Origin of the sequence: Dyadobacter sandarakinus, from assembly GCF_016894445.1 — a bacterium.
Classification (GTDB): domain Bacteria; phylum Bacteroidota; class Bacteroidia; order Cytophagales; family Spirosomataceae; genus Dyadobacter; species Dyadobacter sandarakinus.
The window spans coordinates 3,290,653-3,405,995 of the sequence record NZ_CP056775.1 but is presented as its reverse complement, the minus strand read 5'-3'; the positions used below and the strand labels follow the sequence as shown (position 1 = coordinate 3,405,995).

95 protein-coding genes and 1 pseudogene (2 of these 96 only partly in view) are annotated in these 115,343 nt (G+C 49.4%); 58 read left to right on the top strand and 38 right to left on the bottom strand.

Translation table 11 applies throughout. From position 1 onward, the window contains the following. The 3 genes from HWI92_RS13715 to HWI92_RS13705 form a co-directional block, all read right to left on the bottom strand. Window positions 1-379: the start of an ABC transporter permease gene (locus tag HWI92_RS13715; RefSeq protein ID WP_204656006.1), read on the bottom strand. 2,000 nt of this gene lie to the left of the window's left edge; only the first 379 of its 2,379 coding nucleotides appear in the window; the start codon lies at window positions 377-379; its stop codon lies beyond the left edge, outside the window. A 272-nt stretch (window positions 380-651) separates the two neighbouring features. Then, on the bottom strand, window positions 652-3,066 hold the full coding sequence (locus HWI92_RS13710) for an ABC transporter permease (protein WP_204664554.1): 2,415 nt from the start codon (window positions 3,064-3,066) through the stop codon (window positions 652-654). 180 nt (window positions 3,067-3,246) lie between these two features. Next, window positions 3,247-5,664 (bottom strand): ABC transporter permease, encoded by a 2,418-nt coding sequence (locus HWI92_RS13705; RefSeq protein WP_204656004.1) that lies wholly within the window; start codon window positions 5,662-5,664, stop codon window positions 3,247-3,249. A gap of 281 nt (window positions 5,665-5,945) precedes the next feature. Here HWI92_RS13705 and HWI92_RS13700 point away from each other — a divergent pair, with 281 nt between their 5' ends. The 3 genes from HWI92_RS13700 to HWI92_RS13690 all read left to right on the top strand — a co-directional run bounded on the left by HWI92_RS13700 (window position 5,946) and on the right by HWI92_RS13690 (window position 9,266). Beyond that, on the top strand, window positions 5,946-8,264 hold the full coding sequence (locus HWI92_RS13700; RefSeq protein WP_204656003.1) for a TonB-dependent receptor: 2,319 nt from the start codon (window positions 5,946-5,948) through the stop codon (window positions 8,262-8,264). Between the two features lie 159 nt (window positions 8,265-8,423). Further along, entirely contained in the window at window positions 8,424-8,705 is a 282-nt protein-coding gene (locus HWI92_RS13695) for a 2TM domain-containing protein (RefSeq protein ID WP_204656001.1), read from the top strand. Between the two features lie 60 nt (window positions 8,706-8,765). Beyond that, a complete protein-coding gene (locus HWI92_RS13690) occupies window positions 8,766-9,266 on the top strand; it encodes a pyridoxamine 5'-phosphate oxidase family protein (protein WP_204655999.1) in 501 nt (166 codons plus the stop codon). Between the two features lie 67 nt (window positions 9,267-9,333). On the opposite strand, the gene HWI92_RS13685 is transcribed toward HWI92_RS13690, so the two are convergent. After that, a complete protein-coding gene (locus HWI92_RS13685) occupies window positions 9,334-11,268 on the bottom strand; it encodes a glycoside hydrolase family 127 protein (RefSeq protein WP_204655997.1) in 1,935 nt (644 codons plus the stop codon). Window positions 11,269-11,347: 79 nt separating this feature from the next. Further along, window positions 11,348-12,715: a sigma-54-dependent transcriptional regulator gene (locus HWI92_RS13680; protein ID WP_204655995.1), complete on the bottom strand. Its 1,368-nt coding sequence runs from the start codon at window positions 12,713-12,715 to the stop codon at window positions 11,348-11,350. A 371-nt stretch (window positions 12,716-13,086) separates the two neighbouring features. On the opposite strand from HWI92_RS13680, the gene HWI92_RS13675 reads away from it, so the two are divergent. The 10 genes from HWI92_RS13675 to HWI92_RS13630 all read left to right on the top strand — a co-directional run bounded on the left by HWI92_RS13675 (window position 13,087) and on the right by HWI92_RS13630 (window position 30,477). Beyond that, window positions 13,087-14,334, top strand: coding sequence for an efflux RND transporter periplasmic adaptor subunit (locus tag HWI92_RS13675; protein ID WP_204664552.1), 1,248 nt, complete (start codon window positions 13,087-13,089; stop codon window positions 14,332-14,334). A gap of 114 nt (window positions 14,335-14,448) precedes the next feature. Next, the gene (locus HWI92_RS13670) at window positions 14,449-15,126 is read left to right on the top strand and encodes an ABC transporter ATP-binding protein (RefSeq protein ID WP_204655993.1); all 678 of its coding nucleotides are present in this window, start codon (window positions 14,449-14,451) and stop codon (window positions 15,124-15,126) included. 97 nt (window positions 15,127-15,223) lie between these two features. After that, window positions 15,224-15,826: a hypothetical protein gene (locus HWI92_RS13665; RefSeq protein WP_204655991.1), complete on the top strand. Its 603-nt coding sequence runs from the start codon at window positions 15,224-15,226 to the stop codon at window positions 15,824-15,826. A gap of 91 nt (window positions 15,827-15,917) precedes the next feature. Continuing rightward, entirely contained in the window at window positions 15,918-18,278 is a 2,361-nt protein-coding gene (locus HWI92_RS13660) for an ABC transporter permease (RefSeq protein WP_204655989.1), read from the top strand. A 196-nt stretch (window positions 18,279-18,474) separates the two neighbouring features. Continuing rightward, entirely contained in the window at window positions 18,475-20,859 is a 2,385-nt protein-coding gene (locus HWI92_RS13655) for an ABC transporter permease (RefSeq protein WP_204655987.1), read from the top strand. Between the two features lie 45 nt (window positions 20,860-20,904). After that, window positions 20,905-23,286, top strand: a complete 2,382-nt coding sequence (locus tag HWI92_RS13650; protein WP_204655985.1) for an ABC transporter permease — start codon at window positions 20,905-20,907, stop codon at window positions 23,284-23,286. A gap of 225 nt (window positions 23,287-23,511) precedes the next feature. Further along, entirely contained in the window at window positions 23,512-25,968 is a 2,457-nt protein-coding gene (locus HWI92_RS13645) for an ABC transporter permease (RefSeq protein WP_204655983.1), read from the top strand. A 100-nt stretch (window positions 25,969-26,068) separates the two neighbouring features. After that, entirely contained in the window at window positions 26,069-27,550 is a 1,482-nt protein-coding gene (locus HWI92_RS13640; RefSeq protein WP_204655981.1) for a capsule assembly Wzi family protein, read from the top strand. 191 nt (window positions 27,551-27,741) lie between these two features. Further along, on the top strand, window positions 27,742-30,141 hold the full coding sequence (locus HWI92_RS13635; RefSeq protein WP_204655979.1) for an ABC transporter permease: 2,400 nt from the start codon (window positions 27,742-27,744) through the stop codon (window positions 30,139-30,141). A gap of 48 nt (window positions 30,142-30,189) precedes the next feature. Continuing rightward, complete coding sequence (locus HWI92_RS13630) at window positions 30,190-30,477, top strand: hypothetical protein (protein WP_204655977.1); 288 nt, start codon at window positions 30,190-30,192, stop codon at window positions 30,475-30,477. Between the two features lie 49 nt (window positions 30,478-30,526). Here the strand turns inward: HWI92_RS13630 and HWI92_RS13625 are convergent, their stop codons facing one another. Beyond that, entirely contained in the window at window positions 30,527-31,405 is an 879-nt protein-coding gene (locus HWI92_RS13625; protein ID WP_229247926.1) for a carbohydrate-binding family 9-like protein, read from the bottom strand. A 191-nt stretch (window positions 31,406-31,596) separates the two neighbouring features. Between HWI92_RS13625 and HWI92_RS13620 the strand changes: the two genes are divergently transcribed. Together HWI92_RS13620 and HWI92_RS13615 are read left to right on the top strand one after the other, a co-directional pair. Continuing rightward, window positions 31,597-32,163 carry an RNA polymerase sigma factor gene (locus HWI92_RS13620; RefSeq protein WP_204655975.1) on the top strand — a complete coding sequence of 189 codons (567 nt, stop codon included), beginning with the start codon at window positions 31,597-31,599 and terminating at the stop codon, window positions 32,161-32,163. After that, window positions 32,160-33,500: a GH1 family beta-glucosidase gene (locus HWI92_RS13615; RefSeq protein ID WP_204664548.1), complete on the top strand. Its 1,341-nt coding sequence runs from the start codon at window positions 32,160-32,162 to the stop codon at window positions 33,498-33,500. Before HWI92_RS13620 ends, HWI92_RS13615 begins: the two co-directional genes overlap by 4 nt. Before the next feature lie 21 nt (window positions 33,501-33,521). On the opposite strand, the gene HWI92_RS13610 is transcribed toward HWI92_RS13615, so the two are convergent. Continuing rightward, entirely contained in the window at window positions 33,522-33,752 is a 231-nt protein-coding gene (locus tag HWI92_RS13610; RefSeq protein WP_204655973.1) for a hypothetical protein, read from the bottom strand. Between the two features lie 117 nt (window positions 33,753-33,869). Here HWI92_RS13610 and HWI92_RS13605 point away from each other — a divergent pair, with 117 nt between their 5' ends. Together HWI92_RS13605 and HWI92_RS13600 are read left to right on the top strand one after the other, a co-directional pair. Continuing rightward, on the top strand, window positions 33,870-34,904 hold the full coding sequence (locus tag HWI92_RS13605) for a hypothetical protein (RefSeq protein ID WP_310589472.1): 1,035 nt from the start codon (window positions 33,870-33,872) through the stop codon (window positions 34,902-34,904). A 70-nt stretch (window positions 34,905-34,974) separates the two neighbouring features. After that, window positions 34,975-35,961, top strand: coding sequence for a ComEA family DNA-binding protein (locus HWI92_RS13600; RefSeq protein WP_229247924.1), 987 nt, complete (start codon window positions 34,975-34,977; stop codon window positions 35,959-35,961). 3 nt (window positions 35,962-35,964) lie between these two features. On the opposite strand, the gene HWI92_RS13595 is transcribed toward HWI92_RS13600, so the two are convergent. Further along, a complete protein-coding gene (locus HWI92_RS13595; RefSeq protein ID WP_204655969.1) occupies window positions 35,965-36,735 on the bottom strand; it encodes an LOG family protein in 771 nt (256 codons plus the stop codon). A 127-nt stretch (window positions 36,736-36,862) separates the two neighbouring features. On the opposite strand from HWI92_RS13595, the gene rpiB reads away from it, so the two are divergent. Then, window positions 36,863-37,294, top strand: coding sequence for a ribose 5-phosphate isomerase B (rpiB, locus tag HWI92_RS13590; RefSeq protein WP_204655967.1), 432 nt, complete (start codon window positions 36,863-36,865; stop codon window positions 37,292-37,294). Here the strand turns inward: rpiB and HWI92_RS13585 are convergent. Further along, the gene (locus HWI92_RS13585; RefSeq protein WP_204655965.1) at window positions 37,291-38,703 is read right to left on the bottom strand and encodes a hypothetical protein; all 1,413 of its coding nucleotides are present in this window, start codon (window positions 38,701-38,703) and stop codon (window positions 37,291-37,293) included. The genes rpiB and HWI92_RS13585 overlap by 4 nt on opposite strands. A 203-nt stretch (window positions 38,704-38,906) precedes the next feature. Here HWI92_RS13585 and rbfA point away from each other — a divergent pair, with 203 nt between their 5' ends. The 3 genes from rbfA (at window position 38,907) to HWI92_RS13570 (ending at window position 43,196) form a co-directional block, all read left to right on the top strand. Next, complete coding sequence (gene rbfA, locus HWI92_RS13580) at window positions 38,907-39,290, top strand: 30S ribosome-binding factor RbfA (RefSeq protein WP_204655962.1); 384 nt, start codon at window positions 38,907-38,909, stop codon at window positions 39,288-39,290. Between the two features lie 17 nt (window positions 39,291-39,307). After that, entirely contained in the window at window positions 39,308-40,534 is a 1,227-nt protein-coding gene (locus HWI92_RS13575; protein ID WP_204655960.1) for an FtsX-like permease family protein, read from the top strand. A 76-nt stretch (window positions 40,535-40,610) separates the two neighbouring features. Continuing rightward, window positions 40,611-43,196, top strand: coding sequence for a M1 family aminopeptidase (locus HWI92_RS13570; protein WP_204655959.1), 2,586 nt, complete (start codon window positions 40,611-40,613; stop codon window positions 43,194-43,196). A gap of 6 nt (window positions 43,197-43,202) precedes the next feature. Here HWI92_RS13570 and HWI92_RS13565 read toward each other — a convergent pair whose 3' ends face one another. The 6 genes from HWI92_RS13565 to rplU all read right to left on the bottom strand — a co-directional run bounded on the left by HWI92_RS13565 (window position 43,203) and on the right by rplU (window position 48,338). Beyond that, on the bottom strand, window positions 43,203-44,291 hold the full coding sequence (locus HWI92_RS13565) for a substrate-binding domain-containing protein (protein ID WP_204655957.1): 1,089 nt from the start codon (window positions 44,289-44,291) through the stop codon (window positions 43,203-43,205). A 442-nt stretch (window positions 44,292-44,733) separates the two neighbouring features. Next, window positions 44,734-45,780 carry a ferredoxin--NADP reductase gene (locus tag HWI92_RS13560; RefSeq protein ID WP_204655955.1) on the bottom strand — a complete coding sequence of 349 codons (1,047 nt, stop codon included), beginning with the start codon at window positions 45,778-45,780 and terminating at the stop codon, window positions 44,734-44,736. After that, a complete protein-coding gene (locus HWI92_RS13555) occupies window positions 45,750-46,904 on the bottom strand; it encodes a hypothetical protein (RefSeq protein WP_229247922.1) in 1,155 nt (384 codons plus the stop codon). Before HWI92_RS13555 ends, HWI92_RS13560 begins: the two co-directional genes overlap by 31 nt. A gap of 76 nt (window positions 46,905-46,980) precedes the next feature. Then, the gene (locus tag HWI92_RS13550) at window positions 46,981-47,577 is read right to left on the bottom strand and encodes a NifU family protein (protein WP_204655953.1); all 597 of its coding nucleotides are present in this window, start codon (window positions 47,575-47,577) and stop codon (window positions 46,981-46,983) included. A gap of 138 nt (window positions 47,578-47,715) precedes the next feature. Continuing rightward, window positions 47,716-47,991 carry a 50S ribosomal protein L27 gene (gene rpmA, locus HWI92_RS13545; RefSeq protein WP_204655951.1) on the bottom strand — a complete coding sequence of 92 codons (276 nt, stop codon included), beginning with the start codon at window positions 47,989-47,991 and terminating at the stop codon, window positions 47,716-47,718. A 35-nt stretch (window positions 47,992-48,026) separates the two neighbouring features. Continuing rightward, window positions 48,027-48,338: a 50S ribosomal protein L21 gene (rplU, locus tag HWI92_RS13540; RefSeq protein WP_204655942.1), complete on the bottom strand. Its 312-nt coding sequence runs from the start codon at window positions 48,336-48,338 to the stop codon at window positions 48,027-48,029. A 252-nt stretch (window positions 48,339-48,590) separates the two neighbouring features. On the opposite strand from rplU, the gene HWI92_RS13535 reads away from it, so the two are divergent. The 6 genes from HWI92_RS13535 (at window position 48,591) to HWI92_RS13510 (ending at window position 52,748) form a co-directional block, all read left to right on the top strand. After that, complete coding sequence (locus HWI92_RS13535; RefSeq protein ID WP_204655940.1) at window positions 48,591-49,232, top strand: thioredoxin family protein; 642 nt, start codon at window positions 48,591-48,593, stop codon at window positions 49,230-49,232. 20 nt (window positions 49,233-49,252) lie between these two features. Next, a complete protein-coding gene (locus tag HWI92_RS13530; RefSeq protein WP_204655932.1) occupies window positions 49,253-50,158 on the top strand; it encodes an SMP-30/gluconolactonase/LRE family protein in 906 nt (301 codons plus the stop codon). Between the two features lie 83 nt (window positions 50,159-50,241). Beyond that, window positions 50,242-50,925 carry a DUF1361 domain-containing protein gene (locus HWI92_RS13525; protein WP_204655930.1) on the top strand — a complete coding sequence of 228 codons (684 nt, stop codon included), beginning with the start codon at window positions 50,242-50,244 and terminating at the stop codon, window positions 50,923-50,925. Beyond that, window positions 50,900-51,280: a diacylglycerol kinase family protein gene (locus tag HWI92_RS13520; protein ID WP_204655928.1), complete on the top strand. Its 381-nt coding sequence runs from the start codon at window positions 50,900-50,902 to the stop codon at window positions 51,278-51,280. The genes HWI92_RS13525 and HWI92_RS13520 overlap by 26 nt, the downstream gene beginning before the upstream one ends. Window positions 51,281-51,320: 40 nt before the next feature. Continuing rightward, window positions 51,321-52,424 (top strand): hypothetical protein, encoded by a 1,104-nt coding sequence (locus HWI92_RS25495; RefSeq protein ID WP_204655926.1) that lies wholly within the window; start codon window positions 51,321-51,323, stop codon window positions 52,422-52,424. A gap of 27 nt (window positions 52,425-52,451) precedes the next feature. Beyond that, the gene (locus tag HWI92_RS13510) at window positions 52,452-52,748 is read left to right on the top strand and encodes a winged helix-turn-helix domain-containing protein (protein WP_204655924.1); all 297 of its coding nucleotides are present in this window, start codon (window positions 52,452-52,454) and stop codon (window positions 52,746-52,748) included. A 96-nt stretch (window positions 52,749-52,844) separates the two neighbouring features. Here the strand turns inward: HWI92_RS13510 and HWI92_RS13505 are convergent, their stop codons facing one another. Beyond that, complete coding sequence (locus HWI92_RS13505; RefSeq protein WP_204655922.1) at window positions 52,845-53,348, bottom strand: DUF2911 domain-containing protein; 504 nt, start codon at window positions 53,346-53,348, stop codon at window positions 52,845-52,847. A gap of 139 nt (window positions 53,349-53,487) precedes the next feature. Between HWI92_RS13505 and recG the strand changes: the two genes are divergently transcribed. After that, window positions 53,488-55,608 carry an ATP-dependent DNA helicase RecG gene (gene recG, locus HWI92_RS13500; protein WP_204655920.1) on the top strand — a complete coding sequence of 707 codons (2,121 nt, stop codon included), beginning with the start codon at window positions 53,488-53,490 and terminating at the stop codon, window positions 55,606-55,608. A gap of 2 nt (window positions 55,609-55,610) precedes the next feature. Here the strand turns inward: recG and HWI92_RS13495 are convergent, their stop codons facing one another. The 6 genes from HWI92_RS13495 to HWI92_RS13470 form a co-directional block, all read right to left on the bottom strand. Then, on the bottom strand, window positions 55,611-56,954 hold the full coding sequence (locus HWI92_RS13495; RefSeq protein ID WP_204655918.1) for an FGGY-family carbohydrate kinase: 1,344 nt from the start codon (window positions 56,952-56,954) through the stop codon (window positions 55,611-55,613). Between the two features lie 122 nt (window positions 56,955-57,076). Next, window positions 57,077-57,772, bottom strand: a complete 696-nt coding sequence (locus HWI92_RS13490) for a GDSL-type esterase/lipase family protein (protein ID WP_204655916.1) — start codon at window positions 57,770-57,772, stop codon at window positions 57,077-57,079. Between the two features lie 86 nt (window positions 57,773-57,858). Continuing rightward, window positions 57,859-58,539, bottom strand: coding sequence for a hypothetical protein (locus tag HWI92_RS13485; RefSeq protein WP_204655914.1), 681 nt, complete (start codon window positions 58,537-58,539; stop codon window positions 57,859-57,861). A gap of 3 nt (window positions 58,540-58,542) precedes the next feature. Then, entirely contained in the window at window positions 58,543-59,196 is a 654-nt protein-coding gene (locus HWI92_RS13480; RefSeq protein ID WP_204655912.1) for a hypothetical protein, read from the bottom strand. Window positions 59,197-59,365: 169 nt separating this feature from the next. Further along, window positions 59,366-60,676: a TolC family protein gene (locus tag HWI92_RS13475; RefSeq protein WP_204655910.1), complete on the bottom strand. Its 1,311-nt coding sequence runs from the start codon at window positions 60,674-60,676 to the stop codon at window positions 59,366-59,368. A 36-nt stretch (window positions 60,677-60,712) separates the two neighbouring features. Next, window positions 60,713-61,375, bottom strand: a complete 663-nt coding sequence (locus HWI92_RS13470; RefSeq protein WP_204655908.1) for an ABC transporter ATP-binding protein — start codon at window positions 61,373-61,375, stop codon at window positions 60,713-60,715. Window positions 61,376-61,689: 314 nt separating this feature from the next. Here HWI92_RS13470 and HWI92_RS13465 point away from each other — a divergent pair, with 314 nt between their 5' ends. The 7 genes from HWI92_RS13465 to HWI92_RS25635 all read left to right on the top strand — a co-directional run bounded on the left by HWI92_RS13465 (window position 61,690) and on the right by HWI92_RS25635 (window position 65,187). Next, window positions 61,690-62,934: an MFS transporter gene (locus tag HWI92_RS13465; RefSeq protein ID WP_204664544.1), complete on the top strand. Its 1,245-nt coding sequence runs from the start codon at window positions 61,690-61,692 to the stop codon at window positions 62,932-62,934. 15 nt (window positions 62,935-62,949) lie between these two features. Further along, window positions 62,950-63,222 carry a DUF8507 family protein gene (locus HWI92_RS13460; protein ID WP_204655906.1) on the top strand — a complete coding sequence of 91 codons (273 nt, stop codon included), beginning with the start codon at window positions 62,950-62,952 and terminating at the stop codon, window positions 63,220-63,222. Further along, a complete protein-coding gene (locus tag HWI92_RS13455; protein WP_204655904.1) occupies window positions 63,219-63,638 on the top strand; it encodes a putative toxin-antitoxin system toxin component, PIN family in 420 nt (139 codons plus the stop codon). Before HWI92_RS13460 ends, HWI92_RS13455 begins: the two co-directional genes overlap by 4 nt. 362 nt (window positions 63,639-64,000) lie before the next feature. Then, complete coding sequence (locus HWI92_RS13450; protein WP_204655902.1) at window positions 64,001-64,438, top strand: hypothetical protein; 438 nt, start codon at window positions 64,001-64,003, stop codon at window positions 64,436-64,438. Between the two features lie 179 nt (window positions 64,439-64,617). Then, window positions 64,618-64,848: a DUF433 domain-containing protein gene (locus tag HWI92_RS13445; protein ID WP_204655900.1), complete on the top strand. Its 231-nt coding sequence runs from the start codon at window positions 64,618-64,620 to the stop codon at window positions 64,846-64,848. Continuing rightward, entirely contained in the window at window positions 64,845-65,120 is a 276-nt protein-coding gene (locus HWI92_RS13440; protein ID WP_204655898.1) for a DUF5615 family PIN-like protein, read from the top strand. The genes HWI92_RS13445 and HWI92_RS13440 overlap by 4 nt, the downstream gene beginning before the upstream one ends. Continuing rightward, window positions 65,059-65,187 (top strand): hypothetical protein, encoded by a 129-nt coding sequence (locus HWI92_RS25635; protein ID WP_374757874.1) that lies wholly within the window; start codon window positions 65,059-65,061, stop codon window positions 65,185-65,187. The genes HWI92_RS13440 and HWI92_RS25635 overlap by 62 nt, the downstream gene beginning before the upstream one ends. 3 nt (window positions 65,188-65,190) lie before the next feature. On the opposite strand, the gene HWI92_RS13435 is transcribed toward HWI92_RS25635, so the two are convergent. Beyond that, window positions 65,191-67,584, bottom strand: a complete 2,394-nt coding sequence (locus HWI92_RS13435) for an ABC transporter permease (RefSeq protein WP_204655896.1) — start codon at window positions 67,582-67,584, stop codon at window positions 65,191-65,193. Window positions 67,585-67,873: 289 nt separating this feature from the next. Between HWI92_RS13435 and HWI92_RS13430 the strand changes: the two genes are divergently transcribed. Further along, window positions 67,874-69,358 (top strand): glycine--tRNA ligase, encoded by a 1,485-nt coding sequence (locus HWI92_RS13430; RefSeq protein WP_204655894.1) that lies wholly within the window; start codon window positions 67,874-67,876, stop codon window positions 69,356-69,358. Between the two features lie 206 nt (window positions 69,359-69,564). Continuing rightward, window positions 69,565-71,049: a nicotinate phosphoribosyltransferase gene (locus tag HWI92_RS13425; protein ID WP_204655892.1), complete on the top strand. Its 1,485-nt coding sequence runs from the start codon at window positions 69,565-69,567 to the stop codon at window positions 71,047-71,049. A 4-nt stretch (window positions 71,050-71,053) separates the two neighbouring features. Here HWI92_RS13425 and HWI92_RS13420 read toward each other — a convergent pair whose 3' ends face one another. Then, window positions 71,054-73,858, bottom strand: a complete 2,805-nt coding sequence (locus tag HWI92_RS13420) for a M16 family metallopeptidase (protein WP_204655890.1) — start codon at window positions 73,856-73,858, stop codon at window positions 71,054-71,056. A 74-nt stretch (window positions 73,859-73,932) separates the two neighbouring features. Then, the gene (locus HWI92_RS13415) at window positions 73,933-74,388 is read right to left on the bottom strand and encodes a hypothetical protein (protein ID WP_204655888.1); all 456 of its coding nucleotides are present in this window, start codon (window positions 74,386-74,388) and stop codon (window positions 73,933-73,935) included. A 202-nt stretch (window positions 74,389-74,590) separates the two neighbouring features. On the opposite strand from HWI92_RS13415, the gene HWI92_RS13410 reads away from it, so the two are divergent. The 4 genes and pseudogenes from HWI92_RS13410 (at window position 74,591) to HWI92_RS13400 (ending at window position 77,673) form a co-directional block, all read left to right on the top strand. Continuing rightward, window positions 74,591-75,556 (top strand): phage tail-like protein, encoded by a 966-nt coding sequence (locus HWI92_RS13410; protein WP_204655886.1) that lies wholly within the window; start codon window positions 74,591-74,593, stop codon window positions 75,554-75,556. A gap of 72 nt (window positions 75,557-75,628) precedes the next feature. Then, a pseudogene (locus HWI92_RS25720) lies at window positions 75,629-75,928 on the top strand (phage tail-like protein); the annotation flags it as partial. 54 nt (window positions 75,929-75,982) lie between these two features. Beyond that, window positions 75,983-76,597 (top strand): C1q-like domain-containing protein, encoded by a 615-nt coding sequence (locus HWI92_RS13405; protein ID WP_204655884.1) that lies wholly within the window; start codon window positions 75,983-75,985, stop codon window positions 76,595-76,597. Between the two features lie 41 nt (window positions 76,598-76,638). Continuing rightward, on the top strand, window positions 76,639-77,673 hold the full coding sequence (locus tag HWI92_RS13400; protein ID WP_204655882.1) for a phage tail-like protein: 1,035 nt from the start codon (window positions 76,639-76,641) through the stop codon (window positions 77,671-77,673). Between the two features lie 2 nt (window positions 77,674-77,675). Here HWI92_RS13400 and HWI92_RS13395 read toward each other — a convergent pair whose 3' ends face one another. Both HWI92_RS13395 and dinB read right to left on the bottom strand, forming a co-directional pair. After that, entirely contained in the window at window positions 77,676-80,630 is a 2,955-nt protein-coding gene (locus HWI92_RS13395; RefSeq protein WP_204655880.1) for a DNA polymerase III subunit alpha, read from the bottom strand. A gap of 111 nt (window positions 80,631-80,741) precedes the next feature. Continuing rightward, window positions 80,742-81,971 carry a DNA polymerase IV gene (gene dinB, locus HWI92_RS13390; RefSeq protein WP_204664542.1) on the bottom strand — a complete coding sequence of 410 codons (1,230 nt, stop codon included), beginning with the start codon at window positions 81,969-81,971 and terminating at the stop codon, window positions 80,742-80,744. Window positions 81,972-82,099: 128 nt separating this feature from the next. On the opposite strand from dinB, the gene HWI92_RS13385 reads away from it, so the two are divergent. Beyond that, on the top strand, window positions 82,100-82,867 hold the full coding sequence (locus tag HWI92_RS13385) for a LexA family transcriptional regulator (RefSeq protein WP_204655878.1): 768 nt from the start codon (window positions 82,100-82,102) through the stop codon (window positions 82,865-82,867). Between the two features lie 5 nt (window positions 82,868-82,872). Here the strand turns inward: HWI92_RS13385 and HWI92_RS13380 are convergent, their stop codons facing one another. After that, window positions 82,873-83,265: a type II toxin-antitoxin system VapC family toxin gene (locus HWI92_RS13380; RefSeq protein ID WP_204655876.1), complete on the bottom strand. Its 393-nt coding sequence runs from the start codon at window positions 83,263-83,265 to the stop codon at window positions 82,873-82,875. Window positions 83,266-83,525: 260 nt separating this feature from the next. Beyond that, the gene (locus HWI92_RS13375; RefSeq protein ID WP_204655874.1) at window positions 83,526-85,307 is read right to left on the bottom strand and encodes an ABC transporter ATP-binding protein; all 1,782 of its coding nucleotides are present in this window, start codon (window positions 85,305-85,307) and stop codon (window positions 83,526-83,528) included. 243 nt (window positions 85,308-85,550) lie between these two features. Between HWI92_RS13375 and nusB the strand changes: the two genes are divergently transcribed. The 6 genes from nusB (at window position 85,551) to coaE (ending at window position 89,330) form a co-directional block, all read left to right on the top strand. Continuing rightward, on the top strand, window positions 85,551-86,717 hold the full coding sequence (gene nusB, locus HWI92_RS13370; protein WP_204655872.1) for a transcription antitermination factor NusB: 1,167 nt from the start codon (window positions 85,551-85,553) through the stop codon (window positions 86,715-86,717). An 87-nt stretch (window positions 86,718-86,804) separates the two neighbouring features. Beyond that, window positions 86,805-87,107: a YtxH domain-containing protein gene (locus tag HWI92_RS13365; RefSeq protein WP_204655870.1), complete on the top strand. Its 303-nt coding sequence runs from the start codon at window positions 86,805-86,807 to the stop codon at window positions 87,105-87,107. A gap of 8 nt (window positions 87,108-87,115) precedes the next feature. Further along, on the top strand, window positions 87,116-87,556 hold the full coding sequence (locus HWI92_RS13360; RefSeq protein WP_204655869.1) for a DUF1573 domain-containing protein: 441 nt from the start codon (window positions 87,116-87,118) through the stop codon (window positions 87,554-87,556). Window positions 87,557-87,590: 34 nt separating this feature from the next. Then, the gene (gene yajC / locus HWI92_RS13355; protein ID WP_204655868.1) at window positions 87,591-87,902 is read left to right on the top strand and encodes a preprotein translocase subunit YajC; all 312 of its coding nucleotides are present in this window, start codon (window positions 87,591-87,593) and stop codon (window positions 87,900-87,902) included. A gap of 201 nt (window positions 87,903-88,103) precedes the next feature. Next, on the top strand, window positions 88,104-88,718 hold the full coding sequence (locus HWI92_RS13350) for a YbbR-like domain-containing protein (protein WP_204655866.1): 615 nt from the start codon (window positions 88,104-88,106) through the stop codon (window positions 88,716-88,718). Window positions 88,719-88,730: 12 nt separating this feature from the next. Next, window positions 88,731-89,330 (top strand): dephospho-CoA kinase, encoded by a 600-nt coding sequence (gene coaE, locus HWI92_RS13345; protein WP_204655864.1) that lies wholly within the window; start codon window positions 88,731-88,733, stop codon window positions 89,328-89,330. On the opposite strand, the gene HWI92_RS13340 is transcribed toward coaE, so the two are convergent. The 3 genes from HWI92_RS13340 to HWI92_RS13330 form a co-directional block, all read right to left on the bottom strand. Continuing rightward, complete coding sequence (locus tag HWI92_RS13340; protein ID WP_204655862.1) at window positions 89,327-91,048, bottom strand: DNA polymerase III subunit gamma/tau; 1,722 nt, start codon at window positions 91,046-91,048, stop codon at window positions 89,327-89,329. The two genes, coaE and HWI92_RS13340, sit on opposite strands and share 4 nt — an antisense overlap. Before the next feature lie 38 nt (window positions 91,049-91,086). Next, complete coding sequence (locus tag HWI92_RS13335) at window positions 91,087-91,893, bottom strand: glycoside hydrolase family 16 protein (protein WP_229247920.1); 807 nt, start codon at window positions 91,891-91,893, stop codon at window positions 91,087-91,089. Window positions 91,894-92,067: 174 nt separating this feature from the next. Next, entirely contained in the window at window positions 92,068-92,541 is a 474-nt protein-coding gene (locus HWI92_RS13330; RefSeq protein WP_204655858.1) for a DUF6934 family protein, read from the bottom strand. Window positions 92,542-92,630: 89 nt separating this feature from the next. Here HWI92_RS13330 and HWI92_RS13325 point away from each other — a divergent pair, with 89 nt between their 5' ends. The 7 genes from HWI92_RS13325 (at window position 92,631) to HWI92_RS13295 (ending at window position 102,981) form a co-directional block, all read left to right on the top strand. Next, window positions 92,631-93,632 carry a GSCFA domain-containing protein gene (locus HWI92_RS13325; protein WP_204655856.1) on the top strand — a complete coding sequence of 334 codons (1,002 nt, stop codon included), beginning with the start codon at window positions 92,631-92,633 and terminating at the stop codon, window positions 93,630-93,632. Between the two features lie 104 nt (window positions 93,633-93,736). Beyond that, the gene (locus HWI92_RS13320) at window positions 93,737-94,843 is read left to right on the top strand and encodes an Mrp/NBP35 family ATP-binding protein (protein ID WP_204655854.1); all 1,107 of its coding nucleotides are present in this window, start codon (window positions 93,737-93,739) and stop codon (window positions 94,841-94,843) included. A 63-nt stretch (window positions 94,844-94,906) separates the two neighbouring features. Further along, window positions 94,907-95,164 carry a NifU family protein gene (locus HWI92_RS13315; RefSeq protein ID WP_204655852.1) on the top strand — a complete coding sequence of 86 codons (258 nt, stop codon included), beginning with the start codon at window positions 94,907-94,909 and terminating at the stop codon, window positions 95,162-95,164. Window positions 95,165-95,323: 159 nt separating this feature from the next. Further along, window positions 95,324-97,042: a D-alanine--D-alanine ligase gene (locus tag HWI92_RS13310; protein WP_204655850.1), complete on the top strand. Its 1,719-nt coding sequence runs from the start codon at window positions 95,324-95,326 to the stop codon at window positions 97,040-97,042. A 134-nt stretch (window positions 97,043-97,176) separates the two neighbouring features. Continuing rightward, window positions 97,177-99,870, top strand: coding sequence for an MGH1-like glycoside hydrolase domain-containing protein (locus tag HWI92_RS13305; protein ID WP_204655848.1), 2,694 nt, complete (start codon window positions 97,177-97,179; stop codon window positions 99,868-99,870). 47 nt (window positions 99,871-99,917) lie between these two features. Next, on the top strand, window positions 99,918-101,681 hold the full coding sequence (locus HWI92_RS13300) for a phospho-sugar mutase (RefSeq protein WP_204655846.1): 1,764 nt from the start codon (window positions 99,918-99,920) through the stop codon (window positions 101,679-101,681). 154 nt (window positions 101,682-101,835) lie between these two features. Then, entirely contained in the window at window positions 101,836-102,981 is a 1,146-nt protein-coding gene (locus HWI92_RS13295) for a carboxypeptidase-like regulatory domain-containing protein (RefSeq protein ID WP_204664533.1), read from the top strand. Here the strand turns inward: HWI92_RS13295 and HWI92_RS13290 are convergent. Beyond that, window positions 102,944-104,461, bottom strand: coding sequence for an FG-GAP repeat domain-containing protein (locus HWI92_RS13290; protein WP_204655844.1), 1,518 nt, complete (start codon window positions 104,459-104,461; stop codon window positions 102,944-102,946). The genes HWI92_RS13295 and HWI92_RS13290 overlap by 38 nt on opposite strands. Window positions 104,462-104,689: 228 nt before the next feature. Here HWI92_RS13290 and HWI92_RS13285 point away from each other — a divergent pair, with 228 nt between their 5' ends. From HWI92_RS13285 to HWI92_RS13275, 3 genes are all read left to right on the top strand, one after another. Continuing rightward, a complete protein-coding gene (locus HWI92_RS13285; RefSeq protein WP_204655842.1) occupies window positions 104,690-107,941 on the top strand; it encodes a SusC/RagA family TonB-linked outer membrane protein in 3,252 nt (1,083 codons plus the stop codon). Between the two features lie 43 nt (window positions 107,942-107,984). Further along, window positions 107,985-109,727 (top strand): RagB/SusD family nutrient uptake outer membrane protein, encoded by a 1,743-nt coding sequence (locus HWI92_RS13280; RefSeq protein ID WP_204655840.1) that lies wholly within the window; start codon window positions 107,985-107,987, stop codon window positions 109,725-109,727. Between the two features lie 92 nt (window positions 109,728-109,819). Then, window positions 109,820-113,377 (top strand): VCBS repeat-containing protein, encoded by a 3,558-nt coding sequence (locus HWI92_RS13275; RefSeq protein WP_204655838.1) that lies wholly within the window; start codon window positions 109,820-109,822, stop codon window positions 113,375-113,377. Window positions 113,378-113,412: 35 nt separating this feature from the next. Here the strand turns inward: HWI92_RS13275 and HWI92_RS13270 are convergent, their stop codons facing one another. The 5 genes from HWI92_RS13270 to HWI92_RS13250 all read right to left on the bottom strand — a co-directional run. After that, the gene (locus HWI92_RS13270; protein WP_204655836.1) at window positions 113,413-113,817 is read right to left on the bottom strand and encodes an Hsp20/alpha crystallin family protein; all 405 of its coding nucleotides are present in this window, start codon (window positions 113,815-113,817) and stop codon (window positions 113,413-113,415) included. Between the two features lie 34 nt (window positions 113,818-113,851). Then, entirely contained in the window at window positions 113,852-114,043 is a 192-nt protein-coding gene (locus HWI92_RS13265; protein WP_204655834.1) for a hypothetical protein, read from the bottom strand. A 2-nt stretch (window positions 114,044-114,045) separates the two neighbouring features. Beyond that, on the bottom strand, window positions 114,046-114,339 hold the full coding sequence (locus HWI92_RS13260) for a hypothetical protein (protein WP_204655832.1): 294 nt from the start codon (window positions 114,337-114,339) through the stop codon (window positions 114,046-114,048). Between the two features lie 91 nt (window positions 114,340-114,430). Beyond that, window positions 114,431-114,802 (bottom strand): hypothetical protein, encoded by a 372-nt coding sequence (locus HWI92_RS13255; protein WP_204655830.1) that lies wholly within the window; start codon window positions 114,800-114,802, stop codon window positions 114,431-114,433. A gap of 11 nt (window positions 114,803-114,813) precedes the next feature. Then, window positions 114,814-115,343, bottom strand: the 3' portion of a protein-coding gene (locus tag HWI92_RS13250) for an RNA polymerase sigma factor (protein WP_229247918.1). Its footprint extends 40 nt past the window's final position; the window shows 530 of its 570 coding nt (coding positions 41-570); the start codon falls outside the window, past its right edge; it ends in the stop codon at window positions 114,814-114,816.

Genomic DNA, 115,343 nt, shown 5'->3' with positions numbered 1-115,343 from the left:
TTTCCGGAAACCCCTGCTGGGCGTACATTCCGCTCTTATTGATCTTTTTTTCACCATTGGTAAGCAGGTGTCCGTAATTCCAGCTCGCCAGCGAGGTATGCTTGAAGTCTGCCCCATATTTGGTTGCCATTTCGGTAACCGCCGGGATCGACACTGCAGTACCGGTGCCGGTTTGCCCGTTGAATGTCTGGCTGATCCATGCCTGTACCAGGTGGTTGTAGTTTTTGTGGTAACGGTTGTAGGAAACCTCATCCCACACCCACAGTCCGATCAGCATCGCTACTGCAATACCTACTGCCAAACCAACAATGTTGATGAATGAATAAACCTTGCTTTTCAGCAAATTTCTGAGGGCGATTTTAAGATAGTTTCTGATCATGGCAGGGGATTTTGGGATAGCGGTTGGCTGTCGGCCATCAGCTTTCGGCCGTCGGATTGTTTTTGTTAGATTATAATTTATGTCACACTAATAAAAAATAGTAAATCACACTTCCTCCTCCCCAAAAGCCAAAAGCCAAAAGCCAAAAGCCAAAAGCCACAAGCCACAAGTCTAAAAAAGCCGACAGCCGAAAGCCGACAGCCGAAAGCCAAAATCTCTCCTCCTTCCTCCTTTCCTCCATTCCTCCCTTCCTCCTTCCTCCCCAATCCCCCTCACTCCGCCCTCAAACTTCTCACCGGATTCACCAATGCCGCTTTAATGCTCTGGAAGCTGATTGTAACCAGGGCAATGCCGATGGCAAGAAGTCCGGCCAGCAGGTAGAGCCACCAGCTGATGTGCGCTTTGTAGGTAAAATCCTGCATCCATTTGTTCATAAAATACCAGGCGATAGGCGATGCAATAACCAGCGCAATCACAACCAGTCTGATAAAGTCAATGGAGAACAATCCGAATATGCTCAGCGCGGAGGCGCCAATTACCTTCCTGATGCCCATTTCTTTGGTGCGCGACTCCGCCATGAAAGCCACTACGCCGTATAGGCCCAGGCAGCCGATGAAAATGGCGATGCCCGTCAGAATGCGGAAGAGTGCAAAAAGCTTTTCTTCTTTTTCGTAAAAACTGTTGACCGTTTCGTCGAAGAAGGAATATTTGAAAACATAATCCGGAAAAACGGATGACCATACCTTCTCGATCCGGCTGATGAGCCGCGCATCTGCCTTTCCGGAAAGCTTGATGCTGAGCGTACTGTAATTGTTGCGGTCGGTAGCGAGTACGCAGGGGATGATCTCCCGGTGCAGGCTATATGTATTGAAATCTTTGACCACCCCCACAATCGGCAGTTTGACATCGAACCCGCCGATGGAAAGTCTTTTGCCCAATGCATCTTCCGGATTTTTGAAACCCAGCTTTCTTACAAATGCCTCATTGATCACATATTCGCGCATGGTGTCGGCAGGAAGATACATTCTACCGGCCACCAGCGAGAGGCCGTAGGTATTGAAATAAGCCGTGTCGGCTGGGCGCATGACTACTTCAAAATCCAGCGGATCTTCATTGTTCTCATAGCTGAAACCCGTTTGCCAGTTGCTCCTGGACATGGGCGTGAAATAGCTGAAGCTCATCTGCTCAATGCCAGGTTCTGACGCCAGTTGAGCGGATATGGCAGCATTTTGCCCGTTATTATTGTCGGGAACAGGTATGGTGATAATCTGGTCTTTCCGGAAACCCACGTCCATGGTCCTGAAAAATTTCATCTGGCTGTAAGCGATCAGCGTACCCAGCAATACCACCTGGGAGATCGTGAACTGCAGTACGATCAAACCTTTGCGAAGCCTTGCCTGGCTGCTTCCTTTTACCTGCATTTTGCCCTTTAATGCAAGGATAGGCTGGTACCCGGACACGATCAGCGCCGGATAAAGTCCGGACAATACCGTGGTAATTACGGCAAGCAGGAGCAGGAACATCAGGATTGTGCTGTCCGAAACAAAAAGTACCCCTTCGGAATGAATGTTCAAAACACCCGACACGTAGGGCAGGGTAGCCTGGGCCAGGAACAGCGCCAGTATCACGGAAAAGATCGTGAGCATGGCAGTTTCGGAAAAATATTGCCTAAGCAGCTGTGTACGCGTGCTGCCCAGCACTTTGCGCACACCTACTTCCTTGGCGCGCCTGAGTGCCTGGGCTGTGGCCAGGTTGATGAAGTTGACACAGGCCGTCACCAGGATAAAAATGCCCACCAGCACCATCGACCAGATCATCCCGCGGCTGATTGTGCGGTTGGCGTAGTTGGATGTATTGTTGTCAAAATGGATGTCCAGTAGCGGCTGCAATATGAATGCTTCATTCTGCACCTCCCGTGCTTCCCGGTATTTTTTGTTGAATGCAACCAGCTTCTGCTCCATCTGCGCCTCACTCATGTTTTCAGGCAGCATCAGGTACATTTGTCCGCCTCCATACGAGCTCACCCAATCGTCCCAGTTGGTAAATGCACCGAACTCTTTCAGCGATGAAAAAGAAAGCAAAGTTTTGAACGGAAAACTGGTGGTAGGCGGCGGGTCCTGAATGAGGCCGGTCACAATGAAATCCATGTGATTGCCTACGCGCAGCGTCTTACCCATGGGATCTGCACTACCAAAATACCGCCTGGCCTGGCTAGTGGTCAGTACTGCTGATCCGGGATTGGTCAGCGACGACCGGGGAGAACCTTTGAGCCAGGTGTAGCTGAAAATCTCAAAATATTCGGGTCCGATAAAAGAAAGTACATAGGAAGGGTCCGTGAATTTCTTGCGCTGCGGCCCCTGCCCGATGGTAACCAGACTTTCCCGGATTGCGTAAGTGCATGTAATCAGGCCTTTGAGCCCGGGATAATCATTGCGGAGTGCTTCCAGTACCGGCAGCGGCATTCCCGGGTTGTTTGCTTTTTCGCCCTGTGCTTTAACATGCCGCAGGAGCCGGTACGTCCGGGGAGCATGGCTGTGATGGGTGTCAAAGCTGAGCTCATAGCGCACGGTAAAAAAAATCAGCAGGCAGCAGGCCAGCCCCAGGGTAAGCCCGGTGACATTGATTACCGTAAAATTCCAGTTCCGCCGCAAGTTGCGCAGAGAGGTGGTGAGATAGTTTTTGATCATCATTCAGGGAACGGGCTTTCGGCAGTCGGCAGTCGGCAGTCGGCTATCGACTTTCCGTATTGCTGATTTGTTTATTATCTTAAAAATATCAATGGTCCTTGAAGCAAATACCCTGTTTCAGCTTCTCAACAGCCGACCGCCGACCGCCGACAGCCGACGGCCGAAAGCCGATCGCCCCCCTCATTCCGACTTCAAGCTTTTCACCGGGTTCATCATAGCCGCTTTGATGCTCTGAAAGCTCACGGTTGCAATGGTGATAATGACCGCGACGGCGCCTACCAGGATAAATAGCAGCGGGCTGATTTCAATGCGGTAAGGGTAGTCTGCCAGCCATTGCTGCATCGCAAACCAGGAGAGTGGCGTGGCAATGCCGATGGCCACCAGCACCAGTTTCACAAAGTCCCGCGACAGCACGATCACGAGGTTTGTTATGCTTGCGCCCAGTACTTTTCTCACGCCTATCTCCTTGGTGCGTTGTTCGATAACGATCAGTGCTACTGCAAAAAGCCCCAGGCAGGAGAGGATGATGGCGATTCCCGAGGCCAGGCTGAATACCTGCGACATTCTTTCTTCCTCCTTGTACCAGTTGTCGGTATTTTCATCGACAAACGAGCCCATGAACTCCGATCCCGGCGCAACCTGCTGCCACACGCCTTTCAGTTTTTCCATGGAGGCGGCAAGTGACTGCGGTGCTACCCGTACAAAAATGTAGGCAGGCGCATCGGAGGCTGATAAGTGCATGGTGACGCCTTTTTGCTGGTTTTTGGCAGAATAAAGATTAAAGTCCTGCACCAGACCGATGATCTGGTACTTCACACCCGCGGAGTCGGTCTGGAAAAACTTGCCGACCGGATCTTTTTCTCCCATCATCTTAGCCATGTTCTCGGATATAATAACCCGGTCTACCGAGTCGGCAGGATAAGCAGGATTAAATTCCCTGCCGGCCAGAAGCTTGATTTTAAGTGTTTTTACATAATCATAGTCGATGGATAGCCAGTCCGTACTTACCTCCCTGTCTTTATACGTAAAACCTACCTCACTGCGCGATGTGGTCCGATCGAGTCCCAGGCCGAGGTTAACGCCGGCACCTGTAATTCCCATGATGGAGGGGTCGCCTTCCAGCAGGTTGCGCATGCGTTGCAAAGCTTGCTGACCATTTACCTGGGTACCTACCGGAATGCTGATTACCTGCTCTTTTTCAAAGCCCAGCGGTTGCCGGCGAAGGTGATCCACCTGCTGAACCGCAATGGTCGTGCAGCATATCAGCAGGCATGAAATGGTAAACTGGGCAACGATCAGCGAATTGCGCAGCAGCCCCGGCTTTTTCAGCGACACTTTTCCTTTCAGCACTTCCACCGCGTTGAAACGGGACATCTGCCAGGCCGGGTAACCGCCGGCAAGCAGTGTCACCAGAAAGAACAGGCTTATCAGCAAGGCAATTTTATCAGGTTCCGTGATGTAGGATAAACTGAGCTTTGACTGGAAAGTCGCATTGAAATAAGGGAGCAAAAGGAGGGCAAGGACAATGCCGCACAAAAATCCCAGCAGGCATACCACACCGGCTTCGCCCCATATCTGCGCAAAAAGCTGACCTTTCATCGCACCAAGCGACTTGCGGACGCCCACTTCCCTGGCCCGGATAAACGACCTTGCTACGTTCAGGTTGATGAAATTGAAGCAGGCAATGAGAAGTATAAACAACCCGATCCCCATGAGCGCATAGACCAGTGCTGCGGGTGCGGCATTTCTGCTGATGCGGGTATCAAAATGGATGTTTTCCATTTTTTGCAGGCGGATGGCAAATACGTCGCCGCGCTCGTCAGGCCGGGCTCCCTGCTTTTTAAGCCTCGCAAGATTATCTTTGAAGTATTTCTGAGCAAACGGTTTGAGGCGTTTCTCGAAGGTGGCCTGGCTGGTCGCAGGATTCAGTTTTACATAAACAATATGAGAATGTGCATCCCAGGCATCTTTCTGCTCCTGGTAGCCGGGCACGTTTTCACTTCTGATAAATGCATCAAACTTAATGGTGGAATTGTCGGGAAAGTCTTTCAAGACACCTGTGACCACATATTGCCTGCTGCTTCCGGGCCGGCCGAGTTCCAGTGGCTTGCCCATCGGGTCCTCGGTCCCGAAAACGGTCCTGGCCATTTGCTCACTGATAATAATGCTGCTGAAATCCCGCAGGGCAATTTCGGAGCTGCCTTTGACCAGCGGGAAAGTAAACAGTTTGAGAAAATCGGGATCCGTAAACATCACCTTTTTATCATAATGTTTACCCTTGTAGGTAACTACATCCGACCCGTTTACAATCCGGGCTGCCTGTTCGATCTCCGGAAATTCGTCTTTCAGTGCCGGTGTGATCGGAAAGGGCATTGTGCCGCTGTAATTGGCTTTATCAGGGCTGTTGGAAACAAAATAGATCTGGTAAATGCGGTCTTTGTCTTTGTGAAAATCATCGAATGACAATGCGAAGTAGGCCGTAAGGAAGAGGAAAACACTGGCGCAGAATGCCACGGACAATCCCGTAATGTTAATGAAAGCATAGCCTCGGTTTTTCCAGAGGTTACGCAAGGCGATTTTGAGATAGTTTTTAAACATGCCCGGCTGTTTATAGGCTGATAATCATGGCTAATAGTAAGTAACCGTTACGTGCGTGAATTTTTATACCAGTCCTGCGCAAAGAAAGTAAGTTTTTAATTATCAGCTCATTAACTGCTGTTGTGTCGTAGCCCAGATGTTCGCTTTCGAACATCTGCCGCCTTTAATGTCCGCTTCAAATAGAAGCATTTCCGAGCTTTTGAGTTGCACGTACAATCAATATTTTTTCCAAAGCTGAGGGTAAGTCATGGCTGAGTTGTCAGAGACGAAAACTGTTAGCTATGAAAAAATTCATTTTTACCTTACTCCTGGGGGCAGCCTGCACCCTCTCATTTGCACAAAAGCCCGTACAGGTGGTGAAAGGCCGCGTGATCGACGCAGAGTCGCAACAGCCTGTGATCGGTGCAGGCGTAATGATCACCTCCGTCAGCCCCGTTACAGGCAGTGCAACCGACAGTGAGGGCAATTTTCGTATTCCTGATGTACCGGTAGGCCGGCATGCATTCAGGGTCACGAGCCTGGGGTATGACGATGCTTTTGTGCAGGAAGTGACTGTAGGATCGGGCAAGGAGGTAGACCTCACTGTGAAGCTTACCGAGTCGTTCCGTAAGCTGGACGAAGTGGTGGTAAAGGCGCAGCAGGAAACCGGCACTCCCCTGAACGACATGGTGAGTGTGAGCGGCCGGTCTTTTACGGTCGAGCAGACCAAACGTTTTGCGGCGGCGGTAAACGATCCCGCGCGCATGGCACTGTCCTTCGCAGGGGTGGCTACGAATGATGACGGAAGCAATCAGATCATCATCCGGGGCAACAGTCCGAAAGGTCTGCTTTGGCGGATGGAAGGCGTCGAAATTCCCAATCCCAATCATTTTGCACAGGAGGGAACCAGTGGCGGAGGGGTAAGTGCATTGAGCGTCAATGTGCTCAGCAACTCCGATTTTCTGACGGGCGCATTCCCTGCAGAGTACGGCAATGCGACGTCGGGCGTGTTTGATCTTAAACTCCGGAAGGGTAACAATGAAAAACGGGAGTATGCCGCGCAGGCCGGGGTGCTGGGACTTGATTTTGCGGCGGAGGGGCCAATCGGGCCCAAAGGCGGTGCCTCTTACCTGGCCAATTACAGGTACTCAACCCTGGCAGTACTGAGCAAGATCGGGATGAACATTCAGGGTGATGCACTCAATGATTTTCAGGACGCGGCTTTTAAAGTTTACATTCCTTATGATGAAAAAGCAATTTTGTCTGTCTGGGGAATGGGAGGGATCAGTACTTCAAAGGTACATTCCGACGATGAAGAGGAGAAGTTCGGCTCGGACCGTGGTATGGTAGGGCTCAACTACATGCGTTACCTGAATTCCAGGTCGTACCTTGAAAACATCGTGTCCTACTCGGTCACGCGTCAGACGGATGATTATACCGACAAGGAGCAGCATACGAACTACCAGCAGCAATTTATCAACCAGACACTCCGGCTGTCGACTTTGTACAACTACAAACTGGGTGCCCGCAATACGCTGAGGATGGGTCTGATCATCAATCACCTGGATTTCAACCTTTTTGACAAAAACAACGAAGATGGGCCCTATGTAATCCATGTGAACAGCAAAGGAAACACGCAGCTTTTTCAGGCCTACGGCCAGGTAAAGTCACGGTTATCTCCCGGCGTGACGGTCAACCTGGGTGTGCATGGCATGCTTCTCGGACTTAACAACCAGTTTTCCATTGAGCCGCGTGCGGGGTTGCGCTGGGCGGTCGCGCCCCGCTCGACAATCAGCTTAGGAATGGGGCTGCATAGTAAAACCGAGACCATCTCGACCTACTTTGCCCAGGTGAATGCAGGTGACGGGACCACTGCTCCTCTCAATAAAAACCTGAAACTGATGAAGTCTGCGCACTTTGTTACGGGCTACGAACTCAGGCCGTCGGCCGGCTGGCGGATACTCGCCGAGGCTTACTACCAGCATCACTACCATGTGCCGATCGGGCCGCCCAATACTTCCAGTCCGTTTTTACTGCATAATTCCATGCTGAACGAAACCAGCGGGTTTATCAGCGACTCACTCACCAGTGCCGGAAAGGGAAGAAGTTATGGGGTGGAGCTTACCCTGGAAAAGTCGCTTACCGGCGGGTTTTATCTGATGAGCACAACGTCGCTCTATCAATCCAAATATACGGGCAGGGATGGCATCGAGCGCGACAGCCGGTTTAATGGAAGGTATGTGCAGAATGTCCTGGCCGGTAAAGAGTGGCGGGCGGGTCAGCATAAAACCAATATTTTTGCAGCCAACATCAAGGTACTGGCGTCCGGTGGAAACCGTACTACCCCCGTAGACCTTGCAAAGTCGAGGGCAAAAGGACGCACCGAGCGCGACTGGACGCAGAGTTATGCAGAACAGCTGCCCGGCTATTTCCGCACCGATCTGCGGGTGAGCTATACAAAAAACAGGAAACGCATCACCTCCACCATTTCGCTTGATATTCAGAATGTCACTAACCGCCTGAATGCATTTGACAGGTATTATGACAGCAAAAAAGATGAGGTGCGGCTGATCACGCAGACGGGCCTGCTGCCGATTCTCAACTACCGCCTCGAATTCTGATCAGGTTCGTCCGCCCGTTTTGTTTTTTCATCCGTAAAATTCTTAACTCCGTCGCTTTTGCGTGGGCGGGGCAATGGTAACCTGCTACTTTTGGAAGGTCGGCAGTCATAACAGTACCCGCTGGCACAGGAGCATTATTTAACCAAAAAACACGAACTTATGGAAACGCCACGCAATGAATTTCTCTGGAGAAAGGCCCGCAAACGCGCATCTTTCAAAATGCACCTGGTGACCTATGCGGTAGTTAATGGTGGCTTATGGCTGATTTTCCTGCTGACAACGTACCCTTTTACAAGTGATCACATTGTTCCGTGGCCTATATTCCCAATGCTTGGCTGGGGGATCGGGCTGGCTACGCACGGCCTTTCTGCTTATGGCCGGATGGACGAAAATACGTTAGCACAAAAAGAATACGAAAAGCTGCTGCGCCAGCAGGCGTAATGGTTGCTTGGAACGGTTGTTTTAGGTTTTTGAAAAAAAACAAAAACAAAAAAGGCAACTATGGAAAAGGAATTTCAGGCCGGAGATGCCGCAAAAAAGTTGAAATCTCTGGCAGGTGATATCAGATTTTGCATGTACACAACCTACAAAGACGGTAGGATTGAGTCGCGCCCAATGACTACGCAGGACATTGATGCTGAGGGTAATGTATGGTTTTTTACCAGCAGGAACACCGACCTGGGAGAAGAAACATCGGGTAAGGAAGCAGTAACACTGATTTACTCCGAGCCTAAGGAAAATACGTACGTGAGCGTTTCAGGTTTTGCAGAAATTGTAGACGATGAGCAGAAGAAAGAGGAATTGTGGAATGTAATGTCAAAAGCCTGGTTTCCGGGTGGCAAGGATGATCCCAACCTCGTGGTATTGAAAGTAACAACCGAGGAAGCAGCATACTGGGATAGCTCTTCATCGCAGATGGTCGTGTTCTTCTCGATGATCAAAGCCGTGGTAACCGGCACTACGCCTGACGGTGGCGAGCGTGGAACGCTGAACCTCAGCTAGCAGCAATATCAATACTTACAAAAAATGCCGGATGACTGCTCATCCGGCATTTTTTGTGCTGTTCCGGCTACTTTTCCCTGTTCAGCCAGACCGACATTTCGTTCGGGCCGCGATTGGCCCAGGCGTAGTAGGGGATAAGGGTCAATGGGCCTGAGGTCAGTACATTAATGCCTCCCAGCATTTCTTTTTTATACTGAACAACAAAATCCTGTTCCTGCCTGATGCTGACGTTCAAAGCTTTACCCTGATTGTCGTGGCCCTCGGCGCAGTAAAGTACCGGCCCGCGCTCGACCGCGAGTTTTCCTTCATTGGCCTTCACTTCTGCCCGCGACACAATGGTACGGACGAGCATATCCATGCTCAGTTCAATTACATCACCCTTTTTCCATTGTCTGTCCAGTTTCACGTAGCCATCTGTGATCACAGCCGGTGCCGATTTTCCATTAATGGTAAGGGTTACAGGTTTCGCATTTTTATTGGTATAAACATAAAGGTCTCCCGGAATCGCCTCGCCGCGTGCCCAGCCCGGAATGCGTATTGACAATGGAAATTTCAGTGCCTTTTCAGGCGACACGGTCATACGTACGGTACCTTCCCACGGATAGCTGGTTTGCTGCGCCAGCGTTACCTTGGTACCGCCGCTGCTCACAGTTGCTTCACTGCCTGCAAAAAGGTTGACGAAAATTTCATTTCCCCGGGTGGCGTACATGTAGGCAGGTACGGACGGCAGCAGCCGTGAAACGTTGGTAGGGCAGCAAGCCGTACCAAACCATTCACTCCGGGCAGCGCCGGTACCTTTGCCGAAGTCGTTTTTTCCATTGGAAGACATCGGGTTTACGTAAAAGAACTCATTTCCTTTCACAGACATCCCGCCAAGAAATCCATTGTAAAGCGTCCGCTCAAAAACATCCATGTACTTGGCATCGCCCGTGAGCAGGAACATGCTGTGATTCCAGTTCAGGTTGGCAATTGCCGCGCAGGTTTCGGCATAGGCATTGTCGTTGGGCAAAATGTATGCTTTGTCAAAAGCCTCGCCGTCTTCCCGGGCGCCCATGCCGCCGGTAACGTACTGTTTTTTATATGTGGCATCTTCCCAGATATGGTCCAGAGCGCGCCGGTTCCCGGGATTGTCGCGCAGCGGGAGCAGGTCGGCCACGCCGGTATACAGGTACTGGGCACGTACGGCATGTCCCTCAGCTTCTTTTTGCCGGACGAAGGGTACCTGGTCCTGAAAGTAGGCGGGGCCCAGCTTATGCTCGTCCAGGAAGAGTGTACGTTTATCGGATCGGCCGCGCATGGAAATGAAAAAGTCTGTGAGGTCCAGATATTCCTTTTTGCCGGTTACGCGGTAGAGTCGCACCAGGGCCAGTTCAATTTCTTCATGACCCGGCACGACCAGCATCTGCCCGGGTTTCGGGCCAATGGTTTTGACAAGGTGATCTGCATTTTTTATGGCTATATCAAGCAGGTTACGCTTCCCGGTAGCTTCATAGTGCGCTACCGCAGCTTCATACAGGTGCCCGGCATTGTAGAGCTCGTGGCTGCCATTTTCAAATGAATAGGGCGAAGGTCCGGCAATCCAGTCGTACGAGCCGGTAGTATCCTTGTTGATGGTACGTACGGTATAAAGATATCCATTTGGCTCCTGTGCCGCCGCAAAAAGCGTGATCAGACTGTCAAGGTAATGGTCCAGCTTCGGATCATACTTATTCTGAAGTACGTAGGCGGCACCTTCCACGACTTTGAAAACGTCCGAATCATTAAACCTCACCCCGTCAAACTTGCCCTTTTTCAATCCGCCGGCAACAGCAAAATTGTCGATGCGGTGGGAAATTTCGCATTGATGCAATGCATGGGGGACGGTCGTTTCAGCAGCGAGCGTGACCCGGTCGTGCCAGAATCCCCGGGTAGTATGTACATTTTTGAGGGGTACTGGTGTAATCTCCTGCGCTGACGAGAGGAACGGGAATAGCAGCAAAAAGACGGCAATCGGCTTCGTCATGGGATTGTTCTGGTTGGTCTGTAAGTGGGCCAGGTCTCCAAAAACGTGCCAGAAAGCACTTTTTACTACAAGTCGAAAATCAAAGTCCGTATTTCTCCATACGTCTGTACAAGGCAGCCCGGCTCAATCCAAGCTCCCTTGCTGCGTCTGTGATATTTCCATTGAATCGTTTCAATGCCTTCACGATCAGGTTCTTTTCCATGTCTTCCAGATCAAACCCCGTGGCCGTGGCAGGCTGGCCTGCCGAGCTTTTCAGGAATAGATCGTCGGGTTGCAGGGTTTTTTCCTGCGAAAGGATCACCGCCCGCTCAATGGCGTGCTGCAGCTCCCGGATGTTGCCCGGCCAGTTGTACTGCTGCATTTTCTTGATGAGGGCAGTACTGATGTCATTGACGGGCCTGTTGTATTTTTTGGAGTATTGTTTGAGGTAGTAGTCAGCCAGCGCGCTGATGTCTTCCGGGCGGTCACGCAGCGGCGGGAGGTCGAGCTCAATGGTATTGATCCGGTAGAGCAGGTCCTGCCTGAATGTTTTATCAGCCACCATCTTTTCAATGTTACTGTTGGTAGCGCATATCAGCCTGATGTCTACATTGATAGACTTATTGGAGCCTACCCGCGTGACGCGGCGTTCCTGGATCACGGTGAGCAGCTTGGCCTGCAGCGGAAGTGTAAGGTTACCGATTTCGTCCAGGAAAATGGTTCCGCCTTTGGCTTCCTCGAAGCGCCCGGCGCGGTCTTCCTTGGCATCGGTAAATGCACCCTTGACATGCCCGAAGAGCTCACTTTCAAACAGCGATTCACTCAATGCACCCAGGTCTACAGCTACAAAAGGCTTGTCGGCCCGCTTGGAATGCTGGTGAATATGCCTCGCAAGCTGCGACTTGCCTGTCCCGTTTTCACCCAGAATGAGCACATTGGCATCGGTAGAGGCCACGCGCTCGGCTGTGTGCAGGACCTGCCGAATGCTCTCGCTCGATGCTACGATGGTCTCGGCACCGGCTTTGGCTTTCTTGCTTTCGTCCTTTGCTTTTTCCTCGGCAGGGGCGGCTATTTTGGTTGCGCCGCCTTCGAGGGCACCCGCAATGGTTGCCAGCAGCTTATCATTTTCCCAGGGTTTCAGTACGAAGTCGGTCGCGCCTGCCTTCATCGCCCTGATCGCCATTTCAATGTCCCCGTAAGCCGTAATCATGATAACCTTGGCCGCTGCATTGATGTCCAGGATACGATCCAGCCAGTGAAATCCTTCCCGTCCGCTGTTCACATCCCGGGTGAAGTTCATGTCCAGCAGGATCAGATGATAGTCTCCATTGGTGACCAGGAAAGGCAGTTTCTGAGGGTTTTTCTCGATGTCTACTGCTTTTGCGTGACGTTTGAGGAGCAGCTTGGCTGCGCTGAGCACGTCCACGTCATCGTCAATGATCAGGATTCTCGCTTCTGAAAGTTGCATGGCTGATAATCTGGGGTACGAAGGGATAATTCTGCGATAATAACCTTTAACTTTTAATTGTGATAAATTAAGCAGGGGCAAATTTTAATTTTTGTCTCAAACAGGGCCTGAAAAGGCTATATTGAACTGCATTCGACCCCAAAATAGTGCTTGTCCGTCCACGAACAAGTTTGTCCGATAACGAACAACGCAAGGGTAGTAGCAGGAATCATGTGAGCTGATTGTCAGTTTATTAGAGGCCCTGCCGGGTCTTGGCACAGGGATTGGATACCAGGATTGAACCAAGTCAGAATCCAATCACAATTCATATAATGGAAGTAAGGACACCTAACTCGACCAACACCAATAACGGTTTTTCAGGAGGATCGTCAATGGACAAGATAAAGCCGAAGAAGTTCTGGAACAGTAAACGCATCAGCATTATAGGCGGCGTGACGCTGCTGGCGGCTTTCCTGATCTACCAGTTTTTCTTCGCCGACAAGCGCAGCAAGCTCAATGTGGAGCAGGATAAGCTGACCATTTCTACCGTTTCGAAAGGCAAGTACGATGAGTTTATCGTGGTCACCGGGGTAGTGCAACCCCTCAAAACAATTCAGCTGGATGCGATTGTAGGAGGATATGTAACAGAAAAGCTGGTGGAAGGCGGCAACATGGTAAAACAGGGCGATATTCTGCTTCGTCTTGAAAATCAAAACCTGAAGCTGAACTTCCTGCAATCGGAAACGGAGGCCAGCCGCCTCGTCAATGACCTGCAGAACACGCGTCAGAACCTGAAAGTGGCCCGGTTTACATTGCAGAAAACTTTAAGCGAGCTGGACTTCCAGCTTGACCAGGCCAAGGATGCATTTGAACGTAATACAAAGCTTTACCGCGATAAGGTGATCCCTGATGCGGACTACCTCAAATCAAAGCGGGATTATGACAAGCTGGTGCGCCAGCGCGAAATCGAGGTCGAATCGCAGAAATACCAGGAAGAAAACGCCCGTATGCAGATCGCCCAACTGGAAGGTACCCTGGCCAACACGCAGAAAAACGTAAGCCTGTGGCGCCAGACGCTTGATAACCTGGTAGTGAAAGCACCGGTATCAGGACTGCTTTCATCCATGAATGTGGAAGTAGGTTCCAACATCAACCAGGGTCAGAACATCGGCCAGATTGATGATTTGAATGGCTTTAAAATGCGGGTGAGCGTGGATGAGCATTATATCTCGCGGATCTTTGTAGGGTTACAGGGTAACATGGAGTTCAGTGGCAAGGATTACGGTCTGAAGATCATCAAAATATACCCCGAAGTACAAAGCGGCAGGTTTGAGGTGGATATGCAGTTTGACAAAAGTGCGCCTGAACTGATCAAAAGAGGTCAGTCTGCGCCGATCAGATTGCAGCTTGGCCAGCCGTCGCAGGCGACACTGCTGCCAGTGGGCGGGTTTTTCTCGGAGACGGGGGGTAACTGGGTATATGTGCTGAGTGATGACGGATCAAGAGCTGTAAAACGCAATATCACGCTGGGACGCAAAAATCCCGAGTACTTCGAAGTCCTCGACGGCCTGAAACCAGGTGAAAAGGTCATCACGAGCTCTTATGAGAATTTCGGGGATAATGAGGTGTTGGAATTTTAGATCAAACGCCGGCTGTCAGCAGTCGGCTTTTAAACACTGTCTTTAAAAGAAAATTAGTTTATAACAATAACCAATGCCGACAGCCGAGTGCCGAAGCCGTAAGCCAGAAAAACAATGATCAAAATCACCAACCTTCACAAAATCTTCTCTACCGAGGAGGTGGAGACGACCGCCCTGAATGGAATTGACATGGATGTCAGAGACGGCGAGTTTGTCGCTATCATGGGACCTTCCGGATGTGGAAAGTCCACACTCCTTAACATTCTTGGCCTGCTCGACAATCCCAGCGAAGGTTCCTACGAGTTTTATGGCACGGAGGTCGCCAGGATGTCGGAGCGCCAGCGTGCGCAGATCCGCAAAGGCAACATCGGGTTTGTATTTCAGAGCTTTAACCTGATCGACGAGCTGACGGTTTACGAAAACGTTGAACTTCCGCTGCTTTATCTGAAAACACCTCCGGCAGAGCGCAAGGAAAAAGTGGAAGCCGCACTTACCCGCATGAACATGATGCACCGCCGTAACCACTTTCCGCAGCAGCTGTCCGGTGGTCAGCAGCAGCGTACTGCCATTGCAAGGGCCGTGGTTGCAACCCCCAAAACGATCCTGGCGGATGAGCCTACCGGTAACCTCGACTCCAAAAACGGGGAAGAAGTAATGAACCTGCTCAGCCAGCTCAATGCGGCCGGCACGACCATTCTGATGGTAACGCACTCACCTTATGATGCGGGCTTTGCGCACCGGATTGTGAATTTGTTTGACGGTAAAATCGTGACCGAAAAGGTCCATGTATAGCTGAGGAGTCCGGCACAGTCTGTTATGCAGAATGGTGCCGGCACACGAAAGTGTTTGCCGGATTGCAAGAGTACCCCAACGACCAAATTTAGCCATCATGAAAAAGTTCCTGACTATCCTGCTTGCCGGCATCCATGTGCTGGCTTTTGCGCAGAAAAAAAGTAATATCAGCCGGAGTGTCGATGACGACGGCAAAACGATGCATGTACGGGTAACCGGCGAAGTGGATGGTCGGCAGGTGGATTGTGACCGTACCTTTGATGTGGCCCGGCTGAATGACGATGAACGCGCTGCCTTACGCGACCAGGTACTTGAGTCTTTTGGTCTGGAAGAAGAGGTCGTCCCGCAAGCGCCGGCCACACCTGAGCCTCCTGCTCCACCCGTATTTGCAGCAGCGTCTGCGGATGAGCCGGAGATTGATGCGGATGAAGTGGAAACAGATATAGAAGACGACGAAATTGACGAAATCGACGAAATGCAGGACCATGCCGGCAAATCCCAGGATCAGGGTGAGTTTGCCAAGCTTGTCAAGTACAACCCCGAGACCGGTCAAATGTTCCTGCGGTATCAGTTTGTTAAAAACGGCGAAGAGTTTATCTACGAAAAGACGGCGGATGTACCCGATAAGTCCGACAGCGAGCGGGCGCGGATCATTCATGATTTCGAAACCGAAATAGAGCTGCCGGGAAGGGGTATCTGATACCTGCCGGTCACATTTTTAGTTTGTTTTAATCAACACATCTTCTGCGGGTCGCCGTCCTGGTACCCGGCAGGTATAGCCATGAATGCACATGCTGAAAAATTACCTGAAAATTGCCTGGCGAAACCTGCTGAAAAATAAAACTTTCAGCCTGATCAATATTCTGGGGCTCGCCCTCGGAATGGCATGCAGCCTGCTGATCCTCCTATGGGTGCAGGATGAAATGCGTATGGATCGTTTTCACAAAAATGATGCGCGCATTTTCTCGGTTCTTGAAAACCAGTTTTACTCCGGCTCCATTAATACCTACCAGTCCACACCCGGCATCCTTGCAGAAAACATTGTCAAGGACATTCCTGAAATTAAAATGGCCAGTCAGCTCCTCTGGGAAGAAGAGCCTGTTTTTATGGTGGGAAATGTGCTTGATAATGAAAAAGGCAGGTATGTGCAGGGCAACTTCCTGAGCATATTCTCATTTGAGCTCAGCCAGGGCAATGCAGCTTCTGCGCTACAAGGTCCCGACGGGATCGTGATTTCCCAACAGCTCGCTGACAAGTATTTCAAGGGAAAAGACCCAATGGGCCGGACCATCCGCATTGATAACAAGGATGACGTGATTGTACGAGGCATCCTCAAACCCCTTCCGAAAAGCTCCTCGCTGAAGTTCGATTTCCTGATGAGCTTTGAGCGCTGGGCTAAAAACAACAAATGGTCGAAGGAGTGGGGCAACAATGGACCTATGTGCGTGGTACTGCTTGCAGAAAATACCACTCCTGAAAAGGTGAATGCCAAGATCAGAAACTACATCAAGACAAAGAATAAGGACAGCAATGTTGAGCTGTTTATCACCAACTTCGGCAAGTCATACCTGTATTCCAAGTGGGATCAGGGCAAGCAGAATGGCGGCCGCATTGAGTATGTACGTTTATTCACCATCGTTGCGATTTTCATCCTGATCATTGCCTGTATCAACTTCATGAACCTGGCCACGGCACGGTCCGTCAAACGGGCGAAAGAAGTAGGCTTACGCAAGGTCGTAGGTGCTTACAAGGCAAGTCTGGTAGGGCAGTTTCTCGGCGAATCGGTCCTGATCGCAGGCCTGGCACTCCTGTTTGCGATCGTCACTGTGCTTCTGCTGCTGCCATCTTTCAATACACTCACAGAAAAACAGCTCAGCTTCAATCTGCTCGATCCTGTGCTGCTGCTTGTACTGCTTGGTTTAACGCTGATCACCGGCATCATTGCGGGCAGTTATCCCGCCCTTTTCATGTCGTCGCTTAATCCGGTCGTGATCCTCAAAGGTGCATTGAAATTCAAGCCCAGTGCGGCTTATTTCAGGCAGGGACTGGTGGTATTCCAGTTTGGATTGTCGATCCTGCTGATCCTTGCCATGATCGTCGTGTACCGCCAGATCGATTATATTCAAAAGAAAAACCTTGGTTTCTCACGTGAAAACCTGCTCTATGTTGCAGATGTTGAGAAAGGTATGGCCAACAACTTTGAGTCGTTCCGGCAGGCCTTGCTGAATGGTCCGGGTATCAAGACGGTTTCATGCTCGCAAGCCAACCCTTTCAATTTTGGCAGCTCCACCATGGGCGTGAGCTGGCCCGGGAAGGATACAACCAAACAACTCCTTTTCAGCGTCAATCCTGTGGGTTACGATTTTGTAAAAACAATGGGGATCCGCCTGCTCGACGGGCGGGATTTCAGCCCTGCTTTTGGCACGGATACGTCCAACTACCTGATCAATGAAGCCGCTGCCCGGAAGATCGGCTACAAGGAGCCCGTGGGTAAAGAGCTGACGATGTGGGGCAAGAAAGGCAGGATCATCGGTTTGATGAAAGATTTCCATACCGGCTCGCTGCATACGGCGATCGAGCCCCTGATCATCAATCTGCAGTCGCCCCAAAGCATGTGGGGGGCAGCGCTGGTACGAACAGAAGCCGGCCGCACACAGGAGGCAATTGATCATCTTGAAAAGGTGTACAAGACCTTCAATCCGAGTCTGCCATTTAAGTATCACTTTGCGGATGAGGATTTCGGGAGACAATATAAATCGGAGAAGGTGGTAAGCCGGCTTTCCAACTACTTTGCCTTTCTCGCTATTTTTATTTCATGCCTGGGTCTTTTTGGCCTTGCTGCCTTCACGGCCGAGCAGCGTACCAAGGAGATCGGCGTACGCAAAGTATTGGGAGCTACTACCCTCGGACTGGTAGGTATGCTTTCGAAGGACTTTGTCAAACTGGTTCTCGTATCCGCGCTGATTGCCTTTCCGCTGGCCTGGTACTTTCTCAGCGGCTGGCTCGAAAAATACGCTTACCGCATTGATATGGAGTGGTGGTACTTTGTGGTGGCAGGCGTCGCCGCCATGCTCATCGCCCTCTTCACCGTCAGCTTCCAGGCCATTAAAGCCGCATTGATGAACCCGGTAAAAAGCCTGAAAACGGAATGAGGGAGCGGCTTTCGGCGGTCGGCTTTCGGCGGTCGGCTTTTAGTGCGGATTTGGATTGCTTGTTACTTCTTACAGCATTGATGTTTATGTAAATGAAAGCCTAGAAAAACAGGTCAGCTGGACTTGCACTACCAAAAGCCAAGAGCCAAAAGCCAAAAGCCGACCGCCGAAAGCCGCCCCAAACTTCCCCAACCCCATGATTTCAAACTATTTCAAAATCGCCCTGCGGCACCTGATCAGGAACAAGGTTTTTTCGGTGATAAACATTGCCGGCCTTTCCCTTGGGCTGACTTGCTGCATGCTCATCGTGCTCTACACCAAGGATGAGCTGAGCTTTGACCGTTTTCAGGAAAACGGGGACCGGCTTTTTCGTATGATGGTGCACATGAAGGACGACCGGGAGTCTCGCCTCACTGGTAGTACGAATGCAATTCACGGGCCTGGTTTTCAGGAGGAAATACCCGGGATAGAAGCAGTTATCCGTACGCAGAGCAGTTCATTTGTAGTAAAAAAAGGGAATGAAATCCTGAAAGAAGACCTTCTTTTTGCCGACGAAAATTTCTTCTCGGTTTTTTCACTGCCGCTGCTCTCCGGTGATCCCGGGCGTGTCCTGGCCAACATCCATTCCATTGTGCTCAGCGAGGACCTGGCCAGGAAGTATTTCGGTACCAAAAACGCCGTCGGACAAACCATGCAGATCAGGACGGGCGACGACTTTGAACCTTTTGTAGTGTCGGGCGTGGCCAGGCGGTGCCCGCAAAATTCGTCCATTCAGTTCGATGCCGTGTTGCCTTTCAAGTACCAGGAGGCCCGCGGCTGGACCAATGCCGAGTGGCTGGGCTTTTACATGAATACATTTGTATTGCTCCATGAGAAGACCGATTACCATGCTGTGGTGCCCAAGATGAATGAGGTTTTCAGGAGGAAGTCGGCTATTGAAATTGGTAAGATCAAGGATTTCAGGCAACAAATCCGCTTTGATCTGATGCCTTTCCGGAATATGCATCTTCAAAGTACAGGTGACGATATGCGCAATGGACTGGATCATGCAAGCAGTCCGGTTTACTCCTATATTCTGACAGGGATCGCCATCTTCATCCTGCTCATTGCCTGCATTAATTTTGTCAACCTTACTATCGCACGCTCCCTCAGCAGGGCCAGGGAAATCGGGGTAAGAAAGGTAGCTGGCAGTTTACGCAAGCAGCTCATCTACCAGTTTATGGGCGAATCTTTCCTGCTATCCTTCATTGCATTTGCGCTGGCAGTAGGGCTGACGCAGGCTGTACTGCCTGCCTTCAATGCACTTTCCAACAAGCAGCTGGCATTGTCATATCTGCTTGATACAGGGCTGGTATCCGGCTATACTGCCCTGTTTTTCGCAACCGGCCTGGTTGCGGGCATTTACCCGGCATTGGTCCTGTCGGGTTTCAATCCGGTGCAAACACTCTACAACCGCGCGAAGCTCACGCAGAAAAACTATCTCAGCAAAGGATTGGTGGTGTTTCAGTTTACATTGTCGGTGTGCCTGGTGATCGGTACCATCGTCATCTACTCGCAATTTCGCTACCTGACGGGCAAAGATCTGGGATACGATGATCAGAATCTGGTCAGTTTCAGTCTGGGCCGCGGAGGGCCGGACAAGGGTGTGATGGAAGTAGTTCAAAATGAACTGCGGAACCTTCCCGGCGTCAAGATGGTGGCTGCCTTCAATGGTAACTATAATGGAACTGCTGCCAGGGTCGACGGTCAGGAAATTAACTTTGGATATATCGGTGTAGACGATCATTTCCTGAGTACCCTGCATATTCCCGTGCTGAAAGGCCGCATTTTTTCGCAGGCATTCACAACCGACCGCGAAGAGTCAGTTGTGGTGAATGAAGCATTTGTAAAGGAAGCGGGCCTGCGCAATCCTATCGGTCAGGAGGTGGATTTTACCTGGAAAAACAAGAAAATGAAGATCATAGGTGTTATCCGCAACTACCATTATGCCTCGCTGAAAGATACAATCAGGCTGCTGGTACTGACGCAGGACCCGAACTATCGTTTGGGGACAGTATTCGCAAAACTGGAAACCAGGGATATTCCGGCTACGATGAAGGCCATTGAAAAGATTTTCAGGCAACATGTAAAATACCTGCCGTTCGAGTACCAGTTTGAAGACACTGCCAACCTGAAACGCTACGAAGCGGAGGCTAAATGGAAGCAAATGATCACCCTGGCTGCATTCCTGTCCATTTTTGTATCCTGCATCGGCTTGTTCGGTCTGGCTACATTCAATGCAGCGTCTCGCGTCAAGGAAATAGGCATCCGTAAGGTGCTTGGCGCTTCGGTCGCAAGTATTGCCGCCCTGCTTTCCCTCGATTTTGTCAAACTTGTCATGCTGTCCATCTTTATCGCCCTGCCTTTGTCGTGGTACGGGGCTAACACCTGGTTGCAGGGTTTTCCTTACCGGATATCGGTGTCCGGATGGTACTTTGTCCTGGCTGCCGTACTGGCACTGTCGATTGCGCTACTCACGGTAAGTTACCAGAGTATCCGCGCGGCAATGCTCAGCCCGGTACATTCCCTGAAAAATGATTAACAATCCGGATGCCGGACCGGCCGGCTTTTTCTAAAACCCATGTCCATGTTTTTCAGACAAATCAGAGTTGCATTGAGGAACCTGCTGGCCGCGCGCCTGTTTACAACCCTCAACATTTTAGGGCTGACCGGCGGAATGGTGACGGCTGTTTTTATTCTTTTGTGGGTTCAAAACGAGCTGAGCTTCGATACCTACCATGCCCGGGCTGCGCGCATCGGACATGTCGTCACGCATTTGTCAGTGAGTAAGGAAGAAACCTGGCATTGGTCAACCACGCCGATGATGCTGGCGGAACATCTGAAAGGCTTCCCGGAAATTGAGGCCGTCACACGGAAGGGTAGTGATCTGAACGATATGACGATCTGGCTGGACGGTAAAAAGGTGAAGGGCGAGCACGGCGCTTATGTCGATGCCAACTGGTTTGATGTTTTTGATTACAAGTTTATTTCCGGTTCTGCCGCCCAGTTCAAGTCAGGCGTGCGCCAGGTAGCCATGACGGCGGCGCGGGCCGAAGTATTGTTTGGGCATACGGATGTTGCGGGCAAAACCATCCGGATCGATACGCTTGATTATGTGATTGCCGGTGTTTATCGCAACAATCCAGCCAATTCCAGCTTTCAGTTTGACTTTATTCTGCCCTTAAAAGCATATTGGTCCAATCCCGCAAATTTCAGAAATGACAACAACTGGGGCCAGTTCAGCTATGAGACCTACCTCGTAACCAGGTCCGGCGCCAACCGTGTCAAATTGAGCAGGCAACTCACCAGCCTGATGTCCAACCTGCGCCTCGATGACCATGGAAAACCTTCAAAGGATACCAGCCTGGAAGTGGAGCCGCTCGCCGCCATGCATTTCAACAAGGACATTCAGAACGCCGCACAGAGTAAGGGCGATTACCGGACGGTGTATACTTTCTTCGGACTGGCAGTGGTAATCCTGCTGGTAGCCTGCATTAACTATGTCAACCTGACCACAGCCCGCGCCAGTGTACGTTCGCGGGAAGTAGGTGTCAAAAAGCTGCTCGGTGCGGGCTCTTCCCATTTGTTCGGACAGTTTATGATCGAATCGGTCATTACCTGTCTGCTCGCGCTGGGAATATCAACAGGGCTGGTGTTCCTGTTAATGCCTGCATTCAATGCACTTACAGGCCGGGCATTTGCCCTGACCTTCACAGATCCGTCGTGGTGCTATGTGCTGGCCGGAACTACCATGCTGGGCATTGCATTGACGGGCATCTATCCGTCAGTGCTCCTTGCTTCCTTCCGGCCATTTGAAGTCCTGCGTGGCAGTTTGATGCTGGGTACCACAAGCTCGGGTTTTCGCAAGAGCCTCGTCGTCGTACAGTTTTCGGTCACCATTGTTTTCCTGATTGCAACATTGGTGGTTTACCAACAGATGAGGTTTATCCGTGAAAAGGAACTCGGCTATGACCGGGCGCATGTTTTTACTTTCAGATTACCGGAAGGCGCAGACAATACTGCGTTTAAAACCGAACTCCTCAGAGAATCGAGCATAGCCGATGCAAGTAATGCAGGGCAGAATATCGTGCAGATCGGCAGCAGCTCCTCAGGCTCCTACGACTGGGAAGGCCGCCCGAAAGATTTTAACCCGACTGTCTCCCAGATTTCTGTCGAAAGTAATTTCAACGTGATGTTCAAGCTGAAAATGGCTGACGGCCAGTGGTTTCGCGCGAATAACAGGGCCGATCAGGATAATGTGGTCCTGAATGAAACCGCTGTCAAAAAGCTAAACCTGCGCAAACCGGTGGTAGGGCAATGGTTTCAGTTCAGGGGCATAAAAGGTGTGGTGATGGGTGTGGTGCGCGATTTTCACTATAAAAGTTTACGTGAGAAAATACAGCCTCTGGTTCTCTTTCAGGATCAGCGATGGAAAGGGGCCATGTATGTAAAGTCAGTACCCGGCCAGGAGGAAAAAGCGGTGAAAGCCGCGGAGAAACTATGGGCGAAAATGGTACCCGATCAGGTATTTTCCTACAACTTCCTCGACGATACCTACGACAGGCTTTACAAAGACGAACAACGTACTGCGACGCTCTTCAACACCTTCGCGACGGTAGCGGTGATCATTTCCTGCATGGGCCTTTTCGGCCTCGCAACCTTTACAGCAGAAAGGCGGACCAGGGAGATTGGGATCAGGAAAGTTTCAGGGGCGTCGGCAGGATCCATTGTGGCACTCCTCTCCGCCGGCTTTGTAAAGCTGGTAATCATAGCCATTGTGCTGGCATCGCCCATAGGCTACTATCTGATGCAAAAATGGCTGCAGGGTTTTGAATACCGCATTGCGCTGAGCTGGCTGATTTTTGCAGGAGCAGGAATTGCGGCAGTGGTCATCGCCATGCTGACGATCAGCTATCAGAGTATCAGGGTTGCATTGATGAATCCGGTGAAAAGTTTGAAGGCGGAGTAGGGGGGGCGGGGAGGAACGGAGGAAGGGAGGATGGAGGAGGGGATTTTGGCTTTCGGCAGTCGGCAGTCGGCTTTCGGCTGTTGGTTTTTGGGAGGGGATTTGATTTACTATCTGTACTTGATCTGACATAATTTATAAATTTAATAAAAACGATTCAATAGCGGAAAGCCGATTGCTGACTGCCGACCGCCGACAGCCGACCGCCGACCGCCAACCCATCTTGCCATGATTAAAAACTATCTGAAAATTGCCCTGAGAAATGTTGCAAAAAGCAAGCTTTTCTCTGCTATCAATGTATTTGGACTTTCTGTGGGAATGACCTGCTGCATGCTTCTGCTGCTTTATATTCTCAGCGAAATCTCATTTGACCGGCATCATGCATTTGCCGATGACATTTATCTGCTGCGCAGCGTGCAGGTCCGCTCGGGTGGCGACCGTACCGACAATCCGCGCAGTCCGGCGCCGTATGCGGATGCGGTCAAAGCGGAGTTCCCGGAGGTGGTTGCCACGACCAGGGTATGGCAGAATTTTCTCCAGAACAAAACATTGCTTACGGTAACAGACCCTGCCGGCCAGCAGCGGGCTGTTTACGAAACCAGAGGGTACCACGTCGACTCTACCTTTTTCCAGGTTTTTACCTATCAGTTCGTCGAAGGTAGCCAGCATACTGCGCTCCGGGATCCTCATTCGGTAATCTTGTCGGAGGAGGTTGCCAGGAACTTGTTCGGCATTGGTTCGCCCATCAACAAGATTGTGCGCATTGGAGGGACAGCAGGAAATGGAGAAAATTACCGCGTGACAGGCGTTTTCAAGGACGAGAGCCACCGCTCACATATCGACGCCCGCTTTTTTCTGCCCATGCAGGCTGGCTGGGTAGGCGGATTTCTCAAACAGCAGGCTGACTTTTCAAACAATAATATGTTTGCCACCTATGTGCGCCTGAGACCCGGTACGAGCCAGGCACGGTTTGAAAGCAAACTGCCCGCATTTATAGAGAAGTACGCCCGTAAAGATCTGAAAGCAGCGGGTGTTAACCGTGAGCTCTCCCTGCTGCCGGTACCGGATATCCATCTTTTTGATAAGATTGAAACCATTATCACGCCCACAACCAGCAGTACTTACCTGTACGTGCTGGCATCTATTGCGCTGTTTACCCTGCTCATCGCGTGCATTAATTTCATGAATCTTGCCACCGCCCGCTCAGCCAGGCGCGCGGCAGAAGTAGGAATGCGCAAGGTAATGGGTGCTGGCAAAAGCGGGCTGATCGGGCAGTTTCTCGGCGAGTCGCTTGTGCTCACGTTCATTGCACTTACGCTGGCATTCGTGCTGGTGGCGCTGAGCCTGCCGTTTTTCAACCAGCTTGCCAGTAAAAGCCTGGCCATGGAAGAGCTTCTTCAACCGCACATTCTGGGCGCATTTTTCCTGCTGGCTTTGCTTACCGGACTTCTTGCTGGCAGCTATCCCGCATTCTACCTGTCCGTCTTCAATCCGCTGGACGTGATTAAGGGGCGGTTTGTAAATTCCGTGTCAGCAACCAGCCTGAGGCGCGGGCTGGTTGTGGTGCAATTTGTGATTTCCATCGGCCTGATCGTGGCCGCTACGGTGATACAGACGCAGATGAAGTACATGAGGGATCAGCCGCTGGGCTTCACCAAAGACCAGCAGATTGTGATTTCCCTGCGCAGCGAGGAGGCACGGAAAGCCTATCCTGCATTGCGGGCCAATGTTTTACAGAACAGCCAGATTGATGCTGCCTCGGGTACATCGTACTACCCCGGCATCCTGAACCCCAGTGATATGTCGGTATACCGGCCCGATCTCAGCATCAACGATTCGAAGTTGGTGAAGACCAACTGGGTTGCGCCTGATTTTATGCAAACCATGGGATTCCGGATGGTAGCCGGACGGATGCTTTCTGCGGAGTTTCCCGGTGATACCAACAACAGAATGGTCGTTAACGAGGCTACGCTGCGCAAGTTTGGTGTACCGCTGGAAAAAGCGGTGGGCAGCCGGCTTAATTTCAAGGAGGGTAACGAGGAGGTAACCAGTCTGGAAATTGTGGGTGTGGTCAGGGATTTTCACTTCTCGGATCTTCACAATGTGATAGAGCCATATGCATTGTTCCTCAACAACAGTAAGGAGGATTTTAATTATATGATCGTGCATGTCAACACGGCTGATGTCGGGAAGGTACTGCCGTTTTTGGAGGAAAAATGGAAAGCAATGGTGCCCGGTGAGCCATTTTCTTACAGTTTTCTGAATGAGGATTTTCAGAAAAACTATGCATCGGATGCCCGCACGTCGCGGATTGTGAATGCATTTACAATTATTTCCATTCTGATATCCTGTCTCGGGTTGTTTGGCCTGGCGGCTTTTGCAGCGCAGCAGCGCATTAAGGAAATAGGTGTCCGCAAGGTACTGGGGGCGTCCGTACCGAGCATTGTGGGCTTGCTTTCGGGTGATTTCATTAAACTAATTATCGTATCTATTGTGATTGCTACGCCCCTTACCTGGTACATCATGGACCTGTGGCTGCAGGACTTTGCCTACCGCATTCACATGGCATGGTGGATGTTTGTACTGGCAGGTTTGCTGGCCATCATCATCGCGATCGTCACTGTGAGCACCCAAGCGATTAAAGCTGCATTGACCAACCCTACCAAGAGTCTGAAAACCGAGTAGTCAGAATGAAAGAAAGGAGCACCGGCACTAAAAATGAGCCTGCCGGGTGATTTATCCGCACGCGTATTTATCTTGCGGATAAATCCTGCTCAACCTGCTGATGTTCCTTTCCCGATTTACTACGCACGCTCTCCTGCTCTTTTTTCTGCTGATTTTCAGCCGGGTTGCAGCCCAACAAAGTTCGTTTTCGTCGCAGTTCAAGGGTAACCTCGAAGCCGGGGCGTATGCTTCCGACAGCCGGTCGGTGCCTTTCTGGCTCCGCACCAACCAGTTTGGCATAGTACCCGAACGTTTTCCGGCAGGGATCATTCAGGGCAACCTGCGCAAGGACTATGTGTTTTTTGATACCCTGAAAAATAAAGTGCGCAGGCTTGACTGGGGTGTTGCCCTAAATCCGGTAGTTACCTACGATGATCAGAGTAAACTCAAAGCCATATTGGCGGAAGCACATGTCAAAGTGCGTTTCAGACATGTGGAGCTGTATATCGGGAGGCGCAAGGAAGTAATGGGGCTGGGAGATACTACCTTGTCTTCCGGCTTTTACGCAGGCTCCGGCAATGCACTGCCGATCCCCAAAATACAAATCGGGACTGTAGGCTTTGCACCTTTGCATTTCACCCGGGACTTTGTGGCGGTTAATGCAGGCTTTGCGCACGGCTGGTTCTGGACAGACTATATCCAGGATATTCGCCTGCATCAGAAGTACCTGTATGTGCGGCTTGGCAAGCCCGCAGCTGCCAGTAAATTCTACTTTGGCCTGAATCACAATGTCATGTGGGGAGGCCATGCCGAGTATCTCAAACAGCATCCCGAGCTGGCTTTGAACGGTGTCCTGCCGTCGTCCTGGAAGTTTTATCCCAATGTGGTACTTGCCTTTACATCGAAAAACTGGTTTACCAAAAACGGCTATGGCGCATTTGACAGCTACCGGCTGGGCAACCACCTCGGCAGCTACGATATTGGTTTTGATACAAGAATCGCGGGCCGCAAATTATGGGTTTATCATCAGCACCCTTTCGAGGACGTGTCCAGTATGGTTTTCAAAAACCTTCCTGATGGACTTTATGGAGCCAATCTGAAATTACAGAGTTCTACATCAGGCCGCGGCTTTGCAATCACCCACATTACTGCCGAGTTCCTGACGACCAAGGATCAGTCGGGATCCACTTTCTACATTCCGGGCAGCAAGTTTCAGGGAGCTGACAATTATTTCAACCATTCACAATACTATGAGGGCTGGTCGTACCGGGGCAATACCGTGGGCACCCCCTTTATTGCACCGGGCAAGGATATGGACCGGGTTCCCGGCCGGTTTTTCCCGAGCAACAGGGTCAACATGTGGTACCTGGGCGCTCAGGGCCAGTCAGGCAGGCTTCTATTAACATTACGCACTTCGTACAGTCGTAATTTCGGCGTGCCGGGCGGGCAGCTTAATCCCGTCCGCAACCAGTTTTCGGGCATGCTAGCCGGCCAGTATAGCCTTCCCCGGCAGACAGCCATCATCGCCCGGTTCTCGACCGATCAGGGTACTCTTTTCCTGAAAAGTTCAGGGGGATATCTGGGCATCCGGAAGAGCTGGTAGCAGGCCCGTCCGAAGCCGGACAAATCTGTTCATTTACGAACGAAAAAACAGGTTATAGTTGATACAAATATTTGATTATTAGTGATTTATGTAGTTGGCATAAATTTGTTGGGCAGCTTTGTAGTGCATTGTCAGAAGTGAAAAGACTTTCTGGCAATCGTTTTTTCCGGGCTTCTCAATCACAGGTTTCCATGCTGAAAAACTACTTCAAAATTGCACTTCGTAATATTCGTAAAAACAAGATTTTTTCGGCTATTAACATCGTAGGGCTGGCCATCGGGATGGCCTCGTGCATTCTCATCATGCTTTTCGTTTTTTACGAAAAAAGCTTCGACGGCATGCATACTCGGAATATCTACCGGCTGGACGAGGTGCAGAAGTTTGAAGGCATGGTCGCCCCGCAGAAAGTTGCCTTGTCCATGTATCCCATGGGCCCGACCCTCACGGACGAGTTTCCCGAAATTACCAACTTTACCCGCGTGATCGGCTCCGGCAAGGCTGACCTCAGGACCAATGGGCGAAAGGTCGTGCTGCCGGATGCATTGATGGCCGACGAGCATTTCTTTTCCATTTTCGACTACCCGCTGATCAAAGGCGACCGGGCGTCGGCGTTTTCCATACCCAATGCAGTGATTTTGAGCGAGCATGCTGCTAAAAGTTTGTTTGGGAATGAGGATCCGGTGGGTAAGCCAGTGACCCGGTACAGCAATGATACCGTGACTTTTAAAGTGACGGGTGTCATGAACGACATTCCTGCCAACTCGCATCTGCAGTTTGACGTGCTGTTCTCCGCAAAAGGTGTTATCGGGGAAGACGCAATGAATAACTGGGGAGGCAACTGGCTGATTACTTACCTCGAACTGCGTCGGGAAACTGATGTAGCTGTCTTGGAGCGGAAGTTTCCGGCATACCTGAAACGCCACATGAGCAATGACAACTGGAAGTCTTATGAACTGTTCCTGCAGCCCCTGGCCGACGTGCATGCCCGCTCCGCCGATATCACGCACGATTACCTCAATTTCCGTAAGTTCGATCGGAATCACACTTACATTTTTTCGGTTATCGCCGTCATCGTGCTGGTCATCGCCTGCGTGAACTTCATGAATCTGTCCACAGCCCGGTCAGGCGGGCGGGCCCGCGAAGTGGGTGTCCGTAAATCCATTGGAGCACAAAGGTTTCAGCTGGCAGGCCAGTTTATGGGAGAGTCGGTGTTGCTGGCTTTGCTGTCGCTGGTACTGGCAGTAGGTATTGTCAAAATCCTTTTGCCCGTGGTCAATGATTTCAGTCAGCGGGAGCTGGAATTCAGCGTATTTACCAATCCGCTGACCTTGCTGGCCGTGATCGCAGGCACCCTGCTGATCGGACTTTTATCGGGTATTTACCCGGCTTTGTTCCTGTCGGCTTTTCAGCCTGTGAAGGTGCTGAAAGGTACCCTGCGGAGTCAGAAAAGCAATTTCAGGAGTGCATTGGTGATTGTTCAGTTTTCCAGTGCGGTGTTTCTGATGATCGCTACCGGGTTTGCAGTAAAGCAGCTCCGGTATATGCAGCAGAAAGATCCCGGCTTCGTGCGCGACCAGGTGGTACTCGTACCGCTGGACAGCCAGTCGGGCAAAAAGTATGATGCCATTAAATCCGAACTGCTGAACAATCCATTGATCGAGGCGGTATCGGGTTCACAGCAGCGGCTGGGCAACAACTTTCATCAGACAGGCGTATCATTTCACGGCGACGGGCCGGTCAAAAGCATTGCTTCGTCCCAGGTGGTTGTGGATCCCGATTACCTGAATTTGTACAAGATCAAAATCGTTTCCGGACGTAATTTCAGCCATGATCCTTCTGAAAATGCAAAAGCTTATATCGTCAATGAATCGCTGGCCCGGGAGTTGCTCCGGGAGCAGCCTGTCAAAACCTATCAGTCGCTTATTGGCCGGCACTTCGGGTTCAGAGGCATGGATTCGACCGGGTATATTCTGGGCGTAGCCAAGGATTTTAACTTCAATTCTTTACATCATAAAATAGAAACGCTCTGCCTGATCAATCAGAAAGACTGGGGTTACGGAGAGCTGTCGATCCGGATCAGGGGCAGCAAAACTACCGAAGCTATCGCGGGCATCAGGTCGGTGTGGCAGGAAATGGCCCCGGGACAGGATTTTACGTATTCGTTTCTTGACGAGCACTTTGGCCAGCTTTACCGGGCCGACAGCCAGGTAGGAGAGATTGTAGGCGTACTGGCAGGACTCGCCATTTTTGTATCCTGTCTGGGGTTATTCGGACTGGCATCCTACTCTGCCGAAAGACGGATTAAGGAGATCGGTGTGCGAAAAGTGCTGGGTGCCTCGGTCGGCGGGATCGTTGCATTGCTTTCCGCAGATTTCATGAAGCTGGTTGTTGCCTCTATTCTTATTGCTTCGCCCGTAGCCTGGTGGGCGGTCAGTACCTGGTTGCGCGACTTTGCGTACCGCATTTCCATAGGATGGTGGATTTTTGCATTGGCAGGGATTGCAGCGGTGCTGGTGGCTTTTCTCACGATCAGCTTTCAAAGCATCCGGGCAGCACTGACGAACCCTGTCAAATCACTGCGCGCAGAATAAATGATTGATAAACCTTTTTTGCATGCATAACCAAACCCCAGCAAGCCTATGAGCCATATAGCTATCCCCATCCCGCCCCTGCATGGCAAGCAGGAGATTAAGGTAGAAGTGACGATCAATGGTATCAAGCAAAACCTGTTTTACAGGGTCGAGCTGTTTTATTGGGAAGATTGTTCCAATCCGGTTGCCCACCGGGCCGATTGTATCAGCGAAATGCTCGCCCACCATGATCCTGATTGGACAGTCTACTACATTGGTGCGCCCAATGATGAGTTTGTCCCGATCACATTTGTAAAAAAGGAGAGCCGCACCGTCCTTCGTGAAGTGCTGGCATAAAGCAAAAGCAGCTTTCCCGGACGCCAGGCCCCGGAAAGCTGCGCTCCCCCTAGCGTAACTTCTTCCTTCGTGCTTTTTCTGCTTTGAAATGCAGGTATCCCCAGTATTCGGGATAATGCATATTGATAATTCCCTGGGGCGACCAGACCCAGTTGTACTCCGGTAGTACTTTGTTGGTTTCGGCATTACGGCTGCGCATGTATCTGCCATCCTTGTCTGTTTCGTGCCGCCAGTTTACCCGTGAGAAATTGATGCGCCACGAAGTTCCGTCCTGCGGCATTACGGCAGCTACCTGACCGGTACTGAGTGATTTGAATGGAATTGCAATTTCCAGCGTCCACTGCTTGTCGGTATCTGCGGCATTGTTGAGCGTCCCTTCAATGGACACTGCAGATTTCAGCCCTTCAATGTTCCATTTAATATCAGGCTTGCCGCCTTTGCGGTAAGGCTTTGGCAGAAAAAGGTCAAATGAGTTGTTGATTGCATTGATTTCCAGCTCATAATAATTGTCGGTATCCCCGTCGGGATCTATAAAAACTTCAAAGTCATTTTCCAGGAAAACAACCTGATCCTTTTTGTCCTGGTAAGCCCATATATGTTCCTCTTCCATGACGGCGGCTATATACAGGTAATCGTTATCCCAAAGCATCTTTACCTGGGTATTCTGCAAGGGAAGTGGCTTTTTGTCACCTTCGATATCTACAAACCGGGGAGTCCACTCCACCTTTTTCCAGTCACTTTCAGAGAGCTTTCCGTCGATGATAATTTTTTTGGAAGTCTGGTAGCAGTTGTAGCTTTTGGGAGGGTCAGCGGCCTGCCCGTAAGCAGGAATTGTCAGCACAGGCAGGATGAAAGCGGCAAAATGCAGGCTAAGTGCGGCAATGCTGCAGAAGCAGGTTTTTTCAGAGAGTAAGTTTAAGTTTTTCAAGATTGGCGGCACAAGTGAAAATATAGCCCGAAATATACCTCCTAACTCAGGCCCTGTAAATGAAAAAGAGCCTTTTTTAAAAAGCCCGCCTGCAAGCTGGCCGGAGGGATCTTGAACTGGAACAATATTAATACTAACATTGTCGGTCATCAGGCCTTGTTTAGAACGTCCGAATATAATTCCGAGCAATAATGACTCGTAAACCTGTTTATACTGAATATCAGCTGGTCATGCTGCTCCAAAGCAATGACCGATATGCTTTTGAGTATCTGTACGATCATTATTCACCGGCTTTGTATGGTATCATTCTCCGGATCGTAAAAGATGAGGAAAAGGCCGCAGATGTATTGCAGGATTCGTTCCTGAAAATCTGGAAGAACATCTCCCGCTTTGAATCCCAGAAAGGTACCTTGTTTACGTGGCTGCTCAATGTTGCCCGTAATGCCGCTATCGATAAGCTGCGGGCTGATGTGAAGTCTGAGAAGGTGATCAAGCTGGAATCGGCTACCGAGCATGAGCTGTCATCAGCCGCGTATTTTCCCATACCTGCCACACTCGACATCCGCTCCATCGTTGCTACATTGATTCCCGAGCGCAAAGAAATGATAGAGCTGGTCTATTTTCAGGGTTATACCCATGAAGAAGTTTCCGAGCGCCTCAGCATGCCGCTCGGTACCGTGAAGTCAAGGATCCGCAAAGGTTTGCAGGAACTTCGCTATATTTTCGAAATTAAGAATCCTGAACTGAGCGTCGCCTGAAAACCATTACCCGTGAAGACTTTGGTGAAAACTTCCTTTGGGGAGTAGCCACTGCTGCGTTTCAGATTGAGGGAGCTGTGGACAAAGACGGTCGCGGAGCCAGTATCTGGGACCATTTTACTGCACAAAAAGGCAAAATCAAGAACGGTGACCATGCCCGTGTTGCCTGTGACTTTTACCACCTTTATGAACAGGATATTGCACTGGCAGCCAGCCTCGGCTTTCGCCAGTTCCGATTTTCTATATCCTGGCCACGCATTCTGCCGGAGGGTAGGGGAGCGATCAATGCAGCAGGTGTTTCTTTTTACAATAAAGTCATTGATCAATGCCTGGCGGCTGGCCTGGAACCCTGGATTACCTTGTACCACTGGGACCTGCCGCAGGCGCTTGAAATGCTGGGCGGCTGGAAAAACTGCGAAATCATCAGCTGGTTTTCTGAATATGTAAAAGTTTGCGCAAATGCGTTCGGCGATCGTGTGAAGCACTGGATCGTACTGAATGAGCCTATGGCAGTAGCCGGACTGGGCTATACGACCGGGCTGCACGCACCCGGGCGCAAAAGTATCCGCAACTTCCTGCCCGTAGTACATCACCTGGCCATGTGCCAGGCGGAGGGTGGCAGGATATTACGGCAGCATGTGCCGGATGCCCGTATCGGCACCGCCCTGTCATGCTCCTACGTTTACCCGCATACTGCATCTCCCCGCGACGTTCGTGCCGCCCGGCGGGCCAATGCGCTGATGAACAGGCTGTTTATAGAACCCGCGCTCGGCCTCGGCTATCCTATTGACGGATTTTCATTTTTGGCCAACATAAAAAGGTACATGCAGCCAGGCGATACCGAAAAGCTGCGGTTTGATTTCGATTTTATTGGTCTGCAAAACTATTTTAGTGTCGAAATCAGGCATTCCTACCTGGCACCGGTGACGTGGCTGAAAGAAGTACCTGCAAGGCTCAGAAATGTGCCGGTGACTGCCATGGGCTGGGAGATCAGTCCCGAGGGAATGTACCGGATCATCAATCAGTTTAGCCAATACAAAGCAATTCCGGAGCTGATTATTTCGGAAAGCGGAGCCGCCTTTCATGACATTCCCGAAAACGGCCGTATACCCGACACCGAACGAAAAGAATATTTTGTGCAATACCTCAATGCGGTACTGCGTGCCAAAAACGAGGGAGCCAGGGTAGGAGGCTACTTTGCATGGACGCTGCTCGACAATTTTGAATGGGCAGAGGGATACAGTGCCAGGTTCGGGCTGGTGTACGTAGACTTTGACACGCAGCAGCGCACTGTGAAAGATTCGGGAAAATGGTTCCGCTCCTTTCTGACCCGCTAAATTTCTGTTTTTCCTGAACGATTACAGGTTCAGGATATTCTTCGCTTCTTTTTCGGAGTAAAAGGGTCCGAGCTCGGCCTCGTCAATGATTTCCTGCACCTGCTCCTCTGTGGCAGGCGTCAGTTCTTCCGACGGAGTATGCGCTTCGTCATCCGCGAGCACGATCCAGCCTTTTTTTTGCAAGCCCCGCAAAATTGCAGTGACCATTTCTTCATCTGATTCTTTGACAGCCTTTACGTGGAAGCTTTTCATTGCAGTAAGTTCATCATGTTTATAACAAGTAAAGTAAAAAATCGTACCTGCTGCGGTGCAACCTGCATGCTGCTTTTCTCATCCTTATTGTAAACTAATCTGTTAACCAATATGAAAATGAACCGGCTACTACTGATTATGCTGACCTTGTTTGCTTTGTCCGGCCAGGCACAGCAAAATAATGACAAGCCCTATCTTACCAGAAAATTCCCGGCTGAGGGCATTACCGAGCTGGCTGTGGAAACATCCGGAGGATCCATTACGGTGACAGGCGGCGGCAGCAGCTTTGAAGTTGCCATGTATGTGAAGCCCAATAATAACTGGAATGGCAAGCAGGAACTCAGCAGTGAGGAAATTGAGGACCGGCTCAAAGATTTTGAAATCAAAATAGTAGCCGAAGGCGGCCGGGTTGTGGCAACTGCCAGACGTAAGCAGGAAGTGAAGTGGGATAATAAAAGAAATGTCTCCATCGGCTTTGTGGTAACAGCCCCCAGGAATACGGCTACTTTCCTGAAAACCAGTGGCGGCAGTATACAAATTGCCTCCCTGACCGGCGAGCAGAACTTTGCTACCAGTGGAGGAAGCTTGAAAATCAACGATCTGAAAGGCAAGGTACAGGGCAAGACATCGGGAGGAAGCATTGATGCCTCGCATTGTTCCGACGAGATTGTACTGCATACCAGCGGTGGCAGCATCAAGGCTGAAACGATGAAGGGTAAAATTGAGCTTGAAACCTCCGGCGGCAGCATTACCCTGCATGATCTCAATGGAGAAATCGAGGCGCATACGAGCGGTGGCAGCATCAAAGGCGACCAGATTGCCGGCAGCCTGAACACCGGAACTTCCGGGGGATCCATCAGGCTGGCAGGCGTTTCGGGCAGCCTGAAAGCATCCACCAGCGCGGGCAGCATTGAAGCCGAACTTACTGCATTGGGCAGCTATGTTAACCTGGCTTCCTCTGCCGGCAGTGTACGGGTAACCATGCCCCTGGACAAAGGGGCTGACCTCGACCTGCGGGGCAACCGGGTTTCAATCCCGCTGAAGAATTTTGACGGTGAGGCCGAAAAGGACCGCGTACGCGGAAAAATCAATGGAGGCGGTATCCCGGTGACACTGACTGCCAGCAGCGGAAGTGTATATGTGAATCAGTAAAATGTTGAGTATAAATTGGTTCCGGAGCGGGATATTCCTGTTCCGGAATTTTTTTGTGACCTGATCCTCCATGAAGCGTCAAAAGCAGGTACCGATATCATATCGTATGTGGAAAAATACGCTTCATGTTTTACAGGATTTCTTCGGGCTTTCTCGAAAAGAAGCCAGAGGTGCCATGGTTTTGATGATCCTATGCTTTCTGATCCTGTGGTCTCCGTTTGTATTCCGAAGGTGGGTACTGCCGGCTTTTCCGGTGCAACCCTCAGCAGCAGAGTTCAGGATGCTCGATAGTATAGCCCGGGCTCTTGCAACCAGAAGTACCGTCCCCGGTTCAAAGTCGGGCGCGTATGTTGCCGGAGATCTGGCGCCTCCCCGGAAGCTTTTTGCTTTTGACCCCAATAAGGCAAGTCCTGAACAACTTACCGCATTGGGCATACCGCCCTTTCTGGTAAAACGAATGGATCGTTTCAGGCAAAAAGGCGGGCATTTTTACAGGAAAGAACAGCTTTTGAAAATTTATGACTTTCCGCCAGACTTGTATAAAAGACTGGAAAGCTACATTACGCTCAGCCCGGTTCAGAAAACGGATGCGCCGGCATCACCATTTCACAAAACCTCAGAAACGGGAAGACGTGCAACATGGCAGGAACGGAAGGTACCTGCTGCATTTGACATCAACACGGCTGACACCACCCGGCTGACACGTTTGAAAGGAATCGGCAGCAAGCTCTCTGCGCGTATTGTCAAGTTCCGCGATGCGCTGGGCGGCTTTCATTCCGTAGCCCAGTTCAGGGAAATATACGGGCTCGATTCAGCTGTGGTGCAGGAGCTGGTACGTTTTGGTAAAATTGAAACCCCGGTGAAGCTGCTCAACATCAATACTGCGACAGTAGAGCAACTTGCGGCACATCCCTACCTGCGGAACCGTAGACTCGCGGGTATCATCGTCAGCTACCGAACACAGCACGGACCGTTCCAGCATGCGGCTGACCTGGCCAAGGTAAAAGTACTTGACCAGGAAACGCTGCGGAAAATGGAGCCGTACCTCACCTTCTGAGGATCAGAAGTTGGGTTTGAGCAGGTATTTTGAATAAAAGTTATCGATTACTTTCACAGCCTCATCGGGAGTGTCCACCACGCTGATGAGTTTGAGGTCTTCGGCATTGATGTTGTGCTCTGTCAGCATGGTACCTTTGATCCAGTCGAGCAGCCCCGACCAGTAGGCACTGCCGACGAGTACAATCGGGAAGCGACCGATCTTTTTGGTCTGAATAAGCGTCATGGCTTCAAAGAGCTCATCGAGGGTGCCAAAGCCACCCGGCATGACCACAAAGCCCTGGGAATATTTGACAAACATCACCTTGCGAACAAAGAAGAAGTCGAAGTTGATGCTCTTATCATGATCGATATAAATATTGCTATGCTGCTCAAAAGGAAGCTTGATGTTTAGACCGACGGATTTGCCGCCCTGCTCAAAAGCTCCTTTGTTACCGGCTTCCATAATACCCGGTCCTCCGCCTGTAATAACACCGTACCCATGCCTCACCAGCTTGGCGGCGATTTCTTCGGCAGTTTTATAATGCGGATTATCGGGCAGGGTACGTGCCGAGCCAAACAGAGAAACACAGGGGCCAATTTTAGCCAGCTTGTCAAAACCTTCGACAAATTCAGCCATTACTTTAAATATGACCCACGAATCGGCACTTTTGATCTCATTCCAGTTACGGTCTTCAAATGCTTCCTTGATTCTTTTTTCATCTTCCGGGACCGCAGGGTTGAGGAGGGACACGTCCACCAGTTGTCCATTGGTTGGTTTTACTTCTTCACTCATATTCGGGTATGCAATTAGTTGTTGAATCAGATAATAGTAACTTTGCCGCTACTGATAATTTAAACACAATCCAGCCGGTTTTCCCGGTAACCCAGGGAAAGAGGCGGGCACTATTAACATTAAAGTGATGAGAAAAATTGCAATCGGTGCAGACCACGCGGGATTTCCCTACAAGGAGCCTATTATCCACTGGCTCAGCACAAATGGTTTTGAAGTAAAAGACTTTGGTACTTACAGCGCCGACTCGGCAGATTATGCCGATTTCGCCCATCCGGTGGCTGCTGCAGTAGAGAGTGGTGAATTTGAAAAAGGAGTGTTGCTTTGCGGAAGCGGGCAGGGAGTGTGCATTACGGCCAACAAGCATCAGGGAATCCGGGCTGCGCTGGTATGGGACCTGCCGCTGGCTTCGCTTGCGCGCCAGCATAACGATGCGAATGTGATCTGTATTCCGGTCCGGTTTGTGGAGCTGGAGACTGCATTGGCTAGCCTGCAGGCTTTTCTGGCTACCGAATTTGAAGGCGGCCGGCACCAGACGCGCGTCAACAAAATTGCCTGCTAGTCTTTGCGCTGGTAAATGCCCTTCCAGTAGCTCTGCTCATACCTTTGCTTCAATGCCGGAACGCGACTCAGCAGTTTCGGCATAATATTAACCTTGTCGATCACATACTCAGGCGGGTCTTTCCTAAAATTGTCATACACGTGAATGACGCTGTCGAAATTATCGAGGTTTTGCAGGTCATAGCTGGCAAGCTCCCAGTTCAGGTACGGTGTTGCGGTAAAGTTGTTCATATATTCTCCCGAATGCTGCCCCAGCACCAGGATGCGCTTACCGCGGATTTCATCGGGCAGGCTGGCTGGCTTTGCCCTTAGATTTTCCAGTTTCCCCATGGATACGCCCGGCAGCAATCCCCGCAGTCCCTGGTACTGGATGAGGATGATCAGTGCTCCCATCAATGTAAATTGCAGCTCGTCCGCAATGCTGTTCCTTTTAAAGCTCTGGAAGTAATGCGTAGCAAAAAATGCAGCAGGCGGTATGAAGATCACGAACTGCATGGGCGCCAGAAACTGCATCAGCGGGATCGTAAAAATGGCCGCGATTGACCAGAGCGCCATCACCTGCTGGATTCTTGTCTGATAGTTGACGAAACGTAAGGTTGTAAAAATCCGCATGAAGCCCATGATCCCGAAGCCGAGAGGCAGCAGCAGGGATGCGAGCAGGGAAGAAAAATCATTCAGATTGTACTGCTTCACCTGAAAGACAGACGTGAGCAGGTTCCGGTTGAGACTTTCGATCCCATTGTTCATGTAAAAAAACAGAACAACCATCAAAAGCGGGAAAACCGAGCCGAACAGGCCCAGCAAATGGTCCCTGACGGTAGAGCCTGTATAAAAGATCAGCGCCAGAAATGCCCATACCATAAACACCGAAGCCGGCAGGTAAAACAGGGTAGCAATCCCGATGTACAGTCCCATTTCAAACACATGCGAGGTTACTTCGCGGCGCACGAGTATTTTGACAATGGATCCGAAGGCAAACAACAGGAAAGTATTGGCCAGCAGCATGGGCGATAAGGTACCCAGGTCAAAGGAGATATTCAGAAACAATGCGTACAATGCACCCGGTACAAAGGTGCGCTCGGGAAAAACCTCCCTGGAATGGATCACATAGTTGAAGTACAGGATCTGGATCAGTGAAACCAACAGTGCAGCAAGCTGGTAAACCCAGGGGGAGCGCCCGAAGAGCGAGTCGATCAGCCAGTAGGTAAGCCCTGAGAACGGACTCACGTTATCCCATATATCCCGGTAAAGGGTGAAGCCGCGTCCCATTTGTTCACCTACCAGCATCCAGCTCAGTTCAGGTATCAGCATCGGCACGTCGCCCATGAAAAAAGGCAGGCGGAGCAGGAGAAAAAGTACTGCAAGACTGATGGTCTGATACCGTGCATTGACACGAAAAAAACTTAGCAAGAAGCAGGCAGATTTGAAATTTGGACGGAATAACTTTCACGAAATTACAACTCCAAATTCTACAAAAACAAAATAAGTATGGATATTTGTACTTATCCGAAGGAGGGAGAAGTTTTAGTAAATGTTGTTTTACATGCACCTAACTTTCAGTATAAACCCCCGGAACCAGGTCTGGTGAATAACCTCCGGCAAACGATCAAAATATGGAATCGAAAAGACAACAGAAAGTAGGAAGGCAGATCCAAAAAGATCTGGGTGAGATTTTCCAGAAAGATCTTCAGCATTTGACCAACGGTACTTTTGTAACGATTACGGCAGTCCGCGTATCTCCTGATCTCAGCATTGCCAGGACATACCTCAGTTTCCTGCCCGACAAGAACAAGCAGTTTTTGCTGGAAACAATCCAGGATAATACCCGTTCCATACGCCAGAAGCTCGGGGAGCGCGTGCGTCACCAGCTGCGCATTGTTCCGCACCTGCAATTTTACATTGATGATACAGCCGAGTACGCTGCCAAAATGGATCTGCTTTTCTCTGATCTTGTCATTCCGCCGGCCCAGCCCGACGAAGAGGAGGAGTCGAACTGATTGCCGGCCGCCCTATCATGAATCTTTCGTCCAGGATCGCGATCCGTTATTTTTTTTCACGTAACAAAAGAAGCTTCATCAGCCTCATTGCGCGCATCGCCATGGCGGGTGTGGCTGTGGGGACCATGGCGATGGTCGTGGTACTTTCGGTTTTCAATGGAATGGAGGATCTCAACCGCAAGATCTTCAAAACCTTTGATGCCGATGTGAAGGTGCTGCCGCGGGAGGGAAAAAGGTTTGAGGTAAATAGTGCGCTGATCAGCAAAGTGAAGGCGGTACACGGCGTGAAGCTCGTTACGGAGGTGGTCGAGGACAATGCACTGGCCAGGTATGGAAACCAGCAGATTATCGTTCGCCTGAAAGGGGTTGACAGTACTTTTGAACACCAGGGCCAGCTGGATACGGCGATCATTGAAGGCTCACTCCGGCTTCACGGGCCCAATGGTACACCTTACGCCATCATTGCCGACGGCATCCGCAATGCACTTTCCATTTCAATCGAAGATATTATTACTCCCCTGGAATTACTTTATCCGCGTACCGGCTCCAAAACGCTCAATATTACTTCGGCGGAGGCATTTAACCAGTTGCTGCTGCGGCCAGGCGGGTTTTTCTATATCGAAACACGCTACGATGATTATGTCATTGCGCCGGTGGAGCTGGTGGCTTCCCTGATGCAGTATGGTACACAGCGGTCGGCACTGGAGATACGTGTGGCGCCTGACGTTACAGGCGAAGACGTGAGTGCCGGTCTGAGCAGTGCCCTTGGTGCAGAATTTGTCGTAAAAGACCGTGATTCGCTGAATGCAGATCTGTTGAGGGCGATCAGGATGGAAAAACTTTTTGTGGCGGTCACTCTCTCGTTCATTATTTTAGTAGCTGCGATCAACATCTTTTTTTCCCTCAGTATGCTTGCCATAGAGAAGAAAGGAGATGTTGCCATGCTTTATGCACTGGGTGCAACGCCGGGGCTCATCCGTATGATTTTTCTTTCCGAAGGCGCCATCGTGGCGTTCTCGGGAGCGGTCACCGGACTGGCTGGCGGGGTGCTGCTATGTTGGCTGCAGGCCAGGTACGGAATGGTTTCTATGGGCATGGCAACGTCGCTCGTGGATGCTTACCCGGTTAAATTAGAATGGCGGGACATACTCGGCACGGGTATTATTGTCGTTATCATAACCATTATTGTGTCCTACATCCCGGCACGACGGGCTGCAAAAGCCGGACAGGTGCTGAGCGTGTAAGCTTTTTTCAACAGAAATAAAGATTTCAAAAAGCATCAAATTGACTTACTTTCCCGCAATCAACCCCGAAGCAAATATGATCCCCGGACGATCTATAAGCCGGTTTTTGTACCTACTTGCATCCATACTGCTCGCGTTTCAAACTTATTCCGTTGCTGCCCGCCCGATTCTGGCTGATACGCTTTACCGCCGTAATCCGGGTACTGTAACACCTCAGGGACCATACCGTCCTGAAAAGACAAAAAAGAGTGAGATCCTGTACACACGCCTCGACGTACAGTTTGACTGGGTCAAGCAGCAGGTACCCGCCTCGGCTTTGTTAATGTTCAAACCCCATTTTTATCCTCAGAACACCCTTGAACTGGACGCAAAAGGCTTCGACATCAAGGCAGTAAGCCTGATGGAGGCAGATAGTACTTATGGTGACCTGGCACCGGGAGAGCTCAGTGCAAAGGTGAAAGGCAAACTGGAATATAGTTACGACAAGCGGAAGCTGGTGATCAGGCTTGGGAAGACGTACACGCGCAAGGATACACTTTTTATAAAAATCGACTACACGGCCCGGCCCAATGACGTGCCCCGCGGAAAGACCGATGACAGCGCTACGGACAAAGGTTTGTACTTCATCAATGCCGACGGAATGGAGGAAGGAAAGCCACGGCAGATATGGACGCAGGGGGAGACGGAAGGCAGCTCGTGCTGGTTCCCGACCATAGACGCTACCAATCAGAAATTCACGCAGGATATTTACATCACTGTTGACAGCAGCCTCACTACTTTGTCAAACGGAATACTGGTATCGCAGGAAAATGTAAAGAAAGGTCAGCGTACCGATCACTGGAAACAATCCCTGCCGCATGCTCCTTACCTGACGATGATGGCCGTGGGAGAATTTGCCGTAGAAAAGGATTTAATGCCTAATGGCTTAGAGGTAAGCTACTATGTAGAGCCAAAGTACGGGAAGGATGCACAGGCCATTTTTGGCCGTACGCCTGAAATGATCGGGTTTTTCTCCAATATTTTTGGTGTAGCGTATCCGTGGGAAAAGTACGCACAAATTGCCGTGCGCGACTTTGTGGCAGGAGCAATGGAAAATACCACGGCGACGGTCCATGAGGAGGGTGTGCAAAACGACACCCGCTCGCTGGTAGATGGTAACTCTGACGCCGTGATCGCCCACGAGCTGGCGCACCACTGGTTTGGAGATTATGTAACCTGTGAGGAATGGGGCCAGCTGCCGCTCAATGAGTCTTTTGCAAACTACGCGGAGTACCTGTGGAGTGAATATAACAACGGACGTTACGAAGCAGACTGGGGGAATCTTCAGGAAATGAAAACATACCTTGCCGAGGCTGAAACGAAGCAGGTGCCCATGATCCGGTATTTTTATAAAGACCGGGAAAATATGTTTGACAGTCACTCGTATGCCAAAGGCGGCAGGATCCTGCATATGCTGCGCAACTACGTGGGTGACGAGGCTTACTTTGCTTCCCTCAAAGATTACCTGAAGAGTCATGCATTTGGTACCGCAGAGATCGATGATCTGAGGATGGCATTTGAGAAAGTGAGCGGTCAGGATCTTAACTGGTTTTTTGACCAGTGGTTTCACCGCCCCGGACACCCTGTAATCAATATCCGCCAGGAATATGCCGCTGCTCAGGGAAAAGTTTTGCTGAAGATCAGGCAGGCGCAGGATACCTTGGCCACTACCGTATACAGGCTGCCGGTGAAGGTGGATGTTTGGGTAGGAGGTAAGAAAAATCAATATGAAGTGTTGGTTGACAAAGTAAGCCAGACACTTGAATTTCCTGCTGCCAAAAAGCCGGATGTGGTCATTTTTGATGCGGAGGCACAGCTGCTGGGCGTGGTGGAACATGAAAAGCCACGAAATGAAATGCAGTTCCAGTACCTGCACGCAGATCGTTTTTTACATAAATATGAAGCACTTGCTTCGCTCGAAGGCGGCATGGCAGATACCACAGTCCGCAACATTCTTGTAAAAGCGATGACGGACCCGTTCTGGAAGTTCAGACAAATGGCGGTCAGTAACTTTGCCGAGTACGAGGGGGCCAATTTTGCGGAGATCGAGAAGGTAATCCAGGAAAGGGTGCGCAAGGACCCGCATCCGCAGGTTCGTTCCGAGGCGATTATCACGCTGGCAACATTCGGAGACAATAACAGTGACCCGGTGTTCAGGGAAGCATTGAGCGACAGTTCCTACCAGGTTGTGTCAGTGGCAATTGAAAAATACCTTATGAACCAGCCTTCCGATGCCAATGAAATTGCTGCAGAGTTTGAAGACTCGCCCAATGATGCCATTGTAACCTCGGTAGCCAACTACTATGCAGGCCTGGCGCAGCCTGAGCGGTTCGACTGGTTTTTACAGAAAATGAAACAGATGAAACCGACCGAGAAGTACAACTTTCTTCAGGTTTTCGGAAAATACCTCATCAAGTCCAAGCAGGATATACAACGCAAAAGCATTCCTGTGCTCGAAAATCTGGCCCGGGAAAACCCTTCTTACTTCGTGCGTTTTGGTGCATTCCAGGCGTTGGGGCTGCTGACGGACATCCAGGGAGTAACTGCTCTGCGTAAGGATATCCGGGCAAAGGAAACCGAGCCCAAGCTGAAAGAGATGTACAGCCAGTTTGGCGACTTGTAGGCAGCCTTAGGAAGCCTGCACCAGGTAGCCGCTCAGCTCAGGTTCGAGGTAATAATCCAGGTTTTCCTTTGTAATAATGTCAAGCGGCAGAAATTTGATGGGTTCCACTTCTTTCCGGAACACCAGGTGCCGCGCAAGCTGGTGAATACCCCAGTAACCTTGTCCGAGCGGATTTTGGTTGATCAAAAAATTAATCCTTTCCTTGGTCAGGTAATCAAGATTCGGTTTAATCAAGTCATACCCAACTACCTTCATGTCGTCCAATCCTTTTTTTTCAAGGTATGCGGCTACTTCGTAGGCTTTTGAGTTGGTGATATAAATGGCCTCCAGGTTAGGAATCTGATCGAAAATCTCATTCAGATGCGGATCAATGAGCCCTCCGTCGGGATAGTTGATCTCCCGGCTATGTACCCGGATCCCCTTTGTTTTTCCCCCCTGAAAGTAATCCCGGAATCCTTCCTCTTTGGTCATGAGGTGTGCAGAATTAGATATGTTCTCATTGATATGTGCCACCAGGATATCGGTCGGGCCTTGCAGGCCGAAGTCGAGGATTTTGGCAGCAACACACCCGCTCCGGTACGAATCCTGTCCAATGTAGCTGAGCGGGTTCACATGTTCAATCTGCGTGTTAAAAAGGACAAAAGGGATATTGGCCGCCGTCCACCGCTCAAAAAAAGGAAGTGTCTCTTTATAGAATATGGGTGCAATCAGCACGCCATCGGGATTTTCTCGCGTGGCTTCGTCGGCTTTGGCTATAAATGAATGCTCGTCGTGCGGATTGAAAATGTACTGCCCTACGGACACGCCGTATTTTCGAAGTTCAGCTTCCGCTTTTTCGAGCCCGCTCCGGGGAGCCTGCCAGTAGGGGTCCATGTGGTAATCTGGAATGAGGGCTGCAAAATGAAATTCCTTTTGCGATTTCAATGACTGGGCAATGAAGTTGGGCTCGTAGTCCATTTCCTTGATAATGCCCAGGATCCTGGCCCGTACGTCTTCCGCCACCCGCCCGCGGTTGTGCAGTACACGGTCTACGGTACCCTTGGACGTTTGGGCCTTTTCAGCTATATCCTTAATCCGGACGATCTTCTTTTTCACAATCAGTATAGGAGTTCAACAAGTCAGTTGCTATGGAAAAGCGTGTATTTTCCGTTCAAATACTCGCTGTATTTACGATAATATTCAAATTAACTTTATCATTAATTTGAGAAATTACTTGTGCGTGGCTAGATTTACGGCTCGCGCCAGCTTCTGCACATTGCAATTGTGCACGAACACGGTACATAAAAATACCTGCGTGCTCGTGCACTTTTCCGAATTTAATTAGGATAAGCCGATAATTAAGCTAATTTTGTCTTTATAGTTGGAAATAAAATTTAATTCTGGTTCCTGACTCTTAACCTTACATTCTTCCATTATTACCTATCCTAACCTTAAATAGGACCAGCATTAACCGGAACTTCTTTTTCTCACGAAATCAGATTCCTAAATCCAACCGGGCGTACGATCTTATAATCGTACGCTTTTTGTTTTAATGCGCCTATTGAAATACCACCCGTACGTCGTCACTATCGACATAGGTGCAGCAGGTTAGTATCCAGCCTTCGGCCAGCTCTTTATCTGTAAGTACTTCGTTGACGCTCATATGTACGGCACCGCGCGTGCAGATGGCTGCACAGGTTGAGCAGCGCCCACCTTTGCAGCTATACGGAAGTTTGATGTCAGCAGCGAGTGCCGCATCCAGTATCGTGGCATGTGCAGGAACCGGCAGGTTGTAGCTCCGTCCCGCAAATTGCAGCTCAATGGTGTGAGGGTAGGAGATAGGCGGCGGCAGGGGAATAGCGGGAATGATGAAGTTTTCTTTTCTGATCTGTTCTTTTGAGAAGCCCATAAAATGCAGCGTAATTTCTACCGAGCGCATCAGCTCGTAGGGACCACAGAGAAAAAACCGCGCTGCATGGTGAGGAAGATGCAAATGCCGGTTCACAAGCGTTTCAAGTCGGCTGTTGTTGATACGGCCCCTGATGCCTGTCCACTCGTCGGAAGGCTGGCTATGCACGTGAACAACACTCAGGCGGTCGGAATAGCGTTGTTCCCAATCCTGGATTGCCTCCCAGAAAAGCGTGTTGCGGACATTCCTGCTGGCATAGATCAGTGTGACCCGGCTGGCAGGTTCTGTAACAAGCGTCTGTTTTAAAAGTGAAAAAAGAGGAGTAATTCCACTGCCACCTCCAATCAGGAAAATTTCCCGCGCTTCCTGTACATGTTGTTCCAGGACAAACCGGCCGGCAGGCGGCAGCACGGTAAACAGGTCGCCTGTTTTGACAGTATCAATCCATAGCCGCGAGATTTCACCATTGGGTACTCTTTTGATGGTGATACTTGGGTTCCGGTCGGCAGCAGGTGCTGAGCTCATCGAGTACGACCGTCTCACCTCATGCCCATGCAGGCTGATCAGAAAAGTCAGAAACTGCCCGGCTTTATAAAGCAGGGTTTGTCCGTCTGTTCGCTCGAAAATGAAGGTTTTGGTTTCTGCATTTTCAACAATAATTTCCTTTACACGGACTTCAATGGTGGATTCAGACATGGTGTGTCAACTTTGGTAATATCAGGATTGTGGCTGTCCTGAGGTGTACTAAACGTGTTCCAAAGTGCTTCGTACTCGGCCAGCAGGGTCCAGCAATGCGCCTCACAAATCCAATGCATGTGAAACAGCGGCATGACTGAGAGGCGGTAGAGCAGTGGATGTTCATAAGCAGTGAGCAGGCCTGCTATAAAAAAGTAAAATCCCCTGAAATCGGCTGGCGTAAAGCTTTCCACGGGTATTCTGACCGTTGCCTCGCCAAGGCGCATCAGTGAAATGGAAAGAATTACCCTGTCCATCGGGCTTGTACTGGTATGAAGTATTTGTCTGGCACCGTCCACCAGCTGCGGCTTGATCCCTGTCAGCTCGGGCGGATCAAATGCCGCGATCAGGCGGGCAACGTGGTAAATAATCAGCGGAGTTCGCGGATACTGGTGCGCGCAGCGGAAGGGTACACTCCGGTAACGCCCGGTTTCTATCACTGACCGTATGTAGGCCAGACTATCATGATCATGCTGATTGAGTGGCAGCCGGTAATGCAGTATGCAGTACAGCATATTGCAAAGTACACTTGCATCAAATTCGGTGTACATGTTCTTTCCAAACCAGGTCGAGTAGGCGCGGAGCTGCTGGTATCCGGGAAAAGTGTTCCTGATTGGCCTGTTCGGTCCGTTTGCATGAAGTGCCAGTTTTTGTTTAAGCCAGGTAAGCTCATCCGGGTGGGGGTTCGTCGTCAGGTACACAAACGCAGTATCGTCTATATCGTCAGGAATGCGGAAATGATCAAAATGCCTGAAAATATGTCCGTTTGGAAAGTGCGCAGATGGCCGCGTTTTCCAGAAATTATAGGTTTTTAACCCATCCTTATTCCGGAAGTCCGGATAGTTCTGAATTACTTTTTTGCAAATGTCATCAATGCGGGAGGCAGTCTCTGCATCGGCTTGTGGACGGATGCGCTGCAATGTGAAGCAGATCACCGCCGAGTAAAAGACGGTCGTATCGGGCCGTCGGTAACCAATGCCTGTATTGATGCGGTAGGCTGGAAAGATACCTTCCGGGAAATACCGGTCTCCCTTGGATTGCAGTTTTTCGATCTGGTCAATAAAGGCAGGCAGCAGTTGATTCATTGTCCGAAACTAGCAAAAGGCTGTAAAAAAAGAAACCCTGCCGGTTGGGCAGGGTTCAGCAATAATATATTTCAGGTCAGACACCCTCTGCAACAACTTCCTTCACGTCAGGAACCATGCGCGTCAGCAGGTTTTCAATGCCTGCTTTGAGCGTTAGTGTGGAGGACGGGCAGCCGCTGCACGAACCTTGTAAAAGCACCTTTACAATACCCGATTGTTCGTCAAAAGAATGAAAATTGATCGCACCCCCGTCTGACTCCACGGCCGGGCGTACATACTGGTCGAGCGTAGCTTTGATCTTCTGCACCGTATCTGAATCGCGTGAGTCAACGATCAGCGTATTCTTGTCAATGGTTTTTTGTTCAAAAACAGGATGATTTTCTTCAAAATAGATTTTAATAAATTGCTTGGTATCCCTTAAAACCTCTTCCCAGGCAATTTGCTCATCTTTGGTAAGCGTAATGAAATTGCTGGCAATGAACACGCGCTTCACATGTGGAAACTGGAACAGGTCATAGGCCAGGGGCGAAGCACTGCCTTCCTGAAGGGCAGCTTCCCGGGAAGCGTAATCAAATGAAAGTCCGTCAGGTACGAGCTCGAAATTGAGCACGAACTTCATGGAATTAGGATTGGGACTAAGCTCTGTATATACAAAAACGGGTCGGCTAAGCATAAGTCAGTGTTGTTCTTGATTTGGGTAAATTAGATATGTCAGTAACAAGACGCAGCCTGTTTTGGTTTTTGAAATCCTGCAAAAAACAAAAACCCGTTCAACTGGGTTAAACGGGTTTCTGATAATGGGGATTACAGATTAAGCTTCCGCTACTTCAGCAGCAACCGGCTCAATGTGAACGTAAGATCTGTCCTGACGACCTTTACGGAACACTACATGTCCGTCGGCCAGCGCAAACAAAGTATGGTCACGACCGATACCTACGTTTTTGCCAGGATTGTGTTTTGTACCTCTCTGACGAACCAGGATGTTTCCTGCTTTTGCCAGCTCGCCACCGAACAATTTCACACCAAGACGCTTACTTTCCGAATCACGTCCGTTTTTCGAGCTACCTACACCTTTCTTATGTGCCATGATATCTTATCTTTTAGAATTCTCCTGATTAATAATTAAGCAACGATCTCGTCAATGCTGATACGGGTCAGATACTGGCGGTGGCCATTTTTAACCCTGTAACCTTTACGTCTCTTCTTTTTGAAGACGATTACTTTTTCACCTTTGAGGTGCTCGAGTACGGTTGCTTTCACGGTAGCACCAGCTACTGTCGGAAGACCTACCTGTACTGCGCCTTCATTGTCAACCAGAAGGACTTTGTCAAACACAAGGGCAGCGTTCACGTCACCTTCAAGCCTATGCGTGAAGATTTCGAGACCCTTTTCAACTTTAAATTGCTGACCCGCGATTTCTACGATTGCGTACATGCTAAATAATTGATAAACTGGATTTCAAAATGAGGTGCAAATATAGCCATATAAATAAAGAAACCCAACGCATGATCTTCAATAATTTATCCTATCTTGGGCGCAGGGCAAGCCGTGTTAAGGGTGTCTATATAAATGGAAGATCGTGCATGTTAACCGCGCAGCCGGCGTTAACAAAACTTAACAGTGTGGTATGTTACTTTTATGCTGAATTGCTGTCTTAGTATTGCAATGAATGTTAAAAAACACAAAATGAAAATAAGTCTTTGGATAGCTGCTCTCCTTATGGGATGGGTTAATGCTGCACACGCTGAACTGAAAGAAAAGAATAACGATGGCTTACAATCTAGCGCCGGCTATCAGATCGGAGATGCCGTAGCTAATTTCAGGTTGAGAAATACGAATGGAAATACCGTTTCCCTGGCGGATTATACCAGCTCAAAAGGGATAATCGTGGTGTTTACCAGCAATCACTGTCCGTTTGCAAAGGCTTATGAAGACAGGATCATCGCATTGAATGGCAAGTTTGCATCCCAGGGTTTTCCGGTGATTGCCATCAATCCCAGCGATCCGGCTACGCACCAGGACGATACGTTCGAGAAAATGAAGGAGCGTGCCTCCTCCAAAGGTTATGCTTATCCATATCTTTCCGATGATAATCAGGAAGTTGCCAAAGCATTCGGGGCAGGACGCATGCCGCAGGTTTATGTATTGCAAAAAAGTGGCTCCCGGTTTTCGGTACGCTATATCGGGATGATCGACGACAATCCTCAGGATCCGGCCGGTGTTACCAAGTTTTATGTGGACGAAGCCGTTACAAACCTCCTCGGCGGCAAACCAGTAGTGACAACCGTTACCAAGCCGGTAGGCTGCGCCATCAAATTAAAAAATTAGTCTTTGAAAAGGTATACTGCATGAAATCAATCCTCTTTCCCGTGCTCTTCCTACTTGCAGGAACATTCGCATTCGCGCAGACGAAAAGCAAGAATTTCTCAAATGAGGGCGAGTTTACAAGCAATTGCGAGGGACCGGCGGTGGATAGTGACGGGAATGTTTATGCGGTCAACTTTGCGCGGGACGGAACCATTGCGCAGATCAGCCGCAAAGGCAGCGCCGGCTTTTTTGTAACCCTGCCCAAAGGCAGTACTGGCAACGGAATCCGGTTTGTGGATAAAAATACCTTTTACGTAGCCGACTTTACAGGACATAACGTGCTGAAAGTTGACCTCATCACCCGTGACGTCTCCGTGTTTGCCCATGAGCCGAAGATGAGCCAGCCCAATGACCTGGCCGTGACGTCCGGAGGTCATGTTTTTTGCTCAGATCCTAACTGGAAAGAAGGTACCGGACAGATCTGGCATGTTTCGCCACAGGGAAAAGTAATACTTGCCGCAGGTGAAATGGGCACTGCCAACGGAATTGAAGTAAGTCCCGATGAGAAGAAACTGTATGTCAATGAAAGTGTACAGCGCAAAGTCTGGTCTTTTGACCTGGCTGCGGATGGTACCTTATCCAATAAAACATTACTCCACGAGTTTGCGGATGGCGGCATGGATGGTATGCGCTGCGATATCCAGGGAAACCTCTACATTGCCCGCCATGGCAAAGGCGAGGTGGCCGTTCTTTCTCCCGAAGGAAAAGTAATTCAGACCATTCACACAATCGGCAAGAAGGTTTCCAATATTTGCTTTGGAGGTAAAAACGGTAAGACGTGCTACATTACCCTTCAGGACCGTGGCTGCCTCGAATCTTTTTCTGCCAAAACCGCCGGGCGGGAATGGGCCATGATGAAAGCATTTGCAGCCAACAACAACAATTAGTCTTCAGGCCAACTGATCCACCTTGGGAAATTAAATACTTTGTACTTACTTTGTATTGCAAAGTACTTTAATAAACTCTAATAATGGGATTGGACAAAATGGTACATTACCTGCAAAGCAACCTGAAAGTGGCCCTGCTTGCCTTCGTATCCTCAGCCGCTATGATATTGCTGGCTTTCCGGATCGTATTTCATGACTGGAATTTCGTGTTTCTGGCATGGAACCTGTTTCTGGCATGGATCCCGCTGGTTTTTATCAAGTGGGTCTGGGAGCAGGAGCGCAATCGGCCGCTGCCTTTCGGCCTTCTGGCTTTGTACCTGTTTGTCTGGCTGATGTTTTTTCCCAATGCACCTTACATCATCACCGACCTCAAACATCTCCGGAGCGTACCCGAAGCGATGATCTGGTATGACGCGCTGATGATCTTTACATTTTCACTTTCTGGCCTGATGACGGGTTTGTATAGTGTGCGGATCGTACACCGGATTGTTGCCGGCAGGTGGAACGGGTCACTGGCCTGGGCAACCATTATCTGCTCTCTCGTACTGAGCGGTTTCGGCGTATTCCTCGGGCGATATGGCCGCTGGAACAGCTGGGATGTGCTTACGCAGCCTGGCGCGCTGGTCCGGGGAATTATCAGCAGCATGCAAAATCCACTGGCGATAAAACACACCCTCACGTTTTCGTTCGTGCTCGTGTTGTCGTACTTTGCGTTCCACATCTTTGCAGAACTCAAACAGCATGAAGCCTCCCATCGATATTCTTAAAGCGGCGCGCAGCTTCCGGTACGCCGGCGTGGGTATTTATAATTTGTTCAGGTTTGAAAACAATGCGCGCATTCACCTTCTGGCTTGCTTGCTGGTGATCATTGCGGGCGTTTTTTTCAAAATAACTTCCTCCGAATGGGCGATTATCATTATCCAGGTCGCACTTGTATGGTCGGCTGAGGCATTTAATACTGCCATCGAGAAGCTGGCCGATCTTGTTTCCCCCGATTACCACCCGGTTATCAAAGTGGTGAAGGATACTGCCGCAGCGGGTGTGCTGATGCTGGCCATATCGGCTGTGCTGGTAGGCGGGATCGTCTTTTTGCCAAAGCTGGCCGCTTTAACGGGCTGGTGAGCAGGGTTAGTATTTTCATGTGTCTGTCAAATTTTCATTTATGAATCCCGAACAGGAATCCTTACATACCCTGAGCGAAATCCGCGAGCTCATGGAGCGGTCATCCAAATTCTTGTCGCTGAGTGGCCTGAGTGGTGTTTTTGCAGGTATTTTCGCACTTATCGGTGCATTGGTTGCATATGTCCGGTTCAAAACCGACTGGTTCCACAGCATGTTGCAGCCCTATGGCGTATACAACAATGATGGGGGCCGGCATGTCATTTGGTTTCTGATAGCCGACGGGCTTTGTGTACTTGCCTTATCGCTTACAGTTTGCATTATACTTACCGTACGCAAAGGCCGGCAGCGCGGGCTTACCGTATGGAACGGAACCTCGCGCAGACTGGTAATCAGCATGATGATACCGCTGGCTGCGGGCGGCATTTTTTGCCTTGCCATGTTGTATTACGGCATAATCTGGCTGGTTTTCCCGGCCACACTTATTTTTTACGGGATTGCCCTGGTCAATGCGAGCCGCTTCACTTACAAGGAAGTGTTTTACATGGGGATTTCGGAAATCCTGATCGGGTGCATTGCATTGTTCTTGACGGGATACTCACTCCTATTCTGGGCGGTAGGTTTCGGATTACTGCATATTGTTTATGGGCTTACCATGTACAACCGATACGACCGGAAGTTGCCCGGGGGAGCATTGGCGAAAGGATTGGTTGTGCTTTTAATGCTTTCCGGCAGTCAGGCATGGGCGCAGGTTGTAAATGACAGCTCGGCAAACAAGGTCCGGCAGTGGTATGATCAGGAGACCATCTATCTCAGGGGAGCTAATAGTTTTGTCAAAAACAACCGCATTTACACTGGACAAAAAGCACTGAAAAATGAGTTTGTACTCTCGGAAGGCGGTATGCAGTTGTACCTGCAATCGAGGCGGACGCGTAATGTGGCACTGGTTATCTCACTGGCAGGCTCGGCGGGCTCCATTTATTCGCTTGTTTCGGGGAACAGGGATAGGCTGCGCACATTTTTTTGGGTATCACTGGGAACCGGAATTGTGTCTTCGGCATTGACCATGAAGGCGAACAACCTTCGCGACCAGGCTGTATGGCTCAGAAACAGGGATGCAACTCTTTTTCTGGAACTGAACAAATAAAGCCGGCAGCTGACAAATGGCGCATCCATGGAGTGGTTAGAAAAATTTAATAAAGTTTTTGAAAGTAAAATAAGGCTTGGGCTGATGTCCGTGCTGGTGGTAAATGATGCTCTGAGTTTCAACGAATTAAAAGAGCTGCTTCAACTCACCGACGGTAACCTCGCCTCGCATCTCAAAGCCCTCGAAGAGATCAGGTACATTGAATTTCAGAAGCAATTTCTGGGCCGCAAGCCGCTTACAACTTACAAAGCCACTCAGGAAGGCCACAAAGCATTCACAGAGCATTTGCAGGTACTTGAAAATATGATCAGGCAGAATTTGTAGAGGGGGAGGATGGAAAAAAGGAGGAGTGGAGTAAATGAGAAGAGGGACAGATGCTTTTGGCAGTGTCCCTCTTCTCATTTACTGAAAATCTCTGATTTAAAACTTCATCGGTACCGAGAAGCCTGATTTATCCCATTGAAAATCCAGAGCTGTATCTTTTACATTGAACGTCAGTTTTTCTTCTGAGCTCGGGTAAGTTTTGTTGGGTACCGTTACTGTCAGCACGTCTTTGTCTTTGAACTTGTCATAGCTGTATGCACCCCACTGTCCCAGCTGACTATTGAGAATGATGGTCCATTCCTTTTCGTTTGGTGTAGCAAAAAACGTATAAGTACCCGCTTTTACAGGCTTTCCACCGAATGTTCCGTCTTTTTTAAACGTGATCACAGTCGCGCTGTCAGCGCCGATCCGCCATACTTTACCATAGGGTTCAAGACTTCCGCTTCCTGCTTTTCCAAACAGTACACGGCCTTTTTTCGAAGGTTGACCATACCGGATGTTCACGTTTTTACCAGTTGCCGTCACATGCGGGCTGCTTTGTGCCGACGCCCATGTGAATGCAATCAGTGACAGGAAAAGCGATAAAATTGTAGTTTTCATAAAGGTTAAAAAATTAAGTAAAATAGTTTGGGTGATTAACAGCATGTATGCTCAGGCGAATTAACAATTTCAAACGTTGTCGCGCAAGCAGTTAAGTGTTAATACTGGTTAACAGGGCGTGCTATCGTATATTTGGAGGATGACGAGCGAGAATATAACAGCGGGAAGGTCCACATTTTTTGACACAAAAATCGAGTTTCTGAAAGGGGTAGGGCCACAGAAGGCAGCGCTGCTCAATGAGGAACTGGGCATCTTTACTTTTGCTGACCTGATCCAGCATTATCCATTCCGGCATGAGGACCGCACTGTTTTTCACCAGATCGCGTCCCTCAACGAGCAAATGCCGGCAGCCCACATCAAAGGCAGGCTGCGCGAAAAGGTACTTACCGGCGAAGGCGGCAAAAAGCGCCTGATCGCCTATTTTACAGATGGTACCGGGCTGATGGAGCTGGTCTGGTTTCAGGGTATTCCCTGGTTTGAGAAAAACCTGAGGCCGAATGCTGAGTACATTGTCTATGGAAAGCCCGTCTATTTTGGAGGAAGATGGAGCATTACGCATCCCGAAATTGACCTGCTTACCCCGGAAAATGAGCAGGCCGGGTACTGGCAGCCCATTTACCCCCTTACCGAGAAGCTGCGCAGGAAGTTTGTTGACAGCCGTGCATTGAGCCGGTACATACGCACTTTGCTTGACATTGCATTGCCGCACATCCGGGAAACACTCCCTGATACGCTCATAAAGAAGTTCAGGCTCATATCCAAGGGAGATGCCCTGCGGAACTTTCATTTACCCCAAAATGCACAATGGCTGCATCAGGCGCAACGCCGGCTGAAATTTGAGGAGCTGTTTTACAATCAGTTCAGGCTGATTAAAAACAAGCTGCTGCACAAAACGGAGTACCCGGGACTTGTGTTCAATGAGGTACATTTGGTAAAAGAATTTTATGAAAAGTACCTGCCTTTTAGCCTCACCGGCGCACAGGTAAGGGTATTGCAGGAAATACATGCCGACCTCAAAACCGGGAAGCAGATGAACCGCCTTTTGCAGGGCGATGTAGGTTCAGGAAAGACGATCGTAGGTTTCATTACCATGCTTTTTGCATTGGATAATCATGCCCAGGCCTGCCTGATGGCACCCACCGAGATTCTTGCCGATCAGCATTACCAGGGACTGAAACACTTTGCCGACCTGCTGGGCATCAACATTGGCAAGCTCACAGGCTCTACCAAAAAGAAAGACCGCGAGGTGATACACCGCCAGCTGCTAGACGGCTCTATGCAGATTATCGTCGGGACTCATGCATTGATCGAGGACATTGTACAATTTCAAAATCTGGGCTTATGCATTATTGATGAGCAACACCGGTTTGGTGTGGCGCAGCGGGCGCGTCTTTGGGCTAAAAACCCGCGCATCAACCCGCATATGCTGGTTATGACGGCCACGCCCATTCCGCGTACCCTGGCTATGACGCTGTACGGTGACCTGGATATTTCGGCGATCGACGAGCTGCCGGCCGGTCGGAAGCCAATCAAAACTGTGCACCGCTACGACGCACACCGGGCTTCTGTTTTCGGGTTTATGAAAGACGAACTTGCCAAAGGACGACAGATCTACATTGTGTATCCACTGATTGAAGAATCCGAGAAAATAGACCTCAAAGATCTTATGGATGGCTACGAGAGTATATCAAGGTCGTTTCCGGAAGTTCCCCTAAGCATTTTGCATGGTAAAATGAAGTCGCAGGACAAGGACTATGAAATGCGCAGGTTTGTCACCGGGGAAACGCGGATGATGGTCGCTACTACGGTCATCGAGGTGGGCGTGAATGTCCCCAATGCATCTGTGATGGTGATCGAAAATGCCGAGCGGTTCGGGCTTTCACAGCTCCACCAGTTACGCGGCAGGGTAGGGCGGGGTGCAGAGCAATCGTATTGTATCCTGATGACGGATTACAAGATCAGCAAGGATACCAAGCTGCGTATTGAGACGATGTGCCGCACCAACAATGGATTTGAAATTGCCGAAGTAGACTTGCAGCTCCGGGGACCAGGAGACATGGCAGGTACCCAGCAGAGCGGGCTTGTAGACCTGCTGGTGGCCAATCTGGCGCAGGATGGTGAAATATTGAAAGCTGCCCGCATCGCTGCGGAAGAGATTCTCGAAAATGACCCTGACCTGATCCAGCCGGTAAACCTGCCCATCAGGCAGCACCTGGCAAACCTCAGGAAGGAAGAAACCAACTGGAACAGGATCAGCTAGGATCAGGGTTGTATTTCGCGGATTTCGCTTAAAAACTCAAAATTTTGTGGCCGGGTTACATGCAATGCCGATCCCAGCGATGTTGCATAGGGCAGGTCGGTCACATGTACGGTATGCTTTGGAAAGTTCCTTGCTACCAGCTTGGTGAAGATCTCATTTCTTGCAAAACCACCGTCAATATAGATCGCCTGTACATCATTGACACCCACCAGTTCCAGCGACACGGCCAGCATGTCTGTAAGTCCTTTCAGCAAATGATGGTATGCAGCCTCAGCAGATGAAAACGCACTCACCTGCCACTCCTGGGTATTGGCCTCAGGGAAGGGGCCGTTACCCGTCATGCAGGCGGAATAAAATGGAGGCGTATCCGCTTTCAGAATCTCCTCGTCCAGTTTTACCTGCTTGTAAAAATCAGGAGCGACACGGAAATATTCCGCAATGCGATTGACCTGGTAATCATGTTCCCTGCCCAGAAACAGCCTTGAAGCAGTAACGCCGCTGCCTTCCGGTGTCAGGTAGTTCATGCAGTCTCTTTCCAGCTGATACGAGGTCAGCGGCTTGGACGTGAATGAATTGAAGTTGATGCACCAGGTACCGGTTGAGAGCAGTACAAACGGTTTTTTTACCGCCATCCGGTAAGGTATCAGCGCCGAAGAACTGTCGTGCAGCCCGAAACCCGACTGGATTCCCTTATCATTATGCCGGTAAATGAAAGAAGAAGAAGCAAGTACAGGTGCCAGCTTTTTGTGGATACCTTCCTGTTTTACCCAATCATGATAATCCCACATCTCGAAACTCCAGAGTGCGGTATGACAGCCCAGTGAAGTGTAATCGCTCACTTTTCTGCCGGTCAGCAGGTACAAAATGTACTGTGGCAAATGCAGGGTAGTGGCAATTTGTGCGTAAATGTCGGGCCGGGTATATTTCAGCCAGTACAGCTGCATGCCGGAGTTCAGCATACCCATGGACGGTGATCCGGTTTGTAATGAAATACGCGTGGGATCGCCGTATGTACTGTAAAACTGCCTCGACAGGGATTCCGGAAAAGGTTTCAGGTAGGAGTAAAGCGGCGTGAGCGGCTTGTTGGAAGCATCCAGGTGCACGAGGCTGGCACCATAGCCCGCCACATTGACGGCCTTGATGTCATATTTCGGACTTTCCAGCAATTCCATCCATTTGGTTTGTACCCAATTGGTTAGCAAATCAATATCCTCGGTAGGAAATCCATCCTCATCGGTGGTTTCCGGAAGTGCCTCGGAAAACTCATCTACGATCTGGTACTTTTCGTCAAAAAGTACATACTTTTTATTGGTCCTGCCAATGTCAAAAATCGCCGTTACTTTCATTTTTGATTGCGATGCCACTTGAAAACCGAGGAATGTATTTCCGGTCAAGATAGTGACTTTACGTTAAACCTATACCCTTACTCTTTGTAAAATCTTAGCTGAAAGTGTGTCTGCCGCGTGTATCAGGCGGTTTTTTCAAGAATAGGTTTGAGCACCTTGGTCCAGCGCCTGTAACCTTCCTCGTTCATATGGAGGCTGTCACTCACAAAAATCGCCGGATCGGGCCTGCCGTCTTTGAGCATGACCGGCCATACGTCTATGTAGCCGTGCTTTTTATCTTTTTTAATAAAATCCTGGATCAGCTGGTTGGCCTTTATAACATCCTGTCGCCTGGCCCAGCGAGAAGGCGAGGGTTTCAGGGAAACGCCGTAGATCCGCACGTCAGGCTGCTTTTCGCGGATCTTGCGCGTAAGCTCCACATAGGCGTCACGTACCTGCTCGGGCGTTTTTTTCTTTGCACCGAACATATCGTTCTCGCAGTAAATGACAACGGTTTTAGGCTGATATTTCGAAATGGTACGGTCGGCGTAGTGGATTACTTCCGGCAGGGTGGACCCGCCGAAGCCGCGGTTAATGATCGGTAAAGGTGCAAGGTCCTGGGCGGCTGACTTCCATTTCGTAAAGGACGAGCTGCCTGTCAGGACGATGCCGCCAGGTGCAGGCATTTCCCGGGAATCGCTTTGTTCGAAGGCTTTGATCGCTGCTTCCGACCTGTCTACTGCATAATCGGGCTGCCAGGGTGCATCCAGGGTAGTATATGCAGGTTTATGACATGCATTGAGCCAGACGGCTGCAATGAGGAGGATGTACTTTTTCATTGAATACAAACAGTGGATATACCTCGTAAAGGCATATCCACTGTCTTTTTAATGTTCGCCCTCTAAAAATGATCTTTGGCTGAGCCTTATTTCAGTACATACCGCAGGCCCAGGCCTACACTGGGAAATTGAAGTGCGGGCTTGAAATCATACGTAAATGCCTGGTTGGCAGTACCGGCATTGCCCGACGCCAGTTCGGTTTTGTCATGATTGTAGCTGAGGGACAATGGTGTTGAAAAGCCCAGAGTGGCAAGCAGCCACCATCTTTCCGTCAGCATGTAGTAGGCACCTGCTTCAAGCCCGGCACTCAGGCTGATTTGCCGGGAGATCTTCTCCCCGATGTCTACCTGCCCGCGAAATTCGAGTGTTTTGGCATAATCGTACTGAGCACGGACATTGGGACCGGCAAATATGCCTGCCTTTCCATTGAAATGTCTGTAATACTGCCAGAAGTAGCCAATACCGCCGCCCGCTCCCGTGATCCCGTTTTGCCTGACTTCTTCGCCATCAACTATGGCAAAAATCCGCTTTCCACCGCTCAGAGCTGCATTCAGCCTGAAACCTTCCGCCCTGTTATTGGTTTTAAACTTTCCAAGTTCCGGACTTATGCTGATGTTGTAGGTGTTCTGCGAAGACTGCTGGGCGGAGTGCTGGTTCTGGAAATTGACTCCGGCTATTCCCGAGATGAATTTCTTTCCTTCATGCTGTGCCAAAAGCGAGGTGCATATGCAAAGCAGAAAGCTGCTGGTAAGTAGGATGTTTTTCATGGCTTAGTTCTGTGATTGAAGGTACCAGGATGCGCGCACGGAAAAGTAGCTGGTGAGGCTGCCCGAAACAGCCGACTTGACCTGAAGCGTATTCGTTTTGTTGATGTCGCGGTAATCAACTCCGAGTGAAAGAAGGTTAATGTCCGATTCCAGTGCAAAGCGGGGAGTTATCCAGTAGCTGATCCCCGGAGCCACCTGAATGCCCGCGCCGAAGCCATTTTGTTTTTCATGTTCCACATTGTTTTTAGTCGTATACCTCAGGTAGGAAAAAGTTGCTGCTGCATGCAGGAACATCGCCCATTTGGGACTGATCGACTTGTACTGACGGATAAATGGGGAAAGATTAAATGCAGCCTGGTTGGTGACGTATTTGTAATCCTCATTGTTGTATCGGCTTTTTTGCGTGATAAATGCCAGATTACTGCCAATACCAAGTCCGACAAGCCGGTTTGCCGCAATGAACTTTCCGAACTGTATGGATGGGTCAAAGTAGTGCGAGCTTCCTTTTTCGGTCAGGGTAGGTCCGCCTTTGGTTTTGTTGACACTACCATTGAAGCTGATTGTTGCAGCGGCATATTTTGTACCCTGCTGCAGCTGGGCCTGTACGCGCCCGGCTGCAACGGTCGCCAGCAGTCCCATTAGAAGAAGTTTTTTCATGGATGTATAATTAGTTGATGAGGTAAATTACAATCCTTTATGTAACCATCGTACGATTTATATTTTTTTAACATGAATATAAACAAAGAGGCAAAGCGAAAGCCTTGCCTCTAAACATTACCGATACCAAATTTAACCTAACAGTTTCGCAGGAAACCCTGCTTATATTTTATAGCACGCCATTGAAATTGCCCTGGCGGTAGTATTGTAGTAACTTTTGCTGCATCAGAAATCCGTACTTCGCTTCAATGGCATTGGCCTGTGCCTGGGCCAGGTTGGCTTTGGCCACGGTATACTCAAAAGTATTGGCGATGCCTGCATTGAGCTTGCTTTCCACCACCTTAAACGCAGCATCAAGCGATTCAACCTGTCCCTGGGCGGCCATGTATTTATCAGACATGGCGCTGAGGTTGAGTACGGCCACTTCAATCGCCTGGCGGAGCAATTGGCTGGTTACATCCAGCGTATTTTGCGCCAGTCGTTCCTGCACCTTGGCAAGCTCAACACGCGGCCGGGTTACCCAGCGTCCCATGATCGGGATGTTGAGACCCAGGCTCAGCGAGCCGTTCCGGGTCGCATTCAGCTGCTTGAAATAGTCGAGGTTGTTGTTGGTAGAGGCATAAAATGCCCCGAGATTACCGCCCAGTACCAGGGACGGATAATTGTTGGCCTTGATGGATTTAACCTGGTAAGAAAAACTTTGACGGTACAGTTCCGCGCTTTTCAGCTCCGGGAAAGACTTTTGGGCTTCGTCGTAAATCTGACGGGCATCATAGGAAGGCATGGCCAGGTTCTTATCGGACAAGCCTTCAAAAACAATGCTGTCGTCGGGTGCGATGTTGATCCGCTGAAACAATGCCAGCCTGGCTGTCCGGTAGTTGTTGAGCGCAGTTACCTCATTGTACTTGTCATTGGCCAGCTGCGCCTTGATCTCGTACAGCACATTGGTGCCGACTACACCTGCATTGAGCTGTTTTTCAACCCTTTCAACCTGCTGTTTGGAAGAGGCTACCTGTTCTCCGGCTGCCAGCAGCAATGCGTTGGTGGCCAGTACATTCACGTATCCCTGCATCAACAACACAGTTTGCGCATTCAGTACGGCCGTACGGTTTTCCATGGCTGATTCTTTCAGCAGCACGTACTGGCGGATTTGGTTTTGCAGTTTAAAACCCTGGAAAACCGGTACCTGCAAACCGGTACTCAACGAGCTGTAATTGTAAACCTGGTCTATATACGCATTGGTATACTGGTCGATGCTGCGTCCCAGGTTCACGCTCTGATTGGCACTGATATAGATTTGCGGGAAAATCTGTGACCTGGTCTGGCGGAGCTGCGCCTGAGCGGCTTCTGCCTGCAAATTGCCCTGCTGGTAGGTCAGGTTGTTTTTGGTCAGCAGTTCAAAGCATTCCGCCAGGCCAAGCACCTTCTGGGCGGAAGTACAGAGTGGCAGGAGGCAGAAAAGGAGTAGTAAATTTTTCATGACTAACAGATTAAATGCTTTCGGGTGGGAGAGGACTTAGGCGAGCCAGCCATCTTTGAGGCGAACAACGCGGTTGCCGTATCCCGCATTGAGCTCCGAGTGGGTTACCTGTACAATGGTCACCTTGTCTTCCCGGTTGAGTTTTTGAAACAGTTCCATGATTTCTATCGCCTGCTCTGAATGCAGGTTACCGGTAGGTTCATCGGCAAAAATCACCTTCGGATTGTGTACAATCGCCCTGGCTACGCCTACCAGCTGCTGCTGACCGCCCGACAGCTGGTGCGGGAAAAGGTCTTTTTTGGCAACCATGTTGAAGCGGTCGAGCAGCTCGGCTACACGGCTTTTACGCTCCGAGGAGCCGGTACCTTTATAAAGCAGGGGAGTCTCGATGTTTTCATACACCGTCAGCTCGTCGATCAGGTGATAAGCCTGAAACACAAAGCCGATGTGGTGACGGTGCAGCTCGGTGCGCTTCTTTTCAGAAAGCTTTTGCACAGGCTCGTCCAGAAAAAAATACTCACCTTCCGACGGCTCTTCAAGCAGCCCGAGAATATGCAGTAAGGTAGACTTGCCCGAACCCGAAGGTCCCATAATTGAAACAAACTCGCCTTCCTTGATTTCCAGGTCGATATGCCGGAGCACGTAAGTCTTGCCGAATCCGGCAGGGTAATACTTGGATATTTTTTCTAATCTGATCATAAATTGGGATTTAAGATTTCGGGTTTATAATTAATGACAACCGGCTGCAAAAACAAGGTGCTGGTCCCGATCTCTTCTGCCAGGTAAGATTTAAAATTCCCTGCCACATATTTAATGGCTTGATTTATAGTAGTTTATTTTAAATGGGCTTATGTTTTACGTTCAATATCGTACAAACGTGTACGCTGGCGGACGTAGCCGGCCATGCTGCGGAATGCGCGGAAATGCTGACCTGAAAACATGAAAATTTTGATAAAAGCAGAACATAAAACCTTTGAAAGCGTGTTACCCGTGTGAACACCACGTACAATGCATTGAAAACAGTCAGCGAAAAAGATCCCTACGCAGCGTTACGCTATTCCGACTTCCGTTTTTTTATATCCAATACTTTTCTTTTTTCCGCCACCATCCTGATTCAGGAGGTAATTGTGGGCTATGAGTTATACAAAATGACACACGATCCGCTCGCACTGGGGCTTATTGGCCTGGCGGAAGTAGTACCTTTTGTAATTACCTCACTTTTTGGAGGTTACATTGCCGACCAAAAGAACAAGATTACTGTCATGCACATCAGTCTGGTGGTCATCCTGCTGGGCTCTGTGATCTTGTATTTTGCCTTCCAGCCCGGCATTTACAACCAGCTGACGCAATTGCAGCATCTGATCATCATTTATTCGGTTTTTGCATTGATCGGTTTTGCCAAAGGCTTTTACTCCCCGGCGTCGAGCTCTCTGAAACCTTACCTGGTACCGCGGGCGATCTACCACAATTCGTCTACATGGAGCAGCTCATTCTGGCAGGCGGGCTCGATTACCGGCCCGGCCATTGCGGGCTTTTTATATGCATTTATTGGTCTTACCCATACTTTGCTGGTGGTGATTGCGAGTTTTGTGATCTGCTGGATTTTGCTGGGTATGATCAAAACCCGCCCGGAGATTACCAAAATCTCAACACCGCTGATAGAGAGCCTCAAAGAAGGGTTCCGGTTTGTGTTCAAGACGCGTATTGTACTTTATGCTATTTCGCTCGACTTGTTTTCGGTTCTGTTTGGGGGCGTCGTGGCGCTGCTGCCTGTATTTGCCGAGGATATCCTGAAAGTAGGGCCGGAGGGACTGGGTTTGCTCCGCGCAGCACCTTCAATCGGTTCGCTGCTGACGATGTTTGCGATGGCGTACTATCCTCCCACGCACAATGCCTGGCGTAATATGCTTGTAGCAGTAGCCGGATTTGGTGTATTTACCATCGTCTTCGCCCTTTCGACCAGCTTCCTGCTTTCCTGCGCGGCATTGTTTCTGACCGGTGTATTTGACAGCATCAGTGTTATTGTGCGCCAAACAATTTTGCTGATTTATCCGCCGGACGAAATGCGGGGCAGAGTAGCGGCCGTGAATGGCATTTTCGTCAGCTCGTCCAACGAACTGGGTGCTTTCGAGTCCGGGGTGATGGCCAAAGCATTCGGTACCGTGCCTTCGGTGATGATCGGCGGCGTGGTGACGATCCTTGTGGTTTCGCTGATCTACCTGCGCTCCAAAGATCTGTTTTCGGTGCGGCTGAGCTGAGAAAAATGTTTATTTTTGATCAGGTACAACCAACATCAAATCATGCACATGCTACCGATCCAAGGCAAAACCCCTCAGCCGGAAACGTTAACTGATATCCAGATCAGTATTCTCAGGTTATTTAATCAGGGAATTACTGAGCATGAAACGCTTGAAGTACGCAGCATGCTTCTGGACTATTTTGACAAAGCGTTAAAATCGGAACTCAGCGAAGTTGAAAAACACAAACAGTATTCAACAGAGGACTATCGTAAAATGCTTTCAGACGATCAGTTTGCTGTCAAATGATTCGCGTAGTTGTTGATACTAATTGTTTACGCGCCTCAATTCCACCCAAAAGTCCATTTTACCAGTTATACCTCGGCTTTATCGGTGGGAAGTTTCAATGGTATGTCAGTAATGAGATCCTTTTTGAGTATGAAGAGATTCTCTCGGCCACATATTCTTCCAAAACTGCACATTTAGTATTGCATCAACTTGCGATAGCCGGCAACGTTGTTTTTGCAGAGCCTGCTTTTCGCTGGAACCTGATAACCGGAGATCCGGATGACAACAAATTTGCGGACCTGGCTATCAGTTGTGGATGCGACTATTTGATTAGTAATGACAAAGATTTTGACATATTTGGGTTACTGGACTTTCCAAAACTGAAAGTATTAAAGCTGGAAGAGTTTATAGCTTTACTCAGCCAAATAAGCAGCTAAGCTGAGAAGGTCGCCCGGCCAGAAATCACCTTATTTCGCTCCTGCATATTTTCAAACCTGCATTGGTTAATTCACACCTTATCTCTGGTGTGGACTGTCCTCTTTTGTGGCACGAGGTAGTAAGTTTTTTACCTTCTTTCATCGAAACTCATCAATTTTATCCGCAGAATATTGCTGTACCGTCGGCCACTAATTGGAGTACTGCACCCTTCCAATATATCCGAATTCGAAAATACATTTGAGCAAATCCACCTCCGGATTGAAGTCAGAAGGATGATAATCCTGTATGGTCAGTTACAATCCCTGGCTCATGTAGATTTATAATGCCGATGGTTAAAAGTCTCTTTGGTAAATACATTGTTATGAAGAAGCTCAGCCTGCTGCTGGTTGCTCTATTTATCACTTTCCTGATCACCTGCAAAGAACCGCAGAATCCGGAAGTCGCTACCTTATACTTGAATGGTAAAGACATTGAAGGTCATCGTCGGGAAGCGGTATCGAGGCTTTATGAGCATTATCTTACCAGTAAAAAGGATAGGGGGTATTACGAGGTCATCTCAAAGCATAGCAGATTTATCCTGAGTTTTTCGCCTTCCCTGAAATTGCTGACCGTTTGCGGAGATCCGGGTAGTGGATGGGGGAACCAGTTTATGAACGTTGACGAAGGAGTACTGGCCAGGTTAGTATCCGAGAAGATTACATTCAATGACCTTTATTCAAGTGAAGATCTACAAAGCAAAGACAGCCTGCTTGTAAAAAGCAAATCATTCATTAACATCATTACAAACGGAAATCCATAACCTGCCTTTGATACTGTCCTTTAACTAAGGTATCAGTAGCTATGGTTACAAACTTTACAAGATTGGACTTGATTAAGAAGACCCATTTATAACGTCAATACAAATGGCGATGTGAACTGAATGTGATCTGCGGAAAGTTTTGTTGTAAATAGTTATTTTTGTAAAAACCAGCAGCTACTATGTATATCTATAAAAGTGTGATTACCATTGAAGACGGAAAGCGGAGCGGTAAGCCCTGCATTCGTGGGATGCGTATTACGGTTGAAGATGTGCTGAGGTGGCTGGCTTCTGGTATGTCTGTTGACGATATCGTACTTGACTTTCCAGAACTGACCAAAGAGGATGTTTTGGTTGCACTGGAATTTTCAGCAAATCAGCAGAAAAGAACGCTGTATGATGTTGCAGCATGAAGCTTCTCGTTGATCAAAATATATCCTACCGCATTATTCCTCTTTTACTTCCAGCATATCCTGAAATTTACCATATCTGTGATTTTGGCCTGATCAATGCTGATGATCAGGCCATTTTCATGTTTGGACGTGAAAATGCTTTTAATGCAGTTATTACTTGTGACGATGATTTTGTCAGGTTGTTAAATGTAATGGGGCCCGCCGCCAAAATTGATTTGGCTGCGCATTGGAAATGCTTCTACAATCCGGATTGCGGAAATACTGCTGCATAGATTTGAAGCCATACAAGCATTTGCCGATGATGAGAATCTCTTCCTGTTCGAGATTTTAAGGCCTTAATCGTCATTCTGACCGCAAACTATCCACCGGATTTTGCAATGCAGTTTTCAATGCATGGAAGCTCACGGTAGCCAGGGCAATGATGATGGCCAGCAAGCCCGCTGAGGCAAACACCCACCAGGCCAGTGTCTCACGATATTCGAAGTTTTTAAGCCACTCCTGCATGGCGTAAACAGCCACCGGCGTGCCAATTACAATGGCTGCAAGTACAAGCACGATAAAGTCTTTGGATAGCAGCAATACCACGCTCTGCACGCTGGCACCCAATACTTTCCTGACACCAATCTCCTTGGTACGCGATTCTGCCGTAAAAGCAGCCAGACCAAACAAACCCAGACAAGCAATGACCACAGCCAGCACCGCGAAGGTCAGCAGTACATTTCCCTGCCGCTCCTCGGCCCGGTACTGCCGGGCAAAACTTTCGTCCAGAAAATGAAAGTCAAGCCTGGCCTCAGGATCAAACGTTTTGTAAATACCTTCAATAGCTGCGAGTGCTTCCCTGGTATTTCCCGGATTGACACGAACGTATATGTTGTCCTGATCGGCCGGCTCAGGCATGATCAATGCCAGCGGCTCAATCTTATGCTGCAGTGAATACGTATGAAAGTCGTGCACCACCCCAATTACCCTGGCTTCCCGCGTCTGACCTTCGTTGCCTGAAAAAAAGCGCACCTTTTTGCCCAATGCCGTTTTCCAGCCCTGTTTTTTGACGAACGATTCATTCACCAGCACGGAGCCCGTCATATCTGCGCGGGAGTTTGCATAAAAATTCCTTCCCTGTACGAGTCCGATCTGCATGGTTTTCAGGTAATCATGGTCCACCGCATATTTCTGGATTACCTGCGTAAATGTGGGCATTTCGCCGTTTTCCTTTTCGATAAACATGCCGCCCGAGCCTATACTGTTGGTTCCCAAAGGATTGCTCGACGCTGCTGCCCCGGCAATATGCGGGTTTTGCATAAGCTGCTCTTTCAGTGCCTTCACGCGCGTCCGCACTTCGTCCTTATCGATGTGAAAAATGAGTACCTGTTCTTTGTTGAAGCCCAGATCTTTATGGTTCACATAATGCATCTGCCGGTACACGATGCCTGCACAGGCAATCATCACCACGGTGGCTGCAAACTGAAAAACGACAAGCGACTTGCGGAAGCCCATGTTGCCGGCCTGGTTGCCGGTTTGTCCTTTTAATGCAATCACAGGCCGGTAGCCCGAGAATAGGGCAGCCGGGTAGAAGCCGCTTATCAGACCAATCAGCATTACAAATGAGGCAGCAATGCATGCAGATACCGCAGTGTTGCGGTACTCGATCGTCAGCGATTTTTCGGCAAGCTGGTTAAAAAACGGCAGGGCAACCACTACCAGTACAAAGCCGGCCAGCCCGGCCAGTACAGTCATCACCAGGGACTCAGTCAGGAACTGGCCGACCAGCTGCGAGCGCCTCGAACCCACCGCTTTACGTACACCCACTTCGCGGATACGTTTGAGGGAGTGCGCAGTGTACAGGTTCACATAGTTGATACACGCAATGATCAGGATCAGGGCTGCGATGACTGAAAAGACGTAAATGGTATTGATGTTTCCGTTCGGGCCGATTTCGTAGTCGTAATGGGAATGCAGGTGAATGGAGGTCAGCGGCTGCAGTTCCATGCTGTATTTGATATCGCCCAGCTTGTCTTTCAGGTACTTTGGAAAAAAGCCCTGTAGTTTCTTTTCAAACTTCCCGGCATCGGTACCCTCTTTTAACAGCAGGTAGGTATATAATTCAAACTGCTGCCAGCCTGCGGTGTAGTTTGTGGGCAGTGACCGGAGTGCGCTGAAATTCAGATGCGAGTTAGCGGGTACATCCGCGATCACGCCCGATACCTTGTTGGGAAAGTGGTTGCTGAAAAAGACAGTCTGGCCCAGCGCGCGGGAGGCATCACCAAACAACTTTTCGGCCAGTGTGCGGGTGAGTACTATCTGCTGCGGCTGATTGAGGGCGGTCTTTTTGTCTCCGTATAAAAAAGGAAATGTAAAGACGTCAAAAACAGAAGGATCGGTGAAGTAAATGTCATTTGCCTCAATCTTCTTTTCGCCTGCCGTCACCAGCCCGCCGCCTTCGGCATTGATCCGGACGGTTTTTTCCACTTCGGGGTAGTCATTCCGGATTGCCGGCGCAAATGGAGCCGAGGTCACTGCAACCCTGAAACTGCCGCCATCCCACCCGGCCGAATGCGCAATCCGGTAAATACGTTCGGATTTTTCATGGAACCTATCATAACTCAGCTCATCGACCACGTAGAGGACCATCAGCCATACCGCAGCCATCCCTATGCCCAGGCCGAGTACATTAAGACCGCTGAACAACTTTTGTTTGCGGAAGTTGCGAAAAGCAATTTTCAGGTAATTCAGCAGCATATACAGGATGTCTAAAAAAGTCAGGTTTGGGAATGTTATGTCGCTGTAACTGGTAAAAACATACGTGCCAGGCTTATTTTTACTTGTATATCAATGTGTTACGATGCTGGATGTAGCGCTTTGCTGTCCATAACCGGACATCATGTACAGCCTGCCGGCAGGCACCCGGGCAGCCAGTTCGGGGATGTCTGCAAATTTTGGCATCCAGCGGACGCATTGCCGTCAAAATCCCTAATTTTGCCCCCATTGATAACAGAAGTTCGTTTTTTCTTTTTTGATTAAAAATATAATGAGCCAAACACCTGCTGCTTCCTTGCAAGACATTGTAGGACATGCCAAAGAATACGGTTTTGTATTTCCTTCCTCTGAAATTTACGACGGTCTGCAAGCCGTGTACGACTACGGTCAGAATGGCGTCGAACTGAAAAATAACCTGAAAGCGGCCTGGTGGAAAGCGATGACGCAGCTGCACGACAACATCGTGGGGATTGATGCTGCCATCTTTATGCACCCGCTTACCTGGAAAGCCTCGGGCCACGTCGACGGGTTCAATGACCCGATGATCGACAATAAGGATTCCAAAAAGCGCTACCGCGCCGACCAGCTGCTGGAAGGTAAAGCCGAGCAGTATGAAGCCGAAGGTCAGCCTGAAAAAGCACAGGCATTGCTGGCTGAAATGGGCCGCCTGCTCAGCGCGGAGGATCTGAATGGCGTGCGCGAGCTGATTATTGCAGAAAATATCAAATGTCCGGTGTCCGGCACAACCAACTGGACGGAAGTACGCCAGTTCAACCTGATGTTCAGTACACAGGTAGGTTCCGTGGCCGAAGAGTCCAACCTCATTTACCTGCGTCCCGAAACTGCCCAGGGGATATTCGTCAATTTCCTGAACGTACAGAAAAGCGGAAGGATGAAGGTTCCTTTTGGCATAGCCCAGATCGGGAAAGCATTCAGAAACGAGATTGTCGCGCGCCAGTTTACCTTCCGCATGCGGGAATTTGAACAAATGGAAATGCAGTTTTTCATTCGCCCCGGTACTGAAATGGAGTGGTACGAAAAGTGGAAAGAGGCGCGTATGAAGTTCCACAAGGCCATCGGACTGCCCGCCGAAAAGCTGAAATTTCACGATCACGAAAAGTTAGCGCATTATGCAAATGCAGCCGTAGATATCGAATTCCAGTTTCCATTCGGCTTCCGCGAAATGGAAGGGATCCACTCCCGCACCGATTTCGACTTGCGCAATCACCAGGAGCTATCAAAGAAAAAGCAGCAGTATTTTGATTCAGATCTGGATGAAAATGGCAAGCCTTACGGAAATTATATTCCTTACGTGTTGGAAACATCCGTCGGAGCCGACCGGCTTTTCCTCGCGGCTTTCTGCAATGCCTATACGGTAGAGACGGTGGGTGAAGGTGAAGCGCAAAAGGAGCGTACTTACCTGAAACTGCACCCTGCACTGGCGCCATTTAAGGCAGCGGTACTTCCATTGGTTAAAAAAGATGGTCTGGCCGAAAAAGCAGAAGGCATTGCGAATGCGCTGAAATCTTCTTTCCGTACCGTTTATGACGATGGAGCGGCAATCGGGAAACGGTATACGCGTCAGGATCTGATTGGGACGCCCTTCTGCATTGCAGTGGATTACCAGACCATGGAAGACGATACTGTCACAATCCGTCACCGCGATTCCATGGAGCAGGAGCGTGTTGCTATCAGTGAGCTTAAAGAGAAAATTGGCTACCAGGTTGCGATAGAGCGGATTTTGGAGGCAATTTGAAAATAATAAAAATGGTATTGGAAAGGCTGATCTGCGAAGGTCAGCCTTTTTTATTTACCGATGCTGGTACCCGGTCGTTCGGGTGTAATGCACTTTGGCGGGAATGATTGTTATGGTAATTCCTTTCATTCAAGGCGTTTTCCCGGCCTGCTTCTGCTCAGGCGCGGGATTTTGGTTAATTAGAATTTTGAAAGTAAAATAGCCCCATGATCAATCAACTGTACGATACTTCACTGAGCCTGCTGACAGACCTTTACCAACTTACCATGGCATATGGATACTGGAAATCGGGCAAAGCCGAGCAGGAAGCTGTTTTTAACCTGTACTTCCGCAAGCATCCTTTTCAGGGTGGATTTACGATAGCCTGCGGGCTTAATAGTGTTATCGACTATATCCGCGAGTACCGGTTCAATGAAGAGGACCTTGCCTATGTCGGCACTATGACGGGCAGCGACGGAAAGCGTCTTTTCGACCCTGCATTTCTTGAGTACCTGAGAAAGCTGGAACTGAAATGCAGCATTGATGCCACGCCCGAAGGTACCGTGGTATTTCCTAATCAGCCGCTGCTGCGTGTGCAGGGACCTATTTTGCAATGTCAGCTCCTGGAAACACCATTGCTCAATCTGGTCAACTTTCAATCTCTCATTGCCACCAAAGCTGCGCGCATGCGGCAAGTTGCCGGTGATGATACGCTGCTCGAGTTCGGGCTCAGGCGTGCCCAGGGACCGGACGGAGGCGTAACCGCCAGCCGTGCTGCGTACATTGGTGGGTTTGATGCAACCTCGAACATCCTGGCAGGAAAAGTGTATGGCATTCCCGTAAAAGGTACCCACGCACACAGCTGGGTCATGTCTTTTGACACCGAGCAGGAAGCATTTGATACGTACGCGGCGCATTTGCCCAATAATGTAACTTTACTGGTGGATACCTACGACTCGCTTGCAGGAGTTCAGCATGCGATTGAGACGGGTAAAAAGCTGCGGGAGCGCGGGTACGAGCTGGGCGGTATACGGCTCGACTCGGGAGACTTGGCCTACCTCAGCATTGAGGCGCGTAAGATGCTGGATGCAGCTGGTTTTCAAAATACCAGCATTGTCGCCAGCAATGATCTGGATGAGCATATTATGGCAAGTTTGAAAAACCAGGGAGCCAGAATCGATGTCTGGGGTGTGGGTACCAAGTTGGTCACCGCCTACGACCAGCCGGCGCTGGGAGGCGTGTACAAGCTCGCCGCCATTCGCAATGAAAATGCCGGGTGGTCATATAAACTCAAACTTTCGGAACAGGCGATCAAAGTGTCGACACCCGGAATCCAGCAGGTAAGGCGCTTTCGCGATGGAAAGGATTTTGTTTCCGATATGATCTTCGACATCGGAACGCCGCTGGTGGGCAAGTCGACGATGGTTGATCCGTATGATTTTACCCGCAACCGGTCTTTTCCGGAAACGCAGCATTATGAGGATTTGCTGGTGCCTGTTTTTGCTGACGGAGAGCTGATTTATTCACTTCCTTCCATCCATGATACCCGGAAAAGGGTGCAGGACCAGCTTGCACATTTTCATAAGGGTATCAAACGGTTCGTTAACCCGCATACTTACCCGGTAGGACTCGAAAAAAGCCTTTTTGACCTGAAAACCGAACTGATCATGAAATTCAGAAATCAGGGTCCGGAAGTTACTCCGGAACCCTGAACATCTATTTTTTTTCCGGCATCAGTACAACTTTGATAAAGTTGTCATCATTGAAATACTTCTTTGCTGCCGCCTTTGTGCTTTCCACGGTAATGGATTTGAGCAGCTCTTCCTCACGGAAGATTTCGTCCAGGTCATCGCCGAGGAAAGTATTATCGTCCAGATAGTCAAGCCAGAAACTGTTGGTTTTTTCAGCAGTTTCGAGCTTGCGGCGCGTTTCGGCTACAAATTTCTCAATGTCCTTCGGGTCGGCGCCATTCTGCTTGATCTTCCTGATCTCTTCTTCGGTACGTTTGACGAGCTTGTCTACATTCTCAGGCGCACATCCGAATCCGATGTTTAGCCGGTAATGCCCGCTTGGATATTTTTCAGTACCCTCCGAAACACTTACTCCATACACCCCGCTCTCTTCCTCGCGCAGCGCCTCAATGAGCTTGATCTGAACAACTTCCTGCAAAGCCTCAATCTGAATGTTATTTTCCGGGCTGTACTCATACTCTCCGCTCGAAATCAGACTTACCCGGCTTTTGGGTTCAAGGCCTTTATAAATCGTTTTTTCAATGCGTCCCTTGGGCGGAAAAATATTGGGATGTTTGAAAGTATCGTCCCGGTCTGTTGAAGGCAGGCTGGCTATGTACTTTTCGATCAATGGTTTGATCTGCTCCGGTTTGAAGGCGCCGACAATCGTAAATACAAAATCGGATGCATCGGCAAAGCGGTCCTGGTACATCTGCATCGCACGGTCCAGACTTACCTTGTCAATGCTCTCGGGAGTCAGCGGCGCGCGGCTTGGATTGTAGCTCGTCAGGATCGCATTCAGCGAATCTGAAAATACTTTCTCCGGGGTCAATGTTTTTTGCAGATTTTCCAGGTAGGACTTCTGATTGGTAAGGATTCCTTTGGCAACCTGCTCGTCTTTGCGCGGTTCTGTAAAAATCGCGTAGATTAGCTGCATGGTGGTTTCCAGGTCTTTGGGGCTTGTATTACCTGCCACACCTTCCGAAAGCTCGCTGATAAACGGTCCGCCACCGACGGTTTTGCCGGCCAGGAATTTCTGCAATTGTGTCTGGGAATAAGGACCTACGCCGCCCATTTGCACAAGGTAGCTACTGAAAATACCTGTCTCACGCTCGTCGGGGTACAGGGAGTAGCCTCCTTTTGCGGTAGCCTTGATCAGGATTTCATCGTTTTTATACTCAGTAGGTTTCAGCAGCACACGTACGCCATTGGACAGCACCAGCTCGGTGACACCCAGTTTGGCCAGCGGTTTTTCACTGACGATCTTACCCGCCTTTGGTTCGGTGGCGAGCAGGGGCGTGTCGAGCGCGTCGTCAACGTAGGCGGTCACGTCCTTGCCCGCAGTTTTCAGCAGGGATTTGATTTCGGCCTCAGTAGGGAGCTCCTGCTTATTTTTTTCAGGACCCATCACAATCACAGCCCGGTTTTTGTCGGTAATATATTGCTTAGCCAGTCCGTTCACTTCCGCCAGTTTAACCTCGTCAAGGTGTTTTTTTACAAACAAATAATAGGCTTCGGCACCCATGTAAGGCTTATCATGCAGGAAGTGGTTGAGGTACTCCTGTACGTGGTTTGCTGACCGCATTTTGTCTTTTTCCTTATAAAATTGCTCAATGGAATTCAAAAAGTCCTTCTTGGCCCGGTCCAGCTCGGGCTGGGTGAATCCGAATTTCTGTACGCGTGCATTTTCTTCGAGCAGCGCCGTCAGGGCTGTTTTCATGCCGGGTGTATCTTTGGCCAATGCGATGGAAGTATAGGAATCCAGGTCACCCAGGAACTCGCCGTACTGGCTGCCGCCATACAAAAACGGCGGATCAGCTTTTTGTGTCAGCTCCTGCATACGCTGGCCCATCATGGCATTGTAAAATTCCAGCGCAAAATTGCTGCGGACGTCCTGCAGGGTTTTCTCTTTTTTGCCCGGCTGCTTGTAAATAAGCTGAATCACATTCTGCGGATATTCCGGATCTGTTACAATTGCTATGCGCGTGCTTCCGTCCAGCGGGATGTCGTACTTCACCCGTTTCTTTGGATTAACCGGAGGAGTGATCGAGCTGAATTTATCTTTGATGATCTGCTCTACTTTGGTCACATCAAAGTCACCCACAGCTATCACCGCCATCAGGTCGGGCCGGTACCAGTCGTGGTAAAAGGATTTCAGGGTAGCAGGTTTAAATGCCTTAAGAATGCTGTCCTTTCCAATCGGCAATCGCTCTGCATACCTCGAATTGTTGAGGATCACTTTCAGGTACCGGTCACGCATGCGTTGCTGTGCACCCCGTCCCATGCGGGATTCTTCCAGTACCACGCCCCGCTCTTTTTCCACTTCGGCTGAGTCGAGCAGGGCACCGTGAGCCCAGTCTTCCAGTACCTGAATACCTTTTTCCAGCAGTCCGGCCGAATCGGTCGGGATAGGAAGCATGTACACCGTTTCATCAAAACCCGTATATGCATTCAGGTCGGCACCAAAGCGTACCCCCGTTTTCTGCAGAAAATTGACGAGCTCGTTCTTCGGGAAATTGGTCGTGCCATTGAAGTTCATATGCTCCATAAAGTGCGCCAGTCCCTGCTGTGCATTGTTTTCGAGCACTGATCCCGCCTTCACTGCGAGCCTGAGTTCCGCACGGTTCTTGGGCTCATTGTTTTTGCGGATATAGTAGGTAATCCCGTTTTTGAGTTTCCCGGTTTTCACAGCCGGATCAAGCGGGACTTTCTGAGACGCAAGTGGCTGAGCAAAAGTATTGTAAGTAAAAGCCAGGAGTGCCAGGCATAAAGACACAAGCGTCTTTTTCATTTCAGGTTTTCGGTTTGGTAAAGTTCGGGAAAAACGAAATTTAGAGGTAAAACTTGCCTTTACAAAAGGTTATTTCAGGGGCAGCTGGTTTCCTTGAAACGCAATCCATCCTGAAACCGGATCTTGGAACGATCCGTAAATACGAGCGTGCCTGCTTTTTCCTGCATGTCCCCGAAACCCTCGGTCCATTCTCCGCCCGTTTTCAGAAATACCACTTCCCGCACAGACTGGGTTCCTTCGGATGCAAAAGTGTACCTGGCAAACAGGGTATCGCCATGCACTTCGCCCCGGATTTCGCCTTTGTTGCTGTCTTTTTCAAAAAGGAAATAGCTTAGTTCTCCGGTGGCAATATGGCCCGCGACTTGCAGGTGCAGTGCCGCCGAGTCCTTATTGTTTTTGTAGGCAAAACATTGATCCGTTGTATCTGCAGGCGCATTGCCTGTTTCTGGCTTGTCAGTGGAAGCCGGCTTTTTCTGGCATGCATAAACAGAGAAGGCGGTCATGAGCAGCCAGGCAAGTTGTGTCTTCATAAAGTGGCAGGCTTGAAAATAAGTGGATGAAAATTTGAGAAAAGTTGCTCTGATTGTAAAAGCAAGGTAACAAAATCACCCGGGTCGCCGCAAGCAATTACCGCAGGCTCGTTCTCTTTAGCCGGGAGATCATTCCAGCGCTGAGATATAAAGCAGGATTTCCATATTCGTACAATCCGAAAAAAATCATTCTTCCCGTACGATGAAAAAAACAACATTACCCGCACTATTCTTTGCTTTCAGCCTGTTTTCAGAAGGTTTACTGGCTCAGAGCATTGGCATTAACACCACCACACCCGATCCAAGCGCAGCTTTGGACATCAAAGACCCGCAGCGGGGTGTATTGCTGCCACGGGTGGTGCTGAAGTCAAAAAACGATAACACTACCATCATTAATCCAGCGACAAGTTTGCTGGTTTACAGTTTTACCGCGGCTCCCACGATGTCCGCAGGCCCAGGATTCTACTACAACGAAGGTACACCGCAAGCACCATCCTGGCGTAGTCTGGCCGATTTGAAACTGCCCTACGTAGCTACTGGTGCAGAAGATGTGATGATTGATCTTCAGAATTATTCAAACAACACAAATTCATCCACGCTGCATCTTTCCAACGTACAAGGGTATGCGTTAACTACCGAAGGTAAACTGAAGCTGGCAGGAAACGGTCAGTCGCCCGGCCTCGGAAAGGTACTAACAAGTGATGCAGCCGGCAATGCCACGTGGGAGGGAGGAGTTGCCTTCCGGGCCAGCGGGCCGGTTCTTGGGGGAAGTGAAAAGATGGGAAGTGCAGAAGCAAAAATTCCTTTTGCTACTCAGGAGTATGATTTGGGTAATAACTACAACATCGTCGGACAGCAGCCGCACAGTACTTTCAATGCACCTGTGAAGGGAGTATATCATTTTGATGTGGGTGCTTCATGGAGCTATGATATAGATATTGCTGATCAGAAAGCAAGGGTTTCCCTGATAAGATCGAGGGCTGGAGTTACAACTGTTTTGGCAACTACCGTTGGTAGTATCGGCAATTACGGAGTGACTTTGTCTGCAGATGCTATGCTCAATGCGAATGATCAGGTGTATGTTGTAATTCTGCATACTGCAAGTCAGAAATACATCTATTTGCAGGACCCCGTCTTTTTTTCCGGACGACTTATGGTGAAACAATAGTCTTTAAAAGCTGACGTCTGAAGTCGTTTAACCAAAATCAAAACACACCATTAAAATATTAGGTTTTCAATTATGATAACCAGAAAAACAATATTGCTCGGTATTTGCCTTGTCATCATAAAGCTATCGTGTACATATACAATGGCCCAGGGCACAGGCATAAATACAACCACTCCAAATCCAAGCGCAGCGCTGGATGTACAAGGTTCATCAGCTGGTGTCCTGATCCCTCGAATTGCTTTGCTCGATCGTAGTGACAAAACAACTGTAATCGCTCCGGCTACCGGCTTGTTATTGTACAATACAAATTCGGCAATGTATGCAAAAACTGGCTTCTACTTCAACAGCGGGACACCGGCAAGTCCCGCTTGGCGAAGTGTATCCGAATTACGTCTGCCATTTGTTAAAACAGGGGCTGAAGACATCATGGTGTCACTAGAAAATGCAAAGGGTGCGGCATCGAATGCATTACATACTTACAGCGTGCAGGGGTATGCACTTGATTCGTATGGGAAAGTCAGACTAACCGGCGGTAGCAGCGCGCCTGCCCTTGGCAAGGAGCTTACCAGTGACGTACAGGGAAATGCAACCTGGGAAGGAGCAGTGGCGTTTCGCGCCAGCGGAATTGTGAGCGGAAGTGAAAAGCTTTTTGGCGGTTTGCCACTGGAAGAGAAAATTCCTTTTTCCACGGAGGAGTACGACTTGACTGGTAATTACAGCAATTCCACAGGTACACCTCAAAGTGCATTTGTAGCACCGGTAAAAGGAATCTATAATTTCAATGTAGGTGTAAGCTGGACTTCCAGCGTTGATGTTTCTGCTCTGGTTGTCATGGAGGTAAGACGGCTCCGGGCCGGTGTTGTCACAAAACTTGGCGAGATCGTACACGATAATAATGACGGATCACTTACAATGGCAACAGACGCCTTACTGGAAGCCAACGATCAGGTTTTTATAACAATACGACACACGGCTGCCCAAAAGTTTATCACGTTGCAAAATCCAACATTTTTTACGGGTAAGCTGATGATACGCCAGTGAGGCGCTACAAGTTTTCTGTTTCACACTATTTACTTTATACTATGAAATTTCGTGAAATGAGCTTTACAAAATGCAGCTTATCCAATGTCGTCCGCACTTGTTTTTGTGCCGTAGCCCTGGCAATTACTGCATCTGCTTCACAAGTTTTTGCCCAGGGCGTTGGAATCAACACCACCACGCCCGATCCCAGCGCAGCCCTTGAGATCAAAGCCAGTGACAAAGGGATATTGATTCCCCAAGTTCAGTTGCAAAGTCTGATCGATCAGTTCACGATCCCGGCGCCAGCACATGGCTTGCTGGTGTATCACATGGGCAACAATTTGGGAGGTAAAGGTTTTTTCTATAATTCAGGTTTGTCTAACGGACCCGTCTGGAAGCGTGTTGGTGAACTGACTTACCCCTACTACCACGGTGGTTCCGAAGATGTGCTTTTCAATCTTGAAAACTACAAGCAAAATTCAACTACCATCCGGGCATACAGCATCTTAGGCAATGCATTGGAGGTAGCAGGCGGACTCAAAATTGCCGGCCCCGGCCAATCTCCGGGATTAGGGAAAGTGCTGACGAGCGATGCGCAGGGAAATGCGAAGTGGGAGGGTGAAATTGCATTCAGGGCCGGTGGAATAGTAAATGGAGGCAGCGAAAAGATGACAATTAACTCGAATACCAAAATACCTTTTGCTATCGAATTTTACGACGTAGGCAATAATTATAATGAAGCTGATGGTAATCCACACAGTACTTTCATAGTTCCAGTATCAGGAATCTATCATTTTAGCGCTCACGTGTATAGCTACTTTGATCAAAATTCTGATCAAGGAAATGCAAGTTCCGGGCTTATCCTTGTCAAAAACAGTGGCGGAGTTGAAAAGAATCTTGCATCTAGCTATTCTACTAATGCTCCAATTACTCTTGGCTGTACATTAAATATTGCGACAGATGTGTCTCTAAGTGCTGGAGATCAAGTGTATCTTAAATTCACATATTCAGGTAATCCCCAAACTCCTTCATATCAATTGTTACAAACCAATGCTGAATTATCTGGTTTTACAGGAAGGTTAGTGATGAGAAGGTAATTTTACCGACTAGCCGAATCCATCCTCACCACATCCCTCACCTCCACCGTCAAAAAGTCAAACTCTTCCACTACCACGCCATGAATGCGAAAGACACCTTTACCGGCGAACTTAAATTTGCCGGCGACTTGGGGGAAGTGGACGGTGTCGATGAACTGACCTTCCTGGTCAAGGAAAGTGCCGAATTGCATATGACTGCCCTGAGATGTGCGGGTATTTTTGATCGCTACCAGATACCCGTACATCACCACTTCCCGGCCCACATACTTGTGCAGGTCTCTGGACATAATGCTGCGGGGTAGTGGATATTTGAGCAGCTCGAAAGGACTACACAAAGGAAACCCAAGTAGTTCGATCTGATCATACGCCTCATCAATTGCCGACGTATGTAAGGTCGGCAGCTTGTACTCCTTTACTTCGGATTTAAAAAGTTGTTTTTGAGGCAACTTCGCAGGCGATTTGCTCAGCCTGAAATGCGCCTTCCAGAGTAATGCCTTTTTATCAATTCCCGTAAACCGGAATGCATTGATCCGGATCAGTATCGTGAGCTGCTCAACGGTAATGGTAACCCGGTCGAGAAAGTCGTTCAGGGACTTGAACATACCATTAGCTTCCCGCTCCTGAATAATGTTTGTTATTATTTTTTCTTCTAATCCGCTCAGGAACTGCATGCCGATGTAAATGTCCGCACCTTCAATGGTAGCCTCCGCACGGCTATGGTTTACGCAGGGAGCCAGTACGTTTCCACCGTGCATTTGTGCCTCGTGGATGTAAAGTTCAGTTCCGTAAAAACCTCCACCATTATTCAGTACCGCCACCATGAATTCCAATGGAAAATAGGCTTTCAGGAAAAGCGTTTGGTAGCTTTCCACTGCGTAGGAGGCCGAGTGCCCTTTTGCAAAAGCATAGCCCGCAAAGCTGGCAATCTGCGTCCATATAGCCTCAGCAGTCTTGGTTTCATAGCCTTTGGCGCGGCAGTTTTCAAAATACTTTCGTTTAACCCGCTCGAACTCCTCCCGCCCTCTGAACTTCCCGCTCATGCCCCGGCGGATCACATCTGCCTCTCCCAGGTCCAGCCCGGCAAAGTAATGCGCCACCTTGATTACATCTTCCTGGTACACCATAATGCCATAAGTATCCTGCATCAGGTTCAGGAGAACCGGATGGGCTTCATTGCGCCGCTCGGGGTGACGATGCCGGAGAATGTACTCCCGCATCATGCCACTCTTGGCTACACCAGGCCGTATGATAGAGCTCGCTGCAACAAGACCCAGGTAATTGTCAACTTCCAGTTTTTTGAGCAGCATACGCATGGCTGGTGACTCTACATAAAAACACCCAATGCATTGCGCATTTCTGATCAGGTTGTTGATCGCCGGATCTGTTTTAAACTTTTTAACATCATCAATATCAATGGACGGGGCTTCCGGCCGGTTGTACCGGATGATGTCGAGTGTCTCCTTGATCTTTGCCAGGCCACGTTGTGCCAGGATATCATATTTATTCAGCCCCACATCCTCAGCAATGACCATGTCGAACTGTGTGGTCGGAAAACCTTTGGGCGGCAGGTCAGTTGCTGTAAAATAGGTGATGGGTTTTTCCGAGATCAAAATTCCCCCGGCGTGCACACTCAGATGGTTGGGTACTTCTTTTAACTCCTTGGCATATTTCAGTACCAGCGTGGTAAGCTGATCAGCTTTTTGCGGATCATACCTGCCTTCGCTCAATGCATCTATTTCATGCGGCGGCAATCCGAAGACCTTCCCCAGCTCCCGCACGGCACCGCTATGCTGAAAAGTATTGTAGGTAGCCAGCAAAGCTGCCTGGCCGTTCTTACCATACCTGTCGAAAATGTATCGGGTTACCTCTTCCCGGTCACGCCATGAAAAATCAATGTCGAAATCGGGCGGATTCTTGCGGTGAAGATTGATAAAACGTTCAAAGTACAAATCCAGCTCAATGGGATCCACATTGGTAATCTGCAACAGGTATGCAATAATACTGTTAGCGCCGCTGCCTCGGCCTACATAGTAAAATCCTTTGTGCAGGGCATAGGATACGATATCGTGGTTGACCAGGAAAAAAGGCACAAACTGCTGTTGCCGGATCATGTCCAGCTCCTTGCTGATCCTGTCAAAGATTTCGTCGGTCACCAGATCATAGCGATTGCCCAGCGCCTGGTAGCTCAGTGACCTCAGTTTTTCAAAATCCTCCTGCTGACTTCTACCAAATACACGCAGGTTCTGGTGTTCGCGGTCATCTCCGAAGCCAAAGCGCACCTCGCATTGCTCCATGAGCTTCCTTGTATTATGAATAAGGAAATCGGTATTGCGAAAGTGATATTCCAGTACCTGGGCAGGCATCATCTGCTCGGCCTCGTCGGCAGTTTCGGATACCGGAAGTTTGCTCAGGATTGTATTTCCATTAATCGCCCGGAGCAGCCGATGCGTGTTAAAATCCCTTTTATGCCGGAAAGTAACTGGTTGCAAAATCACGAGCTTGTCTTCTTTGGCGGAAAATCCTGAAAATTGCAGCTTACCCAGGTCGCCCACCGATATTCCTACAAATTCATTGAGGCCCAGACGTTTGTTTTTAAGTTGTTTTATTTTTTCAAAAGGATAAATAAAGAATGCGTTTTCAAGCGCAGGGGCTTTATCGGGAAAGTCTTTTTTATGGTGCAGGTGTTCAGTCAGGTACATGTTGAGCTCCTGGAAGCCTGCATTGTTTTTGGCAATGCCGACGAATTGTTGCCGAACCCCATTTCTGAAATCAATGCCGACCACAGGCCTCACGCCATACCTTGGCGCAGTTCTGATGAAGTTCAGGCAGCCGGAAGTATTGTTGATGTCGGTCAGGGCAATGCAGCCATATCCCTGCTCACTGCTCATCCTGAGGAGTTCTTCCTCAGGTATAATCCCGAATCTAAGGCTGAAAAACGAATGACAGTTGAGTAGCATTTCTTGTAAAAACAAACTTTGTACTTACATCAGCCGACAGCGCTTTGGGGCGTGTGCAAAGCTGACAAAATGGATGCGGCCTGGTAGTATTGATACTGGACCGCCGGATTCCTAAGTATTGCGGTGCGCGGGAACAACAGGCGGCTCTCCATTGAAAGGGTTTCCAATGCTGGCAATATTGGGGATATCAATCGTGGTACCCCAGCTCAGAATGGAGTTGCCACGCTTGTCGGTGCCGTATTTGTTGCGGATATGATCCATGGCCTGGTAAAGGTTCATCAGCTCGGCAGTATCATCAAACAGGTTGATTTGGTAATTGCCGGTCACCAGATCGCTGAAACTGACACCCACGAGCCGTACCATCATCCTGCGGTTGTAAAGTTGTTCAAACAGGCGCTCGGTTTGGGGAATAAGCATGTGATCCGCTGATGTGTACGGTATTTTCAACTGGCGGGAAAAGGTGTTAAAATCCGAGTACCGGATCTTGACGGATACACAGGAAGTAAGCTTATTGCCATTCCGCAGCTGATAAGCCAGATTTTCAGCCATCGCACGGATCATTTCGCGCATTCTTTTCACATCGCCGGTATCCTTGCCAAAAGTGCGCTCATTGGATATTGACTTGCGTTCATGAAACGGAATGATAGGGGAGTTGTCGAAACCATTGGCCCGGTTCCAGAGCAAAGTCCCGTTTTTTCCGAGCACTTCCGTCAGCATTTCCACCGGCATATCCTGAATTGTCCGTACGTATTTTACGCCCATATTGTACAGGATCTTGTCGGTTTTATCACCTACCATCGGTATCTTCCGGATGAGCATGGGCGCCAGAAATGATTTTTCTTCTCCCACACCCACTTGCCGGTGATTGTCCGGTTTGGCTTCGCCTGTCGCGACTTTTGAAACAACTTTGCTGGTCGAAAGCCCGAACGAAATGGGCAGGCCGCTTTCGTTTTTGATCTTCGCCCGCAGCTCCGTCGCCATTTTGTAGCTGCTGTAAAACTTGTCCATTCCCGTCAGGTCGGCATAAAACTCGTCGATACTGGCTTTTTCGAATACCGGCACCGCCTCCTGTATGATCTCTGAAATCACCTTTGACTCCTGGGAATAAGTACCTGCATCTCCCCGGATGACCGTAGCCTCGGGACAGAGCACACGCGCCATTTTCATGGACATGCCCGAGTGTACGCCAAATCTGCGCGTTTCATAGCTGCATGCTGCCACTACACCCCGGTCGCCCGTCCCGCCCACAAGCACAGGTTTGTCTTTGAGACTTGCATTGTGCTTGCGTTCTACCGATACAAAGAATGTATCAAGATCCATATGAAGTATCGTGCGGTCCATCATGCTTGGAATTTTTGCCTATTACTGGATTTATTCCAAAATTATGGATCATTTCCATATCAAAAAAGGATTTTCTCCAAAAAAGTTTTTACCTTTGATTAATAGTGCATGAATCCTCTTTTTTAATTATGGCAGTTGATCAGGAGTTTAAACGTTTTAAGCAGATCAGGGAAGAACTCAACCTTACGCAGGCGGCCTTTGCCGAGGAGCTCGGGATTTCCACGACGACTGCGGACATTGAGCGGGGTAAGACGAGGATACCGGGGCAGGTAGTGAAAGAGCTGCTCAGGCGATATTACATCAATCCGCTCTGGCTTTACGGCGACAGTAGTCAGAAGTACCTGAATATGGACAAAGTGCCTGTACAACCCCGGGTTGTGACCGTGGATCAGCTTGGCAAGGACAACATTGTACTGGTAAATGCGAAAGCAGCTGCGGGCTACCCGCACAACATTGGCGACGCTCAGTGGTTTGAGAAGCTGCCTGCGTTTTCAATTCCTCTGCCTGAGTACCGGAATGCTTCCTTCCGCGGATTTCAGGTGGATGGTGACAGCATGTTGCCGGTGCTGCAATCCGGCGAGTGGATCGTGGGAAAAGCCGTGGAAGATTGGTCGGATATCAACAACAAGCAGATATACGTGGTGGTAACTGCGGACAGTATTCTGGTTAAAAAGGTCAATAAAACGGAAGATGGACTGTCGGCAGATCTGATCTCGCTCAACTTTGGCTATGACCCGATAAGGGTGAGCCGTGACGATGTGCAGGAGCTCTGGGCAGTCAGCAGTAAGTTTACATTTGATCTTACTGACAATGCACAAAATGTAAGCTTACAGGGCATTTACCAGGAAATGAAGGTCCTGCGCCAGGAGGTAAAACGCGCGATGGAGCGGAATTGAGGCCGCTAAATCAAAAATGGATTAAGTACCTGTAAGTTTTCTATGGACCTGAAATCGCGAACATTGGCAGTAAGGAGTGTAAGTCCATATACACATGCCGTTGCAGCAATAACAGCATCAGGTAATTTGATCCGGCAGGACTTACGCAAATCGGCAGTTTTTAGCTTGATATTTTTTTCAAGTTCCACAACCGTACAGTCACTCACAAATTGATGGATCAAATTAATATCTTGTTGTGAAGCGGTTTTCCAACAATACAGTTCAATTTCTGTAATCACAGATATAACAATTTCGAATCGATCGACAATATCATCAATTAATGCCTCAGTAGCGGGAGGAAATTGTTGTTGCAGATAATATATAGCTGTATTGGTGTCCCAGAGGTATTTTACTCCCATTCGTTTCGGAGTTCATTTAACTGACTCTCGATCAGAACAAGAGGTTGCCTGGACATAGCACCTTTATACTTTTCCCTGAAACTATGGGGAGTGCCGGAAAGTGAAAGTTTTTCTGACTCGTGAACCCTGATTAGCTGTTGACGCTCCAAATCCATAAGCAGGCTCATAGCATGCTCATTGAGTACATCAACGGTGACGGTTTGGGACATGGTGTGTGAATTAAAGTTCGATTCAATTTAGGTAATTTTTGTAAAAATCACCTAAACCTCCTCCGCAATCAGCTGTTTTTCATACAGTTCTTTGTAGGTAGCATTGAGGGCCATGAGCTCGGCGTGCGTTCCCTGCTCTACAATGCGGCCTTCGTCCAGAACCACAATCCTGTCGGCGAGCTTGGCAGATGATACCCGGTGCGATATGATCACCGAAGTCCGGTTTTCCATAATGCGTTTCAGGTTGTTCAGGATAATGTTCTCGGTATTGGTATCCACAGCCGAAAGGCAATCATCAAGTACGAGTATCCTTGGATCACGTGCAATGGCGCGTGCAATGGATAAACGCTGTTTTTGTCCCCCTGAAAGTGTTATACCACGCTCGCCCAGCATGGTCTCGAAACCACTCGGAAAGTCCATGATGTTTTTGTACAAATCAGCATCTTTGACCGCCTGCTCCACGCGCTCGAAAGGCATATTCAATGTTCCGAACCGTACGTTGTTTTGGATAGAATCAGAAAAAAGGAAAACATCCTGGGGTACATACCCGATTTGGCGCCGGAATGCATGCACATCGTAGTCCTTCATCGGAATACCGTCAATGCGGATTTCGCCGCTGGTAGGATCGTAGAGGCGGCAAAGCAGGTGTGCCAGCGTACTTTTTCCGGAGCCGGTTGTGCCAAGAATGGCCACGGATTCTCCTGATTTTACATCCAGATTAAAGTCCTGCAAAGCATGGATACCCGAATCCGGGTACACAAAGTTTACATTTTGGAAAGTAATACCGCCTGCAATGCTGTGGATGAGGTTTTTATCCGAAACAAGCGTAGTTTTTTCATCTAAAAACTCATTGATACGTCCCTGCGAGGAAGCTGCCCGCTGGATCTGGCTGGTTGTCCAGCCAAGCGCCATCACCGGCCAGGTAAGCATATTCACGTACAGGATAAATTCGGTAATGTTTCCTGCTGTAAGGTTGCCGCCAATAATCTCCTGACCTCCTACATATATGATCAGAATGTTGCTCAACCCGATCAGAAGCAGGATAATGGGATAGAAAAAAGCATCCACCATCGTCAGGTTCAGCGATTTGGTCTTGAAGTCTTCTGCTTCTTTCCTGAAATTGGAAAATGAATGGTCTTCCTGTACAAATGACTTGATCACCCGGATGCCCGAAAAGGCTTCCTGTACAAACGTCGACAGCCCGGAAAGTTGCTTCTGAATGGCCTGCGACCGTTTCATGATCATGCTGTTAACAATGTATACGCTCAGCGACAGCACCGGCAGCGGCAGCAGTACATAAAACGTCAGCTTCGCACTAACGGAAACCATATAAGAGATAACCAGAAAAAACAGCACAATGAGGTTCATGCCATACATCAGCGCCGGACCCAGATAGATGCGCACATTACTCACATCCTCAGAAATGCGCGCCATGAGGTCACCCGTATTATGGCGGCGGAAAAAGCTTGCGGGAAGTGTCTGGTAGTGGCTGTAAATATCATTTTTCAGATCAAACTCGATGTGCCGTGACATCACAATGATCGTCTGCCGCACCAGGAACAGAAAAATTCCTTTCAGCAGAGCCATCACCAGGATCAGTAATCCATAGAGCAGGATGCTGAATGCAAAAATATCATAGACGCCGGTCTGAAGACCTGTACCATTGAAGAGGTAATATACGTCCAGGGTTTCAAGTACCAGGTCGAGTGCATACCGTACGAGCTGGGCCGGTATGATCCCGAAAAGATTTGAAATGATGGTAAAAACAGTACCCAGAATAAGGTACCATTTATATTTCCAGAGGTATTGATTTAAATACTTTAATGCTTTCAACCCGGTACAGGACTTTACTTGTTAAGCTGTAATCTGACGTATTTTTAACCAACAACACGTGCCTTCAAAACGTTGCAAAATAGAAAGGCGGTGTTTTCAATTTTTAGTTTCTGAACAAAATAGCCTAATTTTGAAATTATTTTTACACAAAAATGCGGGGTACAACGGACCGGTAGCCTTGCCTGAAATGCAAAGTCGTTCTTTGATTTACTGTACCTTTTTTGACAAACAAGTATCCGGCATATGCTGAATAGAAGATTACTTAGGACCAAGGCAGTGCAGGCTCTGTATGCCCGGCAACTCACAGCAGATGCCAATCGTCTGCTTGCATTGGACCACATTGAAGAAGCCTTTGCGCCCGACCTCAACTCCATGGAACCGCAAAACCGTCCGGAGCTTGCCGGCATGAAACGCCTTGCCGACATTGCACTCGACGAGCTCATCCGGGATGGTAAAACCGCTGACGATCAAGAGCTTCCCGACAAAGTTTTGAAGGTGGCACGCAGTGCGTACGAGGCTTACAGCCGTCAGACCAAGATCGATGGTGAAAAGCTGGTCCGCAGGGTACTGAACGAAACCGAATCCATTTACACCGAGTTTATCCGGGTGCTTTCCCTGCTGATTGAGCTCGCCCACCAGGCCCGCATTGACCGTGAACGCCGGTACGACGATCCCGAGGCACCTTTTCCCAAGGAGTCGGGACTGAATGATAACGGTGTGATCAAGGTACTTGTAGCGGACAGTGCATTGCAGGACGAGATCATCCGCAATGGAATAACCTGGCACAATGAAATGAACCTCGTACGTAAAATTTACCGGGAGGCATTGCGGAAGGATGAAGAGTATGAGAAGTATTGTAAAACAAAGTCACATACAACCGAGGAAGACCAGGCGATCATTCAGCATATCCTGAGGCAGGTTTTACTGAAACATGAAGTGCCGCTGGATTATTTTGCTCAGCGCGACCTCTACTGGGATGACCATAACGAGTTGATCCGCAGTCTGGCGATCAAAACACTCCGTTCCGCCGATTTTCCCCATACTTTCCAGCTTGCACCATTTACCAAGGATTGGGAAGAAGACAGGGAGTTTGTGGAAGACCTTTGCCGCATTGTTGTTGAAGAAAGTGACCGTTACGACAAATACCTGGAAGATCAGCTAAAAAACTGGGAACTGGAACGTGTCGCACTGGTAGACACCATTATCCTGAGAACCGCACTTGCCGAGCTGATCCATTATCCGGGTATTCCGGTGAAGGTGACAATCAACGAGTTCATCGAAATTGCAAAAAGGTACAGTACCCCCAAAAGTGGTAAGTTCATTAATGGTGTGCTGGACGTACTCTCCGTAAAACTGGCAGCAGAAGGCATTATCCGGAAGAGCGGACGGGGCCTGATTGATAATAAATAGCGGGTCTTAGTTCGTTACAATGGAATAGTTTTTGAGAACTTGGCGGTATAAGACGGAGGTACAACAGCTAAAATTTTTAAAAAGAATATGAGTAAGTCAGGAAGAAATCTGATCGCATTTATAACCGGCTGTGCCACAGGTGCTGCTTTGGGAATACTGTATGCGCCGAATAAGGGAGAAGTGCTGCGCACGCAATTAACATACCGGCTTTCCAAGTATCGCGAAAAGCTGGACGAGGTGGTTCAGGATCTTATCGACAAGCGTGACCAGCCTAATAATTTTACAAAAACAGAAGGAGAGCGTGTGGTAAACGATGCCCGCGAAAAGGCTGAAAAGCTGCTGGAAGACGTGGATCGCCTGATGGCCCAGATTAAAGGTCAGGCCCATTGATGGACAAAATGAAAAAAAGATCTGCTTTCGTAATGCTCGCAGCAGCGCTGGCATTTGCGGGCTGTTCAAAAGTTGATAATAAGAACGAAGGAAAACAGGCAAATTCAAAAATGCCTGTTTTTGCTTTGATTGATAGTGCATCTTATGATTTTGGGACCATTACTGAGGGAAAGGTAGTGGAGCACGACTTCCGGTTCCGGAATGATGGCGAGTATCCGCTGATCCTGAGCAATATCACATCTTCGTGCGGCTGCACCACGCCGGAATGGCCGAAGGAACCCATCGGTCCAAACCAGACCTCAACGATCAAAGTCCGGTTTGACAGCAAGAACAAATCAGGGCCTCAGGTAAAAACAATTACGGTGTATGCCAATACCGAACCGGCTTATTCCGAACTCCGGCTACGAGGGATCGTCAATGCGGCAGCCAAAACAGAGTCAAAAAAATAACCTACCTTAACAAGTATTATTAACGTACGCAACAATGAAATCCTTTATACTAGCACAAGCAGCAGCAGGCGGTTCACAAGCCATGATTTACCAGGTAGTTATGTGGGTAGGGATCATCGGTGTATTTTACTTTTTTATGATCCGCCCGCAGCAGAAAAAGCAGAAAGAGCAGAAAGAACTGCTGACGAATCTGAAAAAGGGCGATCAGGTCGTTACCATCGGAGGCATTCATGCGCGCATTTACACGGTTGAAGAAAGCACGGTAACGCTCGAACTGGACAAAGGCGTGAAGCTGACCGTCGAAAAATCGGCCATTTCCCGGACTGTGGCAGCGGCACAAGCTTAGGCGGTATGCCGGGGTGATATGTGACTGCAAAAGGTTTTGATGTAAAAGAAAAATATTACTTTTCTGGCTGCATAAAATACTTGTTTGAATTTGCCCCGGGCAAGCCTAATTTTTCATTGCATTGTGAGTAACGTTTCACCAAACCCAAGCAGAATCAAAACTTTCATCGGGTGCTTTCTCGCAGCCTCATTCTTTTGGTTGATGAATGTGCTGAATAAGGACAATTATTCAATCAAGCTGAACTACCCGCTGGAAATCGAATACGACCAGAGCGCGTTTGTGCCGATGCAGCCGCTTCCAAAGCGCATCTCGGTCAATGTGTCCGGCGATGGCTGGAACCTGCTGCAAAAGTCGTGGCTCAGCTTCAATGCCAACCCTGTGAAATACAAGGTACTTAATCCCAATGAGGCGAGCTTTATAAATTCCACCACACTCACCGACCAGATTACGGAGCTTTTTCCCAACCTGCATGTCAACTATGTGGTGGCTGATACCTTTGAACTCAATTTTGAGCGGAAGATCCGGAAAATTATTCCGATCCGGGTGGACAGTACGAACATCAACGTGCGGGATGGATATGTAATTTCGAGCATTATCAACGTCAGCCCCTCGCTGATTTCGGTGGACGGCCCTGCGTCCCTCATCCGCAATTACCCGGACACGATCCGGATTGCCGTACCTACTCCGAAGATCCAGAACAACTACGACGAAAGTGTGCCCATTCCACTGCCAGTTTCCCCGCTGGTGGAAGTGAGCCACCGCGATGTGTACATCAGCTTTGAAGTAGCCCAATACCTCACCGAGCCACCACAGTAGCTTTTCAGGCTTATGTCAAAACCGTTGCAGATAGGAGTTACCGGAGGGATAGGTTCGGGCAAGAGTATCATTTGCCGGCTGTTTTCCTGCCTGGATATTCCTGTTTATGGTGCCGATGCCCGCGCCAAGTGGCTGACCAACCATCATCCGGGTATCCGTGAGCAGGTGACCGCGCTGCTCGGGACAGCCGCTTACGATATGTCGGGCAGGTACGATACAGCATATGTTGCTTCAAAGGTTTTTAAGGATGAAGTTTTGCTTCAAAAGCTGAACAGCATCATTCATCCCGTCGTCATGGAAGATACGGCGCAGTGGGTACGTGCCAATGCAGCCTATCCTTACCTGATCAAAGAAGCCGCGATCATGAATAAGGCCGGTGACGGCAATACGCTGGATTATGTAATTGTAGTGGAAGCGCCCGAAAATTTACGCATCAGTCGTATTCTCATGCGCGACCGCAGATCGGAAGAGGAGATCCGGGCCATTATCCGGCGACAGGTTTCTGACGATCAAAGAAGAAATATGGCCGATTTTATCATAAAAAACGATGACGTCACTGCGCTTATTCCGCAGGTAATGCACCTGCACCGGTACTTCCGGTCAAAAACCTAAAAGTCGACATCCAGGCCAAGCGCCTGTTTTAATTCCAGCAGAAACGGGTTTTTTTCAGCCATATAGTTGAACTTTTCAGCCGGCGTGTAGGGCAGGCGGTTGACTTCCTGCGGTGCAACCCGGGCAGTAATATCAAGCCGGGGCACATTGATGCGGCTTTTGAGGTAGCTCAGCAGGTCATACCGCACATGCTGGATCGCATCGAGCTGGGGATCATTGTCCAGCGCAATTTCGATCTGAGTACCTTCGAGCTTAAACTCACGGCGCAATGCAATTTCTTCAGTTGTTGAGTTTCCGGCTGCCCGTCGCTGCTCGGCAAAGTCAAACCAGGCGCGCTGCAAGTTTTCAAATGTCAGTTCTTCCTTTCTTACTCCTTTTTCAAACTCACTGCTATTCCCGTTTTTTACGGCAGCAGGCTGACTTTGGGGAGCAGCTGGCGGTGGTGATAAGGATAGCGAAACCGTATTTTTCAGGCGGGAAGGAGCCGCTTGCTGCGGTTGTACCTGCTCCGCTTTCTCATTAACCCGGGACTCTGCTGCAGGTGCGGTATTCAGAGGCTGATCGGGCTCAACTTTTTTTTTTGCCGTTTCATCAACGGCTGTAAGTGAATCAAGTTGAAGTAAATCGGGCAGACTGGCAAGCTTCATCAGGCAAAGCTCCACATGCAGCCGCTGGTTCTTGGCGGCTTTGTATTGAATATCGCATTGTCCCGTAATGCTCAGTGCCGAGAGCAGAAAGCTCATGTTGGCTGCGGCCGACTGGTCGAGATACTTCCGCTCGGCAGATTCCGAAACCTGTAAAAGCGAGACCGTAGCAGGATCCTTGCAGACAAGCAGGTTCCTGAAATGTTCGAGCAGGCCTACTACAAACAAGTGTCCGTCAAAGCCTTTTCTTAATATCTCGTCGAAAATAATGAGTGCCCGTGAAATACTGCCGGCCGTAAGCGCATCCGTGATTTTGAAATAATAATCATAATCCAGGATATGCAGGTTGTCGAGCACCGCCTGGTAGGTAAGGCGGTTGTCTGTAGAAAAAGTTACATTGAGATCAAACATCGACAATGCATCGCGAAGCCCCCCGTCAGCCTTCTGGCCGATCAGGTCCAATGCTTCTTTTTCTGCATCAATGTCTTCCTTTTGGGCGATATCAGCTAGGTGATGCGAAATATCTTTGGCCTGTATGCGGTTAAAATCAAAGATCTGGCAGCGTGAAAGAATAGTCGGCAGGATCTTGTGCTTTTCAGTAGTAGCAAGGATGAAAATCGCATAACCCGGCGGTTCTTCCAGCGTTTTAAGAAAAGCATTGAAGGCAGCCTGCGAGAGCATGTGTACCTCGTCAATGATGTAGATCTTGTATTTGCCGGTTTGAGGCGGGTACCGCACCTGATCAATCAGATTGCGGATATCTTCCACGGAGTTATTGGAAGCCGCATCCAGTTCATGGATATTGAAAGAAGCGTTGTTTTGGAAACTCACGCATGATTCGCATTCGCCGCAGGCCTCCACGTCGTCGCCGAGATTCTGGCAGTTGATCGTTTTGGCGAGAATCCTTGCACAGGTCGTTTTGCCGACACCCCTGGGCCCGCAAAAAAGAAAAGCCTGGGCCAGGTGGTTGGTACGTATTGCGTTTTTTAGGGTGGTAGTAATGTGTGATTGCCCTACCACCGAGTCAAAGGTAACAGGGCGGTACTTCCTGGCCGAAACAACAAAATGATCCATGATGCAAGATACTCCCGTGCACTGGATTTTCAAAGTCACTAATGTTGCTCCAAAGGATACACGCGAACGTAGTCCACCTCCATTTTTTGTGGGAAAATGCTGTCATCAACACCCTTTTGCCCGCCCCAGTTACCACCTACGGCTACATTGAGGATCAGGTGAAAAGGTTTGTTAAAAGGCCACTCCGGCCAGCTGTATCCTGCCTCCTTCCGGAACGTAAAATAGGCTTTTCCATCCATGAGCATGGTCACGGACTCGGGTGTCCATTCACAGGAATAAATATGAAAGTCATCGGAAACACCGGCAGCTGCAATGTTGTTGCCTTTGTTGGTTTTAATGCTGTGGTTGAATGCTTTTGTATGAATGTTGCCGTGAATGCGGTTCTGGTCAAAACCTACATGCTCCATAATGTCGATCTCGCCATTATCGGGCCAGCCTTTGTTTCCGTAATCATTGCTGCTGGCGAGCAGCCATATGGCAGGCCAGGTACCCCTGCCTGCTGGCAACTTGGCCCGGATCTCAAATTTGCCGTAAGTGAAGTCTCCTTTTCCTTTGGAAATCAGTCTGGCAGAGCTGTATTCCAGCTTCCCTGATTTTTCTTTGATGGCAGTGATATTCAGACTGCCATTTTCTACCCGGGCATTTTCAAGATGGTCCGTGTAATTCTGAAGCTCGTTGTTGCCCCAGCCGTGGTCACCCATCACAAAGCTCCATTTACTGGAATCAGGCTTACCGGCATGTTCAAACTCATCGTGCCAGACAGGATTGACACCGAAGGTGTATTTAGGCCTGGAAGCGGGCACCGTGGCTGGCTGCGAACAACCCGAAAAGGTTGTATACAGCATTAACAGGACCGTTAAAGGAGCATTAATGTTGTTTCTCTTCATGTGCTTTCTCGCAAAAAGACTTCATTTCCGACAGATCAGCAGTTCGCAGAAAGCTATTCACATTGTCCAGTTTTTTCTGTACAATCTGTTGGCCCGTATGAGGCTTGGGAGGCGGGGATGGTGTTTTAGTCTTCATTGCCTTTGCATAAAAAAGATTGTGTAGTCAATATCTGGCTCAAACAGGTAAACTTTCTTATTAATACCTCCATAAACACGCCAGCTTTGAGACAAGTTAAACAATTCTCTATTTAATACAATCTGGTATAGCCGATGCCTGCGTAGGTCGCTGCCCTGAAACGCAAGGATTGCGCCCCGGTTTTTATTAGTAAAGTCAAGCATGATGCGGTAAACAGTTGCAAGTGCCTTTCTGAAATCCTTATTGTCGGGCTGGGAAAGGTCACTCAGCATTCCGTTTTCAAGCAGGTCCAGCAATGCGAGGTTGAAAATACCGGGGTTTTCAGTCTGGGTTATCAGCACTACTTTTCTCACCTCCTTTTCCTGACTGGTACTTACAAATTCGTACCGAAACTCGTGGTGCGAGAGCGCAAAAGGGTAGGAATTTTCATTCATCGGATTCGGAAAGTGTGTGTGGACAAAGGCTGTCAAACATAGTAATTTTTATTTTTGCAAAAAGGTACTTGCGTGCTCGTCCCGGGAAATCCTGCTAATTTCGCAACTCCCCATCTTTGAAGTGAATGAAGCAAGTGAAGTTAACCACCGAGGTAGCCGTTCCCGCACCGGAATGGAAGATTGATCATACCACAGGTATCATGACCATCGGCTCCTGCTTTGCAGAAGTACTTGGAAGTCAGCTTGAACAATACAAGTTTTCAGTTTTGAATAATCCATTTGGTACCATATTTAATCCGCTTACAATAACCAAAGTCCTGAATGCAATCCTGGAAGACAGGCAGCCGAATCCAGCATTATTTGTGCAAAATCCGGATGATATCTGGCTGCACCACGATTTCCATTCGTCGCTGTGGAGTACAGACCGGGACGAGTTGCTGAACGACATTTCGGACCGCATCGACCACGCGCGTACCTTCCTCAAAAATGCTCGTCTGCTTGTCATCACCCTCGGCACCGCCTATGCCTACCGTCACAAGCAAACCAATTCCATTATCGGGAATTGCCACAAAATGCCGTCTGACCTTTTCCTGAAAGAACTCCTGCATTCGGACCAGATCGGGAGCGCACTGGAACAGGTTATTCAGAAGCTGCAAACGTGGAACCGCAGGCTCAGGATTATCGTCACCGTGAGTCCCGTGCGTCATACGCGTGATACGTTGCCGCTCAACCAGGTAAGTAAGGCCATGTTGCGGCTTGCCTGCCACCGGCTGACCGAAAAGTACAAGCACGTAGAATACTTCCCATCTTATGAGATCATGATGGACGAGCTGCGCGATTACCGGTTTTACAGTGATGACCTCATCCACCCCAGCAAGGTAGCAGAGGACGTTATTTTCAATGTTTTTTCCAATGCCTATATAGATACAGGTTCAAAAGAATCCATGAAAGAATGGGATGCCGTCCTGCATATGATGAATCACCGCAACCAGCACGGACAAACTGCCGGCCAGCTGAAATTGCTGAATGCCATTCTGCAGAAGCTCAGGAGACTGGCCGGTACTTTCGACGTGGGAACCGAAATCGCGCAAACCGAGAAAAGGATACGGGATTTTCATGCCAACTGACAAACTCATTGTCAGCTTTTGGTGTTGCATGGAGGATAGATATTAAGTAAGTACATGGCGAAAAAGGCACGGCCGGGTTTTGCGTGGAGGTGCCGGAACGAATAATGGGAGAGTTTACAATTAATAAAGAGAAAGTTTTACAGGCACTCAGTACCGTAGAAGAGCCTGACCTGAAAAAGGACCTGGTTTCCCTCAATATGATCCAGGACATTGAGATCGGGGTGAATCAGGTGCGGTTTACAGTAGTACTGACAACCCCTGCATGCCCGCTCAAGGAGCTCATCAGGAGAAACTGCGAAGCAGCCATTCATGAGCATCTCAGTCCGGAAGTGGAGGTAATTATTAAGATGACTGCGAATGTTACGTCCACCAGGGTTAGCGGGCCGCTGATTCCGGGCGTTAAGAATGTCATTGCAATTTCCTCCGGGAAGGGTGGGGTAGGGAAGTCTACCGTAACAGCCAACCTGGCCATGGCACTGCATCGCTCTGGCGCCAAAGTCGGTATTATTGATGCAGATATTTCGGGGCCTTCCATTCCCGTAATGTTCGGGGCCGAAAACATGCAGCCTACCATTACCCCGCATGAGGGTAAAAACATGATTAACCCGATCCGTCAGTATGGGATCAAAATGATTTCGATTGGCTTCCTCACACCGCCGGACAGTGCAATTGTGTGGCGCGGACCGATGGCCAGCCAGGCATTAAGGCAGTTTTTTGGCGATACGGACTGGGGCGAGCTCGATTACCTGCTGATTGACCTGCCTCCCGGCACCAGCGACATCCATTTAACCCTCGTGCAAACGGTCCCTGTGACGGGTGCCGTGATCGTTACGACGCCGCAGAAGGTAGCCCTGGCCGATGCCATCAAAGGCTTGTCCATGTTCAGGCAGCCCCAGATCAATGTTCCGATCCTGGGCGTAGTGGAGAATATGGCTTGGTTTACACCCGAAGAGCTCCCGGATCACCAGTATTTTCTGTTTGGTAAAGGAGGCGGACAAGCGCTGGCCGACAAGTTTGAAGTGCCGCTGCTTGGTCAGATTCCCCTTGTACAAGGTATTCGTGAAGCCGGAGACGAAGGCCGGCCGGCATTTATGGATGCTAATCCGATCGTCAATGATGCTTTTCGCGATGCGGCAGAGTCGCTTGCCCAGCAGGTGGCGATCCGCAATGCTACCAGGGAGAAAACACAGCCCGTTGAGATACAGGTGTAGCACAACAGATGAGTTGCTTTTTTGAATTTTAAGGTGCATCTTAGCAGACAGACTATTTTTATAATGGATTCAAAAGAAAAAACAATAGAATTTATAGAGCAGGCGCTCCAATCCGTGCGTCCGTATCTGCATGCTGACGGTGGGGATGTAAGATTGGTGGAGCTGACCGACGACCTGATCGTCAAGCTGGAATTGCAGGGTTCGTGCCAGAGCTGTCCGATGAGCGCTATGACGTTCCGCGCAGGCCTTGAAGAGTCGATCCGCAAGGCAGTTCCGCAGGTAAGTAAGGTAGTTGCCGTAAACGTAGCCGAGCTCGCCTGATCGCAGCAAGCTCAGCAGTTATAACATTTCAATGATAAAGCAGTTTTCCGCAAGGAGAGCTGCTTTCTTTTTTTGAAATCGGCCGGCTCATTTTTCCTTTACGTTGATTCATCCCGATTAGGAACTTATATTGCGACGTTATCAGCCGGGTTTTCAACTATGCGTATCGGTATTTTTTTTGGAGGGCCTTCCCGTGAAAGGGAAATTTCTTTTGCCGGAGGAAAAACGGCCTTCGAGTATCTGGATCAATCCCTGTTCGTGCCTGTTCCTGTGTTTGTCGATAGCTTCGGCAGGTTTATGCTGCTGGAAAAAGAGCTGATGTACAGCAGTGAAATCAGGGACTTTTTCCCTCCCAAAGCTTTTCAGAAAGGTAATTTCAAGACCTATATAGAGTCTTTTCCCGAGATGGCTTTTCAGTCGCCTCTTCCGGAAATCGGTACATTGCTTCAGCCTGCGGAGTTCAGCAAGCATTTTGATTTTGTTTTTCTGGCCATGCATGGTCCCGACTGTGAGGATGGCGCTATCCAGGGTTTGCTGGAATGGTACAAGATTCCGTACAGCGGCCCGGGCATCATGGGCTCAGCCATAGGAATCGATAAAGTGCTGCAAAATGAAATGATTGCGCTCGTCAATCACCAGCAAAAGAAAAGCTGGACACTTACCTATGAGCAGTGGCTGCTTGGCGAGTACGATATCGTGTTTCATGTTTTGAAAAAACACCTCGGGCTGCCGCTCGTGATCAAGGCGCCTCACCAGGGTTCCTCTATTGGAGTGGCAATCGTGAAGGATGATTCCCTGAGTGAATTCATCAATGCCGTAAACCAATGCTTTTTTCAGGTGGAACTCGAAAGTACCACCTGGAAGAGTCTCGAATTTTCGCAAAAACAAGGCTGGGCGCAGAAAATGGCAAATCTGGACGAAGGGATTGGTTTTCCGGTTGTCTTCGGCGGAAAAACCATTTACCATCCTACCGACCTGATTGCAGAGCTGGACGCCTATTTTACGCTCGGCGACGATGTGGCCGTCATCAGCAGCGCCAATGCCGAGGACCAGGTTTTGGTTGAAGAGTATATTGAAGGGCAGGAGTTTTCGTGCGGGTGCATTCAGTTCAGTAATGGAAAGCCTCTGGCCCTGCCGCCAAGCGAAGTCATCAAGACCGTTCAGGTTTTTGATTTTAATACCAAATACAAACCCGGAGCAAGCCGTAAACGCATCCCCGTGGAAACCTCACTGGATAATAATCAGAAGATCCGGGAAGTAATCGCGCAGGTATTTCAGGAACTGGGGATCAATGTGTGTGCACGCATCGACGGCTTTCTGACCCCCGATGGGCGCATTGTACTGCACGACCCCAATACCATCCCGGGAATGTCGCCTACTTCTTTCATATTCAAGCAAATGGCCGAAATTGGCCTGAACGTAACCCAGGCACTGACCTACCTGATCCGGCAGTCGGTGCGGGAACGCATCAGGACGGGTAAGCATACCTGGAACCTGCGGGCGCTTCTGGACGCGCTCGACGAGAAGATCCGCTACAACAATGCGCTTTCCAAGCCTTGCGAGCTGGTAATTTTCAAAGCTGACGATTTGGAATATGCAGCCGCCCGGCAGAAATACGGCAAGCTGAATGCGCTGGGCGAGGTGAGTCCGGTACCTGTCCTGCATGCGAGCGACGGCAAGTATTACAGGCTGACCAATCCATTGATGTTCAAGGAATACGTGTCGGATGTTGAGGATCTTCTACATACAACCCGGCATCCGCTGCTGACTGAGACCTCCGAGCAAGCGGCTGAGCTTACGGCGTTTTACGCAGGGGAAGTACGCTATGAGGTTGAGGCTTTTGAAGATATCAGCCAGCTTACGGCATCACTGTCCTGAACATTTAATGCCTGTCAGGCCCGCTGGCACGGTTTATATCCTGTGCCTACTTAAAATGCAAAAAAGCGCTTACTGCCGTGCTTTTTAAAATGTAGATTTATATCGAAATTCATTCCCTGCGAAAAAAAAGATTGATGGCAAACGGAGCTGAGAAAGTAAGATTAAGCCTGCAAAAAGATAACAAGGGTTGGAAAAAGTGGGGGCCGTACCTTTCGGAGCGCCAGTGGGGTACAGTACGTGAAGATTACAGCGGAAATGGCGACGCATGGAATTACATTACCCATGAAATGGCCGTCTCCAAAACTTACCGCTGGGGAGAAGACGGTATCGGCGGATTTTCCGACAACAAGCAGCATATATGCCTCTCTTTTGGTTTTTGGAACCATAATGATAAGATTATCAAGGAAAGGATTTTCGGACTGACCAACCGGGAGTCTAACCATGGTGAGGATGTGAAAGAAATGTACTACTACCTGGATAGTACACCCACACATTCTTACACCAAAATGCTGTACAAATATCCGCAGCAGGCATTTCCATATGAAAAGCTCCGGCTGGAAAACGGGCGGCGCGGAAAGCAGGATCCGGAATATGAGATCATGGATACCGGCGTGTTCGACAACAATGAATATTTTGACATCTTCATTGAGCATGCCAAAGCTGATCAGGAAGATTTGCTGGTGAAGCTGACGATCTTCAACCGCGGCACCAAGGATGCGCCGATCACGGTGCTGCCGACAATTCTTTTCCGCAATACCTGGTCGTGGGGATATGAGGCTTTCAATTATAAGCCGATCATGAATGGAATTGCCAACCGGCTCATCGAGGTAACGCATCGCAAGCATGGCAAGTACAACCTGTACCTCGACAATGCAGATGAGCTCCTTTTCTGTGAAAATGAGACCAATTTCAAGAAACTGTATGGTACGGCCAATAATACGTCCTATCCCAAAGACGGTATCAATGACTACATCGTCAGCGGGAAAAAGTCGCAGACGGTCAACCCTAACAACATAGGAACCAAGGCGTCGGCCCGGTTTACCCGCACAATCAAAGCGGGCGAAAGCGAGGTGATCCGCTTACGGTTTGTAAATCATTCTACCTCAGAGCCTTTTGGCGGATTTGAAGATACGTTTGCAAAGCGCATCCGGGAGGCTGACGAGTTCTATGACGATCTTCAGAAAGATGTAGCCGATACGGATCTGAAATCTATTCAGCGACAATCGTATGCAGGGATGCTGTGGAGCAAGCAGTTTTACTACTACAATGTATACGAGTGGCTGAAAGGCGACCCTGCTCAGCCCGGACCCAATCAGGGACGGAAATGGGGCAGGAATTCGGGCTGGAAGCATTTGTATGCGGCCAACATCATTTCCATGCCCGATAAATGGGAGTACCCGTGGTTTGCGGCCTGGGATTTGGCTTTTCACTGTGTGCCGCTTGCCAGGGTGGATGCTGATTTTGCCAAAAGACAGCTGGAAATACTCCTGAGAGAATACTATATGCATCCCAACGGACAAATTCCGGCTTATGAATGGAATTTCTCGGATGTAAATCCGCCCGTGCATGGCTGGGCTACCTGGAAAGTGTATGAGATTGACCGTGAGCAGAATAACGGAGTAGGAGATATTGAGTTTCTTGAAAAAATATTCCATAAACTACTGCTGAACTTTACCTGGTGGGTCAATCAGAAAGATGATACGGGGAACAACATTTTCAGCGGCGGCTTTCTGGGACTGGATAATATCGGTGTATTTGACCGTTCAACGCCGATGCCTTTTGGCGGTAAGCTGCAGCAGGCGGATGCGACAGGCTGGATGGCCATGTATACGCTGAACATGCTGCGTATTGCAGTGGAAGTTTCGCTGGTACACCCGGTGTACCAGGATATGGCATCCAAGTTTTTCGAGCACTTCCTGCACATTGCAGGCGCCATGGAGTCCATCGGCGGGAAAAGTTCGTCGATCAGTCTCTGGGATGAGGAAGACCAGTTTTACTACGACGTTATCCACATTCCGAATGGTCAGAGTATCTTGCTGAAAGTGCGCTCCATCGTGGGTCTGATTCCGTTGTTTGCGGTCGAAATCCTTGATCCTCAGAATCTGGACAAGCTGCCGATCTTCAAGCGCCGGGTGGAATGGGTACTGGCCAATCGTCCCGACCTTGCACGTCTGATATCGCGCTGGTACGAATCCGGAAAAGGTGAAAACAGGCTTCTTTCGATTCTTCGCGGCCACCGGATGAAGATGATCATGAAGCGGATGCTCGACGAAAGCGAGTTCCTATCGGACTACGGCGTGCGCGCATTGTCCAAATACCACGAGCAGAATCCCTACAAATTCTATATCAACGGGGAGGTTTTACAGGTGGATTACACACCTGCCGAAGCATTGACCGACATTATGGGAGGTAATTCCAACTGGCGCGGCCCCATCTGGTTTCCGCTTAATTACCTGATTTTTGACTCACTCATGAAATTCCACTCCTACTATGGAGAGGATTTTATGATCGAATACCCGACCAATTCCGGCAATCTCAGTACCATTAAAGATGCCGCGGTGGCCATCGCCTGCCGCCTGATCAACATTTTTAAAATGGATGCAGATGGCAACCGGGCGGTATACGGCCACGATCAGAAAATGCAGAAAGATCCGTACTTCAATGAGCACGTGCTCTTTTACGAGTACTTTCATGGCGATAACGGACGGGGCTGCGGTGCAAGCCATCAAACCGGCTGGACCGGCCTGGTAGCCGAGCTGATCCATAAAACAGCCAAAGAAACCATTTCCCTGCCCGAAAAAGAAGCATTGGAAACAAGCAAATCGTAACCCAGGCTCAACATTATTTAACATAAACAATTCTACTCTGCTTAATTATGGCCGCACAACTGGAACCTAGTGTAATGTCTAAAATAAACACCTGGCTTAATGGTGATTATGATATAGATACGAAACAATCCATACAGCAACTGATCGATGAAGGTAACGATACCGAACTGACGGATGCATTTTACAAAGACCTTGAATTCGGAACCGGCGGGCTGCGCGGGCTGATCGGGATCGGGTCCAACCGGATGAACCAGTATACAGTAGGTACTGCCACACAAGGTCTTGCCAATTATCTCAACAAAACATTTCCTGATCAGGAAAAAAGTGTAGCGATCGCTTACGACAGCCGCATTAAATCGGATGAATTCTCAAAAATCATTGCAGATATATTTTCAGCCAATGGTATAAATGTCTACTTATTCGAAAGTTTGCGTCCTACACCAGAGCTTTCATTTGCAATCCGCCTGCTGGGATGTACCAGCGGGGTGGTAGTAACTGCGTCGCACAATCCAAAGGAGTACAACGGGTACAAGGCTTACTGGAATGACGGCTCTCAGGTAGTTGCTCCCCACGATGTAAACATCATCACGGAAGTCAATGCAATCCATTCCATTGAAGAAGTAAAGTTTGACGGTGATCCTTCCCGGATTACCCGGATCGGATCGGAAGTAGATGAAAAGTACATGGATCATATCCTTTCCCTTTCTATTTCAAAAGGTGCATTGGAGCGTCAGAAAGACCTTAAAATCGTTTATACCCCACTGCACGGTACAGGCATTACGCTGGTACCCGCTCTCCTGAAAAAGATGGGTTTTGAGTCTGTAACCGTCATTGAAGAGCAGGCTGAGCCGAAAGGAAACGGTCAGTTCCCGACCGTCGTTTATCCTAACCCGGAAGAAAGTGAGGCGATGTCCAAAGCGGTTGATAAAGCCCGTGAAATCGATGCAGACCTCGTAATGGGTACCGATCCGGACTCCGACCGAGTAGGAATTGCCGTGAAAAATCACCACGGTGAAATTCAGCTGCTGAACGGTAACCAGACTGCCAGTGTACTCATTTATTACCTGCTCAATGCATGGAAAGATGCAGGTAAGCTTACAGGCACTCAGTTTGTTTGTAAAACAATCGTCACCACCGACCTGATCGACAAAATGGCGGAGGCGTATGGTGTGAAATGCTACAATACGCTCACAGGATTCAAGTACATTGCACAGGTAATCCGCGAGAAAGAAGGCGTGGAGCAATTTATCGGTGGCGGTGAGGAAAGCTACGGCTACCTGATCGGGGATGCCGTACGTGACAAGGATGCAATTGCTTCGTGCGCCATGATCGCAGAGCTCACAGCATATGCCAAAGACAAAGGGCTTAGCCTTTTTGACATGCTGATGGAAATTTACAAGCAATTTGGATTCTACTACGAAGGATTGATCTCGCTGACGAAAAAAGGTAAGTCAGGGGCGGACGAAATCCAGCAGATGATGGCAGATTTCCGTGCCAACCCGCCTAAGACCCTCGCAGGCTCGCCGGTCATCCGCATGGACGATTACAAGGCGCTTACCACAACGGATTTCTGGTCGGGGACAACAACTGCTATCCCATCCGGTGAAATGGGAATTGAGGCATCGAACGTACTTCAGTTTTTCACTGAGGATGGTACCAAGTTTACTTGCCGTCCTTCCGGTACTGAGCCGAAAATCAAGTTCTACGTAGGTGTGCGTGCAGCTTTGGAAAAGAATGAAGATTTTGATTCGGTATATGCTTCGCTGAAAGACAAAGTGAAGGCAATAGGGCAAGAGCTGGCATTAAGCTAGTTTTTGTCAGGGTTTCAGAAGGCCGGCGTTCCAGGGACGCCGGCCTTTTTTGTTTTGCAAAAATGAATTACGCCAAACATGGATCGCAGCATGCTGATTTGTGCTTGGCAAACTCCTGACTATCTTTAAGGTAAAATGTAGTTGCTTGATTTTGATGTTTCGCTTTCCATTATTGGTTGATATCCGGTTTTATAAAAGTGCAGCTCTGTGGCTGATCCTGCTGTTGTTGGCTACTAGCACCTTCGCGCAGGAGACAGGCGTAATCCTGGCAGGCAAGGTTACCGACGGAAAAACCGGCAAGCCGCTCCCTTTCGCCAATGTTTTCGTAAACAATTCGTCCATTGGTACCAATGCGGATGAAAATGGCAATTACCGCCTGCCAGGATTGTCGATCGGGAGTATTGAAATTGCCGTTTCGTTCCTGGGGTACGAGACCGTGCGGCAGACCCTGCGATTTGAGCAGCCGGGTTTGAAAACCGTTATGTTCAAGCTGGTGGAAGGTATGGAGCTGAAAGGGGTGACCGTTTATGCAAAAAAGAACAAGAAGCGCGAGCGTAACCTGAAAATCATTACCCGCGAATTGCTTGGAAACTCACGTTTTACCAAGCAATGCAACATTGTAAATCCCGAGGCACTGCGCATTTCGGAAGATGATAACGGGCATCTCAGCGCCCAGACAACCAAGCCGCTGATTATTGAAAACCATGCATTGGGCTACCGCATTCACCAGGATCTGGATGATTTTGATTTCTATCAGGGAAAGGTCTACTATGGCGGAAGTACCCGGTTTGAGCTGCTTGTTCCGAAGGATAGTTTACAGAAAAAACTATGGCGCGCCAACCAGAAGATCGCTTATCAGGGCTCACTTAAACATTTGCTTGCGAGTATGGTGGCGGATAGCCTTATCGAGCAGGGTTTCAAGGTGTACCAGGTCATTCCCGATTCTCTGCGCCTTTTCAAAAGCGTTCGTACTACCAATGGGGTGAACCTGCTGAGCAATCATTTACATAACCGGATTGAAGCCGTGCGTGGCGCGCGCCTGATTGTGCCTGGTGAGCTTATCACCGAGCGACTGGTTGTTTCGCGTACACAGCTCGAAGTATTTAATACCAAAAAACGCACCGGCTCTCCTTACGATGATATGCCTTTTGCATACTCCCAGATCAGCTTTCCGCAGGGTTACATGGTGATCACGCCCCAGGGTTGGGTATCCATGCCGATGGGAATGGAAATCGCCGGAGACCTGGGTAATGACCGTTTTTCTACCTTGCTGCCGGCAGACTGGAAGCGGGACGACTAGTTGATTTTCCGGCCGAGGTGTTTTCCAGTACGATGAATGGAGTATACACATTCCAGTCGGGCCTGGTGTCGTCCTGATTCAGGAAGCCTCTTGAAAAACTGCCGAGTACCAGGTCCTCATCTCCGTCTCCATCCCAATCTCCGGCATCCATGCATATCCACCTGCCCTCGTGCCCGATCGGCAGTGTGGCCGGAATGAAGTCAGTATGATTGCCTTGCGCTGCTTTTTGTTGTTCAAGATAAAGGAACGTTTGCTGCCTGCCGTGCCTGAAATCCGCAAAGAATGCAATAGCAGCCACATCCAGGTCACCATCCTGATCAAAATCCCCAGCTAAGGCCCGGGTGCATCCGTGCATGGGGAAGAAATGCGTTTGTCTGAAAGTCAGATCTCCGGTATTGGTATAAATGTAAATGCCGTGGTAGGGTTTCAGAATGCGGGAGTAATCACTATTGTCACCGGCTGTATAAAGTATGTCTTCAAGCCCGTCACCATTCAGGTCGGCCAGCTGAAAACTGCTTGACCCATAAACAGGCGGAAAACGCAAAATCCGGGTGGACCTGAACCCGCCTTTCCGGTCATTCATGAAAAGCCAGATACCTTCGTCTCCGTGCGCAAATAAGGTCATGAAATCAGGCCAGCCATCTCTATTGAAGTCGCGGACAACGGACTGCGTGGCGCCGGGGATTTCCTGCACAGAACGCTGCTCAAACGTTAAATCAACATTTTGTGTGAAAACGTATAGTCCTCCACGGTTATGCCCGAAAGCTGAGACCAGGTAATCCGGCAAACCATCCCTGTTGAAGTCGGCACTGATCGTCTGTACCGGCCGGATCAGGCTATCCAGGAACAGAGCGGGTTCACTTCGCATCTGTACTTTTACAATCTGGCCAATGGTTTTATCGGATGCCTGCATGCCTCCCAGGCATGTGACCAGTTGCTTTCCGGGCAGGTACGCCACGGCAGGCGAGGGAACATCCACCTGCCGGACTTTCCTCATACTACGATCCCAGAAACTGAGGGAAGGATTAAATGCATTACCGGAAAGAATCCGGTGATGAGCCGGATCAAAGGCCACCAGGGTCGTGTTACTGGCTGTTTCGGATTGTAAATGAGGCTTCCTGATGGTGAACAATGCACTTATATCCCTCAGATGGGTGTCAGGCCGGGACAAAGGGAGGGAGTCAGGCGCGAGCGTTTTGTAGTACTGCACAATCGCATTCCATTCCTTCACACCCACAACGGATGTTTTATGATGCAGGTAAATATTGCCCTGCAGGACTTCAATCCCCAGCTTTTCCGCCATCGCAGGCAGTACATGATTTTCCCAGGTCTGCTTGTCGAGCATGTCAGGTTCGGGAAAACTGTGGCAGGTTGTACAATACTTTTTTGCACTGGTATCCGCTACCTGCCGGTCACTTCCGGGGGTACAGGAGTAGAGGCTTACCACCAGGAAAATGACTACCCAAAAGCTTGTTTTCATGTAAATGGAGGCACAAAACGGTAAAAATTGAGCATGTAACCAGCAGAAATGTGTCCGGAAATATACTATTAATACACAGATGATCAAAAAAGGTTACAAATGATACTTTTTTAGCATGTTATAGTTCTATTTTTTCATCGTAAAAAAATATTTGTTTGGATAGGTAAATAAATTGTTTCAATAATGATAGATTTGGTTGCTTAACGAATATTAACCTAACTAAAATGTATGAAAAGAATCTACGCTGACTCCGGGAGGAGTTTGTACCTCTCGTTCTTTTTCAGTCTCGTCGCTCTCGCCACCTTCGGCCAGGATCGCAAGGTAACCGGAAAAATCACCGACATCGCAGGCACCGGAATTCCCGGAGCAACCGTCGTGATCAAAGGCACACAATCGGGCACCAACACCAACAGTGAAGGTGATTTTTCCATTGATGTACGTTCCAACAATGAAACGCTGGTTGTCAGCTTCGTGGGTTACAAAACCATGGAGGTCTCAGTGGGCAATCAAACCGTGCTAAACATCAGGATGGATGACGACATTTCCAGTCTTGAAGAAGTTGTCGTCACGGGTTACACGGTTGATACTCGCCGCGAAACAACCGGGGCCGTAGCAACTGTCAAGTCCAAGGACCTGACCGCAACTCCGTCCGGTAACGTTGAGCAGCAGCTGCAAGGCCGCGTGGCCGGAGTTACTGTAGTGACCAACGGTCAGCCTGGTACCGCCAGTCAGATCCGTGTTCGCGGTTTTGGTGCATTCGGAGGAAATGAGCCGCTGTATGTGGTCGACGGGGTACCTACGGGTTCAACCGATTTTCTTAACCCGGATGATATCGAAACCACCACTGTACTGAAAGATGCCGCAGCAGCTTCCATTTACGGTGCGCGGGCTGCCAACGGTGTAATCGTTTACACAACCAAAAAAGGGAGCAAGAAAGCCAAAAAGCTGAGCGTTACCTACGACGGGCTCTTCGGAGCGACCAATCCGGGCAAGGGCCAGCACATGCTCAATCCCCGGGAACAAGCCGACTGGACCTGGCAGGCGATCCGCAACGATGCATTTCAGGGTGACTCATTGCCCAAGTTTACCAACGTAGCAAGCGGCCAATACGGGTCAGGCGATAAGCCGGAGCTGCCGGATTACATCAATGTGGGTGGAGCAGCCGGGGTTCGCGGGACCGTTGATCTGAATGCAGAGCGCGATAAGTACAATATCAATCCGGCCGTAGGTAAAATCTATCAGGTTGTGCGGGCTAATAAGGAAGGTACAGACTGGTACGATGCAATCACGCGTGTAGCACCTTTGCAGCGGCATACGCTCGGGTTTTCGGGCGGCGGCGAGGCGAGCCGCTTCTATGCTGGGTTCAGTGCGCAGGATCAGAAGGGTATTTTGCTTAACAACAGCTTCAAACGCTATGCTTTCCGCATCAATTCTGAATTTGATGTATTGAAAAACCTCAGAATCGGACAGAATGCGCAGTTTACCTTTCTGCAGGTACTCGGCCAGGGTGGCGGAGGCGGCGGTCAGGGCGTAGCTGCGGACGAAAATGATATTCTTTCTGCCTTCCGCATGGCGTCAATCATCCCGATTTATGATGAATTCGGCGGGTATGCGGGTACGGCAGCCAAAGGTTTCAACAACCCGCGCAACCCGGTGGCCGCCCGCGACGGACTTGCAAATAATACGGGCTTTGCGGGAAATGGTTTTGGTAACTTCTATGCAGAAGTGGATGTTATCCAGGGCCTGACATTCCGGTCGAGCATTGGTGCCCAGTACCAGAACTACGCCAGCAGGGGTTTTAACAGGTGGCAGTATGAGAACTCTGAAAACAACTCCGCGTTCGGATATAACGAGGGATCAGGACATCGGTTTGCGTATACTTTTACCAATACTTTAAACTTTAAAAAGCAGTTTGGTCTGCATGGCATTGATCTGCTTGCAGGACAGGAGGCATTGAATACAGGCCGTGGTAAAAACCTGAGTGCTTCGGGGTTGAATCCGTTCTCGAATGATATCAATTATATCAACATGAACAATGTCAGCTCGAAACAGGTGTTCAGCGACTTCTATAAAGGTGTCAATTTCTACTCCCTGTTTGGCCGGGTTAACTATAATTTCAATGACAAGTATATCGTCACTGCAGTAATGCGTCGCGATGGGTCGTCACGATTCGGTTCCAACAAGCGGTACGGTGTCTTCCCTGCATTTTCAGCAGCATGGCGCGTGTCCTCTGAAAATTTCATGAAGTCGATACCATTTATCACCGACCTGAAAATCCGTGGTGGTTACGGCTTGATGGGTAACTCCAACAACGTGGATCCAAATAACCAGTATAGTACTTACGGGGCAAACCTGGGAGAGTCGTCGTATGACCTGGCAGGAACCAACACGAGCGCAATGGAGGGTTACTACCGGACCCGCATTGGAAATCCGAATGCCAAATGGGAAACGAGTATCACCAAAAACATCGGAATTGACGCGACGCTGTTCAGGGGCAAGCTGGATATAATCCTCGACTTCTGGGAGAAAGACACCAAAGACCTGTTGTTTTCGGTGCCTATCACGGCTACTGCGGGCTACCGTGCTGCAGCACCTTCTGTTAACGTAGGTAAAATGTTGAACAAAGGGATTGACTTGCAAATCATCAATCGCGGTCATATCACCAATAGTCTGGGCTACGAGCTGAATTTTACGGCCGGTGTTCTGAAAAACAACATCGAGTACCTGGCTCCCGGACTCAATTACCTGACTTCGGTTAACCCGGGTTTCCGCGGTATCAACCCGATCAGGAACCAGGTAGGACACTCGATTTCCTCTTTCTACGGATACAAGGTGATTGGTTTGTTTAACGATCGTGGTGAAGTGGATGCAGCTCCTGATCAGGATGGTGCCGCTCCGGGCCGTTTCCGTTATGCGGATATCAACAACGACGGTAAAATCACCGCCGACGACCGTACTTACCTCGGCAGTCCTGTTCCCCGTTTCACAGGCGGTATGAACATCAAGCTGACCTACAAAGGTTTTGATCTGGAAACATACATGTATACTTCTGTCGGCAACAAGATTTTCAACGTTTCCAAATGGTTTACAGACTTTTATCCATCATTCACAGGTGCTGCCGTGAGTTCGCGCGTGAAGGATTCTTGGCTGCCGGATCATACCAATACCAGCACGCCTATTTTTGAAAGTACTTCCAATTTCAGTACCAATACGCAGTCCAATTCTTTCTATGTAGAAAACGGTACTTTCTTCCGTATGCAGAACATTACCCTGGGATATACACTTCCTGCGGGAATCCTGAGCCGGATCAAAATGACCAAGCTCCGTGTATTTGCCTCTACTAACAACCTGTTTACGGCTACCAAATACCAGGGGCTTGATCCGGGTGTGGGCGGAAATGCGGATACCAACTTCGGGATAGACGTAGGTAACTACCCCATCACCCGGAGCTACACTGTAGGTATTAATCTGGGCTTCTGAACCCATTCTGAAATCGGTTAAAAACATTGAATTGCAACAACCTATGAGAAATATGATATCAAGAGGAGGGGCTTTGTTATTGGCAGGCATCATGCTGATCGGCTACTCCTGTAAGGAAAGTTTTTTGGAAGTACCTGTGACCGGCCAGCTGGACGAGGAGCAGCTGGCAACCAAAAAGGGGATTGAAGGTGTGCTCGTATCGGTGTATGGTCAGCTGAACGGCCGTTCCAACCGGATGGCGAGTGCCAGTAACTGGGTTTGGGGAAGTATCCGCGGCGGAGATGCCAACAAAGGTACCGACCCGGGCGATTTCAGCGACATCAATCCTATCCAGCGCTTTGAGTACCTGACGACCCAGGGTGTGATTGCCGACAAATGGAGTGGCTTGTACGAAGGAGTGGCCCGTGCCAACCTGGTGATGAGGCTGCTTGGCAATGCGAAAGAAGATGTCACTGCCGACGACCGGAAGCGGATTGAGGGAGAAACACGGTTCCTGCGGGCGCACTACTACTTCGAGCTGAAAAGAGGATTCAACAACACACCTTATGTTGATGAGTCTGTGGATTACGGTACGGGAATAGAAAAGGTAGTCAACAATGTAGAGCTGTATCCGAAGATTGAAGCAGACCTGCAGTTTGCCTACGCCAACCTTCCTGAAACACAATCCGTAGCAGGACGTACAAACAAGTGGGCTGCCGGCGCATACCTCGCGAAGGTGTATATGTACCAGAAAAAATTTGCCGATGCCAAAACCATTTATGACGCACTGATCGCCAATGGTAAGACAACGAACGGTAAAAAGTACGGGCTCGTAGCCAAATTCCAGGATGCGTTCAAAGCGGCAAATGACAACAATGAAGAGTCGGTATTTGCGATCCAAGCTGCTGCCAATACAGGGAGCGTTAATAATGCCAACCCTGATTTTGACCTTAACTGGCCTTACAATACAGGCCCGAACGGTCCGGGTAACTGCTGCGGGTTTTTTGCGCCAAGTTTTGAGCTGGCCAACTCTTTCCGTACTACTGCCGACGGTCTGCCCCTGCTGGACGGCTCGTACAATGCTTCCGGTAATGAGCTGAAAACGGATATGGGCCTTAAATCCAAAGATGCATTTACGCCCGATGCAGGCCGTGTTGACCCGCGCCTGGATCACTCGGTAGGCCGCCGGGGTATTCCTTTCCTCGACTGGATTGACCATCCTGGAAATGACTGGATTCGTAACCAGGCCAATGCAGGGCCCTATTCTCCCAAGAAATATGCCTATTACAAAGCAGACGTAGGCTCATTGCAGGACAACAGCTCCTGGACACCGGGGTACACCGCAATCAATGTGAACATCATTCGATTTGCCGATGTACTATTAATGGCCGCTGAGGCAGAAATAGAGGCTGGTTCGCTGGAAAAAGCACGTGAATACGTAAACAAAGTACGTGAGCGCGCATCCAATCCGGCCAGTTTTGTTAAAAGGTCTTCGGGCGAGAATGCTGCCAACTATGTAATTGGCCTATATAAAACGCCCTGGACCAACAAAGATGAAGCCCGCGCAGCGGTACGTTTTGAGCGGAAACTCGAACTCTCAGGCGAAGGTCACCGCTTTTTCGACCTTGTACGCTGGGGTACTGCCGAGAAAGACATCAATGCTTACCTTTCTTACGAAAGTAAAAAGCTGAGCGGCGCATTGGGCGGTGCCAAGTTTACCCCTAACAAAAACGAGTACCTTCCGATACCACAGGATCAGATCGATTTGTTGGGTAAGGATGTGCTGATCCAAAACCCTGGCTACTAAGCCAGTTTGAAGAATTATCCGTCGAAGGAGGTGGCCAGTAGCTGCCTCCTTCGTTTGGTTTCATTCCGTCTCTGTTTACCATCCGTTACACAATGCCGATTAACAAAGCTTTACCCATCCTGCTGGCGGTATGCATGCTGATCTCATGCCGCAAAGAGCTGAAAACCTTTACGCTGCTCAGTCCGGACGAAACCGGGATTTCCTTTTCCAACCGCATTGCGGAAAATGACACAATGAACGTTCTTGCCTTTGAGTATGTGTACAATGGGGGAGGAGTGGCGCTGGGCGATTTCAACAATGACAGTCTGCCTGATATTTACTTTACTGGTAACTCGGTCGATAACAAGCTGTACCTTAACAAAGGTGACTTCCGGTTTGAGGATGTAAGCCACGCGGCCGGTGTGGAAGCGAAGGATAAATGGAGCACCGGGGTTGCGCTGGTGGATATCAACAACGACAACCTGCTGGATATTTATGTTTGTGCCTCAGTAAGAAAGGTGGCAGCCGAACGTGAGAATCTGTTGTACGTAAACCAGGGAGTGGACAAAAACGGCATCCCACACTTTACGGAAATGGGTAAGGCATATGGGATTGCAGACACTACACACACAACCAATGCTGCGTTTTTTGACTACGACAATGATGGCGACCTCGACTTGTTTTTGGTTGTCAATGAAATGGATGATAATAATTTTCCCAATAAGTATCACAAAAAGATCGTAGACGGGTCTTCCAAGCGAACTGACAGGCTGTACCGGAACGACTGGAATGCACAATCAGGACACCCTGTTTTTACCAACGTTTCAAGGGAGGCAGGTATCCTCATTGAAGGCTACGGGCTTGGGGTAAATGTGACGGATATCAACCAGGATGGCTGGAAAGATGTTTACGTGACCAACGATTACCTGACCAACGACCTGCTCTACATCAACAACCACGACGGCACCTTTACCGACAAGGCAGCGGTATCGTTCAAGCACACATCGCACTCGGCCATGGGAAATGATGTGGCCGACATCAATAATGACGGTCTCATGGACGTGATTGCAGTGGATATGATGCCCGCTACCAACCGCCGCAAAAAAATGATGACGCCGGCAAACAGCTATGTTACCTACCAGAACAATGACCTGTTCGGCTACCAGTATCAGGTGGCCCGCAATACCTTGCAGCTTAATATGGGCAGCCCGGATGGAAAACATCATGAGCCCGTTTTCAGTGAGATCGGCCTGCTGAGTGGCATTGCCGAGACCGATTGGAGCTGGACTCCCATGGTCACTGACTTTGATAATGACGGATTCCGGGATATGATCATCACCAATGGTTTTCCGCGCGATATCACGGATCTCGATTTCATTGCATACCGGAATGAGGTAGTGAGTGTGATGGAGCCTATGATGATGCTGGACTATATCCCTTCCATCAAGATCAGGAATTTTGCGTTTCGCAACAAGGGTAACCTGTCGTTTGAAGATGTGACTGAGCAGTGGGGGATAGAGCTTCCGGGCTTTTCAAACGGAGCTGCCTATGCTGACCTGGATAATGATGGAGACCTGGATTATGTCGTGAACAACATCAATGATTCGTCCATGGTGTATCGCAACAACAGCGTGCAGCAGCATCCTGATCAAAGTAACTTTTTGCGCATTACATTTCAGGGAGAGCGCAAAAACAGGAATGGAATTGGCGCGGTGGTGGAGATTGTTGATGAAAAAGGCCGGAAGCAGGTTGCCGAAAACTCCCCCTATCGCGGCTACCTGTCTACCATTGAGCCTGTATTGCATTTTGGTTTGGGACAAGTCAAAACAGTGAGGCAGGTTACGGTAACCTGGCCGGGAGGAAATTCCCAAACCCTGACCAATGTTCCCGCTAATCAGGTACTTACGGTTTTTGAGAAAAATGCGGCAGCATCTCCGCCTGCCCGCAGCAATCCGCAGGTTCCGCTTTTTACAGATGTTACCAACCGTCTTCAAACCGGATACCGTCACGAGGAAAAAGATATCATTGACTTTAACCTTCAAAAACTTTTGCCTCACAAAATGTCTCAGTTCGGGCCGGCCCTCGCGGCAGGAGATGTAAATGGCGATGGCCTGGACGATGTTTTTATAGGCGGTGCCGTAGAGCAGAAAGGCCGATTCCTGATCCAGCAGCCCAATGGAAAGTTCAAAACCCAGGACTTGCTGCCAGGCGAAGACGGTCCGGCGAAAATGACTGAGGATATGGGTGTGCTGCTTTTTGATGCAGATAATGACCGTGACCTTGACCTGTATATTGTCAGCGGAAGTTATGAAATTCAGGCCGGATCGCCGGGACTGAAAAGCCGGTTGTACCTGAATGACGGCCATGGTGCCTTTGCAGAAGACAGTGCTGCATTGCCTGCCCTGCTGGTCAATGGCTCCTGCGCGCGCGCTGCCGACTTCGACCGGGATGGCGACCTTGATCTTTTTATTGGCGGCAGGGTGGAATCGGGGCGGTACCCGATGCCGGTATCCAGCTATGTGCTTCGCAATGAAAGCAAAGATGGTCAGGTGCGTTTTTCAAATGTAACCCCGGCTGTGGCTCCTGCATTATCGGGCTTGGGGCTGGTGTGCGATGCACTGTGGACTGACTATGATCATGATGGCTGGACAGACCTGCTGCTGGCGGGAGAATGGATGCCGCTCACTTTTTTTAAAAATGTAAATGGAAAGCTGCAAAAGGCGGAAACCGGGCTGGAAAACAACAAAGGCTGGTGGACAAGCCTGAGTTCGGGTGATTTCGATAACGATGGCGATATGGATTATATGGCCGGTAATCTCGGGTTGAATTCGCTCAGCCGCGCCTCGGCCAGCCGGCCAGTGAGCATGTATGCCAAGGATTTTAACAACGATGGTTATTTTGATGCCATCCCTACTGTCTTTTACAAGGCAAGCGATGATACCTACAAGGAGTTTCCCTACAATACCCGGGATGATCTTGGCAAGCAGGTAATTCAGGTGCGGCAGCGTTTTCAGGAGTATGGCAAATTTGCAGAAGCTACATTGCCGCAGATTTTCAAGCCGGAAGAGCTCAAAGATGCATTGCATGTATCCGCTAACTGGATGAAAAGCAGCTATGTAGAAAACCTGGGGAATGGCAAGTTCAGGCTGCATGAGCTGCCGGTACAGGCGCAGTTTGCCCCGATTTTCGGTATGCTGACGGATGATTTTGATAATGACGGCAACCTTGATGTGCTGCTCTGCGGCAACGATTATGGTTCCGAAGTATCCGTAGGAAGGTACGATGCCTTTTATGGATTAATGCTGAAAGGAAGCGGAAAAGGCTCTTTTGCACCCATCATGCCAGGCAACAGCGGCTACACGGTACCCGGAAATGCAAAGGCAATGGTAACACTGGCTTCCGCTGCGGGTAACCGGCTGGTAGTCACTTCTCAAAACCGTGATTCCCTCCGATTTCACGAGGTGAATGCGCCGGCCCGGTCCATTGCATTGCTGCCGGGAGAATCGGCCGCCCTGCTGAAATTCAAAAATGGAAAAAGCAGGAGGGAAGAGCTGCATTACGGGTCATCCTTTTTATCACAATGCACCCGGCAGCTGTTCCTGCCCAGCTATGTTTCAGAAGCAACAATCGTCGACTTTCGCGGAAAACAACGGATCGTTAAGTCCGAATAACAAAGATCCTCTGCTTTGGGGCAGAGGATCTTTAATTAAATGACAGTAATTTCCTGAGGCGGCGCGTCGGAACCCGGTAGGATGGGAAGTGTAATCTGAAGGATTCCATTGGTGTACGCTGCGCTTATTCCGGCAGCATCCACGGTATGGTCAATCAGGAATGTTCTTTCAAAAGAAGTTTTACTGAACTCGTGCCTGATCCAGTTACGGTTTTCTGTCGCGGCACTTCTTGCATCATAGGTAATAGTCAGCTCCATATCCCTGATCGTGATCTTGAAATCCTCTTTCGCACGGTCAGGCGCGAATACATACAGTTCGTAACTGTCTGCATTCTTGATAATATTCACCGGAACTTTGTAAAAGCGGCCACCTCCTTCATAAGATTGCCCAAATCCCCTATGGCGCATTCCAAAGCCACGTTTTCCATATCTGTTACACATTGTGTTTGCTGTTTTTTCGTAAAATATAAACTATTTACCTGCCAGAGTCCGGGGCAGGTTGTGCCGGCCTTTCATGAAATCGCTCCCAGCCGCCATGGTACCCGCAACCCCGGTGCCGCTCTCCGAACCTTTGGTGATGATACCGGTCTCCCCATGCGATTTGCAGGCCCGATGCAGTAACCAGTGCCACCGCGACACCCAGCAGAAATTTGGTGCTTCGTCTCATGATCAGATGTATTTAGGGTTGTTGTTAAACGGATCCCTCAGCCTGTCCTTTCCTTCATAAGGACTGAGCCTGGTAGCGCCATAGGCATCGTCAGCATCATCCTGCCAGGGCTGAAAGCGGTGGCGGCGGAACCCGCGTCCCGCGATAATCCGGAACAAAAATCCGAGAAAGAGCACAAGAAAGAAGAGCTTGAACAAAAGAAATGGAATGGCAAAAAGGACTACCCCCGCAACGATTCCGGCGATGATTACTTTGAAGATCTGAAATGACATGGCGTCTGTTTTTTTGGTTGACATTGACTGGAACCTTTAACTTAACTGACGTCCGGATGTGTGTTTTACTTTAAATTTTTTGAAAATTAATTGTAGTTAACCCGACATTCCTTGTTTACCGGTTTTCCGGTGGTTTGCCGCCGCACCGTCGGCGCATTTCCTGCTTGAAACGCTGGCGCTCCTCGTCTGTCATGTGCATCCATTTATTACGGAATGGTCCGCCGAAGCCGCCTTCCATCCCATTCCTGTTCCCCCATTTACCCCAGCGCGGCGGGCCGGCGGGCCTGCCCCCGAAGCCGCCGAAAAGAATGCGGCACAAAGCCAGCAAGCCGACTGCCTGCCAGTACGTAATGGGATGGGCATTTACGGCGTCGGGCAAAACGGCGTTCCACAGGAAGCGTACCACTGCTCCCATCACCAGTACAGCCCCTGCTATGAACACCGGGATCATCCTGAATCGCCTCCTGTTTGAATTTCGCTGCTCCATGACGGACAAATTTAATTATTTACAAATTCCTGATATAAGCTTAGCAGTCGCTCCCGAAGGTGCATTACTGCATATCTTTTCCTTGAAATCAATGTTTTGATGTTCACCCCGGTACGGTCCGAGATCTGCTGAAAAGTTTCGTCTTCCAGCTCATTCCATACAAATACCTGCCGCTGCTCCTCAGGCAGCTCGCCCAGTGCCAGCGTTAGCTGCTCCCAGAAAAGTTCTTTGAGGTAGGCAGACTCCGGCGTGGTATCGTCCGCGAGCAGAATTTCCTTGAAGCTGAACATCCCGTCCTCATCCTCGTAGCCGAAATCTTCCAGCGATTCGGGCTTTTGTTTCCTGTACTTGTCAACAATGCGGTTGCGGGCCACCCGGTACAGCCAGCTGCCAATTTGCTCGATGGCGTCCAGCTCGGGTACATTGCTGAGCTGATACCATACGTCCTGCAAAATATCTTCGGCATCCTCATCCGTGTTCACGCGCTGGCGTATGAAGCCCAGCAGCTGTTTGCTGTACGATCGCACGGTTTGAATGATAT

Excerpts from the sequence above, each read along its gene's own strand:
- HWI92_RS13710 (WP_204664554.1), bottom strand. The coding sequence starts at position 3,066 with ATGATCAAAAACTATCTCACCACCTCTCTGCGCAACTTGCGGCGGAAC.
- HWI92_RS13705 (WP_204656004.1), bottom strand. The coding sequence starts at position 5,664 with ATGTTTAAAAACTATCTCAAAATCGCCTTGCGTAACCTCTGGAAAAAC.
- HWI92_RS13700 (WP_204656003.1), top strand. The coding sequence starts at position 5,946 with ATGAAAAAATTCATTTTTACCTTACTCCTGGGGGCAGCCTGCACCCTC.
- HWI92_RS13695 (WP_204656001.1), top strand. The coding sequence starts at position 8,424 with ATGGAAACGCCACGCAATGAATTTCTCTGGAGAAAGGCCCGCAAACGC.
- HWI92_RS13690 (WP_204655999.1), top strand. The coding sequence starts at position 8,766 with ATGGAAAAGGAATTTCAGGCCGGAGATGCCGCAAAAAAGTTGAAATCT.
- HWI92_RS13685 (WP_204655997.1), bottom strand. The coding sequence starts at position 11,268 with ATGACGAAGCCGATTGCCGTCTTTTTGCTGCTATTCCCGTTCCTCTCG.
- HWI92_RS13680 (WP_204655995.1), bottom strand. The coding sequence starts at position 12,715 with ATGCAACTTTCAGAAGCGAGAATCCTGATCATTGACGATGACGTGGAC.
- HWI92_RS13675 (WP_204664552.1), top strand. The coding sequence starts at position 13,087 with ATGGACAAGATAAAGCCGAAGAAGTTCTGGAACAGTAAACGCATCAGC.
- HWI92_RS13670 (WP_204655993.1), top strand. The coding sequence starts at position 14,449 with ATGATCAAAATCACCAACCTTCACAAAATCTTCTCTACCGAGGAGGTG.
- HWI92_RS13665 (WP_204655991.1), top strand. The coding sequence starts at position 15,224 with ATGAAAAAGTTCCTGACTATCCTGCTTGCCGGCATCCATGTGCTGGCT.
- HWI92_RS13660 (WP_204655989.1), top strand. The coding sequence starts at position 15,918 with ATGCTGAAAAATTACCTGAAAATTGCCTGGCGAAACCTGCTGAAAAAT.
- HWI92_RS13655 (WP_204655987.1), top strand. The coding sequence starts at position 18,475 with ATGATTTCAAACTATTTCAAAATCGCCCTGCGGCACCTGATCAGGAAC.
- HWI92_RS13650 (WP_204655985.1), top strand. The coding sequence starts at position 20,905 with ATGTTTTTCAGACAAATCAGAGTTGCATTGAGGAACCTGCTGGCCGCG.
- HWI92_RS13645 (WP_204655983.1), top strand. The coding sequence starts at position 23,512 with ATGATTAAAAACTATCTGAAAATTGCCCTGAGAAATGTTGCAAAAAGC.
- HWI92_RS13640 (WP_204655981.1), top strand. The coding sequence starts at position 26,069 with ATGTTCCTTTCCCGATTTACTACGCACGCTCTCCTGCTCTTTTTTCTG.
- HWI92_RS13635 (WP_204655979.1), top strand. The coding sequence starts at position 27,742 with ATGCTGAAAAACTACTTCAAAATTGCACTTCGTAATATTCGTAAAAAC.
- HWI92_RS13630 (WP_204655977.1), top strand. The coding sequence starts at position 30,190 with ATGAGCCATATAGCTATCCCCATCCCGCCCCTGCATGGCAAGCAGGAG.
- HWI92_RS13620 (WP_204655975.1), top strand. The coding sequence starts at position 31,597 with ATGACTCGTAAACCTGTTTATACTGAATATCAGCTGGTCATGCTGCTC.
- HWI92_RS13610 (WP_204655973.1), bottom strand. The coding sequence starts at position 33,752 with ATGAAAAGCTTCCACGTAAAGGCTGTCAAAGAATCAGATGAAGAAATG.
- HWI92_RS13605 (WP_310589472.1), top strand. The coding sequence starts at position 33,870 with ATGAACCGGCTACTACTGATTATGCTGACCTTGTTTGCTTTGTCCGGC.
- HWI92_RS13600 (WP_229247924.1), top strand. The coding sequence starts at position 34,975 with ATGAAGCGTCAAAAGCAGGTACCGATATCATATCGTATGTGGAAAAAT.
- HWI92_RS13595 (WP_204655969.1), bottom strand. The coding sequence starts at position 36,735 with ATGAGTGAAGAAGTAAAACCAACCAATGGACAACTGGTGGACGTGTCC.
- rpiB (WP_204655967.1), top strand. The coding sequence starts at position 36,863 with ATGAGAAAAATTGCAATCGGTGCAGACCACGCGGGATTTCCCTACAAG.
- rbfA (WP_204655962.1), top strand. The coding sequence starts at position 38,907 with ATGGAATCGAAAAGACAACAGAAAGTAGGAAGGCAGATCCAAAAAGAT.
- HWI92_RS13575 (WP_204655960.1), top strand. The coding sequence starts at position 39,308 with ATGAATCTTTCGTCCAGGATCGCGATCCGTTATTTTTTTTCACGTAAC.
- HWI92_RS13570 (WP_204655959.1), top strand. The coding sequence starts at position 40,611 with ATGATCCCCGGACGATCTATAAGCCGGTTTTTGTACCTACTTGCATCC.
- HWI92_RS13560 (WP_204655955.1), bottom strand. The coding sequence starts at position 45,780 with ATGTCTGAATCCACCATTGAAGTCCGTGTAAAGGAAATTATTGTTGAA.
- HWI92_RS13555 (WP_229247922.1), bottom strand. The coding sequence starts at position 46,904 with ATGAATCAACTGCTGCCTGCCTTTATTGACCAGATCGAAAAACTGCAA.
- HWI92_RS13550 (WP_204655953.1), bottom strand. The coding sequence starts at position 47,577 with ATGCTTAGCCGACCCGTTTTTGTATATACAGAGCTTAGTCCCAATCCT.
- rpmA (WP_204655951.1), bottom strand. The coding sequence starts at position 47,991 with ATGGCACATAAGAAAGGTGTAGGTAGCTCGAAAAACGGACGTGATTCG.
- rplU (WP_204655942.1), bottom strand. The coding sequence starts at position 48,338 with ATGTACGCAATCGTAGAAATCGCGGGTCAGCAATTTAAAGTTGAAAAG.
- HWI92_RS13535 (WP_204655940.1), top strand. The coding sequence starts at position 48,591 with ATGAAAATAAGTCTTTGGATAGCTGCTCTCCTTATGGGATGGGTTAAT.
- HWI92_RS13530 (WP_204655932.1), top strand. The coding sequence starts at position 49,253 with ATGAAATCAATCCTCTTTCCCGTGCTCTTCCTACTTGCAGGAACATTC.
- HWI92_RS13525 (WP_204655930.1), top strand. The coding sequence starts at position 50,242 with ATGGGATTGGACAAAATGGTACATTACCTGCAAAGCAACCTGAAAGTG.
- HWI92_RS13520 (WP_204655928.1), top strand. The coding sequence starts at position 50,900 with ATGAAGCCTCCCATCGATATTCTTAAAGCGGCGCGCAGCTTCCGGTAC.
- HWI92_RS25495 (WP_204655926.1), top strand. The coding sequence starts at position 51,321 with ATGAATCCCGAACAGGAATCCTTACATACCCTGAGCGAAATCCGCGAG.
- HWI92_RS13510 (WP_204655924.1), top strand. The coding sequence starts at position 52,452 with ATGGAGTGGTTAGAAAAATTTAATAAAGTTTTTGAAAGTAAAATAAGG.
- HWI92_RS13505 (WP_204655922.1), bottom strand. The coding sequence starts at position 53,348 with ATGAAAACTACAATTTTATCGCTTTTCCTGTCACTGATTGCATTCACA.
- recG (WP_204655920.1), top strand. The coding sequence starts at position 53,488 with ATGACGAGCGAGAATATAACAGCGGGAAGGTCCACATTTTTTGACACA.
- HWI92_RS13495 (WP_204655918.1), bottom strand. The coding sequence starts at position 56,954 with ATGAAAGTAACGGCGATTTTTGACATTGGCAGGACCAATAAAAAGTAT.
- HWI92_RS13490 (WP_204655916.1), bottom strand. The coding sequence starts at position 57,772 with ATGAAAAAGTACATCCTCCTCATTGCAGCCGTCTGGCTCAATGCATGT.
- HWI92_RS13485 (WP_204655914.1), bottom strand. The coding sequence starts at position 58,539 with ATGAAAAACATCCTACTTACCAGCAGCTTTCTGCTTTGCATATGCACC.
- HWI92_RS13480 (WP_204655912.1), bottom strand. The coding sequence starts at position 59,196 with ATGAAAAAACTTCTTCTAATGGGACTGCTGGCGACCGTTGCAGCCGGG.
- HWI92_RS13475 (WP_204655910.1), bottom strand. The coding sequence starts at position 60,676 with ATGAAAAATTTACTACTCCTTTTCTGCCTCCTGCCACTCTGTACTTCC.
- HWI92_RS13470 (WP_204655908.1), bottom strand. The coding sequence starts at position 61,375 with ATGATCAGATTAGAAAAAATATCCAAGTATTACCCTGCCGGATTCGGC.
- HWI92_RS13455 (WP_204655904.1), top strand. The coding sequence starts at position 63,219 with ATGATTCGCGTAGTTGTTGATACTAATTGTTTACGCGCCTCAATTCCA.
- HWI92_RS13450 (WP_204655902.1), top strand. The coding sequence starts at position 64,001 with ATGAAGAAGCTCAGCCTGCTGCTGGTTGCTCTATTTATCACTTTCCTG.
- HWI92_RS13445 (WP_204655900.1), top strand. The coding sequence starts at position 64,618 with ATGTATATCTATAAAAGTGTGATTACCATTGAAGACGGAAAGCGGAGC.
- HWI92_RS13440 (WP_204655898.1), top strand. The coding sequence starts at position 64,845 with ATGAAGCTTCTCGTTGATCAAAATATATCCTACCGCATTATTCCTCTT.
- HWI92_RS13435 (WP_204655896.1), bottom strand. The coding sequence starts at position 67,584 with ATGCTGCTGAATTACCTGAAAATTGCTTTTCGCAACTTCCGCAAACAA.
- HWI92_RS13430 (WP_204655894.1), top strand. The coding sequence starts at position 67,874 with ATGAGCCAAACACCTGCTGCTTCCTTGCAAGACATTGTAGGACATGCC.
- HWI92_RS13425 (WP_204655892.1), top strand. The coding sequence starts at position 69,565 with ATGATCAATCAACTGTACGATACTTCACTGAGCCTGCTGACAGACCTT.
- HWI92_RS13420 (WP_204655890.1), bottom strand. The coding sequence starts at position 73,858 with ATGAAAAAGACGCTTGTGTCTTTATGCCTGGCACTCCTGGCTTTTACT.
- HWI92_RS13415 (WP_204655888.1), bottom strand. The coding sequence starts at position 74,388 with ATGAAGACACAACTTGCCTGGCTGCTCATGACCGCCTTCTCTGTTTAT.
- HWI92_RS13410 (WP_204655886.1), top strand. The coding sequence starts at position 74,591 with ATGAAAAAAACAACATTACCCGCACTATTCTTTGCTTTCAGCCTGTTT.
- HWI92_RS13405 (WP_204655884.1), top strand. The coding sequence starts at position 75,983 with ATGGTGTCACTAGAAAATGCAAAGGGTGCGGCATCGAATGCATTACAT.
- HWI92_RS13400 (WP_204655882.1), top strand. The coding sequence starts at position 76,639 with ATGAAATTTCGTGAAATGAGCTTTACAAAATGCAGCTTATCCAATGTC.
- HWI92_RS13395 (WP_204655880.1), bottom strand. The coding sequence starts at position 80,630 with ATGCTACTCAACTGTCATTCGTTTTTCAGCCTTAGATTCGGGATTATA.
- dinB (WP_204664542.1), bottom strand. The coding sequence starts at position 81,971 with ATGGACCGCACGATACTTCATATGGATCTTGATACATTCTTTGTATCG.
- HWI92_RS13385 (WP_204655878.1), top strand. The coding sequence starts at position 82,100 with ATGGCAGTTGATCAGGAGTTTAAACGTTTTAAGCAGATCAGGGAAGAA.
- HWI92_RS13380 (WP_204655876.1), bottom strand. The coding sequence starts at position 83,265 with ATGGGAGTAAAATACCTCTGGGACACCAATACAGCTATATATTATCTG.
- nusB (WP_204655872.1), top strand. The coding sequence starts at position 85,551 with ATGCTGAATAGAAGATTACTTAGGACCAAGGCAGTGCAGGCTCTGTAT.
- HWI92_RS13365 (WP_204655870.1), top strand. The coding sequence starts at position 86,805 with ATGAGTAAGTCAGGAAGAAATCTGATCGCATTTATAACCGGCTGTGCC.
- HWI92_RS13360 (WP_204655869.1), top strand. The coding sequence starts at position 87,116 with ATGAAAAAAAGATCTGCTTTCGTAATGCTCGCAGCAGCGCTGGCATTT.
- yajC (WP_204655868.1), top strand. The coding sequence starts at position 87,591 with ATGAAATCCTTTATACTAGCACAAGCAGCAGCAGGCGGTTCACAAGCC.
- HWI92_RS13350 (WP_204655866.1), top strand. The coding sequence starts at position 88,104 with ATGAATGTGCTGAATAAGGACAATTATTCAATCAAGCTGAACTACCCG.
- coaE (WP_204655864.1), top strand. The coding sequence starts at position 88,731 with ATGTCAAAACCGTTGCAGATAGGAGTTACCGGAGGGATAGGTTCGGGC.
- HWI92_RS13340 (WP_204655862.1), bottom strand. The coding sequence starts at position 91,048 with ATGGATCATTTTGTTGTTTCGGCCAGGAAGTACCGCCCTGTTACCTTT.
- HWI92_RS13335 (WP_229247920.1), bottom strand. The coding sequence starts at position 91,893 with ATGCTGTATACAACCTTTTCGGGTTGTTCGCAGCCAGCCACGGTGCCC.
- HWI92_RS13325 (WP_204655856.1), top strand. The coding sequence starts at position 92,631 with ATGAAGCAAGTGAAGTTAACCACCGAGGTAGCCGTTCCCGCACCGGAA.
- HWI92_RS13320 (WP_204655854.1), top strand. The coding sequence starts at position 93,737 with ATGGGAGAGTTTACAATTAATAAAGAGAAAGTTTTACAGGCACTCAGT.
- HWI92_RS13315 (WP_204655852.1), top strand. The coding sequence starts at position 94,907 with ATGGATTCAAAAGAAAAAACAATAGAATTTATAGAGCAGGCGCTCCAA.
- HWI92_RS13310 (WP_204655850.1), top strand. The coding sequence starts at position 95,324 with ATGCGTATCGGTATTTTTTTTGGAGGGCCTTCCCGTGAAAGGGAAATT.
- HWI92_RS13305 (WP_204655848.1), top strand. The coding sequence starts at position 97,177 with ATGGCAAACGGAGCTGAGAAAGTAAGATTAAGCCTGCAAAAAGATAAC.
- HWI92_RS13300 (WP_204655846.1), top strand. The coding sequence starts at position 99,918 with ATGGCCGCACAACTGGAACCTAGTGTAATGTCTAAAATAAACACCTGG.
- HWI92_RS13295 (WP_204664533.1), top strand. The coding sequence starts at position 101,836 with ATGTTTCGCTTTCCATTATTGGTTGATATCCGGTTTTATAAAAGTGCA.
- HWI92_RS13290 (WP_204655844.1), bottom strand. The coding sequence starts at position 104,461 with ATGAAAACAAGCTTTTGGGTAGTCATTTTCCTGGTGGTAAGCCTCTAC.
- HWI92_RS13285 (WP_204655842.1), top strand. The coding sequence starts at position 104,690 with ATGAAAAGAATCTACGCTGACTCCGGGAGGAGTTTGTACCTCTCGTTC.
- HWI92_RS13280 (WP_204655840.1), top strand. The coding sequence starts at position 107,985 with ATGAGAAATATGATATCAAGAGGAGGGGCTTTGTTATTGGCAGGCATC.
- HWI92_RS13275 (WP_204655838.1), top strand. The coding sequence starts at position 109,820 with ATGCCGATTAACAAAGCTTTACCCATCCTGCTGGCGGTATGCATGCTG.
- HWI92_RS13270 (WP_204655836.1), bottom strand. The coding sequence starts at position 113,817 with ATGTGTAACAGATATGGAAAACGTGGCTTTGGAATGCGCCATAGGGGA.
- HWI92_RS13265 (WP_204655834.1), bottom strand. The coding sequence starts at position 114,043 with ATGAGACGAAGCACCAAATTTCTGCTGGGTGTCGCGGTGGCACTGGTT.
- HWI92_RS13260 (WP_204655832.1), bottom strand. The coding sequence starts at position 114,339 with ATGTCAACCAAAAAAACAGACGCCATGTCATTTCAGATCTTCAAAGTA.
- HWI92_RS13255 (WP_204655830.1), bottom strand. The coding sequence starts at position 114,802 with ATGGAGCAGCGAAATTCAAACAGGAGGCGATTCAGGATGATCCCGGTG.